Source organism: Streptosporangium sp. NPDC023825 (assembly GCF_040639575.1).
Lineage (GTDB): Bacteria > Actinomycetota > Actinomycetes > Streptosporangiales > Streptosporangiaceae > Streptosporangium.
In genome coordinates this window covers 170,247-274,124 of record NZ_JBFAAE010000005.1, presented here as the reverse complement: position 1 = coordinate 274,124, position 103,878 = coordinate 170,247, and the positions used below count along the sequence as shown (strand labels likewise).

The window sequence follows — 103,878 nt, the reverse complement described above, 5'->3', positions numbered from 1 at the left end:
CGAGGCCTGGGCACGCCTATCCCAAGCGGTTCACGGTCGACTACGTCAGGGGCTACCGCCCCGTCGCCTCCGGCTGAGCCGGCCGGCGTCGCCACTGCCCGCCACCCGGACGCGGTCCCGAGGGACGGAAGCACGCGACGGCCCGGCGGCGAAAAACCGGCGCCGGGCCGCCGAGCACGCCGCCATCTTCAGGTCCGCCAGTCCTGGCGCATGGCCCAGGCGTGCAAGCTCGTCGGTCCGGTCCTGATCACCGTGGGGTCCGGGGCCGGAGGGGGTGGCGTTCCCGGCAGGGGTGGGGTGTAGGCGGCGGCGACGCCCGCGGCGGCCTCGGCTCCGACGTACGGGGCCAGCATCCGCTCGTACTCACCCGGCTCGACGCTCCGCCACCGCACCTCGTGCCCCAGCGCGGCGGCGAGCTCAGCGGCGACCTGGTCGCCCGTCATCGCCTGGGGACCGGCCATGATCCGCAGGGACGGCGGTTGCGGCTCGGTGACCAGCGCGGCGATGGCGGCGGCCAGGTCGTCGAGCGCGAGCCAGGGCACCGGCAGCTCCGCGGGCAGCGGGTAGGCCACCTCCCCTGCGGCCACGCGCGCCAGTGACCAGGGGGCGGTCAGGTTCTCCATGTACGTGAACGCCGGACCGACGACGGTGGCGGCGCCGACGACGCCCGGCAGCTCGGCGGCCAGCAGCGCCCGCGCGTCCACGAACGGCACCCCGACGGGCTCGGCGACGGGCGGGCCGCCGGTGTTGAACACCACCCGCGGCACCCCCGCGCCCTTGAGCGCGCCCAGCACCGCCTCGGCCTGCGGCACCGCCGCCTCAGCGGCGAAGACCAGCGGCAGCTGCACGACGACCGCGTCGGCCCCGGCGTAGGCGTCGGCCAGGGACGCGGGAAGGGACAGGCTCGCGAAGACCGGCTCGGCACCTGCGGGCAGGCCGGGCGCGGCGGTGTCGCGGACGGCGGCGCGCACGCGGTGACCCGCGGCGAGCAGGCGCCGGACCACGGGGCGCCCTTGGGCGCCGGTCGCTCCATGAACGACAACAGTTGATCTACTCATGGAACGGCACATTAGTTTCCATTGTGAAGTAGTACCTAGAAAGAAATATAGTGCCGGTATGGAAACCAATGGCGGAGATGTGGCTTCCCGCCTGGCGACGGCGTCCCCGCGGAACTGCGGCGTGGAGCGCACGCTCAGGGTTCTCGACGGCAAATGGTCGACGCTGATCATCCGGGAGCTGCTCAGCGGCCCGAAGCGGTTCGGGAAGCTGCGTACCGCTTTGGGCGATCCCAGCGCCAAGACGCTCACCGACCGGCTCCGCACCCTGGAGAACCAGAAGATCCTCACCCGCACGGTGCACGCGGAGGTGCCGCCACGGGTCGTCTATGAGCTCACCGAGCAAGGCCGGAGCCTCAGCGGCATCCTGTACGCCATGCTCGCGTGGGGCGAGGAGCACCCGCTTGCCGAGGAGCCGCAACGACCGTGATCCCGGTTCCGGAAGCAGATCAGCCACCGGCTTCTGGAAACGCGCTCGAAGGCATGGCGCAGAACCCGCGCAGAGCTTCCGGAAACACGGCTGTCGTGCCCGCCTGGACGGCGGGAGGAAGCAACGGCGTCGGGGGTGGCGGGGTGGAGATGGCCGCCATGACCTGTCGGCTGTGATCCGCGTCGCCGTCAGGCGACGTGTCCCAGTACCAGGGCGGCGATGACCGGGCCCATGTACAGCAGGGGGAAGACGACGGTCGAGTACGAGCGCGCCCGGAGCACGGTGACGACGGCTCCGGCGAAGTACAGCACCAGGCAGATCCCGGCCAGGACGCCGATGACCGGCACGAACAGGCCGAAGAGCAGGCCCACGGCCCCCGCGGCCTTGGCCGCGCCGAGCCAGGTCCACCACGAGCGGGGAACGCCGTAGTCCGTCAGCGGCTCCACGACCCAATCGGCGCGGCGGAGGAGAGAGAAGGCCGAGAAACCCACCCAGAGGGCGGCGAGGACGGTGACGACGACGGCAGTGGTGGACATGGGGACACTCCCTGGTAGTGCTTCCTTGTGACACCGATCCTGCGAGTCCCGGTTGATATCTCCGCGATGCGTTCACGATGCGCGGCCTCCCGGCCTCCCGACCGGCCTGCGACCCGGCGGGGGCCGTTTCGCTCGAGGTCCGGTCGGCGGCCGCGGGCGATCGGTGACCGGGTGACGGGCCGGCCGGTGGCGCGGTGGCGCCGGAGGGCGGCGGCCGACGCGGTTCGGCCGCCGGACGGCACGGGGACATTCAGCCCGCCAGGGACGTGCCTCACGGGCGGGCTCACCTGCCGGTACGCGTCGCCGCACCTGTTCCGTACCCGTTCCCGGCATCGGGACTTGCTCGTCTAGGGGGTCTCCGCGGGCTCCAGGAGGCGGGAGAAGCGGGCGGCGGCGAGGTCCCAGTTCCACTCGCGCGCCGCCCACTCGCGCCCGCGCTCCCCCATCGCACGCGCCCCGGCCGGATCCTTGAGCAGGCCGACCAGGGCCGCCGCGACCTCGTCGGGGCGGGTGCCGTCGACGACCAGGCCGGTCTCCCCGTTCAGCACGGCGTCGGGGGCGCCGCCCGAGGAACCGGCCACCACGGGCAGGCCGCTGGCGGAGGCCTCCAGGTAGACGATGCCGAGTCCCTCCACGTCGACCCCGCCCAGGCGGGTGCGGCACGGCATGGCGAACACGTCACCCGCGGCGAGGTAGCCGGGCAGCTCCGCCTCCGGCACCGGGCCGGTGATCCTCACCGAACCGCCCATCGGCCGGGCCAGCCGCTCCAGGGTCCTGCGGTACGGGCCCCCGCCGACGATCAGGAGCACCGCGCCGGGCACGTCACCGACCACGCCGGGCCAGGCCCGCAGGAGCGTGTCCTGGCCCTTGCGCGGCACCAGCCTGGACAGGCAGACCACCACCGGCCGCTCCCCCAGGCCGAGTCGCGCGCGCACCCGCCCCCCGCCGGCCCCCGGGTGGAACACCCCGGTGTCGACGCCGGGCGCGAGCCGCACCAGTTTGTCCGCCGCTATCACCCTGGCCAGCCGCCGCCGGGTGTACTCCCCCAGGTAGGTGACCACGTCGGCGTCCGCCCCGATCCTGGCGAGCACCCGGCGGCCGATCGGGATCCCGGCCCAGCCCGCCTCGTGGCCGTGGGTGACCATGACGACGCGACGGGCCCCGGCCTCGCGCATCCGGGGCGCGAGCAGCCCGAGCGGCGCCGCCGCCCCGAAGACCACGGTGTCGCACCCGAACTCGGCGACCAGCCCGGCGGCCCGGCGGGCGACGGCGGGCGACGGCAGCATCAGCGAGGTCGGGTGCCGCACGACGGGGTACGGCTGGCGCAGGTCGAAGGCCGCGCTGCCGGCCCACCGGGGAGCGTAGACGACGACGGAACCGGGCGGGCGGCGGGCGATGAGACCGTACACGAACGACTGGATCCCCCCCGCGCGGGGCGGGAAGTCGTTCGTGACGACCAGCGTGCGGCTCACGGTTCGGGGAGGCCGTTCAGCCTCGCCCAGGATCGCGCCAGGGCGATGCGCTGCGGCGTCGTGGGGTGCGATGCATAAAGTACATATTCGACTAGATCGGGCGACAAATCCGAAATGTTGGTAGCCGCCAGTCGTTTCTGCATGGCGACGAACGTCGCCGGGTCCCTGGTCAGGTCCAGCGCGTGCACGTCCGCACGGGCCTCGATCTGCCTGCTCACCAGGTTCTGGGCCGGTCCCGACAGGACGGTGGCCAGGCTCAGCAACCCCATGACCAGGCCCACCGCCCTCGGGTCACCCAGGGAGGAGATCCCCGCCCTGCGCCGTACGACCCCCGCGGAGGTCACCGCGTAGAGCAGGCACGCCCCGAACGCCGCGCCCAGGCCGCCGACGAGCGTTCCCGACAGCACGTCGCCCGCCTTGGCGTGGCCCAGCTCGTGGGCGACCACCAGCTCGACCTCGCCGGCGGGCGCGCGGAGCAGCGTGTCGTAGACCACGATCCTGCGGGTCGCGCCGAATCCGGAGACGTAGGCGTTGAGCGCGGTGGTCCGCCGGGAGGCGTCGGCGACGAGCACGTTCTCGACGGGCACACCGTCCCTGGCGGCCATGGCGAGCAGGTCGTCGCGGAGTTGCCCGGCCTCCAGCGGCCTGAAGTCGTTGAAGACCGGCTCGATGAGCACCGGGTAGGCGAAGGAGGCCACCACGGTCAGGACGAACGCCCCGGCCGCGGCGGGGATCCACCAGCGCCGGTAGCGCCGCGCCAGGGCGATCACCGCCAGCACCATGATCGCGGTCAGCGCGGTGCCGATGCCGGTGCTCTTGGCCCGGTCGGCCGCCCACGCCGGCCAGGCCTGGGTGGACAGCCCGAAGTCGCGCAGGTAGCTCTCCGACCACATCCCCAGGGGCCAGCGCAGGATCGCCACGGCCACCGACAGCGCCAGCACGCCGAGGAGCGCCCGCAGCCACCAGGGGCCCGGCAGCCGGCCGGCGAGCCGCGCGCCCAGCGGGGTGGCGACCAGCACCCCCGCCACGACCAGCGTCAGGCCGAGCGACAGGTAACCGGGAACGCTGACCAGCGCGTCGAACGTCTCGGCCCTGGCGATCTGCTCGGCGGTGAAGTCGCGGGCCGGATCGGGGACGACGGCCGGGGCCCCCTCGGGCAGCGCCCTCCAGGGCGTGGTGAACGCCACGACCGCCACCGTGACCACCCCCAGGACGGCCAGCGCCCACCCCGCCGACCGCACGCCCGCGGGCGTGTCCGTCGTGCTCAGCGTCACGTGAGTTCCTCCCTGAGGTAGTCGCGCCAGGCTCGGGTGAACTCGGCCACCGGCAGGCCCAGCGTGCTGTCGACATCGCTACCGTAGAGCCTCACCAGGGCCTTCTCGCCGAAGCGCTCCGCGACGAACCGGCAGGCGAGCCACGCCTCCTCGTACGCCTGCGCGAGCCTCGGCGCGCCGGGGGCGAAGTCGGCCGGGACGGGGAGCCTGGCGGGCAGGACGCCCGAGCGCACCTCGGCGGCCAGCTCGGCGGCGGCCGTGCGCACCGCGATCCCGGCGTCGCGGTAGCCCGCGTAGTCGGCGAAGCCCTCCGACAGCCACATCGGCACCCGGCCGCCGCGCGTCGCGCCGGTGGCCACGTGGGCGAGCTCGTGGGTGATCACCACGTCCCTGCCGGTCGCGGTGAGCCGGGCGTACCCCGACGGCAGGACGATCACCCGGTCCGCGGTCGCCATCGCGGCCAGGCCGCGGGTGCTCCCGGCCCCGGCGAGCGCCGCGGCCTCGGCGTCGGTGGCGGGGAAGAGGACCACCGCGGGGACCGGCCCCCAGATCGCCGCGATCGTCGCGCGGGCCCGGTCGGCCCTGGCCGCCAGGTCCCGCAGGACGGCGGACGGGACGCCGTGGCCGATCACGAGGGAGTGCTCGCCCCGGACGGTGACCGCGGCGCCCGGCCACAGGTCGCGGGGATCGCGCGGGCTCCGGGAGGCGTACGGGACAGGCGGAGGGGTCCGGGCGCCGTACGGGTCAAGGGAGCGGGGGGCGCGTGGAAGGGGCGCGGCTCCGGCCAGGAGAGGTCCCGTCCCGGCGAACGGACCGGCGCTCATCAGCGCCAGCATCCCGGCGAGCACGGCGCGGCGCCCTTTCGGGACGGACATACGAGCCGATGGTACTCGACCGGCATGGAGCGGCCCCGGCCCTCCTGGTGGAGGGCCGGGGCCGCTTTTCCGTGCTCGGGCGCGTGCTCGGGCATGTGCTCGAGCGCGTGCCCGGACGCGGGCTCAGGCTCAGGTTCCGAACCTGGGCTCCGTGCTCACGCGTGGATCCCGGGCCCCGCGCTCACGCGCGGGCCTTGGGCTCCGTGCGGGGCTCAGGCCCCGGGCCGTACCGCTCCGGCGAAGGAGGACCTGTAGTAGCCCGCCAGCCTCACGATACGGACCGTCTTGCCGCTGCTCGGCGAGTGGACCATCCTGCCCTTGCCGACGTACATGCCGACATGGCCCTTTCCACTGAAGAACAGCAGGTCACCGGGGTGCAACTTGCTCCACGAGACCTTTTTCCTGATCGACCTGTACTGGCTGTGCGTGATCCTGGGAAGGGACACGCCCGCCTTCCGCCAGGCGTACCGGACGAGCCCCGAGCAGTCGAACGCTCCGGGACCGGAGGCTCCCCACCGGTACGGATCGCCGATCTGCTTCTTGGCCGCCGAGACCGCCTTACCGGCCCGGATCCTCTGCAGTGCCGCCCTGCTCTTTTTGGCCTTGCCCTTGGCCTTGGACTCAGCCTTGGTCCCGGCCTGGGAGGCGGTCTTGTTGGTGCTCTCGGCCTTCTCGGAGACACCGGCCGCGCTGTTGACCAGTATCTCGGAGGGGCCGTCCACCGCCTGCGCCGCCGTGGGCCCCAGGGTGACCGCTCCGGCTGAGGCGGTCAGGGTGAGGGCGATGCCGCCGAGGGAAAGGCGGAAAAGGCGCGACAGACGGGGGTTGTACGGGGTGGTAGACAGGATTTCTCCTTGGGACTTCCACTGATGCCTACCGGGTTAGCTGACGGATTCGGGCTTGGAAGATGCCCTACGGCAAAACGCGCCGATTCACCCCTGGCCACGCTGTATCGGGCCTTTTGGGTCCCCGGTTCCATGCCTCCTGGCTGCATAGATTCGGCGGGCCGCCGCGATGAGCCCTGCCCCCGGGTGGGGGCACGGCGGCCGATTGGATTTCTATAGGGACACCGGCCCGAAGACCGACATTCGCCGCGACGGCGTGGCTTGCACGTCGCGACGCCAGAAGTTACCCCGATCTCCAACTTTCGGCAAAGCATTCGCCAAATTGGGAGATCGACAACCTCTCTTGATCTTCCTGTTACCCCTGCTTAATGGCTATTTATGCTATTGAGATATGACTCTCGTCACACCCTTCTCGCCAGTCCGACAAATCACGATTTATGTAATCTTCATCACACTCACCGCTGATGGAGCGGTCCCGCATGATCCGGCCGGCTGGCCTCAGCGTCCGACGCGCGTGCGGGCGCCGTGGACCGACTCCCGGAAGTCCGCCCGGCGATCTCGAATCCGGCGGCGTCGAGCATCCGTTCGGGGAGCCACCCGAAGGTGCCGTACCCGGTGCGCAGATGCTCGGCACAGTCGTCGCGGGTGCAGCCCAGCGCGGGCGTGGCTCAGCGCGGGTGCAGCCCAGCGCGAGTGCAGCCCAGCGCGGCATCGCCCGCCACGCCGTCGAGCCGGCGGCCGAGCACGGCGTCGGCGTCGGCGTCGAGGCGCCCGGGACCGGCGCACGCGAGCTCGTCGGGCGTCGATGGCTTGATCATGTTCCGATGCCGGCGGTGCCGCCGCGTCCGGCACACCCGGTTTCCCGGCGTCCCATCACGCGCGAGACGGGGCCGGCGCACCGGTTTACCCGGCGTCCTGTCACGCGCGAGACGGGCCGGCACATCCCGTTTCCCGGCGTCCCGTCACACGCCAGGCGGGGCCGGGACGCCCCCGGTGGGAGCGCGGCCCGGCCCGGTCAGGGGCGGACGGCTCCGACGATGCGGCGGCCGTAGGCGGACAGCGGGACGACCTTGACGACGTCGCCGGTCTGCGGGGCGTGCACGATCTGGCCGTTGCCCGCGTACATGCTGACATGGCCGAGACCCTCGCTGAAGATGAGGTCGCCCGGCTGGAGTTCGCTCAGCGAGACCTTGCGGCTCGCGCCCCAGCTCCACTGCTCCCAGGTCGTGCGGGGGAGGCTGACTCCCCCGCTGCGCCAGGCGCTCTGGACCAGGCCGGAGCAGTCCCAGCCGCGCGGGCCCGTGCCGCCGTACTGGTAGGGCTTGCCGACCTGGGCGAAAGCGAACTGCAGGGCGGCGCGGGCGTTGCCCGAGGCGGAACCGTCGTACTGGATCCCGGCGCTCTCGGGGTTGCCCGTCCTGAAGGCGTTGAGCTCGCGCAGGATCTTCGTCTGGGCCTTGACCATCTTGTCGGCCTTGGCCTTCTCCCTGGCCAGCTCGTCACGCGTCTCGTCGGCCTCGGCCAGCGCCTTCTTGGCCTGGTCCCGGCTGGTCCGCAGCACCTTGGTGGCCTCGTCGAAGGCGTTCAGGGACTGGGCGCGGGAGGTGGACATCTGGTCGGCGGCGGCCAGACCGCTCAGCAGGGCGCCGGGGTCGGTCTGGTAGATCATGCCTTCCCAGCCGTTGACCACGCCGACCTGGTAGGTGCTGACGGCCATCGTGACGAGCTCCTTGCGCAGCCCGGCCACCTGCTCGTTCTGACGGGTCAGGTCGTCGTTGAGCGTCTTGTACTTCTTCCTGGCCCGCTTCCACTTCTCCGAGGCCTGGTTGTACTTCTCGACGACCTGGTCGGCCTGCTCGTTGAGCTTCTCCAGCTTCTTCTTGGCCTGGGCGGCCGTCGGCCTCGGATCGGCGGCCGCTCCGCCCACCGGCAGCGTCAGCAACGCGAGAGCGAGCCCGGCCGCCACCGGTATCCGAATCAGTCCAACCGGCAAACCCGCCACGGCCACGTCAACGCCTCCCGACTGCACCAGACCTGCGGCGAATAGTACAGAAGAAGTAATGATTGACTCACCTTTTTGCCGGGTTTGCTCCTTAAGCTCAGATGAAACCCTTTACCCGCGACCGGCGGCGCCCGTCTCACGACCGGCGGCGCCCCGGCCGCGGGGGCCGTCCGCCCCGGACCCCGCCCGGTCGCGCTACCCGCAGGTGGCGATGTCGCAGATCTTGGCGGTCATCTTCTTCGCGTCACGCAGCTGAACGGTCCAGTCGCTCCTCGCGGGCTTGGCGTACTCACCCGCCCAGAGGTAGACCACGACGGCGTTGCCCTTCCTGACCAGCACGCTCCGGTCGCCGCCCACCCCGGCCTTCTTCCCGTAGTAGACCTGCCCGGAGATCCTCAGCGCCTCGTCGCCGAGCCCGGTCAGGCGCGAGGAGGCGTAGCGGTAGCCGGAACCCGAGCCGGTCCTGCCTCCGCACCTGGTCAGGGCGGCGCGCACCTGGGCGACGGCCGAGACGGCCGAGGCCCGCGAACCGTACAGGACCACCTGCTCGACCTTCATGAAGTCCGGCACGCCGGTGAAGGTCACCGTCCGGGCGGCCACCCGGCCGGTCGCGGCCAGCGTGCTCCTGTCGCACGGGTTGACGGCCAGCTTCGCCTTCGCCGAGTTGCCGACCTTCCAGTTGGTCTCGGGGTCGTCGTCCTTCCTGGCGGCGTCCTTCTCGTACAGCAGGAAGCCCTTGGGGATGGCGGCCGTCGTGGCCGCCGCGGGCGTGGTGACGGTCGCTCCGGCGGCCAGGACGGCGAGGGCGAGCGTTATGATCTTCTTCATCGAATCGAACCTCCTGGGTGATCCGATGCGCGGCGACCGTGAAAGGTTTACGCGCGGCCCAGACGCCGGAGAAGAAGCACCGAGGGCACCGGCCTGGCGCCCATCCTGCGGACCGACTCGGCCACCTCGCGATCCGATGAGACCACCGCGACCGCACGCCCCGCGGGCTCGGCGCGGACCAGCTGGCGGATCAGGTCGTCGGCGATCTGGTTCGGGGCGCTGAACATCACGCGCACCCCCCTGGGCGCCGAAACCGGGACCGGCCCGTTCAGCTCGGCGCCGTCGAAGACACAGGTCAGCTCGGTGCGGGTCTGCGCGTAGAGCGCGCCGAGACCGGTGAGGAGGCGGGTGCGCTGGTCGGCCAGGGTGAACGTGCCGTAACCGGTCTTGGTCACGTTGTAACCGTCGACGATCAGGTGGATCTGCGGCAGCGCGAGCAGCTGGTCGAGCAGGGCGGGGTCGTCGTCGGCGAGCGCCCGCGCGGGAACCGCCTGGACCCCCTGCCTGCCGGGCGCCACCGAGGCCACCGAGTCGGCGGGGCGGTGGATGCCCGAGGGCAGGGCGAGCTCCCTGCGCAGCCCGGCGGCGGCGTCCTGCAGGGCGTCGAGCAGCATGCGCACCTTGGTGTCCTCCACGCTGCGGCCCTCGCGGGCGGCCCTGCGCGTCGACTCCAGCTGCCGCTCGGCGTCGGCCAGCCGCTCGCGCAGGCGGCGCAGCTCGCTCTCCACCGTGCTCCCCGCCGAGAGCGCGGCGGCGCGCGCCTCGTCGGCCACCTCCTGGGCCGCGGCGGCGCGCGCCTCGGCCGCCCTGGTCCGCTCACGGGCGTCGTGCAGCCTGCGGCGCAGGTCGGAGACCTCCGAGCGCGAGGTCTTGAGCTGCTCGCGCAGCCGCTCGGACTCCTCCTTGGCCGCGGTCTTCTGGGCGGCCAGCTGCTCGCGCAGCCGGGAGACCGTCTGCTCCTGCGCCGAGCCCTCGGCCGCGGCGGCCGACCGCTCCAGATCGGCGCGGGCCGTCTCCACCATCTCCGCCCAGCCGGGTGGCCGGGTCAGGTAGGCGGCCGCGGCCACCATGACGGGCTCGGCGGCCGGCGGGACCGTGCCCTCGGCGAGGCTCGCGACCAGCTCGGGCCAGCCCTCGGTCAGCGTCTCCGCGACCAGCTCGCGGAACTTCTTGTCGGTCTCCAGCTGCGCGGCGATCGGCGCCCCGCCCAGCCTGGCCCGCTTGCGGGGGTCGAACCTGGCGATCCCCTTCAGGGGCAGCGGCACCGAGGCGGCGGGCATCGAACCGAGAATCTGGGAGGCCAGCTCCACGACATGTAAGCGAACCTGCTCGGGTAACGGACGAGACAGGCCCTCTCCGGCTGAACTCATCACGGCCCCTACTCGGATCGGTCTTCACGTCAAGGGTACGGCTCCCGCACCCTGACCCCGACCTGACCGGGAGTCGACCGGTGGCCGACGGGCCCGTGAACGCTTTATGGACAAGCGCTTGCTGCTGGGTTACGACTGTGCGGATCGCCTTGTGACGCACGCCACCCGGGAGAGCGCGATGGACGAGCCGACGAACGAGCCCGGCGGGCAGGCCGGCAAGAGCATGCGGACATCGACCCGCGACCTCGGGGAGTTACGGGAGCGGATGCGCTCATGGCTCGCCGGGAAGGTGGGCTCCCCCGTCGCGGTCTCCCCCCTGTCCCGTCCCTCGGGCAACGGCATGTCCAGCGAGACACTGCTCTTCGACGCCTCCTGGACCTCCGCCGAGGGCGGGCACGAGGTCGCGTGCGTCGCCCGGATGGCCCCGGCGAGCGAGGCGGTGCCGGTCTTCCCCGGCTACGACCTCGGCAGGCAGTACGAGGTCATGCGGCTGGTCAGGGAGCGCGCGGGCGTGCTCGCGCCCCGGGCCCTGTGGTACGAGCCCGACCCCGGGCGGCTGGGCGCCCCGTTCTTCGTGATGGAGCGGCTCACTGGCGACGTGCCGCCGGACGTGATGCCCTACACCTTCGGGAGCTGGCTGCTGGACGCCTCCCCCGCCGACCGCGACCGGCTGCAGCGGAGCAGCGTCGAGATCCTGGCCACGCTGCACGACACCCCGTTCACCGCCGAGGAGCTGCGCCCCCTGGAGACCCCCGGGACGGGCGGGACCGCGCTGCGCAGGCACGTCGACGAGCAGCGGGCCTACTACGAGTGGGCGCACGGCTCGATGCCCGTCCCGCTGCTGGAGCGGGCGTTCGGCTGGCTGGAGGAGCACTGGCCGGCCGATCCGGGGCCCGACGTGCTGAACTGGGGCGACGCCCGCATCGGGAACGTGATGTACCGCGACTTCACCCCGGTGGCGGTACTCGACTGGGAGATGGCCGCGATCGCCCCCCGCGAGCTGGACATCTCCTGGATGATCTTCCTGCACACCTTCTTCCAGGACCTCACCGAGTTCATGGAACTACCGGGGATGCCCGACTTCATGCGGCGCGAGGACGTCTGCCAGACGTACCACGAAATAACGGGATACAAGCCTCGGGACATGGAGTTCTACGAGACGTACGCCGCCCTCAGGCACGGCGTCATCATGGCCCGTGTCTGGCAGCGCCAGGTCCACTTCGGCGAGCAGGCCATGCCCGACGACCCCGACGACCTGGTGATGCACCGGGCCCTCCTCGAACGGATGCTGGACGGAAGTCACTGGAGCTGAGGCCCTCGGGAGGTCCTCGGGAGGCCCTCGCGGCCCCCGGAGGGGGCGGGTTCTCCCGGCACCGGCGCGCACCGGCCCGGGGAGGGCCCGGTGCGGTAAATGTCGGTCGGGGCTTCTATGGTCGTGAATCGTGAACTACGCCGTGCAGGGAACACTCGACGAGCTGGGCACCCCGCTCAGCCAGATCACCTTCGTCGTGTTCGACCTGGAGACCACCGGCGTCTCGGCGGGCGAGCACGCGATCACCGAGATCGGGGCGGTCAAGGTCAGGGGCGGTGAGGTGCTCGGCGAGTTCGCCACCCTGGTCGACCCCGGCTCGCCGATCCCGCCGTTCATCTCGGTGCTGACCGGCATCACCGACAGCATGGTGGTGGCGGCGCCGAGGATCGAGTCGGTGCTGCCGTCCTTCCTGGAGTTCGCGGCGGGCTCCACCCTGGTGGCGCACAACGCGGGCTTCGACCTGGGGTTCGTCAGGGCGGCCTGCGCCGCGCACGGCTATCCCCCGCCGGCCCACCAGGTGGTCGACACCGTCGACCTGGCCCGCAAGCTGCTCACCCGCGACGAGGCGCCCAACTGCAAGCTGTCCACGCTCGCCAAGATCTTCAGCCACACCGAGCCCTGCCACCGGGCGCTCGCCGACGCGCGGGCCACCGTCGACGTGCTGCACGCCCTGCTGGAGCGGGCGGGCTCCTTCGGGGTGCAGACGCTGGAGGAGCTCAAGGGCTTCGTCCGCGCGCCCACCCCCGAGCAGCGCCGCAAGCGGCACCTGGCCGACTCGGTGCCGGCCGGCCCCGGCGTCTACGTGTTCGAGGACGAGGGCGGCGACCCGCTCTACGTCGGCAAGAGCACCAACCTGCGCAACCGCGTGCGCAGTTACTTCACCGCGAGCGAGACCAGGCCGCGCGTCCGCGAGATGATCGGCATCGCCGCGCGGGTCCGGTCGATCGCCTGCGCGACCTCGCTGGAGGCCGAGGTCAGGGAGCTGCGGCTGATCGGCTCGGCCAAGCCCCGCTACAACCGCAGGTCGCGCTTCCCCGAGAAGATGTTCTGGCTCAAACTGACCGACGAGCCGTTCCCCCGCCTGTCGGTCGTCCGCGAGGTCAGGGACGACGAGGCCTCCTACCTCGGCCCGTTCAACAGCACCCGCGCCGCGGAGGACGCCCGCACGGCCCTGCACGAGACGGTCCCGCTGCGGCAGTGCACCGAGCGGATCACCCCGCGCACCAGGCGTTCCGCCTGCGCCCTCGCCGAGATCGGGAAGTGCGGGGCGCCGTGCGAGGGCCGCCAGAGCCCCGGCGAGTACGCCGTGCACGTCGTGGCGGCCCGCCGGGCGATGGAGCTGGACGCGGCCCCGGTCTTCTCCGCGATCGAGGCCAGGATGGAGCGGCTCGCCCTCGACCAGCGTTACGAGGAGGCCGCGGCCGACCGTGACCGGCTCGCCTCCTACGTCCGCACCTCGGCCCGCATGCAGCGGCTGCGGTCGCTGACCGCGATCTCCCAGATGGTCGCCGCCGCCCCCCTGCCGGGCGGCGCCTGGGAGATCCACGTCATCCGGTACGGGCGGCTCGCCTCGGCCGGGGTGATGCCGGAGGGCGCCCACCCCACCCTGTTCGTCGAGGCGCTGACCGCCACCGCGGAGACGGTGCCGCCGGGCCCCGGGCCGGTCCACGCGGCCAGCGCCGAGGAGACCGAGTGCGTCCTGCGCTGGCTGGAGACCCCCGGGGTGCGGCTGGTGCAGGTCGAGGGCACCTGGAGCCTGCCCGTCTCGGGCGCGGGGCGTCTCAAGGCCCGCATCGACCGCGCCTACCAGGCGGCCGAGCCGCGGCGGGCGCGCGAGGGCCGCCCGCTGCGCTGATAGCTTCTGAGACGAAATGCCGCACTCAACGAGGAGGAAGCTCGTGGTCACCGCGATCGTTCACATCAACGCCGAGGTGGACCGGATCTCCGAGGTCGCCCAGACGGTCGCCGAGATCGACGGGGTGAGCGAGGTCTACTCCATAACCGGGGAGTACGACCTGCTGGCCATGGTCCGCGTCCCCTCCTACGAGGAGATCGCCGAGGTCGTCCCCGGCCGGATCAACAAGGTGGACGGGGTGCTGCACACCGAGACCCACGTCGCCTTCCGGGCCTACTCGCGGCACGACCTGGACGCCGCCTTCTCGATCGGCCTCGGCGAGTCCGACTGATCCTCACCCGCCCGTAAGGCACCCGGGCGCGGCCCGGCGGGCCGGATGGGGGGCTCCTCGCCCGCGCCGGCACCCGGCCGCGGCCCGGCGGGTCCGGCGGGGGCCGCCTCACCCGGGCCGGCGGAGCCCAGGGCGGCAGAGCCCGGGCCTGCCGAGCCCGGGCGCGGCCCGGGGCGCGCCGTGACGGTGAGGTCACCCTCGCCGGTGCGGCCGCCGGCCTCGCCCGCGGTGGGCAGCCGCGCCCGCACCTCGAACCCCCCTCCGGGCAGGGTGCCGGCCGCCAGCGTCCCGCCGAAGAGGGCGGCCCGCTCGCGCATGGCGAGCAGGCCGTGCCCCGCGGCCGCCGCGGGGACGGTCCTGCCGTCGTCCCGTACGAGAACGTCGAGGAGGCCCGGCCGCCAGCGCAGCGTGACGCGGACCGAGCGGGCACCGGCGTGCCGCAGGGTGTTGTCGAGCGCCTCCTGGACGATGCGGTAGGCCACCAGCTCGAGGGCGAGCCCGACCTCGGCGGGCCTGCCGTCCTCGACCACGTCCGCCCGCAGGCCCCGCGCCCTGACCCCGGCGAGCAGGTCGCGCAGGTCGGACAGCCTGGGCTGGGGCGTCCTGCCTGCCGGGAGACCGTCGAGGTCGAGCAGCGCCAGGGTGCGCTGGAGCTCGACGAGCGCCTGGCGCCCCGACTCCTCGGCCACCCTCAGGGTCTCCCTGGCCCGCTCGGGGTCCTTGTCCATGATCATTCGACCGGCGCCCACCCCGAGCGTCATCATGCTGATCCCGTGGGCGACGACGTCGTGCAGCTCGCGGGCGATGCGCGCCCGCCTCTCGGCGAGCCGGGCGCCGGCCAGCGCCTTCCCCTGGTCGGCGAACCTGGCCTCCCAGGACCTGAGCCTCAGCAGCAGGAGCCTGCGCTCCCGCACCAGGCCCGCCACGGCCGCGCACAGGACGAGCGCCGCGCACGACAGCAGGATGGGGAACATCTGCCCGGTCAGGAGGTCGGCACGCCACATGGCCGCAATCTAGGACGGCCGCCCAGGGCGGCACATCCCCTGGCGGGCGGATCTTGCATCCGCCCGCGAGAGGAGGACCTCCGGCTCCCCGGCGAGGGTCAGGACGACTTCAGGGCCCGGCTGACCTCGATCCAGCGGTCGAGGGTCTCGGCGGCGGCACCGGAGTCGACGGCCCTCGTCGCGCGCTCGTACCCCGCGGCCATCGCGGCGTTCAGGTCGTCGCCGGCACCGTCGTCCGCGCCCTCGCCCGCGCCGTCGAGGGCGACCAGCGCGGCGGCGGCGTTCAGCAGCACCGCGTCGCGGACCGGCCCCGTCTTGCCACCGACCAGGTCGCGGACCGCCTGGGCGTTGAACACCACGTCCCCGCCGCGCAGCGCGTCGGGCGCCGCCCTGGGGATGCCGAGGTCGGCCGGATCGAAGACGACCTTCTCCAGGGCGCCCCGGCGCACCACCCAGACCGTGGAGGTCGTGGCGATGGTGAGCTCGTCCAGCCCGTCGTCGCCCCTGAAGACCAGCGCGGAGACCCCGCGCTCGGCGAAGACGCCTGCGACGGTGGGGAGCATCCCCGCGTCGAAGATGCCGATCGCCTGGGCGGCGGGCCTGGCCGGGTTGGTCAGCGGGCCCAGGAAGTTGAAGATCGTGGGGATGCCGAGCTCCTTGCGCGGGGGGCCCACGAAGCGCAGCGCCGGGTGGTAGACCGGCGCGAAGCAGAAGGCGATCCCCGCCTCGACGGCGACCCTGGCGGTGTCGGCCGGGGCCAGGTCGAGCACGATCCCGAGGTGCTCCAGGACGTCGGCGGCGCCGCAGGAGGAGGAGGCGGCCCGGTTGCCGTGCTTGACGACCCTGGCCCCCGCCGCGGCGGCCACGATCGCGGCCATGGTGGAGACGTTGACGGTGTGGGCCCGGTCGCCGCCGGTGCCGACGACGTCGACGACGGGGCCCTCGACCGACAGCGGGGTGGCCCGCTCCAGCATCGTGCGTGCCAGGCCGGTCACCTCCGCGACCGTCTCGCCCTTCGCCCTCATCGCCACCGCGAAGCCCGCGATCTGGGCGGACGTGGCGGAGCCTGACATGATCTGGTTCATCGCCCAGGCGGTCTCGTCGGCCGTCAGGTGCTCGCCCGCGATCAGGGCGGACAACAGCGCGGGCCAGGTGGTGCGCGCGTCCATGGAGGTCTCCAGGGGGGGTTCCGGGGGGTTACCGGGCGGGCAGGCGGGTGGACAGGCGGCGGCGCATCAGGTCGGCGACGGTCTCGGCGAGGACGACCGGGTCGATCGGCTGCGGCACGACGGCCTCGGCCCGCGACCACTCGGCCAGCCAGCGGTCGTCGCGGCGGGCGATCAGCAGGCAGATCGGCGGGCAGTCGTGGACCTCGTCCTTGGCCTGGCGGGCCACGCCCATGCCGCCGGCCGGCTGGGCCTCGGCGTCGAGCACGGCGACGTCGATCTCCCCGGAGTCGAAGTGCTGGACGACCTTGGCGTGGGTGGCGCACTCCACGATCTCCACGAGGGGCACGTCGCCTGCGGGGCGGCGGCCGATCGCCTGCCGCACCTTCTCGCGGGTGCTCGCGTCGTCGCTGTAGACGAGGACCCTCATCTTGTCGTCGGTGCTCACGGTCGCGCTCACTATCCCTCGTCGATGTATGGTCACCTGGGATGCTACCGGTCAGCCGGTCCGGAGACCCAGGCCGGAGCCGACCCCGAGCGAATTGCCCCATACGTCCACTTTGAGGGGACGTGCGCACCCGCTATCGGGGGGTCGTGCGGCGACCCGAGCAGGAGAGCCGCAATAATGCTGCCCGTGGCGACAGCATCCGCAATTTCAACGACGACGACAGCACACTCGTCCCGCAGACCCGATCTGGTCAGCGTCGGGACGATTGTCTGGCTGTCCTCCGAGCTCATGTTCTTCGCGGCGCTGTTCGCGATGTACTTCACCATCCGGTCGGTGAGCATCGGCCAGGGCCTGCCCTGGCCCGAGGCCCATCTGAACGTCCCGTTCGCCCTTGTCAACACGATCATCCTGGTCCTGTCGAGTGTGACCTGCCAGCTGGGCGTGTGGGCGGCAGAGAAGGGCCAGGTCGCCAAGCTGCGCTTCTGGTACATCGTCAGCTTCCTGATGGGCGCCGTGTTCGTGGGCGGCCAGCTGTACGAGTACAGCCAGCTGGTCCACGAGGGGCACACGCTGTCGCACTCCGCGTACGACTCCGTGTTCTACCTGACCACGGGCTTTCACGGCCTGCACGTGACCGGTGGACTGATCGCGTTCCTGTTCATGCTGGGACGCACGTACGCCGCGAAGCGCTTCACCCGTGAGCAGGCGACCAGCGCGATCGTCGTGTCCTACTACTGGCACTTCGTCGACGTGGTCTGGATTGGCCTTTTCGTAACCATCTATGGCATTCACTAAGGAATCGGGGATCTCTGTGAATAGGATCACCGCTGGGCGGCGGCATCCCCTCGCGAGATACGCCGTCCTGCTCCTGGCCCTGGGCCTGATCGGCGGGGTCTACACCGTCGCGCTCGCGGTCTCCCCCAGCCGGCAGGCCGACGCCGCCATCGCGTCCGGCAGGGCCGACGACGTGGCGGAGGGCAAGAAACTCTTCGAGCAGAGCTGCTCCAGCTGTCACGGCCTCAACGCCGAGGGCACCGCGCAGGGTCCGACCCTGATCGGCGTCGGCGCGGCCTCCGTGGACTTCCAGGTCGGCAGCGGCCGCATGCCCCTGGCCAACCCCAGCGCGCAGGCACCGCGCAAGCCCCTGGCGCCCTGGGTCAACGAGGACACCGTCCGGCAGCTCGCCGCCTACGTGCAGTCACTCGGCGGCGGCCCGACCGTCCCGACCGACGAGCAGGTCGACGCCTCCAAGGGCGACAAGTCCAAGGGCGGGGAGCTGTTTCGCGCGAACTGCATCCAGTGCCACAACTTCGTCGGCTCCGGCGGCGCCCTGACCCAGGGCAAGTACGCACCGCCGCTCCACCAGGCCAGCGAGAGGCAGATCTACGAGGCGATGATCACCGGTCCGCAGGCGATGCCGGTGTTCAACGACAGCATCATCACCCCCGAGCAGAAGCGGGACATGATCGCCTACATCGTGGGCGTGCGTGAGGAGCCCAACCCGGGCGGCGCCGGTCTCGGCCGCATCGGCCCGGTCACGGAGGGTCTGGTGGCCTGGGTCGTCGGGCTCAGCCTCCTCTCCCTGGCCGCCATCTGGATCACCGCGAAGAGGCGACAGGCCAAATGACTGACAACAATCACGACATCGAGCAGCCGGAGGAGCGCGCGCCCAAGCGCGTGATCGGCACCCCCTCCCCGGCGGCGAGCACCTCGCTTCTCGGCCGCGACGAGCCGAGGAAGACGGACGTCGTCCAGGTTCCCGGGGTGGTCCCGCAGGACGAGGCGACCGCGAAGAAGGGCGAGCGGTACGCCGCCCTCTGCTTCCTGGTCGCCTTCCTGGGGGGCATCGGCTTCGTGGTGTCGTACGTCGTCTTCCAGGTCGGCGACATCGAGAAGACGCAGGTCTCCAACCTCGCGCTGGGCGGCACGCTCACCCTGGCCCTGCTCGGGCTGGCCGCGGGCCTGACCACCTGGGTCCGCCTGGTCATGCCCAAGTACAACCTGGTCCAGGAGCGCCACACGATGGCCTCCGACCCCGAGACCAGGTCCTACGTGGCCGAGACCTTCCTGCAGGGAGCGAACGAGAGCGGCATCGTCAAGCGCCCGCTGCTGCGCCGCACCCTGCTGGCCGCCGCCGCCCCGCTCGGCCTGGCCCCGCTGGTCCTGCTGCGCGACCTCGGCCCGAGCCACACGAACTTCCCGGCCAAGCTGCGGCACACCGTCTGGGGCGAGAAGACCAAGGACGGCAAGCCGCGCAAGCTCCTCGTCGAGGGAAGCGGCTCGCCCATCAGGGCCGCCGACTTCAACTCCCCCGGCGGCATCCTCTCCGTGGTGCCCGAAGGGTACGAGCACGACCTGAACGCGCTGGCCAAGGCCACGCTGATCCTGATCAAGTTCCGTCCCGAGGAGCTCAAATCCGGGACTAACCTGAACTGGACACACGACGGGATCGTGGCGTACTCCAAGATCTGCACGCACGTCGGCTGCCCCGCGGCCCTGTACGAGCAGACCACCCACCACATCCTGTGCCCGTGTCACCAGTCGACCTTCGACGCCGCCGACGGCGCCAAGGTCATCTTCGGCCCGGCCGCTCGGCCGCTTCCTCAGCTGCCGATCGCCGTCGATAATGAGGGATATCTCGTCGCAACGGCGGATTTCGCGGTCCCTGTCGGTCCCAGCTTCTGGGAGCGCGGCGACGCCGAGGCCGAGGTCCGTGAGAACGGAGCCCAGAAGTCATGAGCATCGAGACCGTGCCCAAGCCCATCGAGGGTGCGAGCACCTTCGTCGACGACCGCATCGGCGCGGGGAACTTCCTCCGGCGCAACCTGCGGAAGATCTTCCCCGACCACTGGTCGTTCCTGCTGGGCGAGATCGCGCTCTACTCGTTCATCATCCTGCTGCTGACCGGCACGTTCCTGACGTTCTTCTTCAAGCCCGGCATGGGCCACGTCGAGTACGCCGGCTCGTACGGCCCGCTGCAGGGCGTCACCATGTCCGAGGCGTACGCCTCGTCGCTGAGCATCAGCTTCGACGTGCGCGGCGGCCTGCTGATGCGGCAGATGCACCACTGGGCCGCCCTGCTGTTCATCGGCGGCATGATGGTGCACGCGCTCCGGGTGTTCTTCACCGGCGCCTACCGCAAGCCGCGCGAGCTCAACTGGCTGATCGGCGTGCTGCTGCTCACGCTGGCGCTGCTCGAGGGCCTGACCGGTTACTCCCTGCCCGACGACCTGCTCTCCGGCGCCGGTCTGCGGATCACCGAGGGTGTGGCGATCTCGCTGCCGCTGGTCGGCACCTGGATCACCTTCTTCCTCTTCGGCGGCGAGTATCCGGGCGAGGACGTCATCGCGCGCTTCTACTCGCTGCACATCCTGCTCATCCCCGGCATCCTGCTCGCGCTCATCACGGCTCACATGATCCTGATGTGGGTCCAGAAGCACACGCAGATGCCGGGCAAGGGCCGCACCAACGAGAACGTGGTGGGCGCGCCGTTCTACCCGGCCTTCATGATCAAGGCCGGCGCCTACTTCATGTTCACCTTCGGGGTCATCGCGATGCTGGGCACCTTCGCCCAGATCAACCCGATCTGGCTGTTCGGTCCCTACACACCGGCCGACATCTCGGCGGGCTCGCAGCCCGACTTCTACATGGGCTTCCTCGAAGGCGCGCTGCGCCTGATGCCCGCCTGGGAGATCAACCTCTTCGGCGGCGCGGGGGGCACGCTCGCGATGAGCGTGCTGATCCCGGCCCTGGTGCCGATGGGCATCGTCATGACGGGCCTGGCGCTGTATCCGTTCATCGAGCAGTGGGTCACCGGTGACCGCCGCGAGCACCACGTCGCGGAGCGTCCCCGCAACAACCCGCACCGCACCGCGATCGGCATGTCGGCGGTCACGTTCTACGGCGTCCTGTGGCTGCTGGGCGCCAACGACGAGATCTCCGCGTTCTTCCACATCTCGCTGAACTGGACGACCTACGCGGGCCGGTTCCTGGTGATCGCCGGCCCCGTGCTGGCGTACGTCATCACCTACCGGATCTGCCTGGGCCTGCAGCGCAGCGACGCGGCGATCATCAGCCACGGCGTGGAGTCCGGCGTGATCAAGCGCCTGCCCCACGGCGAGTACATCGAGGTCCACGTCCCGCCGCACGAGTCCATCGAGGCCCACATGCGGGGCAAGGAGGCGATCCCGATCGTCTCCGGAGGCGACGCGGGCCCGAAGAGCCGCGACGACATCCCGTCCAAGGGGATGCGCGGCCCGCTCGGCAGGCTGCGCGCCAAGATGAGCGCGGCGTACGGCGGCGAGAAGATCCCGCTCGACGACGGCCACGGCCACGGCGAGGACCACGACGCCGTCGGCACGGGTCACGGGGAGCACGCGGCGGTCGGCCGGTCCGGAGACGACAGGTCCCTGACCCGCTGACCCGCCACGGCTGACGCCACCCGGAGGGCCCGGACACCTTACGGTGTCCGGGCCCTCCGCTTTGCGCGCCACCGGACGACGGCCTCGCGGGTCACCGGGCGACGGCTCCGTGCCGCCGGACGACGGCCTGGCAGGCCGATCAGGCGACGGCTCCGCACGCCACCGGGCGACGGTCCGGTGCCGGACGACGGTTCCGAGTGGTGCCGGACGACGGGCGCGGCAGTGCCTCCGAGGCCTCCGAGCTGCACAAGACCCCCGCAGCGGCCCCCAGGAGGTCTCTGCGGGCCTTTCCCGGGCCGGGGCCACTAACGGGACTCATCCCGTGTCCCCGGCGCTCCCACGGAGCGTCAGGACGGCGCCGGTCAGACGTCGTCGGTGTTGAAGTGCTTGAGGCTGCTCCACTTGAGCCACTCTTTCCAGCTCTCCTGCCAGTGGCCCCACCCGTTCAGGGGCTCCAGGACGCGGGGCGAGCCGGTGATGATGATCGGGTCCCCGATCAGGGTGTTGTCCAGGAACCACTTGGCGTTGCTCGGGCTGACGTTGACGCAGCCGTGGCTGACGTTGGAGTTGCCCTGGGAGCCGACCGACCACGGAGCGGCGTGGATGTACTCGCCGCTGTTGGAGATGCGGACGGTGTCGTAGACGGTCAGCTGGTAGTAGCCGGGGGAACCGGGCCCGATGCCCGGGGAGGTCATGACGGTGACGTTCTCCCGCGACATGGCCAGGTGCACGCCGCTGGTCGTGTGGTACTTCCAGTTGCCGCCCTGCCCGGCGCTCATGGGGATCTCGCGGACGACCTTGCCGTCGCGCTTCACGGTGAGGTGGTGCGTCTGGACGCTGCCCCGGGTGATCTGCGAGCGGCCGATCTTGAAGTTGACGGTCTTGTTCGCCGCTCCGTACAGGCCGTTGCCGCCGCGCACCCCCGCCAGGCGGGCCTCGACCCGGACCCTCGTACCGGCGGGCCAGAACTTCTTCGGGCGGAAGTGGACGTTGCGGGCGTCGAACCAGTGCCACGCCCCCAGGACCGGCCTGGAGGTGCGGACGAACAGGTTGCGCTCGATGGAGACCCGGTCGGTGACGTCGCGGTCGAAGGTGATCATCACCGGCATGCCGACCCCGACGGTCAGGCCGGTCGTGTCCCTGCCCGGCATGAAGTTCTCGATCGCGAAGGCCTCGCGTTTCCTCACCGTGGAGAAGGAGGAGGTCGTGGTGGTGACGGCGCCCGCCGGGTTGACGGCCGTCACGGAGACCTCGTAGGAGGCCCCTGGAGCCGCGACGCCCCTGCTACGCCACTGGGTACCGTCGGCGCTGAGAACGCCCGGCAGGGAGCCCTTGGCGCCCTTCACGGCCCTGACGGCGACCTGCCGCAGGGTGCCGCCCTGCGCCGCGACCAGGATGGGGGTGTCCGTGGGAACGCCTCTGGTCCTGTCGAGAGGGGCCACGGTGACGACGGCCGCGGCGACGGCGGCGGAAGGATTCTGCGACGCCTGTGGCGTCCGGTCGCCTTGGACGGCGGTGTTTCCCGAGCAGGAGGCCGCCGCCAGCGCGAGAGTCAGCAGTCCCGCTCCCTGGCTCGAACCACGGATCGCGTGCCCCACATGAACTCCCCTGTCCCGGACTGAACCACTGATTCAGTTATTACCCGGAGTAAGCGGTTCACCACATAAGACATCCACCCTAGGCGCCAAATAAACGCCAAAAAGCGGGCCACGGAAGCTTTTCCGTGACCCGCTCGGATGGCGGTGAAACGCGAGTTCGGTGCGAGAAGCGAGGTCAGTGCGAGAAGTTGCCCCGGTAGTACTCGAAGACGAAACCGATCATGCTCATCACGATCGCGAACACGCCGATCAGGAAGAGCCACCAGCCGATGACCAGGCCGACCGCGCTGAGCGCGACGGCCAGGCAGACGAAGAGCGGCCACCAGCTGTGCGGGCTGAAGAAGCCGAGCTCGCCGGCGCCCTCGCTGATCTCGCCCTGCTTGTCGTCCTCCGGCTGGTCGCCGATCCGGCGGGCCGTGTACATGAGGTAGTAACCGATCATGAACGCGAAGCCCACCGAGATGGCCATCGCCGTCGTGCCGACCGGCTCCTTGGACCAGTACCAGTAGACGACGTCCACGGCGGCGAAGAAGACGCCGCAGAGGATGAACAACCAGCCCTGGACCTTCATCGGACCTCCTCCAGCTCACGATCGGCACCGGCCGGGATGTGCGGGTGCTTGAGGTCGAACGCCGGGCGCTCGGACCGGATGCGGGGCAGCGAGGTGAAGTTGTGCCTCGGCGGCGGGCAGGACGTCGCCCATTCGAGCGAGTTGCCGTACCCCCACGGGTCGTCCACTGTGACCTGCGGCGCGGTCTTGTGGGTCTTCCACACGTTGTAGAGGAACGGCAGCGTGGAGGCGCCCAGCAGGAACGCGCCGACCGAGGAGACCATGTTGAGGTCGGTGAAGCCGTCGATCGGGCTGTAGTCGGCGTAGCGGCGCGGGAAGCCCTGCGCGCCGAGCCAGTGCTGGACCAGGAAGGTGGTGTGGAAGCCGACGAACAGCGTCCAGAAGTGGATCTTGCCCATCGTGTCGTTCAGCATCTTGCCGGTGAACTTGGGCCACCAGAAGTAGAAGCCCGCGAACATCGCGAACACCACGGTGCCGAAGACCACGTAGTGGAAGTGCGCGACCACGAAGTAGGAGTCGGAGACCTGGAAGTCCAGCGGCGGGGAGGCCAGGATGACGCCGGTCAGGCCGCCGAACAGGAACGTCACCAGGAAGCCGATCGAGAACAGCATCGGCGACTCGAACGACAGGTGGCCGCGCCACATGGTGCCGATCCAGTTGAAGAACTTCACTCCGGTGGGCACCGCGATGAGGAACGTCATGAAGGAGAAGAACGGTAGCAACACCTGTCCCGTGGGGAACATGTGGTGCGCCCACACGGTGATCGACAGACCCGCGATGGCGATCGTCGCGCCGACCAGGCCGATGTAGCCGAACAGCGGCTTGCGGCTGAAGACCGGCAGCACCTCGGTCACGATGCCGAAGAACGGCAGCGCGATGATGTAGACCTCCGGATGCCCGAAGAACCAGAACAGGTGCTGCCAGAGCAGCGCGCCGCCGGTCTGGGAGTCGAAGATGTGCGTGCCGAGCTTGCGGTCGGACTCCAGCGCCAGCAGCGCGGCGGCCAGCACCGGGAACGCCATCAGCACCAGGATCGAGGTGAGCAGGACGTTCCAGGTGAACATCGGCAGGCGGAACATGGTCATGCCCGGCGCGCGCATGCAGACGATCGTGGTGATGAAGTTCACCGAGCCGAGGATCGTGCCCAGACCGCTGATGGTCAGGCCGACGATCCACAGGTCGCCGCCGACTCCCGGCGAGCTGATCGCGTTCGACAGCGGGGTGTAGGCGAACCAGCCGAAGCTGGCCGCGCCGCCCGGGGTGATGAAGCCCGACAGGGCGATGAGGCTGCCGAAGGTGAAGAGCCAGTAGCTGACCATGTTCAGCCGCGGGAAGGCGACGTCGGGGGCGCCGATCTGCAGCGGCATGAGCTCGTTGGCGAAGCCCGCGAACAGCGGGGTCGCGAACATCAGCAGCATGACGGTGCCGTGCATGGTGAACAGCTGGTTGAACTGCTCGTTGCTGGTGAACTGCAGACCGGGCTGCGCCAGCTCCGCCCTCATGACCAGCGCCATGACGCCGCCGATGAGGAAGAAGATGAACGAGGTGATCAGGTAGAGATGTCCGATGATCTTGTGATCGGTGGACGACGCCCACTTCGTGATGATCGAGCCCTTGCGGGTCGGCACCGAGGGGAGGGGCAGGGGTTCGTTTCGTGCGGTCACTGGGCACCCGCCTGGCTAGCGATGTACTGGTCGAACTCGTTCTGCGGAACGAGCTTCACCGAGAAGAGCATCCTGCTGTGGTCCACGCCGCAGAGCTCGGCGCAGCGGCCGGCGTAGACGCCCGGCTTCACGGTGTCGACCTCGAACTTGTTGGTCACGCCGGGGATCACGTCGCGCTTGAAGTGGAACGCCGGGACCCAGAAGGAGTGGATGACGTCCGGCGAGTGCAGGTCGAACTCGACCTTCTTGCCGGCCGGCAGCACCAGCTGCGGGCCCTGCATGTAGTCCGCCGCGGGCTTGCCGACGACCTGGACGGTCTTGCCGTTGTACTCCGTGGTGAAGCGCCAGCTCCACTGGAAGCCCTCGACCTTGACCTTCACGTCGGGCTTGCCGGACATCTCGTTGATGTAGTTCTGGTCCCGCGCGGTGAAGAAGAAGAAGACGCCGACCATGATGATCGGCACCACCGTGTAGAGGATCTCGATCGGGAGGTTGTACCGCACCTGGGGCGGCAGCTCCTCCTTGGAGTTCTTCTTCTTACGGTGGAAGGCAACGGACCAGAGGATCAGGCCCCACACGACCACACCGGTGGCGAGGGCGGCGATCCACGAGCCGTTCCACAGACTCTGGACGGCGTCGGACTGCTTGGTGACGCCCTCGGGCAGGCCCCCTCGGGACCAGTCTTCGGCACTGCACGCCGTCAGGGAAACCAGCAGCAGCGCCAGAGCGGCAGCGCGTGGCACCCGGCGGCGGGCCAACGGACGCCGTGCAGAACGGCGGGTCGGACTCACGGATCGCCTACCCCACAGATGAAGCCCAGGAGTCGCTCCTGGGCGGTCGTTTGTTCACGTTCAAGATTTCGTAGTTCACAGCTTCACACTGGGGGACACATTAGCGCGGACACCCCTCGCCCTCCCCCGCAGCCCCCGCCCGCACCTTGCGTGGTGCGACGATTGGGACGTGGCGTACTTCGACGCGGCCTCCACGGAGCCGCTGCACCCCCAGGCGCGCGAGGCTCTCATCGCGGCCCTCGACGTCGGCTGGGCCGACCCCGCGAGGCTGTACGGCTCCGCCCGCCGGGCAAGGATGTTACTGGAACAGGCGAGGACCGAGGTGGCCGAGGCCCTGGGCGCCAGGGCCGACGAGGTCTCGTTCACCTCCTCCGGCACCCAGGCGGTGCACCTGGGCGTGCTCGGCACCCTGCGCGGCCGCCACCGGGCCGGTCGCCGCCTGGTGACCTCGGCAGTGGAGCACTCCTGCGTGCTGCACGCGGCGGGCGTCCACGAGCGCGACGGCGGCTCGGTCGAGACGGTCGGCGTCGGGATCACCGGCGCGGTCGACCCGGAGGTCTTCGGCGAGGCGGTCCGCGCCGAGGGCACGGCCCTGGCCTGCCTGCAGAGCGCCAACCACGAGGTCGGCACGCTCCAGCCGGTCGCCGAGGCGGCGGCGGCGTGCGCCGAGGCGGGGGTGCCGCTGCTGGTGGACGCGGCCCAGACGGCGGGCAGGATGCCGCTGCCCCCCGGCTGGTCGGTGCTGGCCGCCAGCGCGCACAAGTGGGGCGGCCCGGCGGGGGTCGGCGTGCTGGTGGTCCGCAAGGGCACCCGGTGGCGCACCCCGCTGCCCGAGGACGAGCGCGAGCGCCGCCGGGTCCCCGGGTTCGAGAACGTGCCGGCGGTCGTCGCGGCGGCCGCCGCATTGCGCGCCACGGTGGCCGAGTCGGCCATGGAGTCGGCCAGGCTCTCGGCGCTCGTGGACCGCGTCAGGACCGAGGTGCCCCGGCTGGTCCCGGACGTCGAGGTCATCGGAGATCCGGTCGTACGGGCGCCGCACATTGTCACCTTTTCGTGTCTTTACGTGGAAGGTGAGGCGTTGCTGACGGAACTCGACAAGGCCGGGTTCTCGGTATCGTCCGGCAGCTCCTGCACGGCGAGTACGCTTCGTCCGTCGCATGTTCTGGAGGCCATGGGAGTGCTCACGCACGGGAACGTCCGCGTTTCGCTGCCCCGGGGCACCTCGGCGACGGATGTCGACCGTTTCCTCGCCTTCCTGCCCGACGCGGTGCGGAGGATACGCGAGGAGGCCGGTGTCAAGCTTTGATCAACATTCGGGGAGTGAAGACGTGATGACGTCCGGCCAGACCACTCCGGCGGGATCGGCACAGCCCCCCGCCCTGACCATCGACGCGCTGGGCAAGAAGTGCCCGATCCCGATCATCATGCTGGCGGCGCAGATCAACGACGTGCCGCGCAACGGGATCGTCGCGGTCCTCGCCGACGATCCGGCCGCCTTCACCGACATCCCCGCCTGGTGCCGGTTGAAGTCACACCACCACGTGGGCAGCTACGAGCTCCCGGAGCGCGGCTGGTCCATTCACGTGCGCCGCAATTACTGACATGTCCTGAAATTGGGTATGACCTCCCCCGAAAACACGCCAAACGGTTCGGGGGGACGGCATGAGCGGTGAGACGGCCAGAGATCTGATGAACGCCGGGGTCCGGTGCGTCGAGGCACACGAGACACTCGACCGGGCGTCACAGATGATGCGGGACATGAACGTGGGCGCGCTGCCCATCTGCGGCAGCGACGACCGCCTGAAGGGGATCATCACCGACCGCGACATCGTGGTCAAGTGCGTGGCACAGGGCCTGGACCCCTCCCAGATGACAGCGGGAGACCTGGCGACCGGCCTGGTCTGGGTCTCCTCGGACGCGAGCGTCGAGGAGGCGCTGGCCAAGATGGAGCAGAACCAGATCCGGCGGCTGCCGGTGATCGAGGACGGCCGCATCGTCGGCATGATCACCGAGGCCGACCTGGCCAGGAAGCTGTCCGACGACCAGCTGGCCGAGTTCGTGCACCGCGTCTACGCGAGCGGCTGACACCCGGCCCGCGCGGGCATCCGAGCGGGCACCTGACACGGTGGCCGCCGTACCGGCGGCACCGGACCGGGCCGCCACCGGACGACAAGCCCGGTGGCGGCCCGTGATGGCCTGCGGTGGCCCGGCCCGCGGGCCGGGAGCGGTGTCGCGGAACGACGCCCGGGCCCGGCGACCCGGGAGAGGCGTGGCGGCTCAGGCGTGACGGCTCAGGCGTGGTGGCACTTCACGAAGGGGGCCACCTCCGCGGCGGCGTCGGCGCCGTAGGCGTCGGCGAGGCGCTCCAGGAAGACCTTCTGGCCGAGCTCGTACTCCTGGCCGCCGACACGCTCCAGGACGTGGGTGGCGGTGAGGTTGCCGACCTGGCCGCAGCGCTCCAGGGGCAGGCCCCAGGCCAGCGCGGACAGGAAGCCGGAGCGGAAGGCGTCGCCCACGCCGGTGGGATCGGCCTTGCCGAGCTCGGGCGCCGGGGGGACGTGCAGGGACGGCTCGCCCTTGCGGTCGATGACGACGCCCTTGGGACCGAGCGTGGTGACGCGGACGCCGACCCGGTCGAGGATCTCCTCGTCGCTCCAGCCGGTCTTCTGCTCGATCATGCCCTTCTCGTAGTCGTTGCCGAAGAGGTAGGCGGCGCCGTCGACCAGTTCGCGGATCTGCTCCCCGGGCATGCGGGCGAGCTGCTGGGAGGGGTCGGCCGCGAACGGGATGCCGCGCTGGCGCGCCTCGGCGGTGTGCCTGAGCATCGCCTCGGGGTCGTTGGGGCTGATCAGCACCAGGTCGAGGCCGCCGACCCGCCGGGCGACCGGGTCGAGCTCGATGAGGCGGGCCTCGGCCATCGCGCCGGTGTAGAACGACGCGATCTGGTTGTGGTCGTCGTCGGTCGTGCACAGGAAGCGGGCGGTGTGGTGCGTCTCGGAGACATGGATGGAGTCGCAGTCCACACCGTGGCGCTCCAGCCAGGAGCGGTAGTCGGCGAAGTCGGTGCCGACCGCGCCGACCAGGAGGGGCTTGAGCCCCAGGCAGCCCATCCCGAACGCGATGTTGGCCGCGCAGCCGCCGCGGCGGACCTGCAGGTCGTCCACGAGGAACGACAGGGAAACCCGGTCAAGCTGGCCGGCGATGAGCTGGTCGCTGAAGCGGCCGGGGAAGGTCATCAGTTGATCGGTCGCGATTGAGCCGGTGACGGCGATGCGCACGGGGTTCTTCTCCTCGTTGTCTGCATCTTCGGAACGTGGGCGATTGAGCCGCACGGGAAGTTGAGCCACGCAAGAATACGCGACCTTTCCCGCGTCCCGCTCTTACCCCGAGGGCTACCCCGATCGGGCACGCGAAAGCCCCGCGGGGTGACCGAAGTCACTCCGCGGGGCCTGGCGCTCTCGCCGGTGCGGCTCGCCTGGTACGGCTCGCCTGTCGAACTCGCCTAGTTGAACGAGTCGCCGCAGGCGCACGAGCCGGTGGCGTTGGGGTTGTCGATCGTGAAGCCCTGCTTCTCGATGGTGTCGACGAAGTCGACGGTGGCGCCCACGAGGTAGGGGGCGCTCATCCGGTCGGTGACCACGCTCACGCCGTCGAAGTCGGAGACGACGTCGCCGTCCATCGAACGGTCGTCGAAGAAGAGCTGGTAGCGCAGACCGGAACAGCCGCCGGGCTGCACGGCCACGCGCAGCTGGAGACCTTCCTCGCCCTGCTGCTCCAGCAGGCTCTTGACCTTCGCCGCGGCCGCGGAACTGAGGATCAGGCCCTGCGCCGTGGTCTCGCTGCTCTCAACCGACATGTTGGTGACTCCCGCGTCTGCGTCAGCCGCTCCCCGGGAACGGCTGTCTGTTTGTGACGTCCTTCTCAGACGCTACCAACACCCGTCCCCCTGTACACATTCCTGAGACGACAGACACATCCGTCCTTGGACAAAACCCCCTCCCCCGGAATAAAGCCCCAATCCTGTGTGTCATCATTAGTCGTCACTTCGACGATAAGGGGGTGTGGCCATGACGACCACCGAGACCGGGCTTCCGCTCTTCGTCCTCGGCAGAGGTGTCGACCCGCACAGCGAGCGCGGCGTCGACTGTCCCGGCGAGCTGCCGTCCGCTTCCGACCCGGCGCTCGTGGAGCGCGCCAGGAGGGCCAAGGCGGCGCTCGGCGACCGGGTTTTCGTGCTGGGCCACCACTACCAGCGCGACGAGGTCATCCAGTTCGCCGACGTGACCGGCGACTCGTTCAAGCTCGCGAAGGAGGCCGCGGCCCGCCCCGACGCCGAGTACATCGTCTTCTGCGGCGTGCACTTCATGGCCGAATCCGCCGACATCCTCACGTCGAGCTCCCAGAAGGTCGTGCTGCCCGACCTCGCGGCCGGGTGCTCGATGGCCGACATGGCCACCTTCGACCAGGTCGAGGAGTGCTGGGAGGCTCTGGAGGACGCGGGGATCGCCGGGGTCACCGTCCCCGTCACCTACATGAACTCCAGCGCCGACATCAAGGCGTTCTGCGGTCGCAACGGCGGCGCCGTGTGCACCTCCTCCAACGCCAGGCGCGCCCTGGAGTGGGCCTTCTCACGCGGCGAGAAGGTGCTCTTCCTCCCCGACCAGCACCTGGGCCGCAACACCGCGGTGCTGGAGATGGGCCTGTCGCTGGACGACTGCGTCGTCTACAACCCGCACCGGCCCAACGGCGGCCTCACCGCCGAGCAGCTCGGGAACGCCAAGGTGATCCTCTGGAAGGGGCACTGCTCGGTGCACGGCCGCTTCAGCGCCGAGTGCGTGGACGACGTCCGCGCCCGCATCCCCGGCGTCAACGTGCTGGTGCACCCCGAGTGCAGGCACGAGGTCGTCACCAAGGCCGACCACGTCGGTTCGACCGAGTACATCATCAAGAAGATCGAGGAGGCTCCGGCCGGGTCCTCCTGGGCGGTGGGCACCGAACTCAACCTGGTCAAGCGGCTCGGCGCCATGTTCCCCGACAAGAACGTGACGTTCCTGGACCGGACGGTCTGCTACTGCTCGACGATGAACCGGATCGACCTGCCGCACCTGGTGTGGGCGCTGGAGTCGCTCGCCGCCGGCCAGGTCGTCAACCAGATCACCGTGGACGACGACACCGCCCACTGGGCCGGGGTCGCCCTGGACCGGATGCTGGCCCTGCCCTGAATTCGGCGGACCTCGGCGTGGATGGGCCCCGGCGGGTGGTGACCCGCCGGGGCCCATCGCGTTCCGGGGACCTGTCGCGTACCCGGGGTCGGGGGAGCACCGCGTGAGCGGGGCCTATTCGAGCTCGTAGACCACCTTGACGCTGACGGAGACGTTCCGGCGGCCGGGGCTGATCGACGCCCTGTCGACGGCCGCGGCGAAGCCGAGGATCGGCGTCGGCGGGGTGACGTTCTGCTCGCTTATCTCCATGACACGGCCGAGCCCGCGGCCCGCGAGCCTGGCGTACTGCGTGGCGCGGTTCTGGGCGTCCCTGAAGGCGGCGTCGCGCGCCAGCCTGAGCGGCGCGCGGTTGTCGGACACCTCGAAGGAGATGCCGTTCAGCCGGACCGCCTCGCCGACGGCGGCCGCCGCCTCCACCACGTCGTCCGCGTCGTCGATGTCGCGCACTATGGCCTCGACGCCCTGTGTGGCCCGGTAGCCGGAGATCGTGGGGTATTCCTTGTACTCGGGCCCGAGGGTCAACTCGTCGGTCCGCAGGTCCCTCTGCGCGACCCCGGCCGCGAGCAGCGCCCGCGTCAGGTCGGCGGCCGCGACGCGGGCGGCGGTGAACGCCGCCCCGGCGGTGGGACGGCGCACCTCGACGCCGGTGTCCAGACGCATGATGTCGGGGGTGGTGGACACGGTGCCCTCGCCCACGACCGTGATCTGGGGGCGGTTTCCCTCCGCGGCGGTCACGGAGGGCTCGGAGTCCGCGAGCGCGGTGCCGCCGGACAGACCTGTGAGGAGCAGTCCCGAGGAGACGAGCACGGCCGAGGCGACCGCCTGAGACATCTTGATCATAAAGTCATGGCACCACGGGACCGCGGTCGCGGCGGCGAGCGCTGCGTGGACCCTGCCGTGTCTTGGCCGAATCCCGGACGGGTGTTTTGCCGCCGACCGGTTGGATTCCGGCCGGACCACGGCGAGCGGGCACGAGGCGGGCCCGGGCGGGTGGACCTCTCCATGACCCGGGCGGGTGGACCGGGTCCGGGTGATCGGACCGGGTCCGGGTGGGTGGAGGCGACCCGGGCCCGGTCGGGTGCGCGCGGTCTAGATCCGGGTGAGCCCCCGCCACCAGCCCAGCAGCCCGCCGTCGCCCTCGATCGCGTAGTCGTCGGGGCTGCGCCGCCCCCAGACGACCTGGAGCAGGTCGGCCGACGTGGCTGCGCGCACGGTCACGGTGCCCGGTTGCAGGGACCGCCGGTGGTGGAAGCGGTCGGGGTCGAGGGTGATCACCCACCCGGCCCCGGTGTCGGCCTGCAGGGAGATCGTCTCGCCCCCGCCCCTGATCTCGGCCACGTCCGGGTTCCATCTCACGTACGGCAGGACGTCGAGGAACTCCTCGACCCCGTCGGCCGCCACGTGCTCGTCGATCACGACCGGGACGCCCAGCGCGAGCTCGGCGTCCACCCGGTGCACCAGGGTCTCGTGGAGCATCCGCCTCGACCAGAACCGCACCCGCTTCTCCGCGCCCCAGGTCCACATCGGCGCCTCCGGGTCCTGCGACAGCAGCGCCTCGGGCAGGAAGGTGGCGCCCTCACCGAGCCAGGCGGCGTAGCCGTCCGGGTCGGCGGGCAGGCCCATGTCCATGCCGTCGCGGTCGAGGCGCCGCTCGGCCAGGTCGCGCACCATGGCGGCCACCCACCGGTGCACGCCTCCGGTGTGGGTGACGAGCCTCGCCAGATCCCAGCCGGGACAGGTACGTACAGAAACGGACATGTCACGCCCCTTTAGGACGTCGGCCATCCGGGCGATCTCCGTGGCGGCGGCCGCGGCGTGCTCGGCGTGGGTCCACTCCCTCATGTCAACCCTCTCGCGTGAAGCGCATGAACTGCTTTTCGTACTCCTTGGCGTCGGTGCTGGTGACCAGCAACCGCTGCACCTTCCCCGTGAAGTCGAACACCACCGCCTCGTAGCCGGAGCCCTTGCGCCGCCAGCCCGCGACGTGCTCGTCGTCGTACCAGCCGATGAGCCGCTCCGTCTCGAACGGGATCCGGACCTTCGCCGGGGCGTCGGAGCCGGTGGACCAGACGCAGATCTCCTTCTTGCTCTCCTTGCAGTACGTCAGCAGGGACGAGCCCGACGGGGAGATGTCGTCGCCCTCGACCGTGATCGGGGTGCCCACGTCCAGCAGGGTCTGCAGCACGGTGCCCTGCGTGTCGTAGAAGCGGATGCGCTGGGTCTTGCCGGTGAGCGCCCAGGTGCCGACGGCCCTGCCGTCGCCCCGCCAGAAATAACTCCACTTGCCCGCGTCCTTCTCCTTCACGCGGACGACCTTCGCCTTCTTCGTGGCGACGTCGATGATCGCGAAGCCGTACTCCCTGCTGATGTCGCCGACCGCCTCGTAGAGGGTCACCAGTCCGCGCCTGCCGTCCGGCGACCACTGCGGCAGCGTCGGGTAGATCGGCGCCTTGGTGACCCTGATCCTACTCGCCGCGCCGGATCGATGATCGACGATCGACACGATCGCGTAGCCCTGCGCGTCGTACATCCGGTCGGTGGCCAGCGCCTGGGTGCCATCGGCGTTGACCGTGTACTGGAAGTACTTGCCGTTCCTGACGAACCGCTCTGTGCCCCGCTCGCGGACGTAGAGGGTCTTGTCCCAGTCGAGGCTGTAGGAGCTCAGCTTGATCGGGTCCCGGTCGCTCTCGTGGAGCGTGAGCGAGCTGCCGGGCAGCTTGATCGTGCTGCCGGCCTCCGGCACCGCCGGAGCGGTGGGAGTGGGGGTGTTCGCGGCCCTCGTACTGCCCGCCCGGGTGGTCCCCGGCGTCTCGGTGGTGCCGCGCAGCGCCAGCACGACGCCCCCGGCCACGAGGGCGGTGACCAGCAGGCCCCCCACGACCGCCGGCCACACCCCGCGCCGGGCGGGGGCCGCCTGTCCCGGGTACGCGGCCTGTCCCGGGTACGCGGCCGCGGGGTTCCGGTACGGCGCCCCCTCCGAGGAGGGGTAGGTCGCGGGACCACCGTAGGGCTGTCCCGGATATCCCGCGGGCTGTCCCGGATATCCCGGCGGCGGGTGCCCGGGGCCCTGCGGGGGGCGGCCGCCCGCGTGGTCGTCGGGGCCGGGATGTCCGCCGGGAGAGGACCGGGTGTGGGGCGGCCCCTGCCGCGGGAAACCGTGGGGCCCGGACTGCTGGAAGTGCCCGGGGTGCCGGGCCTGACCGCGGGGGTCCGAGTGCTGGGGGTACGGGACGTGACCACCCGGGTCCGGCTGCTGAGGATGCCGGGCCTGACCGGTGGGCCCGCCCGGCTGGGCGAACGGCTGCGGCCCGGAGTGCTGCCGGTGGTCCCACCGGGCACGGTCGTCGCCGCCCGGACTCCGCTGCCCGTACACGGTGTGCCCAGGGCCGGTCCCGTCCGGGCCGGGGCCGGTCCGCTGGGCCGCGGCGGCCGAGCCCTCGGCCAGGATGCCGCGCGGCGCGGTGGGCGGCGCGGCACCGGTCACGCCGCCCATGTCACCCGGGCCGCCCGCGTGGCCGAGCAGCCGCAGCAGCGCCTCACCCGCCGCGGGCCGCAGGGCGGCGTCCTTGGACAGGCACTGCCCGACCAGGTCGCGCAGCGCCGGATCGGTGATCGTCCCCAGGTCCGGCTCCATGTTCATGATCCGGTTGAAGATCGCCGGAAGGCTGTCCGTACCGAACGGCGGCTGCCCGGTGGCCGCGAAGACCATCGTGCAGCCCCAGGCGAACATGTCGGCGGGCGACCCCGCGTTCTCCCCGGCCAGCTGCTCGGGGGTCATGTAGGAAGGGGTGCCGATCGCCATCGCGGTCAGCGTGGAGGTCCGGTCGAGCGCCTTGGCGATGCCGAAGTCGATCACTCGGGGGCCGTCGGGGGCCAGCAGCACGTTGGACGGCTTGAAATCGCGGTGCACGATCCCCGCCTGGTGGATGGCGACGAGCGCGGTGACCGTTCCGATCGCCAGGCGGTGCAGGGCCGCGCCCTCGCGCGGGCCCTCGGTGCTCACGACCGCGTCGAGCGTCGGGCCGTCGATGTACTCGCTGACGATGTACGGGCGATCCCGGTCGACCCCGGTGTCGATCACCGCGGCGGTGCAGAAGGGCGCGACACGCCGGGTCGTGCTGACCTCGCGGACGAAGCGCTCCATCGCCTCCTCGTCCTGCGTGAGATCCGCGCGGAGCAACTTGACCGCGACGCGCGCCCCCGCCGGGGAAACACCCAGGTAGACCGTGCCCTGGCCTCCCTCGCCGAGCCTGGCGGTGAGCCGGTACTCCCGCACCTGCTCGGGATCCCCGGACCGCAGGGACGCGAGGTCCGCCATGGTCACACCCTTCTCGCGCGATGAATTTCCGGTCCCATTGTGGGGGCAAAGGGTCACAGGACGTACATCAAATCGCAAGCCGGACAGCCACGGTGGCGCGTTCCAGACGGCCTCGCGAATCACGCGGAAAGGCCGGGTGGGAAGGGCTTCGCGAGGACCTCTCAGAGGCCGGGCGCACCCCAGAGGGGGAACCAGCGGCCGAGGTCCGGCTCGATCTCCAGCTCCCCGCCGATCGCGCCGCGTACCTGCAACTCCAGCGCGTTGTCCCTGCGCTGTGCCTGCCCTCCCCCGTACCCGGACGCCCGCCCCTCCGCCCGCTCGGCGGGCAGCGGGGCGAACGGGTAGAAGGTGCCCTGCTTGTAGAGGTAGACCAGGGCGAGCCCGCGACCGCCGGGAGCGGCGAAGAAGACCAGCGAGCAGAGCAGGGAGGGGCCGAAACCCGCCGCCTCGAGGGAGGAGTTGACCGCGTGCAGGTCCGTGACCAGGTCACCGAGCGTCTCGGGGGCCCGGCGCACCAGCAGCCACGTGTAGCCGAAGGAGTCCCTCGACACCTCCACCGGGGGGCCGCCTCCGGCGTCCAGCAGCTGGGTGACGTCGCGCTCGAGCTCGGCGAACGCCCCGCCCTCGGCCGAGCGGAAGCAGACCGCCCCCACCCCCGTCGGCGCCAGGTCGGTGGCGGCCTGCAGGGTGACCGCGGCCGAGGGCAGCGCGAACAGCGCGTCCAGGTCGGCCCTGGCCGGCTCGCCGCGCCCCATCAGCGCGTCCCACCAGCGCATCGGATCACTCCCCCTTCACGTCCCCGTACGGCCAGGCGTCCGGTCACCCGCCCTGCCCGAGCTGGGCGGAGATCCTGCCGAGCTGCTCCAGGCGTCGCTCCAGCGGCGGGTGGGTCGCGAAGAGCGCGGCCAGGCCGGCCCTGCCGGACAGGGCCGGTGCGAAGAAGAAGGCGTTGAACGGCTCGGCCTCGCGCAGGTCCTTCGTCGGGATGCGGGCCATCTCACCGCTGATCTTGACGAGGGCGCTGGCCAGGGCGGAGGGCCGCTGGGTGAGCAGTGCTCCCGCGCGGTCGGCGGCCAGCTCGCGGTAGCGCGACAGGGCACGGGTGAGCAGGAAGCTCACCGCGTACACCAGGACCGAGACGAGCAGGATGATCACGCCGATCGGCAGGCCGCCCCGGTCGTCGCGCCCGCGCCCGCCCAGGCCGCTGTAGAGCGCGACCCTGGTCATCAGCCCGGCGACGATGCCGAGGAAGGACGCGATCGTCATGACCGCGACGTCACGGTGGGCCACGTGGGACATCTCGTGGGCCAGCACGCCCTCCAGCTCGCCGCCGTCGACGCGGCGCAGCAAACCCGTGGTCACGCAGACCACGGAGTTCTTCTGGTTACGGCCGGTGGCGAACGCGTTCGGGACGTCCGAGTCGGCGATCGCCACCCGCGGCTTGGGCATGTCGGCCAGCGCGCACAACCTGTCGACCATGCCGTGTAGCTCCGGGGCCTCCTGCGGGGAGACGACACGTCCGTGCATCGCGAACAGCGCGATGCGATCGGACATGAAGTACTGCACGAGCAGGATGCCGCCGGCGATCAGCAGCACCACGACGGCCCGGACGCCCAGCGCGATCAACACGGCCACGAAGACCACGTAGAGCAGTCCGAGCAGGAACATGGTGACCACCATGCGCCTGGTCAGGCCCCGGTCCGGGGCGAACCGGGTTTGTGCCATATGCCCAAGCTAGCCGGGAATCAGCCCTTCATTGCCGAGCATCTCCCGCACTTCGTCCATGGATGCGTCGGCCGGAGGCAAAATCAGCTCCGAGGACTCCAGGCTGTCGTCGGGCAGCGCCTTGCCGACGTGGCGGACCTTGTCGAGCAGGGCGTGCAGCCGCACCCGGAAGGCCTCCTCCTCGCCGGCCTCGATGGCGGCCTCCAGCTCGGCGTCCAGCGCGTTCAGCACGTCGAGGTCTGCGGGGGCGATGTCGATCTGCCCCTCCCCCATGATGCGGACGATCACAGGCCCTCCCCCGGCTGGCGCAGCTGCTGCGTCTGGTTGGACTGCGGCTGCTCGTGGTGCGGCTGCTGAGGCTGGGGCTGCTGGTGGGGCTGGGCCGGGCCGGGCGTGATCGCGCCCTGCGGCGCGGGGCCCTGGCCGAGCTCGGCCTTCATCCGCGCGATCTCCAGCTCCACGTCGTGCCCGCCGCCCATGCGGTCGAGCTCGGCCTGGATGTCGTCGCCGCGCTGCCCGCTGAAGTCGTCGAGCGCGCCGCTGGCCAGCAGCTCGTCGATGGCACCCGCGCGGGCCTGCATGGAGGCCGTCTTGTCCTCGGCGCGCTGGATCGCCAGGCCGACGTCGCCCATCTCCTCGGAGATGCCGGAGAAGGCCTCGTTGATCCGCGTCTGCGCCTCGGCGGCGGTGTAGGTCGCCTTGATCGTCTCCTTCCTCGTACGGAAGGAGTCGACCTTGGCCTGCAGCCGGTGAGAGGCGGTGGTGAGCTTCTCCTCCTCGGCCTGCAGGTTGTCGTGCTGCACGCGGAGGTCGGCGATCTGGGTCTGCAGGCTGCCACGGCGGGTCAGCGCCTCACGTGCCAGGTCCTCGCGGCCGACTCCGAGCGCCTTGCGGCCCTGCTCCTCAAGCTTGCGCGACTGCGCCTCGATCTGGTTGATCTGAAGCTCCACGCGCTTGCGCGAGGTGGCGACGTCCGCCACACCACGGCGCACCTTCTGCAGCAACTCCAGCTGGCGCTGATATGAGTAGTCCAGGGTCTCGCGAGGATCTTCCATCTTGTCCAACGCGTTGTTCGCCTTGGACCTGAAGATCAGCGAAAGTCTCTTCATCACGCTCATGCGCGTCGGCCGTCCCCTTCTTCAAGTGCGCTTCGGGTCACCCCAAGTGAGTCCAGCCCCCCGAAAAGCACCGGAGCCACCATAGGGTTCACCCTACGCATAACGCGCGGGGGCGTCACTAAGTTGCACTCCCGGTAGGCTGACGTTGTGTTCCGACGTACCCAGACCACCGCGGACGACTCCCCCGCCTCCGCCAACGATCCTAAGCCTGCGGGCAAGGGGCGTCCCACACCCAAGCGACGGGACGCCGAAGGCCGTCGCCGACAGCCGGTGAACGCCCCCCAGAACCGCAAAGAGGCCTACAAGAACCTCCGCGAACGCCAGGCCAGCGAACGTGTCAAGGCGCGCGAGGGCATGCTGCGCGGCGACGAGCGTTACTTCCCCGCCCGGGACAAGGGGCCCGCCAGGAAGTTCGCGCGCGACTGGGTCGACTCCCGTCGTCTCGTCAGCCAGTACTTCCTGCCGTTCTCCCTCCTCATCCTGCTGCTCACCTGGATCCCCTTCCCCGCGGACATCCGCGGGTACGTCTACGTCGCGGTGATCACGGTCGGCTGGCCGCTCATGATGGTCGGCGTGCTCCTCACCTCGATCTGGGTGTCCTGGAAGGTGAAGAAGCTGGCCGCCGAGAAGTTTCCCAACGAGAACCTCAAGGGTGTCGGCTTCTACGCCGCCATGCGGGCGCTGCAGATCCGCAAGCTGCGCTTCCCGCCGCCCACCGTGCTGCCCGGCGGCAGGCCCGTCCCGCCGAAGAACTGACGGCGAAGAACTGACGGCGGAGCCGGCCGCGGAGCCCGGGAGGCACCGCGGCCGAGCACGTTCCCGGACCCCGTCCCCTCCACGAGGGGGCGGGGTTCTTCGCGTCCTCGCCGGCTCGCCGGCGAACCTCACCCGCGAACCGGACGAGCGTCATCGAACCGGACGAGCGTCGTCCCGGGCGAGGGTCACTCCTCCGACGGTCGCTCCTCGACGACGGTCCAGTCCAGCTCGCCGCCGGTGACCGTCGGTTTCCAGAAACCGACGGCCCCGCCGGTCTCCAGGGCGTGCGCCGTCGCCCGCAGCAGGCCGTAGTACGACCGGATCGGAACGCCGCCGGGCTCGAAGTCCATCATGCCCTCGTGATCGGTGTCGCCGACGTCATGTATCACGGAGTCGATCACCAGGTGGTTGCCGCTCCCGTCGGCGCCGAACGGGATCATCCGCCCGTCCCACCACTCCGTCCGCGCGTCGCCGTCGCCCCTGACCTCTCCCTCTATCTCGCACAGCTGCCGCCAGGTGTCACGGATCTCGCGGACCCCCTGGTTCCAGTTGCCGAGGAACCCGAACGGCCAGGTGTCGGCCACGACGGAGGCGCCGTCGTGGCGCAGCAGGGAGGCGCGTAGATCGTCGGGGAAGCGCAGGCCCATCTGCGCCTCGGCGACGGCGATCGTACGGGCTCTGGCGGGCTTGCCCAGCGTGCGAAGGCTCGCGGGGGCGTTGGCCTGCAGCCACCTCTCGATGCGGCGCCACTGGCGGTTCACCGCCCGGGTCACCCTCGGGTCGACCGCCCGCACCCGCGCGGTCCGCACCCGCGGGTGGCAGTCGGCGTCGGGAACGACCACGGGGGTCTCGGCGGTCTCGTACGGGACCGGGGTCTCGTACGGCCGGACGGGATCCAGCCCTTCCCCGGCGGCCTCGAAGAGCTCCTGCACCTCGGGCGCCTCGGGCGTATCGGGCACTTCGCGGCACGAGTCCCCCGAACACTCATCCTTCTTGCACACGGTGACGATCAGGGTCCTCGGCGGCTCCGCCTCGTCCGTGGGGCGCGCCGCCGAGTCCGCCGGGCCGCTCGATCGCGGAAGCTCGCACATGTCGTCCGCGCCGGGCGAGTTCCGGAAACCGGTCGCCTCGACCGTCTCCGTCCCGTTCGAGAAGACCGCGCTCTCCAGCGCCTGCGTGCCGAAGGCGAGCAGGCACAGCCCGATCCCCACGGCACCCCAGCGGACCAGGCGGCCCCGGGCAGCCTCGTCAAGCGGCTCTCGCGGCGTCCGCGGCCCCCGCTCGAACATCCGCTCGACGGCGGTCCGGACGGCGGAGGGGGGCCTGGCGTACCGTCTGAGATCCTCGTCCGTAGGGGTGCCGAGGATTGGCGCGGGGGGCCATCGCGGCGCGCGCCCGGCTCCGGAGTCCGGCCCCCCGCCCGGGGAGGCGACCCCGGACCTCTCGACCGGGGAGGCGGCCCGGCGATCCTCCGCCCGGCGCCACAGGCGGGCGACCGCCACGACGACGGCCGCCAGCACCGCCGCGGCGAGCGCGAGCCCTACCCTCCGAGAAGTGATCAACCGCAACACGCCCGGCAGGGTATCCCGAATCATTCCGAAATATGGCGCCTACTAATGTCGGACCATGGAATTCCGCCACCTTGGCCGCAGCGGTCTCATGGTCAGTGAGATCAGCTACGGCAACTGGATCACACACGGTTCCCAGGTAGAGGAGGACGCCGCCAAGCAATGCGTGCGAGCGGCACTCGACGAGGGGATCACCACCTTCGACACCGCCGACGTGTACGCGGGCACCAAGGCGGAGGAGGTTCTCGGCCGCGCCCTCGCGGGGGTTCGCCGCGAGTCCCTGGAGATCTTCACCAAGGTCTACTGGCCGACCGGCCCCGGCCCCAACGACCGAGGGCTGTCGCGCAAGCACATCACCGAGTCACTGCACGGCTCGCTGCGCCGCCTGCAGACCGACTACGTCGACCTGTACCAGGCACACCGCTTCGACAACGAGACGCCGCTCGAGGAGACCCTCAAGACCTTCGACGATCTCGTACGTCAGGGCAAGGTCCTCTACGTCGGCGTCAGCGAGTGGACCGCCGAGCAGATCGGCCGGGCACTGAAGATCGCCGACGAGATGGGCTTCGACCGCCTGGTCTCCAACCAGCCCCAGTACTCCATGCTGTGGCGGGTCATCGAGGCCGAGGTCGTGCCGCTGAGCGAGAAGGAGGGTGTCGGCCAGGTCGTCTTCTCCCCCATCGCCCAGGGCGTGCTCACCGGTAAGTACCGGCCGGGGCAGCCGCCTCCCGCCGGTTCCCGGGCCACCGACGACTCCGGAGGCAAGAACTTCATCGCCCGGATGCTCAACGACGACGTGCTCACCCGCGTCCAGCAGCTGGAGCCGGTCGCCGCCGACCTCGGCCTGAGCATGGCCCAGCTCGCGGTGGCCTGGGTGCTGCAGAACCCCAACGTGTCCTCGGCCATCGTGGGGGCCAGCAGGCCCGAGCAGGTGCGCGACAACGTCAAGGCCTCCGGGGTGAAGCTGGAGTCCGAGGTGCTGAAGAAGATCGACGACATCCTCGGCCCGATCGTCGAGCGCGACCCCGCCAAGACCGTGAGCCCCGAGCGGCGTCCATAGCGCGATGACCGGTCCCGGTGAACGCCGGAGGCGTTGACCGGGCCTCTCGCGTTAGTGCGCGGGCCTCTCGCGTTCGCGCGGGCGTGGGCGTTCGCGCGCGGGCGCGAAACGGGAAAGAACCCCTCGGTTCCTCATCTTCACCGAGGGTCCGAGGGGTTCTCCGTTCATCCGGATTCGCTCCGGTTCACTCCGGGCGCAGTGACATTCCCTCGTACTCGACGCGCTCGCCTTCGAGCAGAGTGACCTTCTCGACTCCGGACTCCAGCAGCTCACGCCAGCTTTCACCGAGCCACGACTCGGCATCCGCCTGGCTCGGGAACGTGTCGGACGGCGAAACACCCTCGACCACCTCGCCACCATTCGCGTTTTCGTAACGCCAGCGCCACGTCATGCCATAGCTCCTTCTCGCGGATCCTGCCGGTGCCCCTCGGCGGCTCAGCGAACACTACCTCTCCCGGGCACTCCCGGGCATGAAGGCGAGATCATGACCTCGTGCTCCGCCGCCGGGACGTTCCCGGCACCCCCGGCCCGCCGCGCGGGTCGTCAGCGTCCGCCCGGAGATGGAGACACGCGGTCTCTCAACCGGCTCCTCAACCCGACGGGAGAGCGGGCGTGAAAATCTTGATCTCCGGCACGGCGAGCGCGGGCGGATGGCCGGCGCCGGACTGCGGGTGCGCCTCCTGCGCCCGTGTCACGCCGGGCCGCCGCCCCACCTCCGTGGTACTCGACGTCCCGGTGGCACCCGACGGCGCCCTGATGCCAGGCGACTCCCTGATGCCTGGCGGCTCCTTGATGCCCGGCGGTCCCGGCGGCTCGGCGCCCCTCGACGGTTCGGTGACATCTGACGGCGCCCTGCCGCTCGACGGCCCCGGCGACCCGGTACCCCTCGACGATTCGGGGACGCCCGGCGGCTCGACGGCGCCCGGCGGCCTCGCGCGGCTGCCGCCGGCCGGCCCGCTTCCGCCCGGGTACCACGCCTCGACCGGCCCGGACGGCCTCACCGTCACCACGCCCGGCGGCCGACGCGTCCTCCACGCCGTTTCTTCCTCGCCCCTGCCCGCCTCTCTCCCGTCCCGAGAGTCTCCCCCGCTCGGCGGGCCTCCGCACGATGGGCTTCCGCGCGATGAGCCGTCGCGCGACGAGCGGGGCGTTCGGGAGGGAGACGCCGAGGGCGCGGGAGGGGCGTTGGATCTGGTGCTGCTGGACGTGCTGGATCGGCCGGAACGGCTTGGGGACCTGCGCCGGCGGGGCCTGGTCGGTGAGCGGACGCACGTGGTGGCCGTCGGTGTCGACCACCGGGTCCCCACGGAGGCGGAACTGACCCGGAGGGCCGCTCTGTGGGGCGTGCGCGTCGTACCGGACGGCACGATCGTCGACACCGGCGAGCCTCCGCCCGTTCCGGTTCCCCCGCCCAGGAGGACCCTGCTGCTCGGGGGGAGCCGGTCGGGCAAGTCGGCGGAGGCCGAACTGCGGCTGGCGGCGGAGCCCGAGGTGCTCTACGTCGCGACAGGCCCGTCCGGTACCGGCGACCCCGAGTGGCTGCGCCGGGTCCGGGCCCACCGCGACCGCAGGCCCGCGCACTGGAGGACCATCGAGACCACCGACCTGGCCGGGCTGCTGCGGTCCGCCGACATCCCACTGCTGATCGACGGGCTCGGTACCTGGGTGGCCGCCGTCTTCGACGAGTGCGCCGCCTGGCCGGGCGGCGACGGCTCCACCCGCGAGGACGGCGGGAACGGCAAAGACGGCAGGAACGGCGGGGACGGCAGGGACGCGGTCGCGGCCCGGTGCGACGACCTGGTGGCGGCATGGAGGCAGACCCGGGTCCGGGTCGTGGCGGTCTCCGACGAGGTCGGGCTCGGCGTGGTGCCCGGTACCGCCAGCGGCCGGATGTTCCGGGACACCCTCGGCCGGCTGAACCAGCGCCTCGCTCTGGAGTCGGAGGACGCCACCCTCGTCGTCTCCGGCCGCCTCCTCCCCCTCCCCGTCTGATGCCTCCCCGCGAGGCCGACGGCTACGATCGTCGGTCATGTCCGAACCCTCCCCCTCAGCCGAGGACGGCCCGTCCACGTTCGCCGACGGGGTGCGTCTCGCGATCGGCACGCTGAGTGTCTTCCCGGTCCGTCCAGGAGTGGTCGACCGCCGGGCAGGGGGGATCGCGATGACGGTGGCCCCGCTGGTGGGGGCGGTGATCGGGGCCGGCGGCGGGCTGGTGCTGATGGTCTCCCTGTGGCTGGGGACGACGCCGCTTCCAGCGGCGGTGCTGGCCGTGGCGATCGTGGCGCTGCTCACCCGGGGACTGCATCTGGACGGGCTGGCCGACCTCGCCGACGGGCTGGGCAGCGGGAAACCCGCCGAGCGGGCGCTGGAGATCATGAAGCGGTCGGACATCGGCCCCTTCGGCGTGGTGACGCTGGTCCTCGTCCTGCTGGTCCAGGTGACGGCCCTGCAGGAGGCCATCACCGGTGCCGGCGCGGGCGCGGGTGCGATCGCCCTGGTCGCGGCCTGCACGGCCGGGCGGCTCGCCCTCACCTGGGCCTGCCGCGCGGGCGTTCCCCCGGCACGCCCCGACGGGCTCGGCGCGATGGTCGCGGGCACTGTACGGCGGAGCGTCGCGGTGGCCGTGACCGCGCTGGTGCTCGCGGGAACGACGGCGCCGGCCTATCTCCACGGCATCGGTGCCCTCGACCTGTGGTCTTCCGGCTCCCCGTCCGAGCCCTCCGGCGGCTGGGGCTATTGGGCTTACGCGGAAACGCCCTACTCCGAGGTTGCCATCACCGGTGCGGGGTCTTTGGGCCTGGGGCCGTTCCTTGCCCCCCTGGGTCTCCCCCTGGCCATGCTCGTGGGGTTGCTGGCGGCCTGGGCCGTACGGCGCAGGGCCGTGCGACGGCTCGGCGGCGTCACCGGCGACGTGCTCGGCGCCCTCGTCGAGACCGCCACCGCGATGACCCTGCTGGCCTGCACGATCCTCGCGAACTGACCTCCCCCGGTCCCGGCCCGGACCTCGATGGCCCGGACCTCGATGGCCAGGGGCCGAAGGCCGAAGAAAATGACCAGGGGCCGAAGAGAAGAACAGGGGCCGAGGGCCGGGGGACCCTCCCGGCCCGAAATCTCACGCGGCCTTCACCGGGGACCTCACCCGGCGGCGACCGGGACCGGCCGCTCGACCGGCCGGTACTTGAACAGCAACGCGGAGACCACGGCCATCAGCGCCGAGCCGACCAGGCCCGTGATTCCCGCGACGGCGAACACCGGCGGGTCGGCCGCGTCACCGATGAGCAGCATCAGGCCCGCCGAGGAGTTCAGTGATCCGTGCCCGACGACCGCGGGCCAGACGCTTCCCGAATAGAGGCGGAGCCAGCCGAGCAGGGCTCCGAAGGTCACGCAGAAGACGACGAACATCGGCGCGGCCCACGCCCCGAGTTCGGGGTAGTTGTATCCGCGCAGGGTGAGCGGGAAGTGCCAGAGCCCCCAGATCACCCCGGACACCAGGAGCGCCCGCCAGGTGCCGAGCGGCGTCAGGCGCGGCAGCATCCAGCCTCGCCACCCCCACTCCTCCCCGAAGGCCGCGGCCGAGTTGACCACCGGGACGATCAGAACCATCGACACGGCCTGCACGGCCACCAGGGCTCCGATCTCCGCCGGGGGCGGCCCGCCCGGCGCGGCCGCCGCCAGGGTCTCGCGGAACAGGCTGAACTCTCGCAGGTCGACGGAGAGCAGGCCGAGGGCGGCGCTGAGCGCGATCGCGACGACGACCAGCGCGGGGATGCCGAACCAGGCCAGCGCGACCAGCGCGAGCGTGCGGCCCCGGCTCCCGCCTGCCGACAGGCCCGTCCGCACGGCCCACTCGCGCCCGGTGGCGGGATCCCCGAGCCGCCTGCCGCGTAGCCGGACGGCGAGGACGCCGAGCGTCGGGGTGAACATCATCGCCACCCCGATCAACGTGAACGTGAGCGTGCCGGTCGGCGCGTCCGACAGCCACAGGGGAAGAGTGAACAACCAGGACAGGCCGAATGCGATGAGCAGGAACAACCACAGGTCAGGGGATCGGCGAAGCATGACACCACCTTCGGGTGCTTGGACGCGGAAGGAATGGAAGACAGCGAAGGCGGCCGTGGGAGGGCCATGACACCGCGAGAGGCCAGGGAGGCGAGAGGCCGGGGAAGGGACGCGCGAAGGAAGGAGAAGGGAGGGAGGGAGACGACGGACGGGCGGGGACGGGGTCAGCGGGCGGACGGGCCGGTGGAGGCCCGGTCCACGAGGGTGTTCAGCAGGGCGGCGCCCTTCTCCGCGTCATCGATCGAGACGGCGAGGCGGCCACCGGAGACGTAGCCCAGCACGAGGCACTCCCCGCCGCGGATCATGATCGTCATGGCCCCCGGCAGCCCCCTGACGCCCCAGCCTCCGACGCCGGTCGGGAACCGCTCCTCCGTCCACGCCCGCTCCACCCGCTCGATCGCGATGTGCCTGCGGGGCAGGCGGAACGGCCCGAAGAAGAGCACGACACCCTCCTCGGTGATCTGCACCCGCACCGAACTGAAGGTCGCCCCCAGCAGGCCCACGAGAGACATGATCACCGCCGGGAGCCACAGCGCGCCCTCGCCGCCGATCAGGGCGAGCACGGCGAGCCCCAGGCCCGCGGCCAGGAGGGAGCCGCCGAGCGCGACGAGCGCGACGCTGCTCACCGAGGAGACCCACACCGCGCGCTGGCCGGGGCGGAGCGGGATCCGCCGGGTGGGGACGGCGGAGGGCTCGGGGCGGTCGTCGGGCCCCGGGCGGGCGACGAGGGCGCCGAGCCAGCCGCCCAGCACCAGCCCCGCGACCGCGAGCAGCGCGTCCCACCCCAGCTCGGCGGCCTGACTCCAGTCGGAGGCGTCGAGGTTGGCCTTCAGCGTGACCACCTGCAGCCCCAGGAGGAACAGGCCGAGACCGCCCAGCAGGGCGCCGAGCCCCATGCGGTTCGCCTTGCGCCTGAGCAGTGTGGTGTTGGCGAGCGCGAACACCAGTGCCCCGCCCGCCAGCAGCGCCCACAGGCCCACCTGGAACACCAGCGAGGCGATGAACGGCATCGAGTTGTCAGGGGCGCCGGACGTGCCCCAGTGCGTGGCGATCGGATCGGGCAGCCGGTCTCGCAGCGCCAGCGGCGCGGCGATCATCACGGTGGTCACCAGCGTGACCCAGCCGGCGGCGATGGACAGGAATCGGGCTTGGAGGCCCACGTCGGTCACCCCTTCCATGGACCGGGCTCCCGGCCCGGTCACGACAGTTCCCTGATGAGCTCGATGACGTCGTCGTGGCGGTAGCCGTACTGGACCGCCTCGTCGAGCAGGGCCCGCAGCTTCTCCTCGATGACACTGCGCGGGTTCGGGCGGCTGAGCACGCTCACGCCACGGCCCCGGCGGAACTCCAGCACCCCCTCGTCGCGCAGGTCCCGCAGGGCGCGCAACACCGTGTTGGCGTTGATGCCCAGCGCGGCGGCCAGATCGCGAGCCGGCGGGAGCCGGTCTCCCGGAGCGTACGAACCCTCGGCGACGGCACGTCTGATCGCCTCGGCGACCTGCTCGTGCAGCGGCCGGGGATCGTTCAGATCCAAGGTAAGCAACATAGTGCTATCGACATTAGCACCAAACCCTCGAATGGTGCCACTGCGAATAGCACTATCGGGCGATGCGATTCGTAGGACGAACCCTCGTTTATGCGTACTGCGCCAGCCCGACTAGCATCGGCCTATGTGACCACTGTGCGGCTTACCCCAACTGACAACGCTGTCTCGTTCGATACCGACGCGCTGGTCGTCGGCGTCCACACCGGACCGGACGGTCTGCTCCCCGCTCCCGGGGCCGAAGGCCTCGACCAGGCGCTCGGCGGCAGACTCGCCGCCACGCTCGAGAGCGTGGGCGCCAAGGGTAAGCAGGGCGAGATCTCCAAGATCCCCACCTTCGGCGCGCTGACCGCGCCCCTGCTGGTCGTCGTCGGCCTCGGCGACGCACCCGCCGGCGGCTACGACGCCGAGGTCCTGCGCCGCGCCGCGGGCACCGCGGTCCGCGCCCTGGCCGGCACCGGCCGGGTGGCGCTCGCCCTGCCCGCCGCGAGCGCGGAGCACGCCGGCGCCGCCGCCCTGGGCGGCCTTCTCGGCGCCTACTCGTTCACCAGGTACCGCACCGTGGGAGAGCAGAGCTCCCCGGTGTCCGAGCTGGCCGTGCTGAGCGACGCCGAGGGCGCCCAGGCCGCGATCGAGCGCGCCACCACGCTGGCCGAGTCGGTCTCGCTGGTCCGCGACCTGGTCAACACCCCGCCGTCGGACCTGTGGCCGGCCCGCTTCGCCGAGATCGCCGAGCAGGTGGGCACCGAGGCCGGCCTGTCGGTGGAGGTCCTGGACGAGAAGGCGCTCAAGGAGGGCGGCTACGGCGGCATCGTCGCCGTCGGCCAGGGGTCGGCCAACCCGCCCCGGCTGGTCCGCCTCTCCTACAGCCACCCCGAGGCCACCAAGAAGCTCGCGTACGTCGGCAAGGGCATCACCTTCGACTCCGGCGGCCTGTCGCTCAAGCCGACGGCCTCGATGGACTGGATGAAGTCGGACATGGGTGGCGCCGGCGCGGTCTTCGGCGCGCTCCTGGCGATCGCCAGACTGGGCCTGAAGGTCAACGCGGTCGGCTACCTCTGCCTGGCGGAGAACATGCCGAGCGGCACCGCGCAGCGCCCCTCCGACGTGTTCACCAGCTTCGCGGGCAAGACCGTCGAGGTGCTCGACACCGACGCCGAGGGCCGCCTGGTCCTGATCGACGGCATCGCCCGCGCCGGGCAGGACGACCCCGACGTGATCGTCGACGTCGCCACGCTCACCGGCGCGCAGATCGTCGCGCTCGGCTGGCGGACGGCGGGCGTGATGGGCAACGACGACGACCTCCGCGCGGAGATCGTCGCCACGGCCGGCGAGCAGGGCGAGGCCGCGTGGCCGATGCCCCTGCCCGACGAGCTCCGCAAGGGCCTCGACTCCCCGGTGGCCGACATCGCCAACCTGCACCCCGAGCGTTTCGGCGGGATGCTGACGGCGGCCATCTTCCTGCGGGAATTCGTACCGGACGGGGTCCGTTGGGCACACATCGACATGGCTGGTCCCGCCTTCAACAAGGGCGAGGCCCACGGCTACACGCCGAAGGGCGGCACCGGGGCGATCACCCGGACGCTCGTCGGCCTCGCCGAGCGCCACGCGGGCGAGCCGGCGCGGTAACCCTCACCGCCGCGCAAGCGGGTCACAAGTAACCCAGACAAATGAAAAGATGCGGTTGCCGGGGTCAGGCCAAGGGCGGGCACCGGCACGGCGCCGAGCCGGGTCCGGTGGCGGCGTGGATGCGATCGAGGATCCGCGCGGCCGTCCAGGGCACGACGAGGGGCGCGACCGTGAAGACGGTATTCCGATCCGACAAGGAGCTTTCCTGTGGCTGATGGCAGCGGCCCCTACGACATCGTCGTCCTAGGTGGCGGTAGCGGTGGGTATGCCTGCGCTCTGCGGGCGGCCGAGCTGGGCAAGACGGTCGCGCTGATCGAGAAGGACAAGATCGGCGGTACGTGCCTGCACCGCGGGTGCATTCCCACCAAGGCGCTTCTGCACTCCGCGGAGGTCGCCGACGAGACGCGGGAGAGCGCGACCTACGGCGTCAAGGCCCGCTTCGAGGGCATCGACGTGCCCGCGGTCCACGCGTTCAAGGACAAGATCGTCACTCGCGCCTGGAAGGGCGTGCAGGGCCTTCTCAAGAGCAAGGGCATCACGATCATCGAGGGTGAGGGCCGTCTCGCGGGCCCGAACCGGGTGTCGGTGGGCTCCGAGGTCTACGAGGGCCGCAACATCGTGCTGGCCACCGGCTCCGCGCCCAGGTCCCTGCCGGGCCTGGAGATCGACGGCGAGCGGGTCATCACCAGCGAGCACGCGCTCAAGCTCGACCGGGTGCCCACCTCGGTGGTCGTCCTGGGCGGCGGCGTCATCGGCGTGGAGTTCGCCAGCGTCTGGCGTTCCTTCGGCGCCGAGGTGACGATCGTCGAGGCCCTGCCGCACCTGCTGCCCCTGGAGGAGGAGTCCAGCTCCAAGCTGCTGGAGCGCTCCTTCCGCCGCCGCGGCATCAAGCAGGAGCTGGGCGTCTTCTTCGAGGGCGTCAAGACCACCGACACCGGCGTGGTCGTCAGCCTGGCCAACGGCAAGACCCTCGACGCCGAGCTGCTGCTCGTCGCGGTCGGCCGCGGCGCGGTCTCCGCGGGCATGGGCTTCGAGGAGGCGGGCATCGCGATCGAGCGCGGCACCGTCACGGTGAACGAGTTCTGCCAGACCAGCGTGCCGAACGTGTACGCGGTCGGCGACCTCATCCCGACCCTGCAGCTCGCGCACGCGGGCTTCGCCGAGGGCATCCTGGTGGCCGAGCACATCGCCGGCCTGAACCCGGTGCCGATCGACTACGACGGCGTGCCCAGGATCACCTACTCCGACCCCGAGGTCGCCTCGGTGGGCATCACCTCCGCCCAGGCCAGGGAGCGCGGCCACGAGGTCGTCGAGCTGACCTACGACCTCGCGGGCAACCCCAAGAGCCAGATCCTGCAGACGCAGGGCGCCGTCAAGATCATCGCGGCGAAGGACGGCCCGGTGCTCGGTGTGCACATGGTCGGCCGCCGCATCGGCGAGCTGGTGACCGAGGGTCAGCTGATCTACAACTGGGAGGCCCTGCCCTCCGAGGTCGCGCAGCTCATCCACGCGCACCCCACCCAGTCCGAGGCCGTCGGTGAGGCGATGCTGGCGCTGGCCGGCAAGCCGCTCCACGTCCACAACTAACGCAAGCCCTCACTCGGAACGCGAGAGAAGACAACCCATGCCGAAGTCCGTACAGATGCCCCAGCTCGGTGAGAGCGTCACGGAGGGCACCGTCACCCGTTGGCTGAAGAAGGAGGGCGAGCGCGTCGAGGCCGACGAGCCGCTTCTCGAAGTCTCCACCGACAAGGTCGACACCGAGATCCCCTCCCCGGCGGCGGGCATCCTCACGAAGATCGTGGTGGCCGAGGACGAGACCGTCGAGGTCGGCGCCGAGCTCGCCGTCATCGACGAGAACGGCACCGAGGGCGCCGCCGCCCCGGCGCAGGAGAAGGCCCCCGAGCCGGAGCCGGAGCCCGAGCCCGAGCCCGCTCCGCAGCAGCAGGCGCAGCCGGCCTCCTCGATCCCGCAGCCCGCCCCGCAGGCCCCGGCGCCCGCGCAGCAGGCTCCCGCCCCGCAGGCTCCGGCGCAGGCGCAGCAGGCTCCGGCCCCGCAGCAGGCTCCCCAGGCCCAGGCTCCGCAGACCGTCCAGTCCTCCCAGGCCGCGCCGCCGTCCCCGATCGCGGCGTCCGAGCCCGTCGCGCAGCCGTCGGGCGACAGCCCGTACGTCACCCCGCTGGTGCGCAAGCTCGCCGGCGAGCACGGCGTCGACCTCGACTCGCTGACCGGCACCGGCGTCGGCGGGCGCATCCGCAAGCAGGACGTGCTGGAGGCCGCCCGCGACCAGCGCGAGCGTGCCGCCGCGGCCCAGGCCCCCCAGGCCCAGGCTCCGCAGGCCGCCGCCCAGGCCCCGGCCCAGGCGTCCGCCCCGCAGGCCCCCGAGCCGGTCGTGGTGGACACCACGCTGCGCGGGCGCACCGAGAAGATGTCGCGGCTGCGCCAGACCATCGCCAAGCGCATGGTCGAGTCGCTGCAGGTCTCGGCCCAGCTCACCAGCGTGGTCGAGGTCGACGTCACCAAGATCGCGCGGCTGCGCGAGCAGGCGAAGGGCGAGTTCCTGCGGCGCGAGGGCGTCAAGCTCTCGTTCACGCCGTTCTTCGCCCTCGCCACGATCGAGGCGCTCAAGCAGCACCCGAAGCTGAACGCCACGATCAACAGCGAGACCAACGAGGTCACGTACTTCGACGCCGAGCACCTGGCCTTCGCGACGGACACCGAGCGCGGCCTGATCGTCCCGGTGATCAAGGACGCGGGCGACCTCAACATCGCCGGGCTGGCCCGTAAGATCGCCGACCTCGCCGAGCGCACCCGCACCAACAAGGTGAGCCCGGACGAGCTGGGCGGCGGCACGTTCACGCTGACCAACACCGGCAGCCGCGGCGCGCTGTTCGACACGCCGATCCTCAACCAGCCGCAGGTCGGCATGCTGGGCACCGGCGCCGTCGTCAAGCGCCCGGTGGTCCTGGACACCCCCGAGGGCGAGGTCATCGCCGTCCGCTCGATGATGTACCTGGCGCTCAGCTACGACCACCGCCTGGTCGACGGCGCCGACGCCGCCCGCTTCCTGACGACGATCAAGCGTCGTCTCGAGGAGGGCCGTTTCGAGAACCAGCTGGGCCTGAACGGCTAGTCACCCGTTCTCTCCCACCGGGCCGGTCCGCGATGTCGCGGGCCGGCCCGGCTCGTTCTCCCCGGGCGCGGGCGGCTTCCCGCGTCCCGCCGGTCCTCAGGGGTCGCGGGGGCCCGGTGGCCCTCCGAGAGCCCGTGGCGGTGACGCGAATCCGGTGGGCGCCCGGTTTCCGAAGATCCGGGGGAGGTCGATTACATTGGGAGACATGAAGATCACAGTGACCGGGTCCTCGGGCCTGCTGGGATCGGCTCTGGTCAAGGCTCTGCGGGACGACGGCGCCAGGGTGGTCCGTTTGGTCAGGCGGGTGCCGAAGGGCGACGACGAGGCCTTCTGGAACCCGGCGAAGGGGGTCGTCGACCGGGAGGCCTTGGAGGGAGCGGAGGCGGTGATCCATCTCGCCGGCGCGGGCATCGGCGACCGGCGCTGGAGCGAGGACCACAAGCGCGAGGTGGTCGCCAGCCGGGTCGAGGGGACCAGGACCCTGGCGGGCGCGCTCGCGGGTCTGGCGGCGAAGCCCGCGGTGCTGCTGTCCGGCTCGGCGATCGGCTTCTACGGCGACACCGGGGACGTGGCGGTGGACGAGACGGCGCCCGCCGGTGCCGGGTTCCTCGCACAGGACGTGGTGGTGCCGTGGGAGGCGGAGACGGCGCCCGCCGAGGAGGCGGGCATCCGGGTGGTGACGCTCCGTACCGGCCTGGTGCTGAGCGGGCGGGGTGGCATGCTGTCGCAGATCCTCCCCCTCTTCAAGGTCGGGCTGGGCGCCCCGCTGGGGTCGGGGCGGCAGTACTGGTCGTGGATCTCCATCGACGACTGGATGCTCGCCGTACAACACATCCTGAAAAATCCTGAAATCTCGGGCCCGGTGAATCTGACGGCCCCCGAGCCGGTCACCAACGCCGAGTTCACCAAGGCGCTCGGAGCGGCGCTGCACCGGCCCACGATGCCGCTGCCCGTGCCGGGCTTCGTGCTGCGCACGGTCCTCGGGGAGTTCGCCGAGGAGGGGGTGCTGACCGGCCAGCGGGTGCTCCCGCGGCGCCTGCTCGACAGCGGTTACGCGTTCCGGCATACGCGTCTCGACGAGGCACTGGCCGCCGTACTCTAAAATCCCTGTTTTCGGCGTTCTGGCCGATGAGATCACTTGGGAGACAGACATGGGCAGCCCCGGGCAGTCGCACATCCTCGCGATCGGAGGCGGCTCGTTCCGCGCGTCCACGCGTCAGGGGATCATGGAGGCGAGCCCGCTGCTCAGGTACGCCCTCGACCTCACCGGCCAGGACCGGCCCCGCCTGGGCCTGCTCGCCACCGCCACCGGCGACGACGCGGAGTGGCTGCTGAAGATGTACGGCGCCTTCGGCGCGTGGGACGTCGAGGTCAGCCACCTGACCGTGTTCCCGATGACCAACGTCGAGGACCCGCGCGAGTGGGCGCTCAGCCAGGACATCATCTACGTCAGCGGCGGCAGCGTGGCCAACCTGGCGGTCCTGTGGCGGCTGCACGGCCTCGACGAGATCTTCGAGGAGGCGTGGCGGGCGGGCGTGGTGCTGGCGGGCCAGAGCGCCGGGGCGCTCTGCTGGCACGTGGGCGGCAACACCGACTCCTTCGGGCCGACGCTGCGGGTGTGGTCCGACGGCCTGGGCATGCTCCCCTACTCCTGCGGCGTCCACTACGACTCCGACCCGCAGCGCCGGCAACTGCTGCACGAGGCGGTGGCCTCGGGCGAGTTGCCCCAGGGTTACGCCGCCGACGAGGGCGTCGCCCTGCACTACGTGGGCACCGAGTTCATCCAGGCCGTCAGCGTGCACCCGGACGCCTACGCCTACAAGGTCGAGCACGACGGGGCGGGCGGGGCGAAGGAGTTCCGCATCGAGCCTCGGCTTCTCACGTCTTAACCACGAACGGGTCAACTACTCTTGAGGCGTGAGTGACCTGGCAATCGTCCGTCTTGGCGTTGACTTCCCCTACGAGCAGGCATGGGATCTTCAGCGGCGCATCCACGCGCGCCGGGTGGCCGAGGAGATCCCCGACACCTGCCTGATGCTCGAACACGCGCCGGTCTACACGGCGGGCAGGCGCACCGCGCCGCACGAGAGGCCCTCCGACGGCACCCCTGTCGTCGAGGTCGACCGGGGTGGCCGGATCACCTGGCACGGCCCCGGCCAGTTGGTCGGCTACCCGATCGTGCGGCTCGGCGGCCCGCTCGACGTGAACGCCTACGTGAGGCTCCTGGAGGAGACCCTGGTGCACGTCTGCGCCGACTTCGGGGTCCAGGCGGGCCGGGTGGAGGGGCGCGGCGGCGTCTGGGTGGCCGGAGACCCCTCGCACGGCCTGCCGGACCGCAAGGTCGGCGCGATCGGCATCCGGGTCTCGGGCGGCGTCACGATGCACGGGTTCGCGCTCAACTGCTCCAACGACCCGAGCTGGTACAACCGGATCGTCCCGTGTGGCATCAGCGACGCCGGGGTCTCCTCGCTGTCGGCCGAGACCGGCCGCCGGATCGTGGTCGACGAGGTCCTGCCGTACGCCGAGAAGCACCTGGCGGAGGCGCTCGGCGCGCAGGCCTTCGAGCTGCCCGAGGAAGACCTGTTCCGGCGCTGACCCCGGCACCGGCCTGCGGAGCGCGTCCGGGGTCCGGCACCGTCTTCGGGACCGTTCTCCCCGCCCCCTCACCCGCCGCGACCCGGGTCCGCCGCAACCCGCGGCGGGACATAAGCTGGTGAGGTGAGCGAGCGTGACGATATTTACCGCACCTCGATGTGCACCACCTCGGTCCCTCGACCGACGAAGGAGCTCGCATGACCGTCGCCCCCGAAGGGCGGAAGCTCCTCCGCCTCGAGGTCCGCAACGCCGAGACCCCCATCGAGAAGAAGCCCGACTGGATCAAGACCAAGTTCAGGGCGGGCCCGAACCATACCGAGCTCCGGGCGCTGGTCAAACGCGAAGGGCTGCACACGGTCTGCCAGGAGGCCGGGTGTCCCAACATCTCCGAGTGCTGGGAGGACCGCGAGGCCACCTTCCTCATCGGCGGCGACCAGTGCACCCGGCGGTGTGACTTCTGCCAGATCGACACCGGCAAGCCCAAGGCGTACGACACCGACGAGCCGCGCCGCGTGGCCGACTCGGTGCGGCAGATGGGGCTCAACTACGCGACCGTGACCGGTGTCGCCCGCGACGACCTGCCCGACGGCGGCGCGTGGCTGTACGCCGAGACCGCGCGGCAGATCCACGCGCTCCTGCCCGGGTGCGGTGTCGAGCTGCTGGTGCCCGACTTCAACGGCGACCAGGCCCAGCTGGAGGAGGTGTTCTCCTCCAGGCCCGAGGTGTTCGCGCACAACATCGAGACCGTGCCGCGGATCTTCAAGCGCATCCGGCCCGCGTTCCGCTACGACCGGTCCCTGGGAGTGATCACCAAGGCCCGCCAGGCCGGTCTGGTGACCAAGTCCAACCTGATCCTCGGCATGGGCGAGGAGCGCGAGGAGATCATCCAGGCCATGCGCGACCTGCACGAGGCCGGGTGCGACCTGCTCACCGTGACCCAGTACCTGCGGCCCACCCCGCGCCACCACCCCGTCGAGCGCTGGGTGAAGCCCGAGGAGTTCGTGGAGCTGCAGAAGGAGGCGGAGGCCATCGGTTTCGCCGGAGTCCTCTCCGGGCCGCTGGTCCGCTCCTCCTACCGGGCGGGCCGCCTGTACAAGCAGGCCGTCGAGGCTCGCCAGCACGCCTGAGCCCCGGCTCCCCGAGCCCCGCGTGAAACCGGAAGGACCCCGCTCCCGAGCGGGGTCCTTCCGGTTTTCCGCCCTCGGCCCCCCTCCTTCGCGGCCGGTCCGCATGGCCGTCTCCACCCGGGAAGGGGCCCTCCCGGTTCTCCGCCCTCGGCTCCCGTCCGCATGGCCGCCTCCACCCGGGAAAGGACGCGGCGGGGCCGCCGGCGAACGCGTACGGTCACGGGCACCCGGCGGCCCCGCGCCGGACCCGGCACCCGGCACCCGGCACCCGGCAGGTCACGTTTTCACTTCTTGAGCCCTGGATTTGTATCCTTCAGAACATGGCCAAGAAGCCCGAAGACTCAGAGCGCCCGGGGCGCATCAAGCAGCTCCGCATGATCGCGAAGATCATCAAGGAGGCAAACCCCAAGGGGATGCCGATCGTCTACGCCTCGGCGCTGGGCACGCTCGCGCTGTGCGTGGTGATCGGCCTGGTCACGGGCTGGTTCTGGTATCTCCTCTTCATCGGGATCATGCTGGCCCTGACCGTCGGGCTGGTGGTGTTCGGCCAGCTCGCCCAGAGGGCCCAGTACTCCATGTTGCACGGGCAGATCGGCGCCGCCGCCGCGATCCTGCAGGGCATGCGCGGCAACTGGGAGGTCACCCCCGCCGTCGCCGTCACCCGCGACCAGGACATCGTGCACCGCGTGGTCGGCTACCCCGGCATCATCCTGGTCTCCGAGGGGCCGGGCAGCCGCGTGCAGAAGATGCTGGTCGCCGAGAAGAAGCGCGTCCAGCGGGTCGCGCTGGACGTCCCCGTCTACGACATCCAGTCCGGCGACGGCGACGGGCAGATCCCGCTGGCCAAGCTGCAGCGGCATCTGATGAAGCTGCCCCGCAACCTCAAGAAGCCCGCCCTGTACGAGATCAACAACCGGCTGAAGGCCCTCCCGCAGACGCTGCCGATGCCCAAGGGCCCGCTGCCGCGCGGCGCGAAGATGCCGCGCCCGAAGATGCGCTGATGAGCCTCGCCGGGGTGGGCCGCCACCGGGTGGACGCCGCGGCCACCTCCCGGGCCAACCGCGGCTGGTGGGACGGCGCCGCCGACGAGTACCAGGCGGAGCACGGGGAGTTCCTGCGCGACGCCGGGTTCGTCTGGGGTCCCGAGGGCCTGGACGAGGCCGACGCCCGCCTGCTGGGCGACGTCGCGGGCAGGGACGTGCTGGAGATCGGCTGCGGTGCCGGGCAGTGCGGGCGCTGGCTGGCCGGGCAGGGCGCCAGGGTGGCCGCCTTCGACCTGTCCTTCCGGCAGCTCCAGCACTCCGGCCGGATCGACCTGGAGGCCGGGTCCGCGCTGCCGGTGGTCCAGGCGGACGCGGAGGCGCTGCCCTTCGGCGACCAGACGTTCGACCTGGCCTGCTCGGCCTACGGCGCGCTGCCGTTCGTGGCCGACGCCGGGGCCGTCCTGGCCGAGATCCACCGGGTGCTGCGCCCGGGGGGCCTGCTGGTCTTCTCGGTGAGCCACCCGGTCCGCTGGGCCTTCCCCGACGACCCGGGCCCCGCCGGGCTGACCTCCGACCGCTCCTACTTCGACCGTTCCGCGTACGTGGAGATCGGCGAGGACGGGCGGCCGTCCTACGTCGAGCACCACCGCACGATGGCCGACTGGGTCGGCCTCATCACCGCGTCGGGGCTGGTGCTGCGGGGGCTGACCGAGCCCGAGTGGCCGCCCGGCCACGACCGCGAGTGGGGCGGCTGGAGCCCGCTGCGCGGCCGCCACCTGCCCGGCACCGCGATCTTCACCTGCGCGCGGTAGGCGCGCAGCCCCGCCGGGTGACCCGGCGGGGTGGACCGCTCACGCCGGACGCGCCCTAGCGGTCGCCGCCGGCGTTCACGACGAGCCCGCCGAGGGCCTCGAAGGTGGCGAAATCCCCGGCGGAGACGAGGTTCTTGGTCACGGCGACCGCGATCCCGGTGGCCGTGTCGGCGTACGCGGCCGACCCGCCGCTGCCCGCCATCCCGAACAGGGTGAGGCTGTCGAGAGCCCCGGTGGCACCGAGGGCGTACCCGAGGGACCTGGTGGCCGGGAAGGCGGTGACCTCGTCCACGCCGGTGAACTCCACAGCGGTGATCTCGCGAAGCCGTTCCGGCGAGACGAGCCGGACGCCGTCGACCTCGCCCAGCAGGGCGGCGTACATGCGGGCCACGGCGCGGGCGGACATGGTGCCGCCCGCCGGGATGTCGGAGGTCAGCACGTCGGCGCGGTTGCCGAAGGCGGCGTCGGGCATCGCCGCCATCGGCGCGGCCGTGTAGCCGTCCACGACCTTGAAGAACGGGATGTCCGCGAACATCGTCTCCGCGGACATCCCCTCGGGCATCTCGAAGTCGCTCGGCGCGTCCTCCAGGCGGGCCAGCCTGCCCAGCTCGGACTCGGGCACGCCGAAGAACAGCTCGTCCGCCACCCCCAGCGGCCCGGCGACCTCCTCCCGCAGGACCTGGGAGATCGGCGTGCCGGTGGCCCGGCGGACGATCTCACCGACGATGTAGCCGAACGACTGGGGGTGGTAGCCGCTCCTGGTGCCCGGCTCCCACCAGGGCCTGGCATCGGCGATCGCCGCGCACATCCCCTCCCAGTCGCACAGGTCCTGCGGGGTGGTGTCCACCGGTACGCCGGGCACGCCCGTCGAGTGGGTCAGGGCGTGCCGCACGGTCGCGCGCTCCTTGCCGTGGGCGCCGAACTCCGGCCACAGCTCGGCGATCGGCGTGTCGTAGCCGAGAACGCCCCGCTCCACGAGCACGTGCGCCACGGTCGAGGTGACGCCCTTGCCGGTCGAGGCGCTCCAGAACGGCATGTCCGGCGTGACGAGACGCCCGGTGGCCGGATCGGCGACGCCCGCGACGACGTCGACCACCTGCTCGCCGTGCCGGTACGCGGCGACCTGCAGGCCCCGCTCGGCACCGGACTCCACCAGCCTGTCGGCCGCCTCCTGGACCCGCTTCTGCATATCGTTCACGGTCTTCCCCTTCGTGATGAGGTGTGTGACCCGTATGACGGCCCGACTCCGGGAAAGGAATCGGTCCGGGGACGGGAAATCGGCCCGGATCTCGGGAACGGGACATCAGCGCGAGGATCGCCGGGAGATCGCGAGCAGGACGGCGGGCTCCCGCCCCGGGTTGCGCAGCGCCCGCACCGGCAGCCCGTCCAGCCACAGCACGTCGCCGCGCCGGAAGGCCCGGTGATCGCCGTCGGAGCAGACCAGCTCGATACGCCCGCGCTCCAGCAGGACGATCGCCCCCCGCCACTCGGCCTCGTCGTGGACGCGCGAGCCGCCGGGCTCGACCACGACCCTCCGCACGTCGAACGACGGCCCGAACCGTTCGGGAGGCGAGGGCGCCGGGTTCTCACCGGCACCCGTCACAGCGTCTGGGGAAGATCGAAAGCCGGGAAGAGCTCGGCGCCGAAGGTCGTGATCTGGGTGACCAGCCCGTCCTCGACCCGCAGGACACCGAGCCACGAGCCGTGGTACTCGGACTCGCCGGCACGTTTGACGTACGCCGCCGCCGCGGGCTGCCGGTTGGCGCGGGTGGGCAGGACCCGCCAGTCGCCCCACGCCTCGGGGCCGATCATCGCCGGACGCCACGCGTCGACGATCGCCGGCCCTCCCAGGATCCAGATCGGCGCCGGCGGCATCGACTGCCACGCGTCCGCGCGCAGCACCCCGGCCAGGATGGCGGGGTCGGCCTGCTCGACGGCGTCGATGTAGCGCTGCAGCACCGCGCGCTCCTCACCGGTCGGATCCGAGGACGGCGCCCAGTCCAGCCGTCGCGCCGGCAGGTTCTCCCGCATCGTCGACCGTGCCCGCTGCAGGGTGCTCTTCACCGAGACGACGCTCACCTCCAGCAGCGCGGCGGTCTCCTGCGCCGACCAGCCGAGGACGTCGCGCAGGATCAGCACCACCCGCTGCCGGGGAGGCAGATGCTGGATGGCGGCCATGAACGCCAGTTCGATCGTCTCCTTGGCGACCACGGCGGCGTCCGGCTCGGCGCCGGCGGGCGCGACCGGCTCCAGGAGCCGGTCCGGGTAGGGGCGCAGCCAGAAGACCTCGGTCGGCGACGGCGACGGCACGCCGGGAGTGGCCAGCACCGGCGCCTCCCGCGGGCGCGGGCGGCGCGGGTGGCGGTCGAGGAGGTCCAGGCACGCGTTGGTCGCGATCCGGTACAGCCAGGCCCGGAACGTCGAACGCCCCTGGAAGCTCTCCCGCTTGCGCCAGGCGCGCAGGAACGTCTCCTGCACCATGTCCTCCGACTCCTCGAACGAGCCGAGCATCCGGTAGCAGTGCACCCGCAACTCCCGCCGGTACCTCTCCGCGAGCGCGCCGAACGCCGGCTCGTCACCCGCCAGCGCGGCGGCCAGGACCTCGCCGTCCTCCATCGGTTCCCGGCCTGTCTCGTCCCTGGTCACGACCTCATACCTCCCCTGCGGCGTCCCGCCCGGCGCGGCCGCCCCCGGTATGACGGCCACCGGCCGGGAAAGGAATCGGTGCCGGCCCCGGTTCCGTCCCGCCCGGACCGCGGGACCCGGCACGGGCCCGGAGACGGGCGGCGGTCCGGGAACCGTAACGGGCACGGGGCGAGCGCGGGGCGAGCTCGGGCACGGGCACGGGCACGGGCACGGGGCGAGGGTAGTGCGGACGCGATCACGAGCGCGAGCACGGGCGAGGAGAGCGCGGCCGCGATCACGGACGCGGAGCACGAACCGGGGGAGCGCGGCCGCGACAACGGGCGCGGAGCGGACACCGGGGGTGCGAGCGGGGATCCGGGTGCGGGCGCGGAGCGAACGGCCGGGGGTGGGAGCGGGAAGCCGGGTGCGGGCCGGCTCAGAGGCGTACGACCACGGTGTTCGCCGCGCGGTCGTGCAGGCCGCGCTGGTCGCGGTCCCAGACGAGGGCGGGCACGGCCAGGCAGAGCAGGAAGGTCCGTACCAGCACGGCGACGAAGCCGGGGGCGCCGCCGCCGAGCGCGGCGACCCGGACGCCGAGCAGGCGCATCCCGAAGGTCATCCCCATGGTGCCCACCAGCAGGAGGTATTCGGCGGCGAGGACCAGGACCGGCACCCAGGGTGCCCCGGCAGGGTCGATCCGCAGGAGTCCCTGGGTGATGGCCCAGGTGCAGATCAGCCAGTCGATCACGATGGCGCCGATCCTGCGGCCGAAGCCGGCCACCGAGCCGCTGCCCTCCCTGGGCAGCCCGAGCCGCTCCCCGGGATAGCCGAGATCGACTCCGGCGGACCTGACGCCGCCGAGCCAGGTCTGCGTCCAACGCGGCTGCTTGCTGCTCATGCCCCCAACGGTAGCCGCCCGGGACGCCGCCCTCGCATCCGCCCGCATCCCCTACCGGCTACCGGTATCACGCGAAAGCCGTGGATCATGTGTGTCGGCATCCCCCGAGATCCCCCGGAGAACCCCCGTGTCCGACATCGACGACATCGACGAGCGTTTCAGAGCGCTCACGGCTCAGATCGACGAGCGGGAACGCCGGCGGATGAACAAGGCCGCCGTCCAGGAGCGGGCGCGGCATCCCCGCCTCCGGCGGCGCCGGAGGCTGCGGAACGCGGCGATCGCCGTGGCGGTCCTGGTGGCGGCGGCCGGGGGGTTCGTCGCCTACCGGCCGGATGTCGTCGACCAGGTCCGCACGGCCGTCTCCGGGCGGCTCCCGGGCCTTGCGGCCGGAGGGACCGCCGAGACGGCTGGAACGAGCGAGCCCGCCGAGACGGCGCGCGCGGAATCGGGGAAGCCCTCCCCCTTCGACGGCTCGCCCGCCCAGGGGTACGCCGACGGCGCCAAGGGACTGGTCATGCCGCCCGCCAGGGCGGTGGGCGGGCTGAGCCGCAAGGAGGTGTCCGCCGCCATGCGGCACGCGAGGAGCCTTCTGGTGGCCTCGCACCTGGACGAGAAGGTACTGATGGGCGGCAGGCCGGAGAAACTGATCCGCCTGCTGGACCCGGAGCAGCGCACGCCGTTCGTCAAGGGGCTCAAAAGTCCGGGCAGGAAGGGGGCGTATCACAGCCGCCAGTGGGTGACGAGCCTGGCGCCGGGGAGCGCCGAACTCGTCACCCGGACCGTCAAGGTGGACGGCGAGACCCGGCTGTCGGCCTTCCGGGAGAACGGTCTCAGGGGCGTCCGGGTCAAGGTCAACTACCTGTTCGTGTACGCGGTCCGGCGGCCGGGCCGCCCGGACACCGTGACGAGACTCGTCGCCCACAGCGTCGGCGTCGTGCAGGCGTGGCGGGACGGTGACCGGCTGCGCTTCTGGGTGGGCGACTGGAACCGCGGGGGTGTGGCCTCCGCGCGGTGCGACATCGACGACGGCTTCGTCCGCCCCTTCTATCCGGACTCGCAGACCGACGTGAAGGCGACCGGTCCCGCCGTGGATCCCTACTCCCGCGCCGAGGTCGACATGCCTCCGGGAAGCTGCGGGACGCTGACGTCGGGGACGTGAAACTCGAGTAAAGGAAAGGCCTCTCATACCCGCCCAGAGCGGACTTGAGGACTACCGTGGAGGCGATGTTCGCTTAACACGGGTGAAACAAACGAGACACGGGACGGTAACGGCGCAGGCATACTTTCGGGCTGTTAGCCCGTCCCATGGGAGGTTCGCGTGTTCAACTCCGCCGACGACGTCCTGAAGTTCATCAAGGACGAAGGGGTGCAGTTCGTTGACGTCAGGTTCACCGACCTGCCGGGGACGACGCACCATTTCACGTTCCCCTCGGAGAATTTCGGGGCCGGCGTCTTCACCGACGGCCTGATGTTCGACGGCTCGTCGATCCGCGGGTTCCAGGCCATCCACGAGTCGGACATGCTGCTGCTGCCCGACCCGTCCACGGCCGTGCTCGACCCGTTCAGGCAGCACAAGACGCTCAACATCAACTTCTTCGTGCACGACCCGCTGACGGGTGAGGCCTACAGCCGCGACCCGCGCAACGTCGCCCGCAAGGCGGAGGAGTACCTCAAGGGCACCGGCATCGCCGACACGGTCTACTTCGGCCCCGAGGCCGAGTTCTACATCTTCGACGACGTGCGGTTCGAGACCAACGCCCACTCGAGCTACTACCACATCGACTCGATCGAGGGTGCCTGGAACAGCGGCAAGGCCCAGGACGGCGGCAACCTCGGGTACAAGCCGCGCTTCAAGGGCGGCTACTTCCCGGTCCCGCCGATGGACCACTTCACCGACCTGCGCTCGGAGATGGTCCGCAAGCTCATCGACGCCGGGATCGACGTCGAGATGCAGCACCACGAGGTGGGCACGGCCGGTCAGGCCGAGATCGACTTCCGGTTCAACACGCTGCTCAAGTCCGCCGACACCCTGATGCTGTACAAGTACATCGTCAAGAGCACGGCCCTGGAGCACGGCCACACGGTCACCTTCATGCCCAAGCCGATCTTCGGTGACAACGGCTCCGGCATGCACTGCCACCAGTCGCTCTGGAAGGACGGCGAGCCGCTCTTCTACGACGAGGTCGGCTACGCGGGCCTGTCCGACACCGCCCGCTACTACATCGGCGGCCTGCTCAAGCACGCCCCGTCGCTGCTGGCGTTCACCAACCCGACGGTCAACTCCTACCACCGCCTGGTGCCCGGCTACGAGGCCCCGGTCAACCTGGTCTACTCCCAGCGCAACCGCTCGGCGTGCATCCGCATCCCGATCACGGGCTCCAACCCGAAGGCCAAGCGCATCGAGTTCCGGGTCCCCGACCCCTCCTGCAACCCGTACTTCGCCTTCGCCGCCCAGCTCATGGCGGGCATCGACGGCATCCGCAACAAGATCGAGCCGGTCGAGCCGGTCGACAAGGACCTCTACGAGCTTCCCCCCGAGGAGGCCCGCAACATCCCGCAGGTCCCGGGATCGCTCTCGGACGTGCTCGCGGCCCTGGAGGCCGACCACGAGTACCTGCTGGAGGGCGGCGTGTTCACGCCGGACCTGATCGAGACCTGGATCGCCTACAAGCGCGAGAACGAGATCGACCCGATCCGCCTGCGCCCGCACCCGCACGAGTTCGAGCTCTACTACGACGTCTGAGTTATCGAGCTTCTGACCTGGAAAAACGCTGACGGTTAACCCGTCAGGGCACGTCCAGGACACTCAGGCATCCCGCGAAAGGCCGTCGGCCGTCCCTCCGTTGAGGGCACGCTCGACGGCCTTTCGCATGCGTCCCTCCCCCGGCGGCACGGAGGGCGTGCGGATCCGCGGCGTGAGCCCGGGATCCTCGCGGCCGGCGGCGTGGACCCGGGATCCTCGCGGCCGAGGGACCCGGCGAGGCCGCGAATGTCCACCTCTCCGCCAGGAGCACGCTCGCGAGGCGATGCCGCAGGGCGTGAGAGCCCTCTTCCCCGCTCCCGTCCACCGGCGGGTGCCGATACCGCGGGCCGGGATGTCTCCTTGCCATGCCGACCTTTCCCGAAAAGGACAGAGGCACTTAAGTCAACTGAAACGACTTCACGAAAGCCGGCGACTCCAACTGAGCGAACCGGCGAATGCGATCGCGTTCGCCGATGAAACTTACATCGGCGAACGCGATTCACCGCTGCCGAGGTAAGCGGCCTCCTCCCTCGAACCGCCCGGAACGCGAGCTGATCCAGCGGGGATCCGATGTGCCGCGGGCACCGCGTGGAGGACCGCGCCGGGCCGCCGGCAACCGGTGCTGCGACAAAGACACCGGCTTTGGCCTGGCAGATCGGGCCCACGAGCCGCCGGGTCGCACCTACGCATGACCGGCGAGGTCCCATCGCGACCCGCGGGAAGCCCGCCATGTCGCGGAGGATCACCCGGCGTCGCGGCGCCGGGGTGAACGAAGATGCGCTTTTCCCGACTCCATCGACTATTGCGAGACACCTCTGTTAATGGGACATTACCCCCAGACATCATTCGGCATACGTCATACGTTACAAAATGGTAACGCCGCGTTGCCACGGATTCTTAGGGCGTGTCATGAGGAGACCTCTCGCCGGCGGCGGTGACCCTCGTCAGCGCGGCGCCAGGGCGGACGACCGGGGCTTCTTCGGTACCGGCGAGTTCGTCCTTCGAGTGATGGAGAGCCCGTGAGCCGCCTGCGGCGAATGCTCGGCGCGCAGGACCGGCCGGCACCGCTCATCCCGCGGCGAGGACATCCGGCCTCACCGACGACGGGTCCGCCGACGCCCACGCCCCACCGGCGATCGCCGCGCATGGCGTGAGGGCGGCCTGCCTCGCCCGCCGGGAAAGGCGCAGGGCCCTCCGGTCGATGTCCTCAACCGCAAGACAGGCGCCGCGCCCGCGCGATGGCACACCCCGGTGAGTTCCGCTGCGGCGGGGTGATTGCGCGGCGAACACTCTGCTCGGAACCAGCGAAAGGAACAGAGCGTGAAGTCAGCCTCGTCCACCACTGGGAAGGCGTTAGCAGCGCTTGCGGTGTTCGTCGCCGCCGTGTTGCTGCCGGCCTTCGCGGGTGGTGCCCCGGCCTCGGCAGCGGTCCAGGCAACCTACTACGTCGCCCCCGACGGCAACGACGCCAACCCTGGAACGATCACGTCACCGTTCAGGACCCTGCAGCGCGCGAGGGACGTCGTCCGCACGGTGAACGCCAACATGACCGGCGACATCCACGTGTATCTCCGCGGGGGCGACTATCCGGTCGGCAGCACGATCGACTTCACGCCGGCCGACTCCGGCACGAACAATTACCGGGTCATATACGCCGCGTACCAGAACGAGACGCCGATCCTCAGCGGAGGCGTTCAGGTAACCGGGTGGACGCAACACAGCGGCAACATCTGGAAAGCCCCGCTGAATCGGAGCAACAAGCTCCGTGCGCTCTATGTCAACGACAAGCGGGCCTACATGGCCTCCAAAACAATAGGCTCGGCGGGGTGCACCGGAACCTACAACATCACGGCGGGACAGGCGTCCTGGGCGTGGGAATCAGGCTCGCAGTGCGCGGGAGCGAAGTACAGCCTGAATGATTTTCCGGCTGTCGCCGGCAATCAGGACGACATCGAAATAGAAACGGGAACGACCTGGACCACGGCCATCGTGGGAGTCCAGCAGGTCACCTCTGACGGCACGAACCGCATCGCTCAGTTCCAGCAGCCGGGAGCGGCCATCGCCCAGGGCGCCTTCAACGGGAACGCCCAGGTCGGCGGCAGCCACAAGGTGATGAACGCCTACGAGTTCCTGGACACGCCGGGCGAGTTCTTCTTCGACAAGACGAGCCGGACGGTTTACTACTACAAGGCCGCTTCCGAGAACATGGCGACCGCCACGGTTTTCGCACCGAACAACGTGTCCACCCTTCTCAAGGTCGCCGGCACCTCCACGAGCAATCGCGCCCGGAACATCACGTTCTCCGGCCTCACGGTCCAGCACTCCGACTGGAACCTGTTCAACGTGGCCGGCTCGGCGTTCAAGCAGGCCCAGCAGGGCAATCTCGGCGCGCAGGCGTACGCCAAGCAGAACTTCCACGTCTATTACTACCGCAATGTCGACATGGCGCCCGGCATCATCCAGATCGACAACGCCGACGGGCTCGTCCTGGAGAGGAACCGGATCCAGCACACCGGCGTCGACGGAATCAACATGGTCAACGACGTGGTGAACACGCAGCTGATCGGAAACCACACGAACGACATCGCCGGATCCGCCATCGCCGTGGGCCATCCCCAGCACGTCTACATCGGGGACCACACCTCGACGAATCGCGAGAAGTATCCCGCCCAGGTCGAAGGGGCGCCCAAGAACATCACGATAAAGAACAACTACATCTACGACAGCGCCGTGCTGTTCAACGGGCACAGCCCCATCTCGGCGTACTTCGCCGACGGCCTGTCCATCCAGCGCAACCGCATCGAGAAGACCCCGTGGTCCGGCGTGACGCTCGGCTGGGGCTGGTGGAACTTCGACGGATCGTCAGGCTCGATCGCGCCCAACCGGCCGACCACCACGGCGAAGAACAACACCATCAGCCACAACCACTTCATCGACACGGTGCAGCGCCTGAGTGACACGGCTCCCGTCTACACGCTGGGCAACCAGCCGGGAACCACGATCACCAACAACTACATGCAGGGCGTCCCGTCCGGTCACAAGTACGGGCTCCACCCGGACGAGGGCTCGGGGAACATGACCTTCCGCGACAACGTCCTGAGCGTGGACAAGAACATCACCTGGCTCATCAACTCCGACGACTTCGGGCGCAAGCACGATCTGAGCATCACTCAGACCTACGGTCCCATCAACAAGGTCTCCAACAAGAACCTGCCGAACAGCACGATCCAGGACATCCTCGTGTCCTCCGACTACGTCTGGCCGTCGCAGGCCTACGGCATCGCGGTGAACTCCGGGCTCGAGGACGCGTACCGGAACATCATCCCCCAGAGCAATCTCTCCCTGCCGGACTACGTCCTGCCCGCCAGCACGTTCGTCGCCGCCGGTACGACGTCGATTCCCATCCGGAGCGCCGGCGACGCGAGCAAGACGGTCTGGCTGGCCCCATCGGGTACGACGTCCTTCACCGCGGGCAACACGATGACCAGGGCGAGCGGAACCGCGACCTCCATCGCCGTTCCGACGTCGACCGGTGAGTACCGGCTCTACGTCGTGGACGCCCAGGGGAACCGGTCGGCCGAGTCGAAGTCGCTCGTCAGGCAAGGAAACGGCGGCGGAAGCGGCCAGACCGGCACGATCGTGGGCGGCCAGTCGGGTCGGTGCGTGGACATCACCGGCGGCGCCGCGACCAACGGCGCCCAGGCGCAGCTGTGGGACTGCAACGGCGGCACCAACCAGCGGTTCACCTACACCTCCGGCAAGCAGCTGCAGGTGTTCGGCAACAAGTGCCTGGACGCCTACAACCGGGGCACCTCGAACGGCACCCAGGTGATCATCTGGGACTGCAACGGACAGACCAACCAGCAGTGGAACCTCAACTCCAACGGCACCATCACCGGTGTGCAGTCCGGGTTGTGCCTGGACGCCAACGCCGGCGGCACCGCCAACGGTACGAGGACGATTCTGTGGTCGTGCAACGGCGGCACGAACCAGCAGTGGAGCCTGCGCAGCTGACGTGAGGTCCTGCCGGGCCGCGGACGGTCATCGCGCACCGTCCGCGGCCCACCCTGCCGGCGGCCGGGACTCCGTCCGAAGGTGTCGCGTCCGAGGGCCGGACGCCGGGGACATGTGGCGGGAGGACCGCGGCGCCGCTCCGGGCTGGACGACCACGACCGCCCCGAAACCCCGGTACACCAGGGCAATCCCCCGCGAAATCCGGTACTCGGCGAGGGTCGCGGCCGACACGGCATCCCTCCCGGTGTTAGATCATCGCCAGAAGGGACAGAGGGGTGGTGCCGGACGGCGACGCGTCCGGCCGAGGACCGGCACCTGGAGGTTGTGCATGCTTGCTCAGACCACGCGCAAGGCGGCGCTGGCCGCCGCGACGATGGCGGCGCTCGTCGGCCTGGCCGGCGGTTGCGGAGGCGGTGGCGACGATGACGGGGACGACGGTCCCGACGTCGTCAACACGACGACCGGACCCGGCGTGGACGACGACGGCGGCACGGACGACGACGGGGACGGCAACTGACGGCCGACCCGCGAGGCCACGGGCCGGCGGCGCCTCCACCTCGCGCCCCGGCACCGTACCCGGCAGCACCACCGCGACCCGCGTGCCCCGCACGCGGGTCGCCGCATGCCGCGATGCCCGTCACCCGCCCGTCCCGGTCGTCCCGCTCGTGCCGGGCCGGTCTCCCGCCTCGAAGCCCTGAGACCGCCCCAAGGCCGCGATCGGCGATTGCCACCAAGCCCGCACAATGCGCGCCAAAGCCGCATACAACGCGCATCGCCGACTTGTCGGGCAGACTGGTCATGACCCACAGGGACCGACCAGGCGAGGTGACGTGGCGGCGGCGCTCCGGGACGAGGAGGCTGATCTCAGGCCTCCCCTGGCCGGAAAGCGGCGTGCCGGCACCCCCGGACGCGACCGGTTCTCCGGGCGGCGCGCTCTCCCCGGGCTCCTCTCGGGCCTTCCCGGGTTCCCGGGTCCTTCCGGCGGTCCCGGTCGTCTCCCCCGGCGTCCCGGCCCTCACCGGCGCCGCGGGCAGGCCGCGGCGGTCGTGCTCGCGGGAACGTTCCTGCTCCTGAACGCCGCCCCCATGGTGCCGCCCCTGCCCGTCACCCTCAACCGGATCACCGCCATCGCGTACGCGATCGAGGCCGGTCAGCACCAGCCCGGCTGGCGGGGCGGGGAGATCCCCTACTCCTGGGGCGGCGGCCACGACGAGGACCCCGGCCCCTCCTTCGGCACCTGCCTGGGGTACCGGGGATCGATCAAGCCCTGTCCCGCCACCAGGACCCGCGGCCTCGACTGCTCCGGTCTCGCCCGCTGGGTCTACCACCTCGCCTACGGGCGCGACGTGCTGGGACCGGGCAACACCGACGACCACGTCAGGCGGCTCAAGAGGATCCCGGCCGCCGTGGCCAGGCCGGGAGATCTCGTGTTCTACGGCAAGGTCGGCAAGCGTAAAGTCAGGACCCACCACGTCGGCGTCTACGTCGGCCGGGGCAAGATGATCAACGCGCTGAGGACCGGGACCGAGGTGCGGATCGACCGCGTCACCGCCCTGGACGACCTCGCCGGATACTTCCGCTACCTGGGAGTCAGCTGAGTGCCGCGAAACCGGCACAGCGGGAACTCCCGCCGTTCACTAGGAGAGATATGCGCCTGGGCGTCATGTTCGACCGTGACCTTCCCCCCGAGTCACTGATCCCCTTCTGCCGCCATCTGGACGCGGCCGAGGTGGACGACGTCTGGGTGGTGGAGGATCTCGGCTGGACCGGGGCCGTCTCGTCGGCGGCCACCGCGCTCGCCGTCACCGAGCGCCTGCGGGTGGGCATCGGGATCACCCCTGCGCCGCTGCGCAACCCGGCCCTGCTCGCCATGGAGCTGGGCAACCTGGCCAGGCTGCACCCGGGCCGGCTCGCGGCCGGCATCGGGCACGGCGTCCAGGACTGGATGCGCCAGGTGGGCGTCCTCGCACCCTCGCCGCTGGCGTTGCTGGAGGAGACCATCACGGCGGTACGGGGGCTGCTGCGCGGCGAGACGGTCACCCTCCAGGGCAGGGCCGTGCGGCTCGACGGGGTGAGCCTGGTGCATCCCCCCGCCGTCGTGCCGCCGGTGCTGGCCGGGGTGGTACGACCCCGCTCGCTGGAGCTGTCGGGACGGGTGGCGCAGGGCACGATCCTGCCCGAGGGGGTCGGTCCCCGGCAGATCGAGGCGGCCCTGAAGCTGACCGGCGAGGATGATCACGAGATGGTCGTCTTCGTCAACCTCTACGTGGGTGACGACCGCGCCGTGGTCGCCGGCCTGGCCGAAGGCTCCGCCGGCTTCCTGAAGGTCGCCCCGGAGGAGGTCGTGATGGCGGCCGGTTCTCCCGAGGAGGCCGCCGACCAGGTCAGATCCCTGTGGGAGGCGGGTGCCCGCACGGTCGTGGTCCGCCCGTACGGACCGGACCCGCTCCCCCAGGTCGACCTGCTCCTGGCGGAGCTCCGCTAGGAGCGGTCGCCGTGGGCCGGGAACGGCCGTCGCGGGCTAGGAGCGGTCGCCCCGGACACCGGTGAGGCGGCGCAGGACGTCCCACCAGAACGAGGCGCCGAACAGCAGCGCGACCATGGTGAGCAGGTAGCCGGGCCAGTGCCCGGGAGTGACGAGCCGGTCCCACCAAGCTCCGCCGTTCCAGTGGAAGGACGGGTCGGCGGAGCCGTCGGGCGGGATCGTGATGCTCACGATCGCGTGATCGAAGATCTTGACCAGCGCCGGGGAGCTGAGGGACTCGGTCACGCACTGGTACGGCTCGGCGAGACCGATCTCGCCACCGGCGCACTTGTCCTTGAGCGCGGCGTACCCGTCCCCGCCGCCGCCCGCGATGGCGCTCACCCCCGCGCGGTAGGCGTTGTCGCGCAGCAGGGTCTTGCCGTACTCCAGCGCGTCCATGCTGAACGCCAGCGTCAGCACCACGCCCAGCGCGAACACCACCCACTTCACGTAGCGGGCGTAGAGCGTGGACAGGCGCTGCATCTCCCCGTTGAACCAGTCCTCGACGCCCTTGCGGAACCTCGGCAGGTCCCGCTGTGCGCCCTCCCAGACACCCTTGAGGTGGCCCGCGAGCGGGCTGTTGATGGCCTCCAGCTTGGCGAGCAGGCCGTCGATCCCGCCCTCCTCGGCGGCGACCAGCTCCATCACGGCGCCGGAGAACCGCTCGGGCGGGATGTTGGCGATGCTGGTACGGGCGCCCTTGGGATGGTCGATCTCCTGCAGCCGCTCGTACAGCCGCGCGGTCATGTCCACCGGCGGCGCGAGCCTCTCCGGCGGTTCCCCGGCGACGGGCCCGCCGTCCGCGGGAGCACCGTCCGCGGGAGCATCGGGAGAGCCACCGGCGCCCGCCTCCCCTGCGGCGCTCTGCGGGGCGACCCCCTCGGAGGTCTCCTCCGAGCCCCTCTCCGCGGCCGCCTGGGCGGCCAGGACCGTGGCCGCGTCGACCCGCATCGGCTCGACCACCGCGGGCGCGGGGTCGGAGCTGTGCACCGGGCGCGGATCGTCCTTGGAGAAGGGCAGCTTCGCGAAGACGTCGGCGATCTTCGACGGGATCCACGACCTGCCGTCCTCCGAGCCGTCCAGGGTGTCCCTGAGGTAGGCCCACAGGAACTTGCTGCGGATCCCGAGCAGCCGGACGAAGGCCTCGTTGATCCCGCTCACCAGGAGCGACAGGAGCAGAAAGGCCAGGATCAGGCCGATGGCCAGATCAATGTAAACGGATATCAAAAGGATCACCCGGACCGTTGATACACGGACGCCCCCGGCGGCGCAACGCGATCATCCAAAACAGGTCGGTTTTCGTGACCGGGAGGACGCCCGCGCGAACGGACGCGCGGGCCGGTCCCCGTGAAAACGGTCCAGTCCTCGCGGAAACCGGTCAGTCCCCGTGGAAGCGGGTCAGTCCTCGTAGAAGACGCGCTCCACGACCCGGCGGGCGCGGCGGGTGGCGCGGCGGTAGTCGTCCACGAAGTCCTCCGTGCCGTCGGGCGGGTAGCCGAGGGCGCGGGCGATGAGCGTGCGCTCGCGGGCGTCCACCGGGATCGCGTCGGAGGCGCGGCCCCTGACGGCGACGATGGCGTCGCGGATGCGCGAGGCGAACCGCCACGCCTCGGCGAGCACGGCCTCGTCGGCCTCGGACAGCAGACCCTCCGCGACCGCCGCGCCCAGCGCCTCCAGGGTGCGGGTGGTCCGCAGCGACGGCCGCGCCCCCGCGTGCCGGAGCTGGATGAGCTGGGCCACCCACTCCACGTCGGACAGCCCGCCGGGACCGAGCTTGGTGTGCAGCGCGGGATCGGTGCCGCGGGGAAGGCGTTCGGCCTCCATCCGGGCCTTGAGCCTGCGGATCTCCAGCACGGCCGCGTCGGAGATGCCCCCCTCGGGGTAGCGCAGCGGGTCGGCCAGGTGCAGCAGCCCGACGCCGAGCTCGGCGTCCCCGGCGGAGAAGCGGGCGCGCAGCAGCGCCTGCGACTCCCACGGCGACGACCACCGCTCGTAGTAGGCGGCGTAGGAGGCCAGGGTACGGACCAGCGGACCCGCCTTGCCCTCGGGGCGCAGGCCGGGGTCGATGAGCAGCGGCGGGTCGGGGGCGGGCAGGGCCAGCAGGCGGCGCAGCTCGTTGGCCACCTCGAACGCCGTCTCGGTGGCCTGGCGCTCCGGCACGCCCTCCAGCGGCGAGTGCACGAACATCACGTCGGCGTCGCTGCCGTACGAGGACTCGATCCCGCCCAGGCGGCCCATCGCGATCACCGCGAACCTCGTGCCCAGCGGGGTGCGGCGCTCCATCTCGACCTTGTCGATGGCGGCGTCGAGCGCGGCCTGGATCGTCACGTCGTTGAGCCCGGACAGCGTCTGGCCGACCTCCTCGATGCCGATGATCCCGGATAGGTCGGCGACGGCCGTGCGGAACAGCTCCCTGCGGCGCAGCGCCCTGACCGCGGCCACCGCGCCCTCGGCGTCCCCGGGGTGGCGGGCCACCACGGTCCGCGCCTCGGACAGCACCGCCTCGACGGGCCTGGGGGCCAGCTCCGCGTCCGAGCCGAGCATCGCGACCGCCTCGGGGGCGTTCATCAGCAGGCCCGTCACGTAGCGGCTGGTGCCGAGCATCCTGGCCAGGCGCGACGCCACGGCGGTCTCGTCGCGGAGCAGCCGCAGGTACCAGGGGGTGGAGCCGAGCTTGTCGGAGATCTGGCGGAAGCCGAGCAGACCGGCGTCGGGGTCGGGGGCGTCGGCGAACCAGCCGAGCATGACCGGCAGCAGGGTCCGCTGGATCGCGGCACGGCGGGAGACTCCCGTGGTCAGCGCGCTGATGTGGTGCAGCGCCCCGCCGGGGTCGGCGTAGCCGAGCGCCTCCAGCCGGGCCTTGGCCGCGGCCGTGGACAGCCGGGCCTCCGACTCGGGCAGCCGGGCGACGGCCTGCAGCAGCGGCCGGTAGAACAGCTTCTCGTGCAGGCGCCTGGCCTCCATGGCGTGCCGGCGCCACCTGGTGGTGAACTCCCCCACCGGGTCGGCGGTCATGCCCAGGCTCCGCCCGAGGCGGCGCAGGTCGCCGTCGCCCTCGGGCACCACGTGCGTGCGGCGCAGCCGGTGCAGCTGGATCAGGTGCTCGACCTGGCGCAGGAAGGTGTACGCCTCGGCGAGGGCCTTGGCGTCGTCCCTGCCCACGTAGCCGCCGCGGGAGAGGGCGCCGAGCGCGGGGAGCGTGGCCCGCCTCCGCAGCAGCGGGTCGAGGCGGCCGTGGACGAGCTGGAGCAGCTGCACCGCGAACTCGATGTCGCGCAGCCCGCCGGGCCCGAGCTTCAGCTGGCGGTCGGCCTCGCCGCCGCGGACGTGGGCCTCCACCCGGCGGCGCATGGCCTGGACGTCCTCGACGAACTTGTCGCGGGTGGCGGCCTGCCAGACCATCTCGTTCATCGCGGCGACGTACTGCTGGCCGAGCTCGGCGTCGCCCGCGACCGGCCTGGCCTTCAGCAGGGCCTGGAACTCCCAGGTCTTGGCCCAGCGCCGGTAGTAGGCGAGGTGGCTGGCGAGGGTGCGGACCAGCGGCCCGGCCTTGCCCTCGGGGCGCAGCGCCGCGTCGACCTCCCACAGCGCCCCCTCGGGGGTGCTGGTCGAGCAGGCGCGCATCATGCCCTGGGCCAGCCGGGTGGCGAGCTTGATGGCCGCGTGCTCGTCGAGGGAGCCGTCGCCTCCCTCGCGCGGCTCGGCCACGAAGACGACGTCGACATCGCTGATGTAGTTGAGCTCGCGTGCCCCGCACTTGCCCATGCCGATGACGGCGAGCCGTACCGACCCCGCCTCGGGGTGCTCGGACCTGGCGACGGCGAGTCCCGCCTCCAGGGCCGCCCCGGCCAGGTCGGACAGCTCGGCGGTCACCCCGGGCAGCGAGACGACCCCGGTGACGTCGCGCGCGGCGAGGTGGAGCAGGCGGCCCCGGTAGGCGGCGCGCAGCGCCGACAGGGTGGCGGTGGAGGCGTCGGCGGCCCTCGGCTCGGGGTCGTCCGGCTCGGCACCGACCGCGAGCAGCAGCTCCGCGCGGAGCTCCTCCGCGGTCGGGCGGTCCGTGTCCGGTGCCCCGCCGAGCAGGCGCCAGTGGTCCGGGTGCCTGACGACGTGGTCGCCGAGCGCGGCGCTGACGCCGAAGACGCCGAGCAGCCGCGCGCGCAGGCCGGGGTCGGCCCGGAGCGCTCCGAGCACGCTGGGATCCTGCTCGGCCAGCCGGTTCAGCGAGGTGAGCGCCAGATCGGGGTCGGCCGCGGCGACCAGCGAGGTCAGCAGGTCGATGTCACCGACGGCCTCGGGACCCAGCTCGTCGAGCAGCCGCTCGGCCCTGGCGCCGTCGGCGAAGCCGAGCCTCGCCAGGCGCCCGGCGGTCGTCTGCATCCGAGGCACGGTTTCCACCGACCCTCCATGTTCCTCGATCACAAGCACGGGTGCCCTTCCTCAGTCCCTACCCCGAGCGATCAAAGGTGCACGCTCCCCGCGGTCCGTGGACCCCGGTTCTCCCGGCGGATGGGCGGGATCGGCGCGATCTGCCTCCGGATCCCCGCCCTGGCCCGCGTCCCGCGCGTTCGGAGCGTCGCCGCACACGCTAATCCTGAAACTGTGCGGCGTCGTTAGCGGATTCGCACCGTAATCGCGCGGTCACGCGCTTTGGACGGCCCCGGCGACGGCGGCGAACCGCTCGGCGAGCGGCTTCCACGCGGCGACCAGGCCGGCCTCGCTCTCCTTCGCGTGCGCGTTGAGCTCCTCGACCGAGTGTCCCAGGCCGGTCAGCACGTCGGCCGAGCCGGCCGTCCAGCCGACGAAGATCTCCGGGGTGGCCTCGGGATGGAACTGCACCGCCCAGGCGCTCTCCCCCAGCCGGTAGGCCTGGTTGGGGTACGGGTCCCCGGTGGCCAGCGGCACCGCGCCCGGGGGGAGCTCCGTGATCGCGTCACGGTGGTACTGCACGGCGGGGGAAGGGCCGAGGCCGGCGAACAGCGGATCCGCCGCGGCGGCGGGCAGCGGGACGACCTCGGTCACGCCGACCTCCAGCCCGTGCTCCCCGCGCCCGACGGCGCCGCCGCAGGCGAGCGCCATGAGCTGCGCCCCCAGGCAGATCCCCAGGGTCGGCACGCCCTCCTCGACACAGGCGCGGATCAGGTCGCGGGTGGCGGGCAGCCAGGGACACCGCTCGTCCTCCCAGGCCGCCGCCTCGCCACCGAGGACGATCAGCCCTTCGGCGGCCCGGTCGGGCACGGCCTCGCCCAGGTAGGGCCGGACGACCTCGCAGACGGCCCCGGCCCCGGAAAGCCATCCGGCGAGGAATCCGAGCCCCGCGTCGGCCTCGTGCTCGATGACGGTAATCCTCATACGGCAATTATGGGCTTATATGGGCATAAGGCGGTCAGGGCGGGCGAGGCATACGAGACCGCCGCGCTTCATGTCGGCCGTGGACATTGACCTCGGGCACGGGCACCCGCCACCTTGGCATCAGCCCCGCCGGAACCGGAGGCGGGGCTTCATGTCCAAGGAGAACCGATGAACCCCGTCCTCAGTGGTGTCGAGGTCCCCGGCGGCGCGCTGCGTGTCGCCCGCTTCGGCACCGGGCCCCGCGTGATCGTGGCGGTGCACGGCATCACCGCCTCACTGCAGGCCTGGGCCGGCGTCGCCCGCCGGCTCCCCGCCGAGTGGTCGCTGGTCGCGATGGACCTGCGGGGCCGCGGCCACAGCGCCGGGCTCCCCGGCCCGTACGGCCTGGCCGCGCACGCCGAGGACGTGAACCTCGTCGCCCGCTCCGTGGGCGCCGAGTCCGGCATCGTGCTCACCGGACACTCCATGGGCGCCTACGTCGCGGCCCTCGCCGCCGCGGGACACGACTACGCCAGGGTGGTGCTGATCGACGGCGGGCTCCCGATACCGCTGCCCCCCGGCGCCGACCCCGGCGCGGTCCTGGAGGCCACGCTCGGCCCGGCCCTCGCCCGGCTGGACCAGACCTTCCCCAGCGTCGGCGCGTACCTGGACTTCTTCAGGGCCCACCCCGCCTTCGCCGAGGCGTGGACGGAGGAGGCGGAGGAGTACGTCCGCTACGACGCGTCGGGGCCAGAGGGGGCGGTGCGCTCGCGGGTGCGGCGGGAACCGGTCCGCGAGGACGGCCGGTGGATGCTCACCGAGGGCGAGACGGTCGGCGCGGCGCTGCGCGCGATCACCTCGCCCCTGTCGCTGCTGCGCGCCCCGCGGGGGTTGCTGAACCAGCCGGTCGGCATGCTGCCCGACGAACTGGCCGCCGCGTGGGCCAGGCGGCTGCCCGCGCTGGAGGACGAGGTGCTCGACGACTGCAACCACTACACGATCCTCTTCGACGACCGCTGCGCCTCGCTGGTCGCCAAGCACCTCTCCCGCTGAGCCCCCGGCGGCTCCCGCCGAACCCCCGGCGCCGGGCGGCGCCGGTCGCGGGACCGGCGGGAGCCGGCCGGACCGGGCGCGGGTCAGCCGGCCTGGGCGGGCGTGATCCAGGTGGCCTTGGCCGCGGCGACCAGGGTGCCGTCGGTCTCGTAGACGGCGCTCTCGCCGAAGAGCTTGCGGCCCTCGCGGCCGGTGGCGCGGGCGACGACGGAGTAGGTGCCGCCGGGATAGATCCGGCGGTGGATCCGCGCGGTCAGGCGGCCGAGCAGGGCGAACTCACCGGGCCCGAAGTGCGCCCAGCCGGTGGGGCAGTCGAGGGCGGCCCACAGGATCGCGTCGGGGACGATGCCGTCCGCGTCGGTGATGGTCATCGGGACCCGCCAGCCGGCGGCGATCAGGTCGGTGCCGGGCACCGGGCCGGGGAAGATCCGCAGGCCGTCGCCGGGATCGCGCAGGCCGCACGCGAAGCAGCCGGGGAAGGCGTGCCCGGCGAGGCCGGCGAAACCACCCTCGGCCTTCGCGGCCTCGTTGAAGGGCACGAAGTCCGGGACGTCGAACTCCTCGGCGACCGTGATGGCCTCGACGAGGAGCTTCTCACCGTGGGTGAGGGTCGCGGTGTTGGCGAGGTGGCCCAGGGACAGCTCGGTGTCCAGCGGGGTGGGTGCGTGCAGCGTGACCTCGACGGCCGAGTCGTGCCGGGAGCCGTGCAACGCCTCCGAGACCGTACCCGCGATCCAGCCGCCGTTCGCGGAGCCCTCGGGACCACGGAAACGCGCCGGAACGGTCAGCACGGTCTGCAGCTCGGACGTCGTCGTCATGCCGCACCTCCTGTCGCCTTTATGGCGATCAATCCTCAGAAATCACGTTAATCGGACCGACCGATTTTACCGGACTGCTTGTACATACAGCCAACTCGGGATCGATGACGACCTCGTTAGCCGCGGGTAACACCGGTATGACGTCCGGCGGGCGGTCCCGGATCACACGTTCCGGAAAGAACGCGGCACACTCCGTCACACCCCCACCCCGATCGCGGCCACAGGCGGGGGTGCCGGCCCCCGTCACCCGCCGCCGGATGCCCGGTGCGACCGCTTCGCCCTGCTCGCGGACGGCCGGCGTGCCGGGGTGTTCCCGCCCGGCACGCCGGCGAGGTGGTCCTGTGAGCGCAGGACGGTCGCCTCCGATCCCTGAGGAGCGGGAAGGGACTCGGCGAACACCCGACAAAGGCGGTGCGGAGAATGTCGGGCGATCGGGACCGGTGTCGCCACACGATGGGGGCATGGATGACACGACCTTGGTATCCCGCTTCCTCCGCGACGGCTTCGTGAAGCTGGAGGGCGCCGTCGCGCCGCGCGTGGCCGCGGACTGCGCGCGGCTGCTGTGGCGGGAGACGGGCTGCGACCCGGACGATCCGGCGACGTGGACGCAGCCCGTGCACTGGGTGGCCGGCATGGCGCAGGGGCCGTTCGCCGCCGCGCCCAACTCCCCGTTCCTGCAGCACGCGTACGACCTGCTCGTCGGCGCGGGACGCTGGGAGCCGCGCTACTCGCTGGGCACGTTCCCGCTGCGCTTCCCGCACGAGGAGGAGCCGGACGACGCGGGCTGGCACATCGAGGGGAGCTACCTGCCGGAGGGCGAGAGCTGGTACTTCACGAATCTGCGCTCCCGGGGCCGGGCGCTGCTGATGCTGTTCCTGTTCAGCGAGGTCGGCGAGGAGGACGCCCCGACCCGGATCCGGGTCGGCTCACACCTCGACGTGCCGAAGGTGCTGGAGAGGTACGGGGAGGACGGGGCGAGCGGGCTGGTCCTCGCGCCCGATCTGGTGGCGGCGTCCGGCCACCGGCCGCTCGCCCTCGCCACCGGCTCCCCGGGCGACGTCTTCCTGTGCCATCCGTTCCTGGTGCACGCGGCGCAACCGCACCACGGGGTGCGGCCGCGCTTCATGGCCCAGCCGCCGCTGATGCCGGCCGTGCCGTACGAGCTGGAGCGGGCCGACGGCGCGTACTCACCCGTGGAGATCGCGATCCGCCGGGGCCTGGGACAGGCCACCCCCGGCCCGGACGGGGACGGCACCGGCTGAGGCGCCGGGCGGACATGCTTCGTTCTTGAAAAGGTGTGGGGCCGGACGGGTCATCGCTGTCCGGCCCCACACCCTTTACGATGTAAGAACTATTCTGACCTGGTCTTACAGGACCGGCAGGTAGCGGCCGAGCTCGAACTCCGTCACCTGGCGGCGGTACTCGCTCCACTCGGCGCGCTTGTTGCGCAGGAAGTAGTCGAAGACGTGCTCGCCGAGGGTCTCGGCGACGAGCTCGCTGCGCTCCATGACCGCGATGGCCTCGTCCAGCGACTGGGGCAGCGGCTGGATGCCCAGCGCCCTGCGCTCGGCCGAGGTCAGCGCCCACACGTCGTCCTCGGCGCCGGGGGGCATCTCGTACCCCTCCTCGATGCCCTTCAGGCCGGCCGCGAGGATCACGGCGAAGGCGAGGTAGGGGTTGCAGGCGGAGTCGAGCGAGCGGAACTCGATGCGGGTCGAGCCGCCCTTGTGCGGCTTGTACATCGGCACCCGGACCAGGGCGGAGCGGTTGTTGTGGCCCCAGGAGATGTAGCTCGGGGCCTCGCCGCCCGCTCCGGCGATCGCCTCGGCGCCGCCCCACAGCCGCTTGTAGGAGTTGACCCACTGGTTGCAGACCGCGGTGATCTCGGCGGCGTGCGTGAGCAGGCCGCCGATGAAGGACCGCCCGATCTTGGAGAGCTGGTAGTCGGCGCCGGGCTCGTAGAAGGCGTTGCGGTCGCCCTCGAAGAGCGACATGTGGGTGTGCATGCCGGAGCCGGGGTGCTCGGTGAAGGGCTTGGGCATGAAGCTCGCCCAGATGCCCTGCTCCAGCGCGACCTCCTTCATGACCAGGCGGAAGGTCATGATGTTGTCGGCGGTGGTGAGCGCGTCGGCGTAGCGCAGGTCGATCTCCTGCTGGCCGGGGCCGCCCTCGTGGTGGCTGTACTCGACGGAGATGCCCATCGACTCCAGCATCATGATCGCGTTGCGCCGGAAGTCGTGCCCGGAGCTGTGCGGGGTGTGGTCGAAGTAGCCGCCGCCGTCGATCGGCTCGGGCCGCTCGCCGCCCTCCGGCCGGTTCTTCAGCAGGAAGAACTCGATCTCCGGGTGGGTGTAGAAGCTGAAGCCCATGTCCGAGGCCTTCGCCAGGGTGCGCTTGAGCACCCAGCGCGGGTCGGCGTGCGAGGGCGAGCCGTCCGGCATGAGGATGTCGCAGAACATGCGGGCCGCGCCCGGCGTCTCGCTGCGCCAGGGAAGGATCTGGAAGGTCGACGGGTCGGGCTTGGCGAGCATGTCCGACTCGTAGACCCGGGCGAAGCCCTCGATGGCCGAGCCGTCGAAGCCGATGCCCTCGGCGAAGGCCCCTTCGAGCTCGGCCGGGGCGATGGCCACCGACTTCAGGAACCCGAGCACGTCGGTGAACCACAGCCGGATGAACCGGATGTCGCGCTCCTCAAGGGTGCGGAGAACGAACTCCTGCTGGCGGTCCAAGGCTTCTCCTTCATTGCCGACGTGCCGCAACACGCCTAGTGGTCTCCCAGTTTGCCCTCTCAGTGTTTCGCACACGTTACGAGGAAGAACGGTGAGATGTGGCATCCCGACCGTCGCGCCTCCGCGTGCCGGCCCCCCTCCCCTCCTACAGTGTGCGACCGGAGCCGCTGGAAGTTCGATCCGGGGGGAAACGATGACGCGTACCGAAGTTCACGGATCACCGCACGCGGTCCCGCCACCGGCCAGGCTCGCCGAACGCCTCGCGGCACTGGCGATGCCCTGCCCCGTCCATCCGTCGATACACCTGGTCGAGGCCGCGGCGGCCGACTGGGCGCACGCGGCCGGACTGGACCCCGATCCCGCCGCCTCCCGGCTGGCCGGGCGGGCGTTCGCCCGTTGCGAGACCGGCGCGGTCACGGCGCTGGCCCGCTGGCTGACCTGGATGTCATGCCTGCGCCGGGCTCCCGAGGCCCTCACCCCGGTCCTCGCCGTGGCCGCGGGCGGCGAGCCGGGGCCGGCACCGCTGGAGCGGGCCTTCTCCGGCCTCTGGGCGGCGTGCGCGCCGAGGATGAGCGGCGCGTGGCGCGAGCGGTTCACGGCCGGGCTGGCCGCCCAGCGCGAGGCGATCCTGCCGCGCGAGCCACCCGCGGCCCTCTCCCCAGGGACACCCGCGGAGCCGTGCTCCCCAGGAACACCCGCGGAGCCGTGCGGGGACGCCTTCGGCCGCTACCTGTTCGACCTGGTGGAGCCGTGCCTGGGGGTGGAGGTGCCGGCCCCGGTGGGGCGGAGCCCGCAGTGGCGGGCGCTCGTCGAGGCGAGCGGCGACGTGGCCGCCCGGTGCGAGGAGGCGGTGGCCGGACACGGCCATGCGGGCACCATTTTTTTGGAACGCTCCAATCGGGAGGCCGAAGAGTGGATCATCGACAGGGTCGCCACCCGCATGGAGGAGCTGTGGACGGCCGCCCGCGCGATCCCCGCGCTCACGGAGCGGCACGACCTGGGCTTCGCCGCCTCCCGTGAGGTGACGGGGGTGGCATGCGCTTTCTTGACCATCCCCCGGGCTTACCTGGAGTGGCTCCTGGAAACACCTCGCTATCGTCACTTAGGGTAACGGTTCGATTTCTACAAGTAATGCTGGAGTAACGATGAGCACCATGCTCCTCAATCACAAGCTCGACCGTGCCTTCGGGCACATGGACGTCGACGGCAGCGGATCGATCGAGCGCGAGGACCTTCTCGGCCTCGGTGCCCGGATCCTCGTCGGCTTCGGCGAGTCGCCGACCTCCCCGGCCGGTCACAGGCTCGCCCAGGGCTTCGAGGGGATCTGGCGGACCCTGGCCGCGGAGATCGACGCCGACGGCGACGGCGCCATCTCGTCCGAGGAGTTCCGCGCGGGCATGACCTCGGCGTTCATCGAGGGCGACCACTTCGACGCGGTGTTCGCGCCCGCCGCCGAGGCGGTGGCCGGCCTGTGCGACACCGACGGCGACGGGGCCGTGGGGCCGGAGGAGTTCTGGACCATGATGGCCGCGTTCGGCACCGCGCGCGAGGACGTGCGGGCCACCTTCGAGCGGCTCGACGGCGACGGCGACGGCGTCGTGTCCGTGGGCGAGCTGGTCGAGGCGACCCGGCAGTTCTACACGAGCGCCGATCCGGAAGTGGCCGGCAACTGGCTGTTCGGTCCGCTGTAGTGGCGCTCACCCCAACGTTCGGCGACCCCCTCACCCGTTCCCGACCCCACCCACAGACCTTGCCACCCTCCATGTCACTTTCCCTGTCCTCTTCGTCCGCCGCGCCCGCCGGAACACCGGGTCATCCGGAGCCGCCGCAGCCCTCGGGAGTGGCCGCGGCGGCGCTGCTGCCCCTCACCGAGCTCGTGCCGGTGATGTCGGCACCGTGCCCGATGCACCCCTCGGTCGACCTGATCGGCACCGAGCTGGCCGTCTGGGCCCGCGAGGTCGGGCTCGAACCTCCCCCCGGCGCCGGGTTCGAGCGGATGGCCGGCCGCGCCTTCTGCGGATTCGGCGTGGAACCGGCGCTGCTGTTCGCCAAATGGCTGACCTGGCTGTTCCACTTCGACGACGAGTGGGACGAGAAGCCCGCCGGGCGCGCGGCCGAGATCGTCGAAGCCACCTTCGCGCGGCTCGACCTCGTCGCACGCGCGCCCGCGCACGCCTCCTCGCCCGTCGAGCTGGCCTTCGGCGACCTCTGGAAGGCCACCACCGGGCGGATGAGCACCCGCTGGCGGCACCGGTTCCTGGCGGGGCTGGCGGCGCAGGGCGAGGCCTGCCGTACCGAGGCCGAGAACCGCTGCGCGGGCCGCGTGCCCTCCCCCGCCGAGTACCCGCGGCTGCGGCGGGGCACCGCAGGCCCCTACCTGTTCGACCTGGTGGAGCCCTGCCTGGGGGTGGAGGTGCCCGCGGGACTGCGCGAGAGCACGACCTGGCGGACGCTGGTGGACGCCTGCAACGACGTCACCGCCTGGTGCAACGACGTCGCCTCACACCACAAGGAACGGGCCAACGGCGACGTGCACAACTACGTGACGGTCGCCGCGACCGCGTTCGGCCTCTCCGACACCGGAGCCGTCGCCTGGGTGAACGACCGGATCGCCGCCCGCGCCGAGGACCTGCGGACCTCCGCGCGGCGTCTTCCGGCGCTGTTCGACCGTTTCGGGTTCTCGACCGGCCAGGCCAGGGACGTCAGCAAGGTCGCGTGCGCCTTCCTCACGGCGCCGAGGGCCCAGCTGGAATGGCTCCTGGAGTCCAGCCGGTACGACGTGCCGTGACCCGGTGACCGGCCGCTTCCCCCCGCGCGCACGTGCCCGTCTCGGTGAAGGCGTTCTCCAGCTTGGCCTGGTGCCGCTTCCGCCCGCGCGCACGTGCCCGGGCGGGGGCGGCGGGTGGGAGCCGACGGGCGAAGCGGTTCCGATGCGTCGTACGACCTCCGGCCCGCGTTGATCGCTCGTTGATTAAATTGCGGTCTGCGCCGGTTAGGGTCCCTTCAAGCACGAAATGAAGGGCCTAAACCATCATGCGCGGGCTGTACCGGGGAATCCCGAGGGTGACGCCCGCCCAGAGGCGGATCGCGGCGGTGCTCGCCGCCGCCGCGTCCGTGGCGATGGAGTTCGTCAACATCTGGGTCACGGCACAGCTCCCGCAGCCCTCCTACACACCGCTGCCGTTCGCGCCCGAGGACGTGGCCGGCGCGGTGTTCCCCGTCCTCGGCGCGCTCCTGGTGTTCCAGCGGCCCCGGCTGGTCATCGGCTGGCTGCTCTGCCTGGGCGGCCTGTGCTCCGCGCTGAACAGCCTCACGGTGAACCTCGCGCTCCTGGACGCCGCGCGAGAGTGGACGGTCCTGCCGGAGGCGATCCGGGCGGTCGCCGGGGTGAGCTGGAAGCTGACCATCCTCTTCCTGGTCGTGCTGCTGCCGCTGCTCTATCCGGACGGGAAACTGCCCTCCCCGCGCTGGCGGGCGCTGGTCTGGGGCTCCGTCGCCGTCCTGGCGGCCGACGTGCTCGTCACGGACCTGATGCCCCTCTCCGGACAGCGGCCCATGGGTTCCTCCCCCCGCTTCCTGCGGTTCTCGCTGGACATGCTCACCAACGCGATGATGATCCTGGCCTTCGCCTCGCTGGCCGCCCGGTTCCGGCGGGCCGGTCGCGAGGAGCGCGGGCAGATCCTCTGGACGCTGGTCGCGCTCGCCACCGTGATCGTCCCCTGGGTGGTCGGCAACCCGGTGTGGTGGCTGGCGTCGTTCACGATCCCGCTGGTCCCGGTCGCGATCACCTTCTCGGTGCTGCGGCACCGCCTCTACGGGATCGACACGCTCATCACCAGGACGCTGGTCGGCGCGGGCCTGGTCGGCGTGATCGGCGGGGTGTACGTGGTGGTGGGCGCCGCCTCCAGCCTGTTCCTGTCGGACGTGGACCGGATCGGCGGCCTGGTCGCCGCGCTCTGCGCGGGGGCGTTCTTCCACCCGATGCGGCGGCTGCTCCAGCGCGGCGCCGACCGCCTCCTGTACGGCGGCAGGGGCGACCCGGTGGCTCTCGCCGCCGAGCTCGGGCGCAGGCTCCAGCGCACCGATCCCGCGGGGGGACTGGCCGCGGCCCTGGACGTGCTGCGCGACGGCCTGGCGGTCACCGGCACGGGCGTGCGCTTCCAGGACGGCTGGCCGGAGGAGGCGACGGCGGGGACGCTGGAGGAGGTGGCGCGCGACATCCTGCTGGTCTGGCACGGCGAGCCCGTCGGCCGCCTGCTCATCGGCCCGCCGGGCGCCCGGCGCCTGCCTGCCGCGCACAACGAGCGGGTCATCACCGCGCTCACGCCGTACGTGGCCGACGCCGCCCACGCGGTCCGGCTGGTCGGCGCGCTGCGGCGCTCCCGGGAGCGGATCGTCACCACCCGCGAGGAGGAGCGCCGCCGTCTCCGCCGCGACCTGCACGACGGTCTCGGCCAGTCGCTCAGCGGGATGGCGATGTCCATCAACGCGGCCAGGCTCTCCCTGCGCGCCTCCCCCGAGACGGCCGAGCGCATGCTCGGTGAGCTGCGTTCCGGCATGGACAGCGTCACCAGCGACATCAGGCACCTGGTGTACGGCCTGCGGCCGCCGGCGCTGGACGACCTCGGCCTGGCCGGGGCCGTGGCGGAGATGGCGGGCCCCGGCGTCGCCGTGGAGGTCGAGGGCGAGCTGCCGGGCCTGCCCGCCGCGACCGAGGTCGCGGCGTACCGGATCGCGCAGGAGGCGCTGACCAACGCGCGCAAGCACGCCGGGGCCGCGACGGTGCGGGTGTCGCTGGAGCGGGGCGAGAACGACCTGAGCATCCGGGTGCGCGACGACGGGATCGGCGTCCCTCCCGGACGCCGCTCGGGGGTCGGGCTGGCGTCGATGCGCGAGCGCGCCGCCGAACTGGGCGGGACATGCGTGATCACGACGCCTCCCGAGGGGGGCACCGTGGTCGAGGCGATACTGCCGGTGAACTTGAATGTGAAGATCTGACCACCGATGATTTCTTACGGCTCGCGAACGATGGTGAGTATTGCCCTATGACGTTGGTCCAGGTAGCCCTACCCTTGCGCCTGCAATGCTGACATTTCGTGCTCTTGGCCCGTTCCAGGCCCTTCATGGTGAGACATCACTCGACCTCGGCGGCCAGCGCCAGATGGCGGTGCTGGCCCGGCTCCTCGTGGCCGGTGGCCGCGCCGTCCCGGTGGCCGTGCTCATCGACGAGCTGTGGCCCGGCGAGCCTCCCGCCCAGGCCCTGTCGACCATCCAGGGATACGTGTCGCGGCTGCGGCGCGCCCTGGAACCCGGCCGCGCGCCGCGGGAGGAGGCCGAGGTCCTGGTCTCCGCCCCGCCGGGGTATGCGCTGCGCGCCTCGCCCGGCCAGGTGGACGCCTGGGGTTTCGAGAGCGCGGTCAAGACGAGCGGCGAGCCCGCCGAGGTGTGGGATCGCCTGGAGGCGGCCCTCGCCCTCTGGCGCGGCCCGGCCCTGGCCGAGTTCTCCGACCTGCCGTGGGCGGTGAGCGAGGCGGGCAGGCTGGAGGAGCTGCGGCTGATCGCGATCGAGCGCCGGGCCGACGCGGGGCTGCTGCTGGGGCACTCCGGCGCCCTGGTCGCCGACCTGGAGGCGCACGCCTCGGCGCATCCGCTGCGGGAGGAGGCCTGGCGGCTGCTCGCGCTGGCCCTGTACCGCAACGGCAGGCAGGGGGACGCGCTGGGCGCGCTCCGGCGCGCCAGGACGATGCTCCGCGAGGAGCTCGGCCTCGACCTGGGCGCCACCCTGCAACGCCTGGAGTCCGACATGCTGGCCCAGGCCGTTCATCTCCATCCGCCCGCGGAGCCGGTGCGGGCCGCGGAACCGGCGGCGGCGCGCGTGACGCCCGCCGAGGAGCGGGCGCTGCCGGGGCTGCGGGTCGTGGTGGTGGACGACCAGGCGCTGGTCCGCACCGGCCTGCGCGTGGTGCTGGACAGCGAACCCGGTTTCGAGCTGGTCGGGGAGGCCGAGAACGGGGAGCAGGCGATCACGGTGGTCAGGGAGACCTCCCCCGATCTGGTACTGATGGACATCCAGATGCCCAGGCTGGACGGGCTGACCGCCGCGCGCAGGATCCTGGCCGACGCGGCGCCGCCGAAGGTCGTGATGATGACCACGTTCGGCACGGACGACAACCTCTACGCGGCGCTGCGGGCCGGGGTGAGCGGGTTCGTCCTCAAGACGTCGGCGCCCGAGCAGCTCATCACCGCGATGCGGGCCGCGCAGGCCGGTGACGCGCTGATCGACCCCGCCGTCACCACCCGCCTGATCGCGGCCTTCGCCGGGCGCACCGACCCGTCGGCACCCCCCGGCCTCGCCGGTCTCGGCGACACGGAACTCGACCTGATGAAACTGGTCGCCCGGGGGCTGACCAACCGGCAGATCGCGGCGACCCTGGCGGTCCCCGAGCGGTCGGTCTCGCAGTCGGTGGTCAAGCTGCTCGACCATCTCGGGCTGTTCGACCGGGCCCAGCTCGTCGTCACCGCGTACGAGTCCGGGCTGGTCAACCCCGGCGACGTGGGCAGATAGCCATGTCCCTGCGGCAGCGCGGCCGCGGCCGGGTGCTCGACGGCACCGGTGGCGTGCCCAGGCGGGTCGTCGACGCGGTCACCGTGACCGAGGGCGCCCCCGCCTGGCCCGTCACCTCGCTCGCACGCGGGCTGCTGCGCTCCCCGCCGCGGCTCGCCGCCCTCTCGGCGGCGCTCCTGTCGGTCGGACTCACCGTGGTCGGCCTCGTGCTGCGTCTCGACCTGCCGCCCGGGTGGCAGCCGGAGCAGCCGGCCACGCCCGACCTGGCGGCGGGACTGACGTTCCCCGTGGTGGGGGCCTTCCTGCTGGCGCACCGCTCGCGTCCGGCCACCGCGTGGCTGATGTGCGCGGGCGGCCTGATGTGCGCGGTCAACTCCTTCTCCGAGGCGGCGACGTTCACCTTCGCCGCGGCGGGCGACATGGAGTCCGCCGGGTACCTCCGCCTGAGCATGGTCACGGGAAAGGCGGTCGGCGGGTTCCTGCTGGCGATCCTGTTCCCGCTGTACTCCCCCGACGGCCGGCTGCCCTCGCGGCGGTGGTGGCCGCTGGCGGCGGCCGGCGTGGTCGTGTTCTCGGTGGACATGCTGCTGAACCTCACCCGCCCGGACCCCGACCCGGCGCTCTACCCCTGGCCGCGGGTCATCCCCAACCCGCTCGCGGTGGACTTCCTCGCCTCCCACAACATGGCGGCGCGCGGGGTCACCGCCGTCCTGATCTCGGTCCTCGCGGTCCTGGCGCTGGTCTCCCTGGTGCTGCGCTTCCGGCGGGCGGGCCCCGAGCTGCGCCGCCAGATCGCCTGGCCGGTCTTCGCGTTCGCCGTCTACGTCGCCTTCCTGCTCGCCGGTCCGGCCTGGTGGCTGGCCGGGACGATCTGGACCGGGCTGATCCCGGGGGCCATCGTCTTCTCGGTGCTGCGCTACCAGCTCTACGGCATCGACACGGTGGTGAGCCGCGCCTTCGTCGCCGCCGGGCTGATCGCCGCGGTCAGCGCCATGTACGCGGTCGGCGCGGTCGCCGGGCTGGCGCTGTCGGGGTACGACCGGATCGGCGGCCTGGTGGCGGCCCTGCTCGCCGGGGTCGTCTTCCAGCCGCTCCGGCACCGGCTCAGGAGCCTGGTCGACCGGCTCATGTACGGCACGCACGGCGACCCGCAGGCGCTCGCCACACGCCTGGCCAGGGAGGTCCGCGAGACCGAGCCGGCCAACGCGCTCGCCGCCGTCGCCGCCGTGGTCAAGGACGGGCTGAGCGTCACCGGCGTCGCCGTCGAGGTCTACGAGCCCGGCGCCAGGCAGGTTCAGGTCGGCCTGCTGGGCCCGGCGCCGCGCCGGGTACCGCTGGTCTGGCACGGCGAGCCGGTCGGGCGGCTGCTCCTCGGCTCCCCCGGCCCCCGCAGGTTCGCCGCCGCGCACAACGGCCGTCTGATCGCCGCGGCCGTCCCGTACGTCGCCGACGTGGCGCACGCCGTGCGGATGACCGCCGACCTGCAGCGCTCCCGGGAGCGCATCCTCACCGCCCGTGAGGAGGAGCGCCGCCGCCTGCGCCGGGACCTGCACGACGGGCTCGGCCACGCGCTGACCGACATGGCCATGTCGATCAACATGGCCAGGATCAGCCTGCGCACCGCCCCCGCCTCGGCGGACAGGCTCCTGCTCGACCTGCGCGGCGGCATGGACGCGGTCAGCGAGGAGATCAGGGAACTGGTGTACGGCCTGCGCCCGCCCACCCTCGACGAACTCGGCCTGGTGGGAGCCGTAAGGGCCCTGGCGCAGGAGGGCACGCCGCGGGTCGCGGTGGAGACCGAGGGCGACCTGTCGGATCTGCCCGCGGCGGCCGAGGTGGCCGCGTACCGCATCGCGCAGGAGGGACTCACCAACGTCCGCAAGCACGCGGGGGCCGGCTCCGCGGTGATCTCGTTGCGGCGCGGGAAGTCGCTGGTGGTACGCGTCCAGGACGACGGGCGCGGCCTGCCCTCGGGACCGCGCTCGGGGGTCGGGCTGCTCTCCATGCGTGAGCGGGCCGCCGAACTGGGCGGTACCTGCGTGATCGGGGCGGCCCCGGGCGGCGGGACGGTCGTGGAGGCCGTGTTGCCGATCCCGGCCGCGCCGATCACGGCGGGCCGCCCGTGAGCCTTCTCGCCCTCGCCGCCGATCGTACGGCCGCCCGGTGCCGGACACTCCTTCGCCCGTCTCCGATCACACCCGGATCTCACCGTGCCTTTAGGGTTCACCCGGCGACGGATGCTCATGTCCAGCGAGAAACCACGACTTCTCGAAAATTACCGAAATAAACAAAAAATAGGCAAAATCAGATCCTTCTTAACTTACTCCGAAAATAAGCAAATGAGTAGTCCGGTCCTTTAGCCCGAACCACTTGCCTTATATCTTTCCCCCTAATCACGGCCGTCGAGCGAGCTCTGCTCGCGGCCCGATCGAAGGAGAAAAGCATGTACGGCAAGCGACAGCCGATGGTGCTCGGGGCGGCGCTCCTCACCGCGCTCACCCTCGGACCGGCCTCGTCCTCCCAGGCATCGGCCACGCCGGATCCCGAGCCGGGCGTGACGGCGGACATTTCACAGAAAGAGGCCGTGACGGACCCGGCCCCATCGGCGGAAAACCCGAGGGACTACTGGCGGGGATACAGGGACGGCTACCGGGCCGCCGCCCAGGATTGCCGCAGGAGCAGGTCGCGCAGCTACATCGGGCCGCCCAGCGACTACGACAAGGGCTGGCTGGACGGCTACGACGCCGGATACGCCCGCTTCTGCTGAACGGCGAACCGAGAACACGTCACCGGCGTTCTCCGACATCATCTGACGTCGTGTGACGTCAGAGGTGAGGCCTCCCGATCGGAACGGTCGCTCGCGACCTCCGTGCCACGGGGGGCTTCACGCCCGCCCGGCGACGGCGGGCGGTCACCTCAGGACGTCCGCGCTCCTCCGGCGGCGGCCGGGGGCGACCGGGGGCGACCGGGGGAAATCGCCTGCACGGCGGGCTCCGAGCGCGCCCCAATAGGATGGCCGCGTGGCTCAACTCCGCATCGCCCTGGCCCAGAGCAACCCCGCCGTCGGTGACCTGGCCGCCAACACGGACAGGCTCGTCGAGTGGACCCGCCGCGCCGCCGGCCGCGGCGCGCACCTGGTCGTCTTCACCGAGATGTTCCTGACCGGGTACCCCGTCGAGGACCTCGTGCTGCGCACCTCGTTCGTGGAGGCGTCGATCGCCGCGATCGAGGAGGCCGCGCGACGGCTGGACGAGGCGGGGCTCGGCGAGATCCCCGTGGTCGTCGGCTACGTGGACCGCGCGAGGCTCGCCCCGCGCGTCGGCCAGCCCAAGGGCGCCCCGCTCGACGCGGCCGCGCTGCTGCACCGGGGCCGGGTGGTCGTCAAGACCGCCAAGCACCACCTGCCGAATTACGGCGTCTTCGACGAGTACCGCTACTTCGTCCGCGGCGACCGCCTGCCGATCTTCCGGTTGCACGGCGTCGACGTGGCGATCGCGGTCTGCGAGGACCTCTGGCAGGAGGGCGGCCCCGTCGCGGTGGTGGGCGAGGCCGGAGCCGGGCTGCTCGTGGTGCCGAACGCCTCCCCGTACGAGAAGGAGAAGGACGACGTACGCCTGGCGCTGGTGGCCAGGCGCGCCCGCGAGGCCGGATGCGCCCTCGCCTACGTCAACCAGGTCGGCGGCCAGGACGAGCTGGTCTTCGACGGGGACTCGCTGGTCGTCTCCGCCTCAGGCGAGCTGGTCGCGCGCGCGGCGCGCTTCTCCGAGGAGCTGCTGATCACGGACCTGGAGCTGCCCGAGGCCAGGTACGGAGGGCTCGGCACCTTCCAGGTGGACGCCGGCGACGGCACCGTGATCACGGTGGAGCGGCTGGAGCTGTCCGCCCGCCCCGTCGAGCCGTACGAGCCGCAGGCCCCCACAATCGCCGAGCACCTCGACGACACCGCCGAGGTCTACTCGGCACTGGTCCTCGCGGTCCGCGACTACGTCGCCAAGAACGGCTTCCGGTCGGTCGTCCTCGGCCTGTCCGGCGGCATCGACTCGGCGCTGACCGCCACGATCGCCTCCGACGCCATCGGCCCCGAGCGGGTGCACGTGGTGCTGATGCCCTCCCGCTACTCCTCGGACCACTCGGTGAGCGACGCCCGGGAGCTGGTCGACCGGCAGGGGATCAACGCCAGGACCGTGCCGATCGCCGACATCGTCAGCGGCTTCGAGAAGGAGATCGAGCTCTCCGGCCTGGCCGCGGAGAACCTCCAGGCCCGGGTGCGCGGCATGATCCTGATGGGCCTGTCCAACGAGCACGGCCACCTCGTCCTCACCACCGGCAACAAGAGCGAGCTGGCCACCGGTTACTCCACCCTCTACGGCGACTCGGCGGGCGGTTTCGCCCCCATCAAGGACGTGCTCAAGACCCTGGTCTGGGAGCTGGCGCGCTGGCGCAACGCCCAGGCGGGCCGGTCGGGCGAGTTCCTGCACGGGTTCGCGGTGCCGCCGATCCCGGAGAGCTCGATCGAGAAGGAACCCAGCGCGGAGCTCCGCCCCGACCAGCGCGACACCGACTCCCTGCCCGAGTACGACATCCTGGACAGGCTGCTGGACGACTACGTCGAGAAGGACATGGGTTCCGCCGAGCTCGTCGCCGCCGGACACGACCCGGCCCTGGTCGCCCGGGTGATCCGCCTGGTCGACCTGGCCGAGTACAAGCGCCGCCAGTATCCCCCGGGCCCGAAGATCACCCCCAAGAACTTCGGCCGCGACCGCCGCCTCCCCATCACCAACCGCTGGCGCGAGACCACCACCTGACACCCGGACCGTTTCCGGCCGCCGGGCTCCCCCGCCGGGGAAACGATCAGTACAGTCGACAGGGTGCGTCATATCGCGGGATGTGCCCTGTTGCTTCTACTGGTGGCCGGGTGCACGAATAGCCACCCCACCCTCGACGAGGCCGCCCAGGTGCTGGCCACAGACATGAAAAAGCTTGCCGCCTTCTATCCGACGACAAACAAAAAAACAGTCGACAGGACCGGCAAGGAAAAAAGCGACTTCGCGGTTTGCGCCAAAGACGAAACCGCCCTTCGCTCTTATGAACTCAGCAGTGATTTCAGCGAAGACAGCCCGGCCCCTCCGGCCCAACGCGTCGAATCGTTCAGCCTGCTCTTCATGGAAGAGCTTAAAAAAATCGGCTACGAAGTCGACCGGGAATCCAGTTGGGCGCGCCCCGGGCGGACCATCGGCGTTCTACACAAAAAGGACCCAGGGATTACCGTTATCCTGATCGCGCAGGATTCTCAACCCAACGTAGAGATCATCGGAAAGACCGACTGCATGCCTGAAATCCGGTGATCACAGAGGGGGGCGAGAAAGATGAGCCTGCTCTCGAAGTCGCGAAGCGGTCCGCCTCAGGTTGCGCGCAGCCCCATGACACTGTTCCGCAAGCCGAATGACATCCGACCGCCTTTGAATCACATCGGAATTGAAACGCTGAGCCGACGGGCCGGTCCAGACCGGACCATCGACAGTCGAGTCGGTTTTAACTCGATCAAAGATCGTTTCAAGGTTCTTGATGTATCCCTCAAGCCGATCGGCCAATATTTCCTTCTCCTCGGCCTGGCGCAGTAGTTCGCTCGGTTCCATAATCATCCCCCACGTGCGTCGAGTGCGGTCCTCAACACCGGCTCAAGCCGTCCGTAGAACAGATCTCTGAGTTGCCGAAGGTCCGAATCCCCAAGTGGCGGATAACCATGGGCCTGCCGGGAGGCACCAAGAGCGGCTACCTGAGCATCGACCAGGACCTCCACCAAGTCCGACGCCTCTCCCGACCTCTCCCTATCAAGGATTCCCTCGATCGTGCTCTTCAGGTTGTTCTTTTCGACTATGTCGACCACTTTTCCGGCCACCGTCTCCTTGAACACCCCACCATCGATCACTTCACCCAAGGCGCTCGCGCCAAAGAGGTCCAAGGGGAAGGTAAGGAGTTCTACGATAACCTTGTCCGTTTCGTCGGCAGACAAATCAGCTTCATGCAGGCCACTGAAAAAAATTGACGCCAACGCTCCCGACTCGACCACTTTTTCGTAGAAAATTTCACGCTGACCTTTTCTGGCCTCCTCGGTCGAGGCATCACCAAACGGATGATCCTTCCCCAGGTCGAGTTCTTTTAAGAACTCCCCATAACCATCCCTGAGCGGCATCAGCGCCCCCGGACTCTGAAGTAATCCTCCAAAGAAATTCGAAATCTTTTCAGAGTCAAACCTCTGCCACCCCTGATCCGTTCCGCGACTTGGAAACCTATCCTTTCGATTCCAAATATCGACAAGTTCGGGAAAGTACTGGGAGATGTGCGTGGCAAGCACCTGGCCGACCGGAGACGGGGCGGACAGCGCGGGCCAGAAGTTCTTCCTGCTGTAGAGATCGATGATGTTGAGCCAGGCGTCACGGCGGAGGGCGGCGTCTCCTGCATCCGAAGCCAACGCCCCGTCCAGAGCGGTGGCCAGTAGTTTCTCGAAGTCCGTGCCGTCGAGACCGTTCACCACCTCGGGCCGCAACAGCAGCGCCGCGTTCTCGGCCGAGGCCAGAAACCGCTGGGTCGCTCCCGCATCCCGGCTCAGCGCCTTGACCAGCCAGTAAGCGTTCCAGTCTTTCCCGTCCACCCGCGAGCCGCCGTACTGGAGCAGCTTGGCTCCGGCCGCCAGGACGAACTCGCGTGACTGGCGGGCCAGGCCGAGGAGCGCCGCCATGTCTCCGATGGGCAGGTCTCCCAATGCGTGGTCGCGCAGCCCCTTGGGGAGGGTGCCCGCCGCGTCCGTTGAGGCGAACGCCTCGGCCAGCGGGCCCAGGTCCTTCTTCGCCTTCGCCAGGTTGGCGGGACTGTAGCCGCGCGCGTCGTTCTGGTTTCTCGCGCTCACGGCGGCGAAGATGCCCGCGAAAGTGCCTGCACCCAGCGTGGTCAGCAACCCCGCCGAGTAGGCGGCGTCGACGGTCCTGCCCTGCCCCTCCCCAAGCGCCCCCTGGACCTTCTTCCAGTTCTGGACGCTGGGGTCCTTCTGATAGGCCTGCCATACCGCCAGGGTCCGTTTTCCGGCGAGGGCCCCGGCGGTCCGGGCCTCCGCCGCGTCGCCGAACGCGAACTCCGCCGTCCTGAGGCGCCCTCGCGAAGCGAGGCCCTCTTGTGAGGCGGCACCCTCGACGCGCTCGATCACTTGAGTTCGCCAGGTCAGATCTCGCCGCGTCTCGTCGAGGAAGCGCCCGACACCGTCGAGCACCTCGGCGCCCGGTCCGGCGGGCCAGTCGGTGCCCGCTTCGGCAATGGAGGCCGACAACGAGGGCCTCAGCGTCCGAGCGCGCTGCACAGCGTCGTCCATGGAGGTGATGAGACGCCGCGCCCCGGCCGGATCAATGCCGACAAACTCCGCCATTCGACCCGGCCTCCTCAGAGCACAGACGCCAGAACAACAAAGCCTCAACAGATTATCGCGGATTCTCAACAACTGAAGATGTTGATAAGAAAAGACTGGCGGCCATCCGGAAAATATGCATCCGGTGGAGGCCCCGGCCGCGGATTCAAAGCACTTTTCGCCGCGTTTCGGATACGCGCTTCCTATTGCGGCAACAGGCCATTACTTTTCGTAGTGATCCGATGACGAAACACGCGTCGGTCCCCAGTGGCCCCGGCACGAGAAAGGAGCCCGCGATGCCCGCCCCGCGTGAGCCGGAAGGTGAGACCGGCCCCCTCACCTTCTTTGCCTCCGAGCTTCGCCGCCTGCGCGATCAGGCCGGACTGTCACAGGAACAACTGGCCCAGCAGATCGCCTACTCGACCGGCCTGGTCAGCATGGTCGAGACGGGCAGGCGCAACCCGTCACTCGACTTCACCGAACGGTGCGACCGGGCGCTCAACGCCAACGGCGTGCTCATCCGAATTTGGCCGATGCTGACCTACGGCGTCCTCCCGCCGCGCTTCCGCCCCTGGGTGGACATCGAACGACAGGCCCACACCCTGCGGGGCTGGCACCCGTTGCTCGTCCCCGGCCTTCTCCAGATCCCCGACTACGCCCGTACGATCCTGGAGGCCTATCCGGGAACGACCGACGAGCGGGTGCAGGAGCTGCTGACCGCCCGCCTGGAGCGTCAGAAAATCCTGGCGCGTGACAACCCCCCGCCGCTGTGGACCGTGCTCGACGAGGGAGTCCTGCACCGGGGCGTCGGGGGTCCGGACATCATGCGCGACCAGCTCGCCGCGCTTCTGAGCGCGTCCGAGCGCAGGAACATCTCCATCCAGGTCGTTCCCAGGGGCGCCTACGTGACCGGCGGTGCGATCGCGGGTCTGGAGGGAGGATTCTTCATTGCGAGCGCCGAAGGCAGCCTGGATAGTGTATTTGTGGAGTCCGCCGCCGTAGGGCACGTCACGGACCATCCTCGCGATGTGGCGGCGATCTGCAGGCGATACGAAGCGGTCCGCTCGGCGGCCCTGCCCGCGCGGGCGAGCGCCGACCTCATGGCGAAGGTGATGACGGAATGGCAGCAGACCTGACCGGCGCGACCTGGCGCAAATCCTCCCTGAGCGGCTCCAGCGGTGGCGAGTGCGTCGAGGTGGCCGTCATCGGCGCCCCTCGCACCGGGTACAAGGCGGACCTCGGCGACCTGCACGTCCTGCGCGACTCCAAGAACCCCGGCGGGCCGAAGCTCTTCTTCACCCGGGCCGAATGGGACGTCTTCATCGCGGGCGTGAAGCTCGGCGAGTTCGACCACGTCGGCGACTGACACCTCACGTCCGAGACGCCGAGACGCCGGAGCACCGGAAACGCTGAAGCGCCGGAAAAGCCGAAACCCCGGCGGCCACCGCCGGGGTTTCGTGACGACATCCATGACGCCGCCCGTGTGCAACGGGCCGTGAAGCGGCCGAAGCCGTGTCCCGCTCGACTTCCACGACGCCACCCGTACGAGAGGTCCCCGGACGGCCGTCCGGGAAGGTCTCAGGGAGCGAGGCCCGCCAGGAGGTGGTCGACGATCCGTTCGGCCAGGTCGGAGGACGCGGTGTGATCGTCGACACCCTCGGTGCGGATGTACCACATGACGGTGCCGACCAGGTTCGCCATCGCGAGGGGGACGTCGAGGCCGGCCCGCAGCTCGCCGGTGGCGACGCCGCGCCGCAGCAGGGCGGTGATCGCCGCCCTGCGCGGCTCGATGGTCGCCTGGCGGATGCGCTCCACCAGGCGGGGGTGCCGCTCGGCCTCGTTCATCGCGATGTTCATCACGCAGCGGTTGCGCGCGTCGCACGCGTCGCGCAGGAACACCCGCGCGTAGACGACGAGATCCTCGCGGACCGAGACGCCCGCGACCGGAGGCAGCGGCGTCTTGAGCGTGGACAGCGCGTCGACGAGCAGGTCTTCCTTGTTCGACCAGCGCCGGTAGATCGTGGTCTTGCCGACCCCCGCGCGAGCCGCGATCGCCTCGATCGACAGCTCGGAGAGACCCACGCTCTCCGCGACCAGGTCGAGGGTCGCGTCGATGATGGCCCTCTCCGCCCTGGCGCTGCGGGGACGGCCCGCGGGACGGGGCGTCTGGGCCCCGGCCGCCTGAGTCTCGTCGGTGGTCGTCATAGCGCTCCTACACTACCGCCGGTTCCCTGTCCGGGCTGATCTCTTCGGGGACGGAAGTGGCCGTGGAGGACTTGCCGGGCAGCCATTTGAACACCACCAGGGCTCCGAGCAGCGCGATGACCGCGGAGACGAGGGCGGTGATGTGCATGCCCTCGACGAAGGCGAGCTTGGCCGGTTCGATCAGCGCCGCACCCCGGGCGCCGAGGCCCTGGGCCACACCCAGCGTGCCGGTCAGCGACTCGCCCGCCAGGTGCCTGAGCTGGTCGGGCAGGCCCGTCAGGGCTGGGGCGATCTGGTCACGGTAGGTGGCCGAGAGCAGCGAGCCGAGAAGCGCGACACCGAGCGCTCCGGCCACCTGGCGGATCGTGTTGCTCATGGCCGAGCCGACGCCGGCCTTCTCCCTGGGAAGCGCCTCCATGATCGCGGTGGTCGCCGGGGGCATGATGTTGGCCATCGCCGCGCCCTGGACGAAGAACACGATCTCCAGAAGGACGACCGGGGTGTGCTGGTCCATCAGCGCGTAGGAGGCCAGCGCGGCGGCCACGACGATCATACTGACGGTGGCGCTCAGCTTGCCCCCGAAGCGCGCGGCCATCTGCTGGCTCAGCGGCGCGAAGATCAGCTGTGCGGCGGCGAAGGGGATCATCAGGGCGCCGGCCTGCAGCGCGCTGAATCCCAGCACGATCTGCAGGTAGAAGACCAGGAAGAACATCGCGCCCATCATCGCGAAGAACACGATGCCGATCATGCCGACCGCGGTGGCGAAGCGCGGGTCGCGGAAGTAGCTGACGTCGAAGGCCGGGTGGGCGATACGGCGCTCGTACCAGACGAAGGCGGCGAGCACGACGACGCCGAGGACGGTCGGCACGAGCACCTCGGCGCTGGCGATGGTGGCCAGTTCCCCGCCCCGGATGATGCCGTAGGTGACGGCGACGAGGCCGATGATGGAGAGGACCACGCCGACCGGGTCGAGCCTGGAAGGCTTGGGGTCACGCGACTCGGGCACGACCAGGCTGATGAGCACCATGCTGACCAGCACGATCGGCAGGTTGACCAGGAAGACCGAGCCCCACCAGAAGTGCTCGATGAGCAGACCGCCGGTGATCGGGCCGATCGCCACGGCCAGGCCCACCCCGCCGGCCCAGACGCCGATCGCCTTGCCGCGCTCCTGCGGGGGGAAGACGTTGGAGATGATCGCCAGCGTGGCCGGCATGATCGCGGCACCGCCGATGCCCATGAACGCGCGGGCGACGATCAGCTGCATGGGGTCCTGCGCGTAGGCGCTGGCCAGCGAGGCCAGGCCGAAGAGCACCATGCCCACCATGAGCATGCGCTTGCGCCCGGTGCGGTCGCCGATCACCCCGAAGGTGAACAGCAGGCCCGCGAACACGAGCGTGTAGGAGTTGATCGCCCATTCCAGCTGGCTCTGGGTGGCACCCAGGCCCTCCACGGGGTCGGCGATCGTCTTGAGTGCGACGTTGAGGATGGTGTTGTCGAGCACGACCGCCAGGAGGCTGAAGACCAGCACTCCCAGGATCTGCCACCGTCGCGGGTGGCCGAGCTGTTGTTCCACGAAAGGCCCCGTATTCGATACGCTTGAGTTTCGAAACACAACCGTAGCGTTGATCATTATGATACGCAACCGTATCGTTTCGTATTTATCGTGAAACGTCCCGAACTCGGCGCACGCCTCCGAGGTGACGCACCGAGACGGGTGGCGTCAGAGAGCGGCGCCGCCCCCGCTCAGATACGGCCGAGAACAGCGCCACCCCTGATCGGGTACGGCCGAGAGCGACGCCACCCCTGATCGGGTACAGCCGAAAGCAGCGCCGCCCCCGGCTCAGGTACGGCCGAGAGCGACGCCACCCCTGATCGGGTACGGCCGAGAGCGGCGCCCCCGGCTCAGGTACGGCCGAGGTCAGGCGGCCACCGGAACGGGCTCGTCGGCCACGGCCGCGGTGCGCCGCCAGAACGGCAGGGCGACCAGCACCATCACCACACCGACCAGCCCGGCGGTGGCGAAGGCCCAGCCGGGACCGGGGCCGTCGATGATCACGCCCGCGATGGGCGCCGCGGAGCCGGCGCCGATCAGCAACGCCGTGCCGTGCAGGCCCATCGCCTCGCCACGGGCCCCGGCGGGCACCCAGCGGGTCACGGTCTCGATCGTGGAGGACAGGGCGGGGGCGCACAGCACCCCGGCCGGCAGCAGGGCCAGGACCAGCCAGTGCCAGTCACCGCCGACCAGCCCGACCGGGACGGTGAGCACGCCCATGGCGCCGATCAGGATCAGCGGCGACACCCCGCGGGGCAGCATGCCGTACACGAAACCGCCCATCAGCGAGTAGGCGCACCACAGGCCGATCGCCAGCCCGATCCAGGCGGTGTCGCCGCCCTGCTTCATCGTCGCGACCAGGGACAGCTCGGTGGCGGCCAGCACGAAGGTCGCCGCGACGACCGTGCCGAGCAGCCCGAGCATGCCCGGGGTGAGCCACTGGCGCCGCGAGACCTTCACCGCCACCTCCTGGAGCTCCTTCTCCGAACGGACGGGCGGGTTCAGCACGATCAGCGCCACACCCGAGGCGACCAGGCCGGCCGCGACGAGGCCCATGGTGGGCACGCTGCCGAGGAGGGTCACCCCCGCGACCGCCAGGGCGGGGCCGGCCATGTAGGAGAGTTCCACGATCATGGAGTCGAGGGAGAAGCCCATCCGGCGCTGGTCGACCGGGACCAGCGCCGTGAGGCACTGCCTGATCACGCTGAACACCGGGAGGCTGAGCAGGCCCGCGGGCACCGAGGCCGCGAGCAGCAGCGGGAACGGCATCGCCCACGCGGTGGACCAGAAGACGAGCTGGGCGAGCGTGGTCACCACCAGCACCGGGCGCAGGCCGTGGCTGTCGACGAACCTTCCGGCCAGCGGCGAGCCGACCGCCATCCCCACCGTGCTCGCCATGGTCACCAGACCGGCCGCGGCGAAGCCGAGCCCGAGCCCGCTGGGATCGACGACGTGCATCGTCAGCGTGATGGCGACCGCGGTCGAGGGAATGCGGGCGACCAGTCCCACCAGCAGCAACGACCGCACGCCCGGGATCGCCAGCAGGCGGCGGTAAGGTTCGAAAGCCATTGTGATTACTTACCTCCGCGAGCATTGTGCCGTACGCCCCCGACACTCCCGCCACTGGATTACCGCGCCGAGGCGCCGCGCACCGCCCGCCCCGCATCGCCCCGGACGCGTACCGCGCACCGCCCGCCCCGCATCGCCCCGGACGCACGCACCCGTCGGCGCCCACCCGCGCGGCACCGGCACTTTCGCCACGGAGTATCGTCCGGACGCGCACGTCCTCACACTCCGTTACTGCACCAAAAGGACAAACATGTCACATACCACCCACACCTGCCCATTGGATTACCACGTCGATCAGGTCTGTTGAACCTGTCGTACGCGTGCAATCATCGAAAACGTCCGGGGACGCCACAGGGGCGCCTCGAGACTTCACTGGAGGTCCCATGTCCTCTTCCGTCACCAACCGGCCGACCTCTCTCTACGGCGGCCAGGCTGGACGAAGGATCACCGTGCGCGACGTCGCCGCCGCCAAGGAGCGCGGCGAGCGGTGGCCGATGGTCACCGCGTACGACGCGATGACCGCCAGGGTCTTCGACGAGGCCGGCATCCCCGTGCTGCTCGTCGGCGACTCGGCCGCCATGGTCGTGTACGGGTACGACTCGACACTGCCCGTGTCGGTGGACGATCTCATGCCCCTGACGGCGGCCGTGGTCCGCGGTTCCTCCCGCGCGATGGTCGTGGCCGACCTGCCGTTCGGTTCCTACCAGTCGTCTCCCCAGCAGGCCCTGGAGACGGCCGCCCGGTTCATGAAGGAGGCCGGGGCCCACGCGGTCAAGCTCGAGGGCGGGCGGCGGGTGCTTCCCCAGGTCGAGGCCCTGGTCTCGGCCGGCATCCCGGTGATGGCCCACCTGGGCCTGACCCCCCAGTCGGTCAACGCGCTCGGCGGCTACCGCGTGCAGGGCCGCGGCCAGTCGGGCGACGAGCTGATGGCCGACGCCAAGGACCTGGAGTACGCCGGAGCGTTCTCGGTGGTCCTGGAGTGCGTTCCCACCGACCTGGCCGAGCGGGTCACCGCGTCCCTGTCGATCCCCACGATCGGCATCGGCGCCGGGCCGGGCACCGACGCGCAGGTCCTCGTCTGGCAGGACCTGATGGGCCTGACCGCCAGCCCCGCCAGATTCGTCAAGAAGTACTTCGACCTGGCCCACGAGATGGACAGGGCCGTGCGCAGCTTCGCCGACGAGGTGTCGACCGGCGCCTTCCCCGCCGCCGAGCACAGCTACCGCTGACCGGCCCGGGCCGCGCCGCCCCCGGGCGCCGCGGAACCGGTGACCACCGCTGAGCCGTCCCGGCGCCCCAGGAGAACCTGGCGGCGCCGGGGCGGCCTTCGCCGCGCGGAAACCTCCTTGCGCAGAAGTACGAGGAGTCAGACGAGCGTGGCGGGGTCGGTGTTGGCGCCGCACACGACGACGGCCACCCGCTCACCGGGGGCCGGGGTGTAGACGCCGGACAGCAGGGCCGCGTACGCCGCGGCGCCCGCGTGCTCGGCGGCGATCCTGTGCTTCCGCCACAGCTCGCGCCGCGCCTCGACGATGGCCTCGTCGGAGACCAGGAGGCTCCGCACCCCCGCCGCGCTCGTGATCTCGAAGGCCGTCCGGCCCGCCCGGCTGGCGCCCAGGGCGTCGGCCCCCACCCCCGAGACCTCGACGCCGACCGGCCCGCCGGCCTCCAGGGCCCGGTGCAGGGTCGGGATGAGCTCGGGCTCGACGGCGACCACGCGGGCCCGGCCGCCGAGGGCGACGGTGATCCCGGCGACGAGCCCGCCGCCGCCGACCGCGACGACGACCGTGTCGACGCCCCCGGTCTGCTCCAGGAGCTCCAGGCCGACCGTGCCCTGCCCCGCGACCACCTCCGCCTGGTCGTAGGCGTGCACGTCCAGGGCGCCGGTCTCGGCCGCGCGCTTGACCGAGGCCTCGTACGCGTCGGCGTATACGGCGCCGATCTGGGTCACCCGCGCGCCCAGCGCGCGCAACCCGGCGACCTTCACCGGGCTGGATACCGTCGGCACGAAGATCTCCGCCTGAACGCCGAGGCTGCGCGCCACGTACGCCACCGCCAGGCCGTGGTTGCCCCCGCTCGCCGCGATCAGCCCGGCCTCGGGGATCCTCTCCGAGGCCAGGGCGCGGTTGAAGCCTCCGCGCGCCTTGAACGACCCCGAATGCTGCAGCCCCTCCAGCTTCAGGAACAACCCAGGCGACACCTCGACCACCGGTGTACGCAGGACATGCCCGGCGATGCGCCCGGCGGCCCGCTCCACGTCCCCGATCGACACGCTCACGCGCGCCCCCTCCCTGAAAAGCGACCCGTAGGCGGCCGCCCGGCCCTGCGGGCGGCCCCGTGCCGCAGTGTAGGAGATACCGGGGGCCGTGCTCCCGGCGGCGTCAGGAGAGCGCCTGCTCGAAGTCGGCCCACAGGTCCTCGACGTGCTCGATGCCGACCGCCACCCGCACGGTGCCCTCGCCGATCCCGTGCCGGGTGAGCTCCTCGGCCGTCAGGGAGCGGTGGGAGGTGGTCGCGGGATGCAGGATGAGCGTCTCGACGCCGCCGAGGGACGGGGCCAGCAGGGCCAGCTTCACCGAACTCATGAACCGCTCCCCCGCCTCCCGCCCGCCCGCCAGGTCGAAGGAGAAGACCCCCCCGAAGTCGGGCAGCAGCTTGGCCGCCAGCTCGTACGAGGGATGCGAGGGCAGCCCCGGCCAGTGCACGACGGAAACGGCGGGGTGGGCGTTCAGGCGGGTGGCCAGCTCGCGGGTGTTGGAGCAGTGGCGCTCCATCCGCAGCGGCAGCGTCTGGATGCCGCGCAGGGTGAGCCAGGCGGCGAACGGGTCCGCGGTGGCGCCCAGCTTGGTGGTGAAGGACCACACCTTGCGGTACAGCTCGTCGGAGGCGAAGACGGCGATCCCGCCGAGCACGTCGGTGTGCCCGCTCAGGTACTTGGTCGTGGAGTGCACCACGATGTCGGCGCCGTGCTCTATCGGCCGGCACAGGATCGGGGAGGCGAAGGTGTTGTCGACCACGGAGATCAGCCCGGCCTCGCGGGCCACGGCGCACATGCCCGGCAGGTCGGCGACCTGGGTCACCGGATTGGCGATGGTCTCCAGGTAGACGAGCTTCGTCTCCGGCCGCACGGCCGCGCGCAGCGCCGCCGGGTCGTCCTCGGGAACGTAGGAGACCGAGATCCGGAACCGCCCCGCCAGGTCGTTGATCATCGCGGCGGTGCCGCCGTAGAGCGGCTTCTGCGCGATCAGGTGGTCGCCGGGCTCGAGCAGCCCGAGCAGTACGGAGTTGATGGCCCCCATCCCGGAGCCGGTGGCCACGGCGCCGACGCCGCCCTCCAGCCCGGCGACGGCCTCCTCCAGGGAGCGGACCGTCGGGTTCGACAGCCGCCCGTAGACGAAGGCCCCGTCCGGACGGCCCATCCCGTCGGCGAAAACGGCCGGGTCGTCGAAGACGAACCCGGAGGTCTGGTAGAGCGGCACCGTGATGGAACGGCTGCCGTTCAGGGGCGGCTGAGGCAGATGGACGGTGCGAGTTTCCGGACGAAAATCAGTCATACGTCAAGGATGTCCGGTTCACAAGGTGTTTGTCAGATCCAATCAGGCAAGATTGGCCCGCTTCGAAGCTCGAATCCGACCGATTGGCCACCGGCGAAGCCATGAATCCCACGCACCCCGCGCCCACCCGACGGGCCGCCGAAGCGTCCCCGGCTCCACTCCACGAGACTCCACGAGCCGCCGAAGCGCCCCGGGGCACTTTCCACGGGGCACCGGAGCACGCGGCCGGCCGGCGAGACGACGACCTCGGACGGAGGCCCGCTCGTCGCGGGCCGGAACGCCGCCCCGCTAGATGTCGGTGACGCGCAGGCCCGCGTGGGCCTTGTAGCGGCGGTTGATCGAGATGAGGTTGGCGGTCAGCGCCTCGATCTGGTGGGCGTTGCGCAGGCGGCCGGCGTACACGCCGCGCGCGCCGGGGATCCGGCCCGCCAGCGCCTGGACGGTGTCGGTGGCCTCGCGGTCGTCACCCGCCACGAGCACGTCCAGGGTGATCTCCTCGACCTCGGGATCCAGCAGCAGGACGGCCGAGACGTGGTGGAAGGCGGCGACCACGCGGCTGTCGGGCAGGACGGCGGCCGCCTGCTGGGCGGCGCTGCCCTCCTCGACCGCGAGCGCGTAGGCGCCCTGCTTGTCGAACCCGAGCGGGTTGACGCAGTCGACGACGATCTTCCCGGCCAGCTCGGAGCGGAGGGACTCCAGCGTCGAGCGGTGCCCGTCCCAGGGAATGGCCACGATCACCACGTCGGCCTCGGCCGCCACGGCCGGGTTGTCCGCGCCGCGCACCGATCCGCCGATGCTCTCCGCCG

General features: G+C 71.1%; 93 protein-coding genes and 1 riboswitch (1 of these 94 cut by a window edge). Of the genes, 46 read left to right on the top strand and 47 right to left on the bottom strand.

Annotation, left to right across the window (positions count from 1 at the left end):
- Positions 1-188: 188 nt before the first annotated feature.
- Positions 189-1,058: an NmrA family NAD(P)-binding protein gene (locus AB0G15_RS07510; protein ID WP_362836340.1), complete on the bottom strand. Its 870-nt coding sequence runs from the start codon at positions 1,056-1,058 to the stop codon at positions 189-191.
- Positions 1,059-1,116: 58 nt separating this feature from the next.
- On the opposite strand from AB0G15_RS07510, the gene AB0G15_RS07505 reads away from it, so the two are divergent.
- On the top strand, positions 1,117-1,485 hold the full coding sequence (locus AB0G15_RS07505; RefSeq protein ID WP_362836338.1) for a helix-turn-helix domain-containing protein: 369 nt from the start codon (positions 1,117-1,119) through the stop codon (positions 1,483-1,485).
- A gap of 188 nt (positions 1,486-1,673) precedes the next feature.
- Here AB0G15_RS07505 and AB0G15_RS07500 read toward each other — a convergent pair whose 3' ends face one another.
- The 9 genes from AB0G15_RS07500 to AB0G15_RS07460 form a co-directional block, all read right to left on the bottom strand.
- Complete coding sequence (locus AB0G15_RS07500; protein WP_362836336.1) at positions 1,674-2,021, bottom strand: DoxX family protein; 348 nt, start codon at positions 2,019-2,021, stop codon at positions 1,674-1,676.
- A 347-nt stretch (positions 2,022-2,368) separates the two neighbouring features.
- Positions 2,369-3,493 (bottom strand): glycosyltransferase family 4 protein, encoded by a 1,125-nt coding sequence (locus AB0G15_RS07495; RefSeq protein WP_362836334.1) that lies wholly within the window; start codon positions 3,491-3,493, stop codon positions 2,369-2,371.
- The gene (locus AB0G15_RS07490; RefSeq protein ID WP_362836332.1) at positions 3,490-4,767 is read right to left on the bottom strand and encodes a M48 family metallopeptidase; all 1,278 of its coding nucleotides are present in this window, start codon (positions 4,765-4,767) and stop codon (positions 3,490-3,492) included. The genes AB0G15_RS07495 and AB0G15_RS07490 overlap by 4 nt, the downstream gene beginning before the upstream one ends.
- Positions 4,764-5,642, bottom strand: coding sequence for a hypothetical protein (locus tag AB0G15_RS07485; protein ID WP_362836330.1), 879 nt, complete (start codon positions 5,640-5,642; stop codon positions 4,764-4,766). The genes AB0G15_RS07490 and AB0G15_RS07485 overlap by 4 nt, the downstream gene beginning before the upstream one ends.
- A gap of 212 nt (positions 5,643-5,854) precedes the next feature.
- Complete coding sequence (locus AB0G15_RS07480; protein ID WP_362836328.1) at positions 5,855-6,364, bottom strand: C40 family peptidase; 510 nt, start codon at positions 6,362-6,364, stop codon at positions 5,855-5,857.
- 133 nt (positions 6,365-6,497) lie between these two features.
- A riboswitch (cyclic di-AMP (ydaO/yuaA leader) is annotated at positions 6,498-6,656 on the bottom strand.
- 499 nt (positions 6,657-7,155) lie between these two features.
- The gene (locus AB0G15_RS07475) at positions 7,156-7,305 is read right to left on the bottom strand and encodes a hypothetical protein (RefSeq protein ID WP_362836326.1); all 150 of its coding nucleotides are present in this window, start codon (positions 7,303-7,305) and stop codon (positions 7,156-7,158) included.
- 197 nt (positions 7,306-7,502) lie between these two features.
- Positions 7,503-8,453, bottom strand: a complete 951-nt coding sequence (locus tag AB0G15_RS07470) for an NlpC/P60 family protein (protein ID WP_362836324.1) — start codon at positions 8,451-8,453, stop codon at positions 7,503-7,505.
- 231 nt (positions 8,454-8,684) lie between these two features.
- Positions 8,685-9,317 carry a hypothetical protein gene (locus AB0G15_RS07465; RefSeq protein ID WP_362836322.1) on the bottom strand — a complete coding sequence of 211 codons (633 nt, stop codon included), beginning with the start codon at positions 9,315-9,317 and terminating at the stop codon, positions 8,685-8,687.
- Positions 9,318-9,364: 47 nt separating this feature from the next.
- Positions 9,365-10,627, bottom strand: coding sequence for an NYN domain-containing protein (locus AB0G15_RS07460; RefSeq protein ID WP_362836320.1), 1,263 nt, complete (start codon positions 10,625-10,627; stop codon positions 9,365-9,367).
- A 238-nt stretch (positions 10,628-10,865) separates the two neighbouring features.
- Between AB0G15_RS07460 and AB0G15_RS07455 the strand changes: the two genes are divergently transcribed.
- From AB0G15_RS07455 to AB0G15_RS07445, 3 genes are all read left to right on the top strand, one after another.
- The gene (locus AB0G15_RS07455; protein WP_362836318.1) at positions 10,866-11,999 is read left to right on the top strand and encodes a phosphotransferase family protein; all 1,134 of its coding nucleotides are present in this window, start codon (positions 10,866-10,868) and stop codon (positions 11,997-11,999) included.
- 130 nt (positions 12,000-12,129) lie between these two features.
- Positions 12,130-13,854 carry a DEDD exonuclease domain-containing protein gene (locus tag AB0G15_RS07450; RefSeq protein ID WP_362836316.1) on the top strand — a complete coding sequence of 575 codons (1,725 nt, stop codon included), beginning with the start codon at positions 12,130-12,132 and terminating at the stop codon, positions 13,852-13,854.
- A 43-nt stretch (positions 13,855-13,897) separates the two neighbouring features.
- On the top strand, positions 13,898-14,185 hold the full coding sequence (locus tag AB0G15_RS07445) for an Lrp/AsnC ligand binding domain-containing protein (protein ID WP_362676651.1): 288 nt from the start codon (positions 13,898-13,900) through the stop codon (positions 14,183-14,185).
- On the opposite strand, the gene AB0G15_RS07440 is transcribed toward AB0G15_RS07445, so the two are convergent.
- The 3 genes from AB0G15_RS07440 to AB0G15_RS07430 form a co-directional block, all read right to left on the bottom strand.
- Entirely contained in the window at positions 14,128-15,189 is a 1,062-nt protein-coding gene (locus AB0G15_RS07440) for a histidine kinase (RefSeq protein ID WP_362836314.1), read from the bottom strand. The genes AB0G15_RS07445 and AB0G15_RS07440 overlap by 58 nt on opposite strands.
- 98 nt (positions 15,190-15,287) lie before the next feature.
- Positions 15,288-16,358, bottom strand: coding sequence for an anthranilate phosphoribosyltransferase (trpD, locus tag AB0G15_RS07435; RefSeq protein ID WP_362836312.1), 1,071 nt, complete (start codon positions 16,356-16,358; stop codon positions 15,288-15,290).
- A gap of 28 nt (positions 16,359-16,386) precedes the next feature.
- Positions 16,387-16,785 (bottom strand): hypothetical protein, encoded by a 399-nt coding sequence (locus AB0G15_RS07430; protein WP_362677922.1) that lies wholly within the window; start codon positions 16,783-16,785, stop codon positions 16,387-16,389.
- 195 nt (positions 16,786-16,980) lie between these two features.
- On the opposite strand from AB0G15_RS07430, the gene AB0G15_RS07425 reads away from it, so the two are divergent.
- The 4 genes from AB0G15_RS07425 to AB0G15_RS07410 are packed head-to-tail and all read left to right on the top strand — an operon-like array spanning position 16,981 to position 21,224.
- Positions 16,981-17,598 (top strand): heme-copper oxidase subunit III, encoded by a 618-nt coding sequence (locus AB0G15_RS07425; RefSeq protein ID WP_362836310.1) that lies wholly within the window; start codon positions 16,981-16,983, stop codon positions 17,596-17,598.
- Positions 17,599-17,614: 16 nt separating this feature from the next.
- Entirely contained in the window at positions 17,615-18,430 is an 816-nt protein-coding gene (locus AB0G15_RS07420) for a c-type cytochrome (protein WP_362676659.1), read from the top strand.
- Positions 18,427-19,542 carry a Rieske 2Fe-2S domain-containing protein gene (locus AB0G15_RS07415; protein WP_362676661.1) on the top strand — a complete coding sequence of 372 codons (1,116 nt, stop codon included), beginning with the start codon at positions 18,427-18,429 and terminating at the stop codon, positions 19,540-19,542. The genes AB0G15_RS07420 and AB0G15_RS07415 overlap by 4 nt, the downstream gene beginning before the upstream one ends.
- A complete protein-coding gene (locus AB0G15_RS07410; protein ID WP_362836308.1) occupies positions 19,539-21,224 on the top strand; it encodes a cytochrome bc complex cytochrome b subunit in 1,686 nt (561 codons plus the stop codon). Before AB0G15_RS07415 ends, AB0G15_RS07410 begins: the two co-directional genes overlap by 4 nt.
- A gap of 362 nt (positions 21,225-21,586) precedes the next feature.
- Here AB0G15_RS07410 and AB0G15_RS07405 read toward each other — a convergent pair whose 3' ends face one another.
- The 4 genes from AB0G15_RS07405 to coxB all read right to left on the bottom strand — a co-directional run bounded on the left by AB0G15_RS07405 (position 21,587) and on the right by coxB (position 25,800).
- Positions 21,587-22,822: an Ig-like domain-containing protein gene (locus tag AB0G15_RS07405; RefSeq protein WP_362836306.1), complete on the bottom strand. Its 1,236-nt coding sequence runs from the start codon at positions 22,820-22,822 to the stop codon at positions 21,587-21,589.
- Between the two features lie 175 nt (positions 22,823-22,997).
- Complete coding sequence (locus AB0G15_RS07400; protein WP_362676667.1) at positions 22,998-23,393, bottom strand: cytochrome c oxidase subunit 4; 396 nt, start codon at positions 23,391-23,393, stop codon at positions 22,998-23,000.
- Positions 23,390-25,057, bottom strand: coding sequence for a cytochrome c oxidase subunit I (ctaD, locus tag AB0G15_RS07395; protein ID WP_362836304.1), 1,668 nt, complete (start codon positions 25,055-25,057; stop codon positions 23,390-23,392). Before ctaD ends, AB0G15_RS07400 begins: the two co-directional genes overlap by 4 nt.
- Positions 25,054-25,800 carry a cytochrome c oxidase subunit II gene (gene coxB, locus AB0G15_RS07390; protein ID WP_362676671.1) on the bottom strand — a complete coding sequence of 249 codons (747 nt, stop codon included), beginning with the start codon at positions 25,798-25,800 and terminating at the stop codon, positions 25,054-25,056. The genes ctaD and coxB overlap by 4 nt, the downstream gene beginning before the upstream one ends.
- A gap of 217 nt (positions 25,801-26,017) precedes the next feature.
- On the opposite strand from coxB, the gene AB0G15_RS07385 reads away from it, so the two are divergent.
- The 3 genes from AB0G15_RS07385 (at position 26,018) to AB0G15_RS07375 (ending at position 27,933) form a co-directional block, all read left to right on the top strand.
- Complete coding sequence (locus AB0G15_RS07385; protein WP_362836302.1) at positions 26,018-27,154, top strand: aminotransferase class V-fold PLP-dependent enzyme; 1,137 nt, start codon at positions 26,018-26,020, stop codon at positions 27,152-27,154.
- A 25-nt stretch (positions 27,155-27,179) separates the two neighbouring features.
- A complete protein-coding gene (locus AB0G15_RS07380) occupies positions 27,180-27,449 on the top strand; it encodes a sulfurtransferase TusA family protein (RefSeq protein ID WP_362836300.1) in 270 nt (89 codons plus the stop codon).
- Positions 27,450-27,510: 61 nt separating this feature from the next.
- Positions 27,511-27,933, top strand: coding sequence for a CBS domain-containing protein (locus AB0G15_RS07375; protein ID WP_362836298.1), 423 nt, complete (start codon positions 27,511-27,513; stop codon positions 27,931-27,933).
- A 206-nt stretch (positions 27,934-28,139) separates the two neighbouring features.
- Here the strand turns inward: AB0G15_RS07375 and AB0G15_RS07370 are convergent, their stop codons facing one another.
- Positions 28,140-29,126 (bottom strand): carbohydrate kinase family protein, encoded by a 987-nt coding sequence (locus AB0G15_RS07370; RefSeq protein WP_362836296.1) that lies wholly within the window; start codon positions 29,124-29,126, stop codon positions 28,140-28,142.
- A gap of 224 nt (positions 29,127-29,350) precedes the next feature.
- Complete coding sequence (locus tag AB0G15_RS07365; protein ID WP_030910261.1) at positions 29,351-29,704, bottom strand: iron-sulfur cluster assembly accessory protein; 354 nt, start codon at positions 29,702-29,704, stop codon at positions 29,351-29,353.
- Positions 29,705-29,915: 211 nt separating this feature from the next.
- On the opposite strand from AB0G15_RS07365, the gene nadA reads away from it, so the two are divergent.
- On the top strand, positions 29,916-31,070 hold the full coding sequence (gene nadA, locus AB0G15_RS07360; protein ID WP_362676679.1) for a quinolinate synthase NadA: 1,155 nt from the start codon (positions 29,916-29,918) through the stop codon (positions 31,068-31,070).
- Positions 31,071-31,184: 114 nt separating this feature from the next.
- On the opposite strand, the gene AB0G15_RS07355 is transcribed toward nadA, so the two are convergent.
- The 7 genes from AB0G15_RS07355 to AB0G15_RS07325 all read right to left on the bottom strand — a co-directional run bounded on the left by AB0G15_RS07355 (position 31,185) and on the right by AB0G15_RS07325 (position 38,231).
- A complete protein-coding gene (locus AB0G15_RS07355; protein ID WP_362836294.1) occupies positions 31,185-31,910 on the bottom strand; it encodes an SIMPL domain-containing protein in 726 nt (241 codons plus the stop codon).
- Between the two features lie 249 nt (positions 31,911-32,159).
- Entirely contained in the window at positions 32,160-32,912 is a 753-nt protein-coding gene (locus AB0G15_RS07350; protein WP_362836292.1) for a maleylpyruvate isomerase family mycothiol-dependent enzyme, read from the bottom strand.
- Position 32,913: 1 nt separating this feature from the next.
- Positions 32,914-35,388, bottom strand: coding sequence for a protein kinase (locus AB0G15_RS07345; RefSeq protein WP_362836290.1), 2,475 nt, complete (start codon positions 35,386-35,388; stop codon positions 32,914-32,916).
- Between the two features lie 161 nt (positions 35,389-35,549).
- Complete coding sequence (locus tag AB0G15_RS07340) at positions 35,550-36,164, bottom strand: hypothetical protein (RefSeq protein WP_362836287.1); 615 nt, start codon at positions 36,162-36,164, stop codon at positions 35,550-35,552.
- A gap of 43 nt (positions 36,165-36,207) precedes the next feature.
- Positions 36,208-37,113, bottom strand: a complete 906-nt coding sequence (htpX, locus tag AB0G15_RS07335; RefSeq protein ID WP_362676690.1) for a zinc metalloprotease HtpX — start codon at positions 37,111-37,113, stop codon at positions 36,208-36,210.
- A 9-nt stretch (positions 37,114-37,122) separates the two neighbouring features.
- Positions 37,123-37,401 carry a hypothetical protein gene (locus AB0G15_RS07330; RefSeq protein ID WP_350947458.1) on the bottom strand — a complete coding sequence of 93 codons (279 nt, stop codon included), beginning with the start codon at positions 37,399-37,401 and terminating at the stop codon, positions 37,123-37,125.
- Positions 37,398-38,231 carry a PspA/IM30 family protein gene (locus AB0G15_RS07325; RefSeq protein WP_344746178.1) on the bottom strand — a complete coding sequence of 278 codons (834 nt, stop codon included), beginning with the start codon at positions 38,229-38,231 and terminating at the stop codon, positions 37,398-37,400. The genes AB0G15_RS07330 and AB0G15_RS07325 overlap by 4 nt, the downstream gene beginning before the upstream one ends.
- A gap of 147 nt (positions 38,232-38,378) precedes the next feature.
- Between AB0G15_RS07325 and AB0G15_RS07320 the strand changes: the two genes are divergently transcribed.
- Positions 38,379-38,987: a DUF3043 domain-containing protein gene (locus AB0G15_RS07320; RefSeq protein ID WP_362836285.1), complete on the top strand. Its 609-nt coding sequence runs from the start codon at positions 38,379-38,381 to the stop codon at positions 38,985-38,987.
- Positions 38,988-39,172: 185 nt separating this feature from the next.
- On the opposite strand, the gene AB0G15_RS07315 is transcribed toward AB0G15_RS07320, so the two are convergent.
- Positions 39,173-40,558 carry an SMI1/KNR4 family protein gene (locus AB0G15_RS07315; protein ID WP_362836282.1) on the bottom strand — a complete coding sequence of 462 codons (1,386 nt, stop codon included), beginning with the start codon at positions 40,556-40,558 and terminating at the stop codon, positions 39,173-39,175.
- A 55-nt stretch (positions 40,559-40,613) separates the two neighbouring features.
- Between AB0G15_RS07315 and AB0G15_RS07310 the strand changes: the two genes are divergently transcribed.
- Positions 40,614-41,615, top strand: a complete 1,002-nt coding sequence (locus AB0G15_RS07310; RefSeq protein ID WP_362836280.1) for an aldo/keto reductase family protein — start codon at positions 40,614-40,616, stop codon at positions 41,613-41,615.
- 184 nt (positions 41,616-41,799) lie between these two features.
- Here AB0G15_RS07310 and AB0G15_RS07305 read toward each other — a convergent pair whose 3' ends face one another.
- Positions 41,800-42,006, bottom strand: coding sequence for a hypothetical protein (locus tag AB0G15_RS07305; protein WP_362836278.1), 207 nt, complete (start codon positions 42,004-42,006; stop codon positions 41,800-41,802).
- A gap of 803 nt (positions 42,007-42,809) precedes the next feature.
- On the opposite strand from AB0G15_RS07305, the gene AB0G15_RS07300 reads away from it, so the two are divergent.
- Positions 42,810-43,607, top strand: coding sequence for a bifunctional adenosylcobinamide kinase/adenosylcobinamide-phosphate guanylyltransferase (locus tag AB0G15_RS07300; protein WP_362836356.1), 798 nt, complete (start codon positions 42,810-42,812; stop codon positions 43,605-43,607).
- Positions 43,608-43,644: 37 nt separating this feature from the next.
- Positions 43,645-44,595: an adenosylcobinamide-GDP ribazoletransferase gene (locus AB0G15_RS07295; protein WP_362836276.1), complete on the top strand. Its 951-nt coding sequence runs from the start codon at positions 43,645-43,647 to the stop codon at positions 44,593-44,595.
- Positions 44,596-44,750: 155 nt separating this feature from the next.
- On the opposite strand, the gene AB0G15_RS07290 is transcribed toward AB0G15_RS07295, so the two are convergent.
- From AB0G15_RS07290 to AB0G15_RS07280, 3 genes are all read right to left on the bottom strand, one after another.
- A complete protein-coding gene (locus AB0G15_RS07290; protein ID WP_362836274.1) occupies positions 44,751-45,674 on the bottom strand; it encodes a CPBP family intramembrane glutamic endopeptidase in 924 nt (307 codons plus the stop codon).
- 164 nt (positions 45,675-45,838) lie between these two features.
- The gene (locus AB0G15_RS07285) at positions 45,839-46,852 is read right to left on the bottom strand and encodes a DUF1648 domain-containing protein (RefSeq protein WP_362836272.1); all 1,014 of its coding nucleotides are present in this window, start codon (positions 46,850-46,852) and stop codon (positions 45,839-45,841) included.
- A 20-nt stretch (positions 46,853-46,872) separates the two neighbouring features.
- Positions 46,873-47,208, bottom strand: coding sequence for a GntR family transcriptional regulator (locus AB0G15_RS07280; protein WP_329092738.1), 336 nt, complete (start codon positions 47,206-47,208; stop codon positions 46,873-46,875).
- A gap of 102 nt (positions 47,209-47,310) precedes the next feature.
- Here AB0G15_RS07280 and AB0G15_RS07275 point away from each other — a divergent pair, with 102 nt between their 5' ends.
- The 9 genes from AB0G15_RS07275 to AB0G15_RS07235 all read left to right on the top strand — a co-directional run bounded on the left by AB0G15_RS07275 (position 47,311) and on the right by AB0G15_RS07235 (position 57,496).
- Positions 47,311-48,846, top strand: a complete 1,536-nt coding sequence (locus AB0G15_RS07275; protein WP_362836270.1) for a leucyl aminopeptidase — start codon at positions 47,311-47,313, stop codon at positions 48,844-48,846.
- A 207-nt stretch (positions 48,847-49,053) separates the two neighbouring features.
- A complete protein-coding gene (lpdA, locus tag AB0G15_RS07270; RefSeq protein WP_362676712.1) occupies positions 49,054-50,433 on the top strand; it encodes a dihydrolipoyl dehydrogenase in 1,380 nt (459 codons plus the stop codon).
- A gap of 37 nt (positions 50,434-50,470) precedes the next feature.
- On the top strand, positions 50,471-51,979 hold the full coding sequence (sucB, locus tag AB0G15_RS07265; RefSeq protein ID WP_362836268.1) for a 2-oxoglutarate dehydrogenase, E2 component, dihydrolipoamide succinyltransferase: 1,509 nt from the start codon (positions 50,471-50,473) through the stop codon (positions 51,977-51,979).
- Between the two features lie 205 nt (positions 51,980-52,184).
- Complete coding sequence (locus tag AB0G15_RS07260) at positions 52,185-53,081, top strand: TIGR01777 family oxidoreductase (RefSeq protein WP_362836266.1); 897 nt, start codon at positions 52,185-52,187, stop codon at positions 53,079-53,081.
- Positions 53,082-53,130: 49 nt separating this feature from the next.
- Entirely contained in the window at positions 53,131-53,868 is a 738-nt protein-coding gene (locus tag AB0G15_RS07255; RefSeq protein WP_362836264.1) for a peptidase E, read from the top strand.
- A 28-nt stretch (positions 53,869-53,896) separates the two neighbouring features.
- On the top strand, positions 53,897-54,574 hold the full coding sequence (lipB, locus tag AB0G15_RS07250; RefSeq protein WP_362676720.1) for a lipoyl(octanoyl) transferase LipB: 678 nt from the start codon (positions 53,897-53,899) through the stop codon (positions 54,572-54,574).
- A 197-nt stretch (positions 54,575-54,771) separates the two neighbouring features.
- A complete protein-coding gene (lipA, locus tag AB0G15_RS07245; RefSeq protein WP_362676722.1) occupies positions 54,772-55,701 on the top strand; it encodes a lipoyl synthase in 930 nt (309 codons plus the stop codon).
- A 320-nt stretch (positions 55,702-56,021) separates the two neighbouring features.
- Positions 56,022-56,702, top strand: a complete 681-nt coding sequence (locus AB0G15_RS07240) for a DUF4191 domain-containing protein (protein ID WP_362676724.1) — start codon at positions 56,022-56,024, stop codon at positions 56,700-56,702.
- Positions 56,702-57,496, top strand: coding sequence for a class I SAM-dependent methyltransferase (locus tag AB0G15_RS07235; protein WP_362836262.1), 795 nt, complete (start codon positions 56,702-56,704; stop codon positions 57,494-57,496). The genes AB0G15_RS07240 and AB0G15_RS07235 overlap by 1 nt, the downstream gene beginning before the upstream one ends.
- Before the next feature lie 55 nt (positions 57,497-57,551).
- Here the strand turns inward: AB0G15_RS07235 and AB0G15_RS07230 are convergent, their stop codons facing one another.
- The 4 genes from AB0G15_RS07230 to AB0G15_RS07215 all read right to left on the bottom strand — a co-directional run bounded on the left by AB0G15_RS07230 (position 57,552) and on the right by AB0G15_RS07215 (position 61,019).
- A complete protein-coding gene (locus tag AB0G15_RS07230; protein ID WP_362836354.1) occupies positions 57,552-58,685 on the bottom strand; it encodes a serine hydrolase domain-containing protein in 1,134 nt (377 codons plus the stop codon).
- 114 nt (positions 58,686-58,799) lie between these two features.
- The gene (locus AB0G15_RS07225; protein ID WP_362836260.1) at positions 58,800-59,099 is read right to left on the bottom strand and encodes a hypothetical protein; all 300 of its coding nucleotides are present in this window, start codon (positions 59,097-59,099) and stop codon (positions 58,800-58,802) included.
- On the bottom strand, positions 59,096-60,142 hold the full coding sequence (locus tag AB0G15_RS07220) for an RNA polymerase subunit sigma-70 (RefSeq protein WP_362836258.1): 1,047 nt from the start codon (positions 60,140-60,142) through the stop codon (positions 59,096-59,098). The genes AB0G15_RS07225 and AB0G15_RS07220 overlap by 4 nt, the downstream gene beginning before the upstream one ends.
- A 415-nt stretch (positions 60,143-60,557) precedes the next feature.
- Complete coding sequence (locus AB0G15_RS07215; RefSeq protein WP_362676732.1) at positions 60,558-61,019, bottom strand: RDD family protein; 462 nt, start codon at positions 61,017-61,019, stop codon at positions 60,558-60,560.
- A gap of 127 nt (positions 61,020-61,146) precedes the next feature.
- Between AB0G15_RS07215 and AB0G15_RS07210 the strand changes: the two genes are divergently transcribed.
- The 6 genes from AB0G15_RS07210 (at position 61,147) to AB0G15_RS07185 (ending at position 70,261) form a co-directional block, all read left to right on the top strand.
- Entirely contained in the window at positions 61,147-62,178 is a 1,032-nt protein-coding gene (locus AB0G15_RS07210; protein ID WP_362836256.1) for a hypothetical protein, read from the top strand.
- Positions 62,179-62,337: 159 nt separating this feature from the next.
- Positions 62,338-63,762 carry a type I glutamate--ammonia ligase gene (gene glnA / locus AB0G15_RS07205; RefSeq protein ID WP_362676736.1) on the top strand — a complete coding sequence of 475 codons (1,425 nt, stop codon included), beginning with the start codon at positions 62,338-62,340 and terminating at the stop codon, positions 63,760-63,762.
- A 1,320-nt stretch (positions 63,763-65,082) separates the two neighbouring features.
- Positions 65,083-67,776: a lectin gene (locus tag AB0G15_RS07200; RefSeq protein ID WP_362836254.1), complete on the top strand. Its 2,694-nt coding sequence runs from the start codon at positions 65,083-65,085 to the stop codon at positions 67,774-67,776.
- Between the two features lie 328 nt (positions 67,777-68,104).
- Complete coding sequence (locus AB0G15_RS07195) at positions 68,105-68,293, top strand: hypothetical protein (RefSeq protein ID WP_362836252.1); 189 nt, start codon at positions 68,105-68,107, stop codon at positions 68,291-68,293.
- A gap of 529 nt (positions 68,294-68,822) precedes the next feature.
- Positions 68,823-69,374, top strand: coding sequence for an NlpC/P60 family protein (locus AB0G15_RS07190; RefSeq protein ID WP_362836250.1), 552 nt, complete (start codon positions 68,823-68,825; stop codon positions 69,372-69,374).
- Between the two features lie 50 nt (positions 69,375-69,424).
- A complete protein-coding gene (locus AB0G15_RS07185) occupies positions 69,425-70,261 on the top strand; it encodes an LLM class flavin-dependent oxidoreductase (protein WP_362676744.1) in 837 nt (278 codons plus the stop codon).
- A gap of 36 nt (positions 70,262-70,297) precedes the next feature.
- Here the strand turns inward: AB0G15_RS07185 and AB0G15_RS07180 are convergent, their stop codons facing one another.
- The 3 genes from AB0G15_RS07180 to AB0G15_RS07170 form a co-directional block, all read right to left on the bottom strand.
- Positions 70,298-71,536 carry a hypothetical protein gene (locus AB0G15_RS07180; RefSeq protein WP_362836248.1) on the bottom strand — a complete coding sequence of 413 codons (1,239 nt, stop codon included), beginning with the start codon at positions 71,534-71,536 and terminating at the stop codon, positions 70,298-70,300.
- Between the two features lie 162 nt (positions 71,537-71,698).
- Positions 71,699-74,680 (bottom strand): bifunctional [glutamine synthetase] adenylyltransferase/[glutamine synthetase]-adenylyl-L-tyrosine phosphorylase, encoded by a 2,982-nt coding sequence (locus AB0G15_RS07175; protein ID WP_362836352.1) that lies wholly within the window; start codon positions 74,678-74,680, stop codon positions 71,699-71,701.
- A 261-nt stretch (positions 74,681-74,941) separates the two neighbouring features.
- Positions 74,942-75,652: a type 1 glutamine amidotransferase gene (locus AB0G15_RS07170; RefSeq protein WP_362836246.1), complete on the bottom strand. Its 711-nt coding sequence runs from the start codon at positions 75,650-75,652 to the stop codon at positions 74,942-74,944.
- A 168-nt stretch (positions 75,653-75,820) separates the two neighbouring features.
- On the opposite strand from AB0G15_RS07170, the gene AB0G15_RS07165 reads away from it, so the two are divergent.
- On the top strand, positions 75,821-76,684 hold the full coding sequence (locus tag AB0G15_RS07165) for an alpha/beta hydrolase (RefSeq protein WP_362836243.1): 864 nt from the start codon (positions 75,821-75,823) through the stop codon (positions 76,682-76,684).
- 83 nt (positions 76,685-76,767) lie between these two features.
- Here AB0G15_RS07165 and AB0G15_RS07160 read toward each other — a convergent pair whose 3' ends face one another.
- Positions 76,768-77,502 carry a hotdog fold domain-containing protein gene (locus AB0G15_RS07160; protein ID WP_362836241.1) on the bottom strand — a complete coding sequence of 245 codons (735 nt, stop codon included), beginning with the start codon at positions 77,500-77,502 and terminating at the stop codon, positions 76,768-76,770.
- A gap of 461 nt (positions 77,503-77,963) precedes the next feature.
- Between AB0G15_RS07160 and AB0G15_RS07155 the strand changes: the two genes are divergently transcribed.
- Positions 77,964-78,764: a phytanoyl-CoA dioxygenase family protein gene (locus tag AB0G15_RS07155; RefSeq protein WP_362836239.1), complete on the top strand. Its 801-nt coding sequence runs from the start codon at positions 77,964-77,966 to the stop codon at positions 78,762-78,764.
- Between the two features lie 105 nt (positions 78,765-78,869).
- Here AB0G15_RS07155 and AB0G15_RS07150 read toward each other — a convergent pair whose 3' ends face one another.
- Positions 78,870-80,231, bottom strand: coding sequence for a glutamine synthetase family protein (locus AB0G15_RS07150; RefSeq protein WP_362836237.1), 1,362 nt, complete (start codon positions 80,229-80,231; stop codon positions 78,870-78,872).
- A gap of 193 nt (positions 80,232-80,424) precedes the next feature.
- Here AB0G15_RS07150 and AB0G15_RS07145 point away from each other — a divergent pair, with 193 nt between their 5' ends.
- The 10 genes from AB0G15_RS07145 to AB0G15_RS07100 all read left to right on the top strand — a co-directional run bounded on the left by AB0G15_RS07145 (position 80,425) and on the right by AB0G15_RS07100 (position 92,417).
- Positions 80,425-81,342 (top strand): hypothetical protein, encoded by a 918-nt coding sequence (locus tag AB0G15_RS07145; protein WP_362836235.1) that lies wholly within the window; start codon positions 80,425-80,427, stop codon positions 81,340-81,342.
- Between the two features lie 34 nt (positions 81,343-81,376).
- Entirely contained in the window at positions 81,377-81,922 is a 546-nt protein-coding gene (locus AB0G15_RS07140; protein ID WP_362836233.1) for an EF-hand domain-containing protein, read from the top strand.
- Between the two features lie 71 nt (positions 81,923-81,993).
- Complete coding sequence (locus AB0G15_RS07135; protein WP_362836231.1) at positions 81,994-83,019, top strand: terpene synthase family protein; 1,026 nt, start codon at positions 81,994-81,996, stop codon at positions 83,017-83,019.
- Between the two features lie 275 nt (positions 83,020-83,294).
- Positions 83,295-85,229, top strand: a complete 1,935-nt coding sequence (locus AB0G15_RS07130) for a sensor histidine kinase (RefSeq protein WP_362836229.1) — start codon at positions 83,295-83,297, stop codon at positions 85,227-85,229.
- Positions 85,230-85,314: 85 nt separating this feature from the next.
- Positions 85,315-86,796, top strand: coding sequence for a BTAD domain-containing putative transcriptional regulator (locus tag AB0G15_RS07125; protein ID WP_362836227.1), 1,482 nt, complete (start codon positions 85,315-85,317; stop codon positions 86,794-86,796).
- Between the two features lie 2 nt (positions 86,797-86,798).
- On the top strand, positions 86,799-88,922 hold the full coding sequence (locus tag AB0G15_RS07120) for a sensor histidine kinase (RefSeq protein ID WP_362836225.1): 2,124 nt from the start codon (positions 86,799-86,801) through the stop codon (positions 88,920-88,922).
- Between the two features lie 317 nt (positions 88,923-89,239).
- On the top strand, positions 89,240-89,563 hold the full coding sequence (locus tag AB0G15_RS07115) for a hypothetical protein (RefSeq protein ID WP_362836223.1): 324 nt from the start codon (positions 89,240-89,242) through the stop codon (positions 89,561-89,563).
- 253 nt (positions 89,564-89,816) lie between these two features.
- Positions 89,817-91,601 (top strand): NAD+ synthase, encoded by a 1,785-nt coding sequence (locus AB0G15_RS07110; protein ID WP_362836221.1) that lies wholly within the window; start codon positions 89,817-89,819, stop codon positions 91,599-91,601.
- Positions 91,602-91,664: 63 nt separating this feature from the next.
- Entirely contained in the window at positions 91,665-92,141 is a 477-nt protein-coding gene (locus tag AB0G15_RS07105) for a hypothetical protein (protein WP_362836219.1), read from the top strand.
- A 21-nt stretch (positions 92,142-92,162) separates the two neighbouring features.
- Entirely contained in the window at positions 92,163-92,417 is a 255-nt protein-coding gene (locus tag AB0G15_RS07100; RefSeq protein ID WP_362836217.1) for a hypothetical protein, read from the top strand.
- 17 nt (positions 92,418-92,434) lie between these two features.
- On the opposite strand, the gene AB0G15_RS07095 is transcribed toward AB0G15_RS07100, so the two are convergent.
- Positions 92,435-94,213 (bottom strand): hypothetical protein, encoded by a 1,779-nt coding sequence (locus AB0G15_RS07095; protein WP_362836215.1) that lies wholly within the window; start codon positions 94,211-94,213, stop codon positions 92,435-92,437.
- 275 nt (positions 94,214-94,488) lie between these two features.
- On the opposite strand from AB0G15_RS07095, the gene AB0G15_RS07090 reads away from it, so the two are divergent.
- Together AB0G15_RS07090 and AB0G15_RS07085 are read left to right on the top strand one after the other, a co-directional pair.
- Complete coding sequence (locus tag AB0G15_RS07090) at positions 94,489-95,328, top strand: helix-turn-helix transcriptional regulator (protein WP_362836213.1); 840 nt, start codon at positions 94,489-94,491, stop codon at positions 95,326-95,328.
- The gene (locus AB0G15_RS07085) at positions 95,313-95,558 is read left to right on the top strand and encodes a DUF397 domain-containing protein (protein WP_362836211.1); all 246 of its coding nucleotides are present in this window, start codon (positions 95,313-95,315) and stop codon (positions 95,556-95,558) included. Before AB0G15_RS07090 ends, AB0G15_RS07085 begins: the two co-directional genes overlap by 16 nt.
- A gap of 212 nt (positions 95,559-95,770) precedes the next feature.
- Here AB0G15_RS07085 and AB0G15_RS07080 read toward each other — a convergent pair whose 3' ends face one another.
- The 3 genes from AB0G15_RS07080 to AB0G15_RS07070 form a co-directional block, all read right to left on the bottom strand.
- On the bottom strand, positions 95,771-96,397 hold the full coding sequence (locus tag AB0G15_RS07080; protein ID WP_362836210.1) for a TetR/AcrR family transcriptional regulator: 627 nt from the start codon (positions 96,395-96,397) through the stop codon (positions 95,771-95,773).
- 7 nt (positions 96,398-96,404) lie between these two features.
- Positions 96,405-97,970, bottom strand: coding sequence for an MFS transporter (locus AB0G15_RS07075; protein WP_362836208.1), 1,566 nt, complete (start codon positions 97,968-97,970; stop codon positions 96,405-96,407).
- A gap of 345 nt (positions 97,971-98,315) precedes the next feature.
- Positions 98,316-99,518 (bottom strand): MFS transporter, encoded by a 1,203-nt coding sequence (locus tag AB0G15_RS07070; RefSeq protein ID WP_362836206.1) that lies wholly within the window; start codon positions 99,516-99,518, stop codon positions 98,316-98,318.
- Between the two features lie 383 nt (positions 99,519-99,901).
- Here AB0G15_RS07070 and panB point away from each other — a divergent pair, with 383 nt between their 5' ends.
- Positions 99,902-100,747, top strand: coding sequence for a 3-methyl-2-oxobutanoate hydroxymethyltransferase (panB, locus tag AB0G15_RS07065; protein ID WP_362676780.1), 846 nt, complete (start codon positions 99,902-99,904; stop codon positions 100,745-100,747).
- 137 nt (positions 100,748-100,884) lie between these two features.
- Here the strand turns inward: panB and AB0G15_RS07060 are convergent, their stop codons facing one another.
- The 3 genes from AB0G15_RS07060 to npdG form a co-directional block, all read right to left on the bottom strand.
- Positions 100,885-101,796, bottom strand: coding sequence for a threonine/serine dehydratase (locus tag AB0G15_RS07060; protein WP_362836205.1), 912 nt, complete (start codon positions 101,794-101,796; stop codon positions 100,885-100,887).
- A 103-nt stretch (positions 101,797-101,899) separates the two neighbouring features.
- A complete protein-coding gene (locus AB0G15_RS07055) occupies positions 101,900-103,072 on the bottom strand; it encodes an aminotransferase class I/II-fold pyridoxal phosphate-dependent enzyme (protein WP_362836203.1) in 1,173 nt (390 codons plus the stop codon).
- Between the two features lie 288 nt (positions 103,073-103,360).
- Positions 103,361-103,878 carry the 3' portion of an NADPH-dependent F420 reductase gene (gene npdG / locus AB0G15_RS07050; RefSeq protein ID WP_362676786.1) on the bottom strand. 148 nt of this gene lie beyond the right edge of the window, so 518 of the gene's 666 nt are visible here — the last part of the coding sequence; its start codon lies beyond the right edge, outside the window — the gene reads right to left on this strand; it ends in the stop codon at positions 103,361-103,363.

Bases quoted from the DNA above. Each gene is read 5' to 3' on its own strand.
- AB0G15_RS07510 (WP_362836340.1), bottom strand. From the start codon at position 1,058: ATGAGTAGATCAACTGTTGTCGTTCATGGAGCGACCGGCGCCCAAGGG.
- AB0G15_RS07505 (WP_362836338.1), top strand. From the start codon at position 1,117: ATGGAAACCAATGGCGGAGATGTGGCTTCCCGCCTGGCGACGGCGTCC.
- AB0G15_RS07500 (WP_362836336.1), bottom strand. From the start codon at position 2,021: ATGTCCACCACTGCCGTCGTCGTCACCGTCCTCGCCGCCCTCTGGGTG.
- AB0G15_RS07485 (WP_362836330.1), bottom strand. From the start codon at position 5,642: ATGTCCGTCCCGAAAGGGCGCCGCGCCGTGCTCGCCGGGATGCTGGCG.
- AB0G15_RS07475 (WP_362836326.1), bottom strand. From the start codon at position 7,305: ATGATCAAGCCATCGACGCCCGACGAGCTCGCGTGCGCCGGTCCCGGG.
- AB0G15_RS07465 (WP_362836322.1), bottom strand. From the start codon at position 9,317: ATGAAGAAGATCATAACGCTCGCCCTCGCCGTCCTGGCCGCCGGAGCG.
- AB0G15_RS07455 (WP_362836318.1), top strand. From the start codon at position 10,866: ATGGACGAGCCGACGAACGAGCCCGGCGGGCAGGCCGGCAAGAGCATG.
- AB0G15_RS07440 (WP_362836314.1), bottom strand. From the start codon at position 15,189: ATGTGGCGTGCCGACCTCCTGACCGGGCAGATGTTCCCCATCCTGCTG.
- trpD (WP_362836312.1), bottom strand. From the start codon at position 16,358: ATGGACGCGCGCACCACCTGGCCCGCGCTGTTGTCCGCCCTGATCGCG.
- AB0G15_RS07430 (WP_362677922.1), bottom strand. From the start codon at position 16,785: ATGAGGGTCCTCGTCTACAGCGACGACGCGAGCACCCGCGAGAAGGTG.
- AB0G15_RS07425 (WP_362836310.1), top strand. From the start codon at position 16,981: ATGCTGCCCGTGGCGACAGCATCCGCAATTTCAACGACGACGACAGCA.
- AB0G15_RS07415 (WP_362676661.1), top strand. From the start codon at position 18,427: ATGACTGACAACAATCACGACATCGAGCAGCCGGAGGAGCGCGCGCCC.
- AB0G15_RS07410 (WP_362836308.1), top strand. From the start codon at position 19,539: ATGAGCATCGAGACCGTGCCCAAGCCCATCGAGGGTGCGAGCACCTTC.
- AB0G15_RS07400 (WP_362676667.1), bottom strand. From the start codon at position 23,393: ATGAAGGTCCAGGGCTGGTTGTTCATCCTCTGCGGCGTCTTCTTCGCC.
- AB0G15_RS07380 (WP_362836300.1), top strand. From the start codon at position 27,180: ATGACGTCCGGCCAGACCACTCCGGCGGGATCGGCACAGCCCCCCGCC.
- AB0G15_RS07375 (WP_362836298.1), top strand. From the start codon at position 27,511: ATGAGCGGTGAGACGGCCAGAGATCTGATGAACGCCGGGGTCCGGTGC.
- AB0G15_RS07365 (WP_030910261.1), bottom strand. From the start codon at position 29,704: ATGTCGGTTGAGAGCAGCGAGACCACGGCGCAGGGCCTGATCCTCAGT.
- nadA (WP_362676679.1), top strand. From the start codon at position 29,916: ATGACGACCACCGAGACCGGGCTTCCGCTCTTCGTCCTCGGCAGAGGT.
- AB0G15_RS07355 (WP_362836294.1), bottom strand. From the start codon at position 31,910: ATGATCAAGATGTCTCAGGCGGTCGCCTCGGCCGTGCTCGTCTCCTCG.
- AB0G15_RS07350 (WP_362836292.1), bottom strand. From the start codon at position 32,912: ATGAGGGAGTGGACCCACGCCGAGCACGCCGCGGCCGCCGCCACGGAG.
- AB0G15_RS07345 (WP_362836290.1), bottom strand. From the start codon at position 35,388: ATGGCGGACCTCGCGTCCCTGCGGTCCGGGGATCCCGAGCAGGTGCGG.
- AB0G15_RS07340 (WP_362836287.1), bottom strand. From the start codon at position 36,164: ATGCGCTGGTGGGACGCGCTGATGGGGCGCGGCGAGCCGGCCAGGGCC.
- htpX (WP_362676690.1), bottom strand. From the start codon at position 37,113: ATGGCACAAACCCGGTTCGCCCCGGACCGGGGCCTGACCAGGCGCATG.
- AB0G15_RS07325 (WP_344746178.1), bottom strand. From the start codon at position 38,231: ATGAGCGTGATGAAGAGACTTTCGCTGATCTTCAGGTCCAAGGCGAAC.
- AB0G15_RS07310 (WP_362836280.1), top strand. From the start codon at position 40,614: ATGGAATTCCGCCACCTTGGCCGCAGCGGTCTCATGGTCAGTGAGATC.
- AB0G15_RS07305 (WP_362836278.1), bottom strand. From the start codon at position 42,006: ATGACGTGGCGCTGGCGTTACGAAAACGCGAATGGTGGCGAGGTGGTC.
- AB0G15_RS07295 (WP_362836276.1), top strand. From the start codon at position 43,645: ATGTCCGAACCCTCCCCCTCAGCCGAGGACGGCCCGTCCACGTTCGCC.
- AB0G15_RS07290 (WP_362836274.1), bottom strand. From the start codon at position 45,674: ATGCTTCGCCGATCCCCTGACCTGTGGTTGTTCCTGCTCATCGCATTC.
- AB0G15_RS07285 (WP_362836272.1), bottom strand. From the start codon at position 46,852: ATGGAAGGGGTGACCGACGTGGGCCTCCAAGCCCGATTCCTGTCCATC.
- AB0G15_RS07275 (WP_362836270.1), top strand. From the start codon at position 47,311: ATGCGTACTGCGCCAGCCCGACTAGCATCGGCCTATGTGACCACTGTG.
- sucB (WP_362836268.1), top strand. From the start codon at position 50,471: ATGCCGAAGTCCGTACAGATGCCCCAGCTCGGTGAGAGCGTCACGGAG.
- AB0G15_RS07260 (WP_362836266.1), top strand. From the start codon at position 52,185: ATGAAGATCACAGTGACCGGGTCCTCGGGCCTGCTGGGATCGGCTCTG.
- AB0G15_RS07255 (WP_362836264.1), top strand. From the start codon at position 53,131: ATGGGCAGCCCCGGGCAGTCGCACATCCTCGCGATCGGAGGCGGCTCG.
- lipA (WP_362676722.1), top strand. From the start codon at position 54,772: ATGACCGTCGCCCCCGAAGGGCGGAAGCTCCTCCGCCTCGAGGTCCGC.
- AB0G15_RS07240 (WP_362676724.1), top strand. From the start codon at position 56,022: ATGGCCAAGAAGCCCGAAGACTCAGAGCGCCCGGGGCGCATCAAGCAG.
- AB0G15_RS07235 (WP_362836262.1), top strand. From the start codon at position 56,702: ATGAGCCTCGCCGGGGTGGGCCGCCACCGGGTGGACGCCGCGGCCACC.
- AB0G15_RS07230 (WP_362836354.1), bottom strand. From the start codon at position 58,685: ATGCAGAAGCGGGTCCAGGAGGCGGCCGACAGGCTGGTGGAGTCCGGT.
- AB0G15_RS07215 (WP_362676732.1), bottom strand. From the start codon at position 61,019: ATGAGCAGCAAGCAGCCGCGTTGGACGCAGACCTGGCTCGGCGGCGTC.
- AB0G15_RS07195 (WP_362836252.1), top strand. From the start codon at position 68,105: ATGCTTGCTCAGACCACGCGCAAGGCGGCGCTGGCCGCCGCGACGATG.
- AB0G15_RS07185 (WP_362676744.1), top strand. From the start codon at position 69,425: ATGCGCCTGGGCGTCATGTTCGACCGTGACCTTCCCCCCGAGTCACTG.
- AB0G15_RS07175 (WP_362836352.1), bottom strand. From the start codon at position 74,680: ATGCAGACGACCGCCGGGCGCCTGGCGAGGCTCGGCTTCGCCGACGGC.
- AB0G15_RS07170 (WP_362836246.1), bottom strand. From the start codon at position 75,652: ATGAGGATTACCGTCATCGAGCACGAGGCCGACGCGGGGCTCGGATTC.
- AB0G15_RS07165 (WP_362836243.1), top strand. From the start codon at position 75,821: ATGAACCCCGTCCTCAGTGGTGTCGAGGTCCCCGGCGGCGCGCTGCGT.
- AB0G15_RS07160 (WP_362836241.1), bottom strand. From the start codon at position 77,502: ATGACGACGACGTCCGAGCTGCAGACCGTGCTGACCGTTCCGGCGCGT.
- AB0G15_RS07155 (WP_362836239.1), top strand. From the start codon at position 77,964: ATGGATGACACGACCTTGGTATCCCGCTTCCTCCGCGACGGCTTCGTG.
- AB0G15_RS07145 (WP_362836235.1), top strand. From the start codon at position 80,425: ATGACGCGTACCGAAGTTCACGGATCACCGCACGCGGTCCCGCCACCG.
- AB0G15_RS07140 (WP_362836233.1), top strand. From the start codon at position 81,377: ATGAGCACCATGCTCCTCAATCACAAGCTCGACCGTGCCTTCGGGCAC.
- AB0G15_RS07135 (WP_362836231.1), top strand. From the start codon at position 81,994: ATGTCACTTTCCCTGTCCTCTTCGTCCGCCGCGCCCGCCGGAACACCG.
- AB0G15_RS07125 (WP_362836227.1), top strand. From the start codon at position 85,315: ATGCTGACATTTCGTGCTCTTGGCCCGTTCCAGGCCCTTCATGGTGAG.
- AB0G15_RS07120 (WP_362836225.1), top strand. From the start codon at position 86,799: ATGTCCCTGCGGCAGCGCGGCCGCGGCCGGGTGCTCGACGGCACCGGT.
- AB0G15_RS07115 (WP_362836223.1), top strand. From the start codon at position 89,240: ATGTACGGCAAGCGACAGCCGATGGTGCTCGGGGCGGCGCTCCTCACC.
- AB0G15_RS07100 (WP_362836217.1), top strand. From the start codon at position 92,163: ATGAGCCTGCTCTCGAAGTCGCGAAGCGGTCCGCCTCAGGTTGCGCGC.
- AB0G15_RS07095 (WP_362836215.1), bottom strand. From the start codon at position 94,213: ATGGCGGAGTTTGTCGGCATTGATCCGGCCGGGGCGCGGCGTCTCATC.
- AB0G15_RS07090 (WP_362836213.1), top strand. From the start codon at position 94,489: ATGCCCGCCCCGCGTGAGCCGGAAGGTGAGACCGGCCCCCTCACCTTC.
- AB0G15_RS07085 (WP_362836211.1), top strand. From the start codon at position 95,313: ATGGCAGCAGACCTGACCGGCGCGACCTGGCGCAAATCCTCCCTGAGC.
- AB0G15_RS07080 (WP_362836210.1), bottom strand. From the start codon at position 96,397: ATGACGACCACCGACGAGACTCAGGCGGCCGGGGCCCAGACGCCCCGT.
- AB0G15_RS07070 (WP_362836206.1), bottom strand. From the start codon at position 99,518: ATGGCTTTCGAACCTTACCGCCGCCTGCTGGCGATCCCGGGCGTGCGG.
- panB (WP_362676780.1), top strand. From the start codon at position 99,902: ATGTCCTCTTCCGTCACCAACCGGCCGACCTCTCTCTACGGCGGCCAG.
- AB0G15_RS07055 (WP_362836203.1), bottom strand. From the start codon at position 103,072: ATGACTGATTTTCGTCCGGAAACTCGCACCGTCCATCTGCCTCAGCCG.